Genomic DNA, 115343 nt, shown 5'->3' on the forward strand with positions numbered 1-115343 from the left:
GGCCCCGGCGGTGGCGTGCAGCCCGTGCGCGGCGGCGGCCTCGCGCAGTGCCGTCACCTCGGCGTGCGCGGTGGGGTCGTTGTCCTCGCGCACCCGGTTGACGCCGGTGCCGAGGATCCGGTTGCGGTTGACCACGACGCCGGAGAACGGGATGCCGCCCCCGGCGACGTGCTCGCGGCTGATCCGTACCGCCTCACGTGCGTACTCGGTCAGCTCGCTCTGTGAAAGCTCGGAAGTGCGCACCGCTGCTCCCCCGCTCAGACCGCGGCCGGGGGGCGGGCGATGGGCGCCGTGACTTCAGGCATGGAATCCCCAGTAGTTGCTTGTATGTACAAATTATCTGAGCCCGCAGAAAACTCGAGCGCGCAGGTAGAGTTTGCATGAACATACATCTTGCTGTCAATCGCAACTATCGGGACGGGCCCGTGACGGCCGGTGGGCACTGCCGGACCGTCAGAACGGGGAGGCCGGCCACCGGCCCGCCTCCCCGGCCCCGCACGGCCGGTTCAGACCGCGACGGGATAGCTCGGAGCCTTCTCCTCCGCCCACCGTGCGCCGGGCCCGAGCGGCGGCCTCGGCCCGTCGCCGCTCCCCTCGTCCGGGCCGGGCCGGGAGCCCCGCCGGGCCGGGTCGGCCACCAGACGGCTGTAGATGAAGGCGGCCGACACCAGCGCCATGTGGTGGTGCCAGCCGGGGAACGAGCGGCCCTCGAAGTCCCGCAGCCCGAAGCGCCGTTGGAGCAGATCGACGGCCTCGCCGGTCGCCGGGTGCCGCTCCGCGTACCCTAAGAGCTCCTCCACCGGACGGTGCGCCATGTTGGTGATCCACAGCTGGCCCGGACCTTCCGGACGGCCGTCAGGCTGGGCGAACAGGCGGAGCGGCTGGGGTCTTTGGTCGGCCGCGACGACTCCGGGCGCCTGGACCATGCTGTCCTGGACCGGCCCCCGGCCGGGTCTCGCGGCGGCGGGACGGGCCTCCGCGCCCCGGTCGCTCAACACCCGGGCCGCCGCGATCACCGGCCGGCGCGCACCGGAGGACTGCGGCTCCAGCGGGGCCAGCAGGAAGCCGTCGGGGATCGCGACGACGAAGTCCAGCCGGCGCTCGATCAGTCCGTCGAGCAGCCGGCGCGGGTCCAGGTAGCCGTCGAGGTCGACGACGACCGGCACGGGCTCGTACTGCGAACGCCGCACCACCACGTCGAGCACGTCGAGGAGTTGGCCCTCGGGCGAGGACGTGACGGTCCACGGGATGCGGGCGCGTTCGCGCAGGGGGCCCCGGGCCCACGGCTCGGGCAGGACGAGGCACCAGCCGACGGGAAGTTCGCCCGCGTCCGTCGACATGAAAACGGCCACGCTCACCTGGCAGTTGACGGTGCGTCCGGTCTGCGGGATGAATCGGCGGTGCACTCCGCACGACTTCTCACCGCGCTTGGGCAGGACCACGGGGGCGGCCGTCCAGGCCCTGGGCCGGACCTGGGCTTCGGCCCACCGGCGCAACTGGTCGCACACCGGCTCCCACTCCCAGGGGCTCTCGTTGATGAACTGGTGCAGGGCCTGCGATGCCGTCGGGGAGTCACACGCCACGGCCGCGAGTCGGCGGATGGACTTCTTGCCGGGTGTCCTGAGGAGGCCGTTGACGTACGCGTGGGCCCACCTGCGCTGGTCGGCCCTGCGCAGGTGGCCGAAGAGCTGATCCGTGAACAGGGCCACGGAGTCCCATCCCCTCATAGTTTCCCCTCCGGTGTCGCGGCTGCGAAATTTCCGCACGGCCACCCACATTAAGGAATGACCACTATTTTTTTCCGGGGGAAAAGGGATTCCGGTCGCCACTTCGCCAACTCCCCGCGCGCCGTGGCGCGATCGCGGCGGATCGGATCACGAAACGGCACGAACGGGTCCGGTTGGCGGACGGGATCCTCGCGGTGGCGCGCGGGTCGATCGGCCCGTGGCCTCGGGAAAGGAGGCCGGACCGGTGGGTCCCGGCCGGGTGGGCGTGGGACATCACCACCGGTGCGGCCACCCGCGGCCGATGGCGTCCCTACGCGCTCATCGACCCGCGCACGAGTGCCACCGGAGAGCGGGCGGTCGTGCGCCCTCCGGGGTTCCGAGGACGGCCCCGCGGCCGCGGGCGTCCGGCAGGGTCACGCGTGGTCGTCCTTGGGCGTCGTGGTGAACAGGTGTCCGTAGTCGGTGATGCCGTGGGCGGTGGCGGCGGCACCGGCGAGGTGGAGGGCGTGCCAGAGGATCACCTGGTTCGCGGTGACGACGTCGAAGCCGAGCTCCTGCTCCAGGGCCCTGATGGTGCCGACCGCCCGGATTCCGTTGCCGGCCACCAGGACGGCCTCCGGCCGGTGGGCGGCCACCGTGGTGCGGATCCACTCCGACAGGTTCTCGGGCGTGATGGCCTTCTGGTTCGAGGGCAGCCCGCAGGGGCCGTGGTGGACGACGTCGTACCCGAACTCGCGGAAGTAGTCCGCACCTTGGCCCGACAGCGTGTCGTCGAACCACGGCGGGTTGACCACCGCGATGCGGCGGGCGCCGAGCGCGTCGAAGGCGGCGCGGGCGGCCTTGGTGGTCCCGGTGATCGGCAGGCCCCGGGTGACGGGCAGCAGCCGCTCGTACAGCTCCCGCTCGCCCCGGGCCTTCAACGCGTAGCTGGAGGAGGTGAAGCCCAGGGCGAGCGCGTGCAGCGGGGAGGCCGCCAGCAGTTCCACGGCGTTGTCCAGGTACGGCGCCCGGACGAAGGACAGGATCGGGTCGTACGGGATCTTCTCGTCCATCTCGCCGCCCGCGCGCATGGCGGCGAAGTGGACGCGCGAGCCGTGGACGGACACCGTGGCCGGGGCGACGGCCTGCAGTTCGGCCTCGGGGCCGACGTCCGCGTGCGGCACGACGACGCCGATGCGGGTCGAGGCGTCCCATCCGTCGACGGGCGAGGGGGTGCTGGTCACGGGCTTCTCTCCTACCGGGTGGGTGCGGACTCGTCGGCCAGGCGGCCACCGCTGACGGTGCCGGTGCCGCCGGCGTCGAGGAACTTGGGGTGCTTGCGGCGCATGGTCTCCAGGACGAAGTCGTACGGGACGTCGTCGAAGGCGCCGTGGTCGGTGAGGAACTCCATGGCGCCGCCGCCCCCGTGGGGGTGGTGCAGGCTGTCGCTGAGCCCGTCGAACTCCAGGGCCCGCATCCCGTACAGCTTGCAGAGCAGCTTGTTGAACACCGGGGTGGCCTTGACCCACCTGCCCTCGAGGTGGACCTGGGTGAGACCGTGGAAGAACACGTCGCCGCCGACGTGCTCCAGGAGCCGGGGCGAGGCGAGGTGGTTGCGCACGTCGCCGTAGACCAGGCGGGACGGAATGCCCAGGGCGCGCACGGCGGCCGCGTACAGCGCGGACTTGTGCAGGCAGAAACCGGACTTGGTGGTGGCGGTGTGCGAGGCCCGGAGGCCCTCCCGGGTCAGCGGGGCGCCGTAGACCTCGTAGTCGACGCCGTCGCGCACCGCGTAGTAGAGCTCGACCGCGTTGGTCCGGCGGTCGGCGGAGCGGTCCTTGACGGCGTGGTCGATGAAGGCCTGCACCTCCTCGGTCTGGTGGTCGAGGAACTCGGTCGGGCGGGTGAGGTGGTCCATCGGGTCGGTCATGTCGGAATTCCCGTCGCTCAGAGTCCGAGGAGCATGGCGATGCGGTTGCGCTGGATCTCGGAGGTCCCGGAGTAGATCGTTCCGGCGATCGAGTTGCGCAGGTCGCGCTCGATCCCGTGCTCGGTGAGCACGCCCCGTCCGCCGTGGATCTGCACCGCGTCCAGCGCGGTCTGCACGTTGGCCTCGGACACGACGGTCTTGGTGACCGCCAGGTCGAGCGAGGCGTCCTCGTTGCGTTCGACCTTGGCGCCGGTGTCGGTGAGCCACTTCCGGGCGGTCTCCACCCGGATCTTCATGTCCGCGATCTTGTGGGAGACGCCCTGGTAGGAGCTGATGGGCCGGCCGAACTGGTGGCGCTCCTTGGCGAAGGCGATGGTCTCCTCCAGGCGCCGGGTCATCTCGCCGAGGGTGATGGAGAAGCCGAAGAGGACCTCGCGCTTCATCACGTAGTCCAGGACCCGGAACCCGGCGCCCTCCGGGCCGACCCGCCGGCCGACCGGCACCCGCATGCCGTCGAAGGCGAGCGTGCCGATCGGGCTGGTGCGCAGGCCGATCTTGTCCATCGCGGGGCCCACGGTCAAGCCGGGGGTGTCGGCGTCGACGAGCAGGGTGGTCAGGCCGAAGGGGCCGGGCTTCCCGGTGCGGACGTAGAGCAGGAAGAGGTCGGCGACCGGAGCGTTGGTGATGAACATCTTGTCGCCGGTGACGACGTAGTGGTCCCCGTCGCGGCGGGCGACGGTGGCCAGGTTCACCGCGTCCGACCCGCCGGACCGTTCGGTGATCGCGTGCGCGGTGATCGCCTCGCCGGAGACGATCCTCGGCAGGTGCTCCTCCTTCAGTTCGCGGCTCGCGAACCGTTGCAGGGGCGTGCCCACGGACACGATCTGCGTCGAGGCCGAGAACGAGAGGCCCGCGTCCCGGGAGGTGTGGCCCAGTCCCTCCAGGGCGCGCATCGTCTCGGTGAGGCTGCGGCCGGCGCCGCCGAACTCCGGGGCGAAGGGGACGCGCAGCAGGCCGCTCTCCTGGATCGCCTTCCACTTGCCGTACGGGAAGGCGCCGGCCGCGTCCAGCTCGCGGGTGTCGGCGTTCAACTGCTCGGCCCACGGGGCGGTGAGGTGAAAGAGGTCATCGGTCACGGGAGATCCTGGGGTCCGTTTCGGCAGTGGATCGGGCAACAGTGGATCGGGGTCGCGCCATGACGACGGTCGCCGGCTCGCGCGGACGGCCGCGGACTCGGACGCGCGCGGCCGGGTGCCCGGCCCGGGCCCCGACGGTGAGCGGGAACCGGGCCGGGCGGCGCACTGGCGGCCGGAGGGGCGGCGGCGGCTCAGTACTGGGAGAACCCGTCCTCGGACAGGGTGTGCTTCTCGTCCCCGTTGATCGGCGGGTTGAAGATCGACACCAGGTGGAGGTCCTCGTCGGCGGAGGCCAGCAGGTAGTGCGGGTCGTGCTGGTCCAGGACGTAGATGGTGCCCGGCACGATCTTGTGACGGGTGCCGTCCTTCTCCACGACCTCGCCCGAGCCGCCGATGCAGTAGCAGGCCTCCAGGTGGTTGCGGTACTGCAGGGCGCTCGAAGTCCCCTTGCGCACGAGGGTGTCGGCGACGGCGAAGCCCATGCCGTCGCGCTTGGTCAGGAGCCGGTAGCTCAGACCGTTGCCCCACTCGACTGCGGCGACGTCATCGAGGCTGCGGGTGAACATCTCTCTGGTTCTCCTTCGGAATCGGGTGGTGCGTCGGTTCGGTGCGGTGCGGTGCGACCGGTCGGGCGGGACGGTGCAGAAGCCGGACCGGGGGGAGGGGTGGAGCGGTTTCGGAGCGGCCGGACAGCTGGAACGGTCAGCCCGGGGGCGGCTCGGAGGCCGGACCGTCGGAGCGGTCGCTCAGGCGGCTGCGGCCGGGCGGTGGTCCGCGATCATCGCGACGATGGCGTCGATGGTGCGGAAGTCGTCCGGTCCGAAGTCGATGTCGTCGACCGGCAGCCGGTAGGCGGAGGTGAGGTGCCCGAGCATCTTCACCAGGCCGAGGCTGTCGATGACTCCGGAGTCGAGCAGGTCGTAGTGGCCGGTGAGGTCCGAGACGTCCTCCCCGGCCAGGAACTGGTCCACGATGTAGGCGCGGACCTCGGCGGCGATGGCGGTGGTGCTCATGCGTCACTCCCCTTGGTGAGGTTCTGCTTGATCAGGTTCCGGTCGGGCTTGCCCGTCGAGGTGCGGGGCAGCGGAGCGGCGGTGAGGTGCACCGAGGCCGGGATGGCGTGGCGCGGTAGCTGCCGGCCCAGGTGGGTGCGCAGCCGGAGGCTGGTGAGGTCGGTGCCGGGGCGCCGGGTGACGTGGGCGTGCAGCCGGACGCCGGCCTGCGGGTCCGGCAGCGGCACGACCACCGCCTCGGCGACGTCCGGGTGGGCGGTGATGACGTTCTCCACCTCTTGCAGGTTGGTGCGGACGCCCCTGACCTTGACGTGCCAGTCCGCGCGCCCCTCCAGGAAGTGGAGGCCCTCGGCGGTGCGGGTGACGATGTCGCCGGTGCGGTAGAAGACCCGGCCGTCGAGGTGGGTGAACACCGCGTCGTTCAGGTCCTGCCGGAGGTAGCCCCCGGTCTGGAACGGCGTGGACACCAGGAGTTCACCGGTGCCCGCCGAGTCGAGGCGCGCGCCCTCGGCGTCGACGACCAGGGCGTCGGTGCCGCGGATGGGACGGCCGATGGGCATCGGGCCGTCCACGGCGGTGGGATCGACGCGGTGGATGAAGGAGTCGTTGGTCTCCGTGCAGCCGAACACGTTGTGGAAGGCGGCCCGGGGGAACGCCGGTGGGACGCGACGCAGGAGGTCGACCGGCATGCGGTCACCGGTGAAGACCGCGTGGCGCACGGCGGCGAAGGTGCCGCCTCCCTCCAGGAGCAGCCGGTACATCATCGGCACGCCCTGGACGAAGGTGACGTCGTGCCGGCTGACCAGCGCGGCGAGGTGCGCGGCGTCGGTCGCCCGCTGCTGTTCGACCAGGACGACGCTCGATCCGAGCCGGAGGAAGGTCCAGACGTCGAGCAGGGCGAGGTCGAAGTTGAGGGGTGCGTAGGACAGGGCGGTCTCGTCCGGCGTGAGCGCGAACTCGTCGACGGCCCAGTCGGCGAAGGCGTCGAACCCGGCGGTCTCGATCGGCACGATCTTCGGCGTGCCGGTCGAGCCGGAGGTGGTCAGCAGCAGCTGGGTCCGCGCCGGGTCCGGCACCGCGAACCCCTCGGCCTCGCTCCGCTCCGCCCGTACCGGCAGCGCGGTGAGCGCGCCGTCGTCGGCGGCGGTGAGGAGGTGGGAGACGCGGGCCTGGTGCGCCAGGCGTTCGAGTGCCGCGCTGCCCAGGCTCGGTGAGGGCGCGAGGGCGATGTGGCCCTCGCGGAAGACGGCCAGCAGCAGCGCGATGGTCTGCGGGTCCTTGTGCGCCGGAACACACACGGTGCTGCCCGCCGGGAGTCGCAGCCGCGCCAGGTGGGCGCGCAGGCTCCCGGTCAGGTCGTTCAGCCGGCCGTAGGTGACGGCCCGGTCGTCGAAGTGGAGCGCGGTGCGGTGGGGCCGGTTCTCGCCGTGAGCGGCGACGGTCTCGGCCAGGAGGGACGATGGCACGGCGGGATTCCTCGCGGTCGGCTCAGCCGTCGGGACGAGTGCCGACCGGCTGTTCGAATTCGTGCGGTGTCGACGTTGAAGTTACCGAACCAACTGGATGCTTGGTCAAGCATGTACTTGGCGAAGTGAGTGTGACGTAGGCCACAAGAGTTGCATGTTCAAGCAAAAACCCCGAACGCGTTCCGCGTTCGGGGCGGGGTCGGGGCGGCCGGCCGCCGGGCCGGCGCGGGTCAGACCTGGATGGCGCGCAGGGCCTGGACCGTGGGGCCCAGTTCGGGGTCGGCGGTGAAGGTGTTCAGGGCGGACGACAGGACCTCCGCGTAGGTGGCGCGGGCGGCCTGGTAGCGCTGGCGCCCCTCGTCCGTGATGACGGCGTACACGCCCCGCTTGTCCGACGGACAGAGGTCCTTGAAGGCGAAGCCGGCCGTCTCCAGGCGGCCCACCAGGCGCGTCACCGACGACTGCCCCAGGCCGACCTTGTCGGCCAGGTCCTGCATCCGCAGCTCGCTCGTCTTCGAGTGGTGCAGGTGCTCGAGCGAGCGGTACTCCGACAGCCCGATCCCGTGCCGCCGCTGCAGCGCCAGGGCCAGTTCCCGCTCCACGTAGGCGTGGAGCGAGAGCACCCGGTTCCATGCGGCCTGGTCGGAGGTGCGCAGGGGCGCGTGGGATGAAGTTGCCATGGGGGCCTCCGTTGCAAGGTGTCGCCTGGCAGAAGAGTACATGCGCATGCAAGATCCTGGCGCCCCGAATTTTCCTTTTCCGAAGATTTAAGGGCCCATTAGGCTTGCACGTACAAGCAATTTCTCTGACCCGATCACCAGCCCGCAAGACCTCGGGAGACCCGCGGCGCCGACCGCGCCGGGTCGTACTCCATCCTTCCGCCGGCCCCGGTCATCACCGACTGTCCGGTACGACCGAACCCCGGCGGAGGCGTGATCGGACGGCTGAATACCTGAACGTCCCGCGCTCCTGGCCGCACCGGGAAGCGGCGGGTGCGGTCCTCCCCGCCGTGGACGCTGACGGCGTGCGCCTCGCCGCTGCGCGGGCCGCAGCCGCCGCGAGTTCGGCGACCGGGGGGAAGGTCCCGTCACCCCCGGCCCGGATCTCCTCCACCCGGACGGGTGGAGGAGATCGCCGCACGTCTCGGGCCGCACCGAGGGGGTGGGCGCCCGACTCCGGGCGGGGAGGCCGACTCCGTTGCGTCCCAGCGTCCGGATCGAACGCCCCCACGGCCCTCAGGGCAGCCGGTTGCCGTAGAACGGGCCGTAGTAGAGGGCCAGTTCGGCCCGCAGGTCGAGGTCGGCGTGCTGCTCGGCCCGCACCAGCGGCGGGGCGGCCCCGATCTCCTCCTTGGTGCGGTCGACCGTGATGGTCCGCCGCTCCTCGTCGACCTGGCGGACCGTCACGGCCGGCAGCAGCACCCGGTGGTGGAAGATCCACGGCGCGGTGTCGACCACCAGGTACTGCGGTCCGAGGTCCTCCGCCATCCGGTCCACCTTGCCGATCGGCCCGTCGACCGCCTCCACGTGGTACCCGACCAGGTCACCCACCGGACGTCCGGAGGCGTCCCGGTACGCCCACACGTCGAGGTCCTCCCGCTGTTCGCTCACGCTGGTGCCTCCGCTCGCGCGGCCCCTGGCGGGCGGACCCTCCGCCGCCGGCCGCCCGGAACGATTGCCCGCCGGAGGTAGTTCCATGCCGCGCCGAACAACCGCGTTCTCCCAGGGAATTCACAGGAATGAGCGGCCGTCGGCCGGGCATGCGTTCGGCACGACGCCGCTGGGGCCGTCAATCCGTAGGACGAGGAGGAACCATGTCGATCCTTTGGGCGATCATCGCCGGTCTGGTGATCGGTGTGCTGGCCAAGCTGGTCATCCCCGGGCGGCAGCCGATCCCGCTGTGGCTCACCATCCTGCTCGGCATCGTCGGCGGCCTGATCGGCAACGCCCTGGCGAGCGCGTTCGGCGTGGCCGACACCAACGGCATCGACTGGATCCGGCACCTCTTCCAGATCGGCGCCGCCGCCGTCCTGATCCTGCTGGTCACCCCGCTGTGGGCGCGCCGGGGCGCCTGACCCCCGGCCCCACCCCGACGATCGACGGCCCGGCCGCGCCACGGAGCGCGCCCGGGCCGTTCGCGTGCCCGCACCGGGGCGGCCGCTACTCGACCGTCACGCTCTTGGCCAGGTTGCGCGGCTTGTCGACGTCCCGGTCCAGCGCCACCGCCGCGTGGTAGGCGAGCAGTTGGAGCGGGATGTTGAGCAGCAGCGGGTCGAGTTCGGGCTCGCTCTTGGGGACGACCAGGCAGTGGTCGGCGAGCCGGGACTCGATCGGGCGGTGCGCGACGGCCAGGACGCGGCCCTCGCGGGCCTTGATCTCGCCGAGCGCGGTGAGGTTCTTGTCGAGCAGTTCGTCGTCGGGCACCAGGGCGACGGTGGGCAGTTCGGGGGAGATCAGGGCGAGCGGTCCGTGCTTGAGCTCGCTGGCCGGGTACGCCTCGGCGTGGACGTAGGAGATCTCCTTGAGCTTCTGCGCGCCCTCGCGGGCCACCGGGTAGCCCCGGACCCGGCCGATGAACATCATCCCCTGGCTGTCGGCGTACTCCGCGGCCAGCTCCGCGACCGCCTCCTGCTGGTCGAGCACCTCGCGGATCTGCCCGGGCAGCGCCTTGAGCGCGGCGACGATCCGCCGCCCGTCGGCGGGCGAGAGGTCGTGCACCCGGCCGAAGTGCAGGGCCAGCAGCGCGAAGGCGACCACGGTGGAGGTGAACGCCTTGGTGGAGGCGACCGAGATCTCCGGGCCGGCGTGCAGGTAGATCCCGCCGTCGCACTCGCGGGCGATCGCCGAGCCGACGGTGTTGACCACGCCGAGCACCCGTCCGCCCTTGCGCTTGACCTCCTGGACGGCGGCCAGCGTGTCGTACGTCTCGCCGGACTGGCTGACCGCGACGTACAGGGTGTCGGCCTCGATGACCGGGTTGCGGTAGCGGAACTCGGAGGCGGGCTCGGAGTGCGCGGGGATGCGGGCCAGCTCCTCGATCAGCTGGGCGCCCATCTCGCCCGCGTAGTACGCGGAGCCGCAGCCGAGGATCTTCACCCGGCGGATCTCGCGCAGCTCGCGGGCGTCCAGGTTGAGGCCGCCCAGGTGCGCGGTGGCGAAGCGCTCGTCGAGCCGGCCGGAGAGGGTGCGCTCGACCGCGCCGGGCTGCTCGTGGATCTCCTTGAGCAGGTAGTGCGCGTAGCCGCCGGTGTCGTAGGAGCCGACCTCCCAGTCGACCGTCGAGGGCTGCCGGGTGACGGTGCGGGCGTCCTCGGTGAAGGTGCGGAAGCCGTCGGCGCGGACGGTGGCCAGTTCGCCGTCCTCCAGGTGGACGACCTGGCGGGTGTAGCGGACCAGCGCGGAGACGTCGGAGGCGGCGAACATCTCCTTCTCGCCGATGCCGAGCACGATCGGGCTGCCGTTGCGGGCCACCACGATCCGGTCGGCCTGCTCGGCGTCCAGCACCGCGATGCCGTAGGTGCCGACGACCAGCCCCAGCGCGGCCCGCACCGCGTCCTCCAGCTCGCCGCCCCGGGCGCGGTGCGCGGCGATCAGGTGGGCGAGCACCTCGGTGTCGGTCTCGGAGCGGAACACCGCGCCGTCCGCGGTGAGCTTGGCGCGCAGCTCCTCGGCGTTCTCGATGATGCCGTTGTGGACGACGGCGATCCGGCCCTCGTTGTCGGTGTGCGGGTGGGCGTTGGCGTCGGAGGGGACGCCGTGGGTGGCCCAGCGGGTGTGGCCGATGCCGGCGCCGCCCTTGAAGCGGGCGGGCAACGCGGCGGCCAGGTCGGCGACCCGGCCCTTGGTCTTGCAGATCCGCAGCTTGGCCGGGGAGCCCTTGGTCGCCGGCGCGACCACCGCGACGCCCGCCGAGTCGTACCCGCGGTACTCCAGCCGCTGGAGTCCCTCCAGCAGGAAGGGGGAGGCGTCCTTGGGGCCGATGTAGGCCACGATTCCGCACATGACGTGGGCTCCTGTCAGTCGTGGGAGGGCGGCGGGGCCGTTCCCGTCAGCCGTAGACCATCCGCCGCAGCTGACGGGCCGACAGCTGCGGGGCGGCCACCCGGCGGGCGGCCAGCTCCCCGGCGAGGCGGGTGAAGATCCGGTCGTTGGTCAGACCCCGGGCCTGGAGCTCACCGTGACGGCGGCGGACGTACTCCTCGGTGGTCTCCGCGAAGTACGCCAGCACTTCCGCGACGACCCGCGCGGCCTCCCCGGGGGCCAGTGGAGTGGTCCTGGCGAGGTGGGCGAGCAGGTCCTCGTGAGGGTGCGGTGAGGCAGGTCCGGATCGGGAGCCTAGGCGTGAAGTGTTCATTTGCCAAAGATCCTGCCCGAATCCGGGCAGGATCACCAGACACAGCGGCCGTACGCGCCCTCCCGGCGGACCGCGGCGGAGCGGGGAGTGGTGGGCGGTCGGGCGTCCGGGGGCGCACCTATGATGTGGTGCCGCCGTCGGAGGGACGGCGCGCGGGCGGTGTTCGGGTGATCGTGGCGGGCGGCTGACCCCGTCGGCGGTGTCCCTGTCCCGGTTTCCGGCGGTCACCCCGCAGGATGGGCCGTGCACCGTCCGTGTCGATCACAGGGGGAACGTCCGTCATGCAACCGCGCGTGTTCGCCGTCGTCACCGCCGTCCTGCTGGCCGTCCTCGGCCTCGGGTCCGTCATGGTGACCGACTGGACGCCGAAGCCCGCCGCCGCGAGCGCCGCCACCGGCGCGGACGGCCAGCGCCCCGGCGCCGTGCCCGACGCCACCGGCTCCCCCTCCCCCACCGGCGACCCGGCGGTGTGGACCAGGTCGACCCTGCGCAACAAGCTGATGGCCGAGATGGCCGCCACCGACCCCGGCGTCGCCCTCGCCGACCTCGACAAGATCACCAAGGACAAGCCGTACACGGTGCGGTTCTGCCACCCGATCGCGCACGAGCTCGGGCACGCCGCGGTGGCGCGCTACCAGCAGGACTTCCAGAAGGTGATCTCCTTCCCGCACGAGACCTGCGCGGCGGGCTACCTGCACGGCGCGGTCGAGGAGATGCTCGCCAACTCCAAGGACCCGCAGAGCGACATCCTGACCCTGTGCGCGCCCGCCAACACCGGCCCGTGCATCCACGGCGTCGGCCACGGCATCATGTTCGTCACCAAGCAGGACATCCCGGCCGCCCGCGCGCTGTGCGACAAGTTCCCCAGCCAGAGCCGCCGGATCACCTGCTCCGAGGGCGTCTTCATGCAGCTGTTCGCGCCCGACGAGGAGGACGAGAAGGCCAAGGCCAACCTCCCCGCCGACAAACTGGCCGCCGAGCCGCTCTACCCGTGCCCCGAGCAGCCGGCCCTCTACCAGTCGGCCTGCTTCTTCTACGCGCCGACCTTCTTCCTCTCCTCGCACGACTACGCCAACCACCCCGAGGCGTTCGCCCAGGCCCTCCAGTGGTGCCTGAACGCGCAGGCCAGCGGGGGCGGCGAGGACTGCTCGCGGGGCGCCGGCTCGCGCACCATGAAGTACAACCTGGACCGCCCGGACTGGGCCGCCCAGCAGTGCGCCACCGCCAAGGACACCTGGCAGCGCAAGGCGTGCACCCAGGGCCTGGTCAGCTACTACACCGTCAACGACACCAGCGCGGGCGCCGCCGGGCGGCTGTGCGCCCAGATCGGCGACAAGGAGATCCAGGGCTACTGCCGCTCGGCGGGCGGCCTGTCCACCACCCTGGACTGAGCGCCCCGGCTGAGCACCCCGGGCTGGGCACCCGCCAGCGCCCCCGGCCGGTCACCGGCCGGGGGCGCTGCCGCGCGTCAGTCGACGATCAGCAGGGTGGCGCCGTGCTCGGTGCTGGAGCGGTGCGCCTCCCGCTCGTCGGCGACCTGGTAGCTGGCGCCCTGCGGGGTGACCACCACCCGGCCGTCGTCCAGCGTGGTGGTCAGCTCGCCGCCCAGCACGAACAGCACGTGGCCCTTGCGGCACCAGTGGTCGGCCGCGTAACCGGGGCTGTACTCCACCAGCCGCACCCGGACCCCGCCGAAGTGCCGGACCCGCTGGCTGACGGTGCCGCTCTCGCCGGGCCTGACCTCGGCCGGCACCGTGCTCCAGTCCGTCGAGGTGAAGTCGAACCCGTCCAGTCTCATCGCCGCTCCCCGCTCCTCTCCGCTGTTCGACGGCCTACTCGACGGCCTACTCGACGGCCTACTCGACGGCCTACTTGATGGCCAGGATGCCCTCGAAGTGAAGGTACTTCTGGATGGTGGAGATGCTGGTGAAGCCGACCCGGCGCAGCAGTTCGTGGGTCTCGGCGCTGCGCTGCGGGGCCATCACCGACCGCAGGCTGTGCGCCTTCTGGTAGATCTCGCCGGGGTCGAAGCCGTTGTCGAACTTGAACTCCGCGTAGAGCTGCTGAACGATGTCCTGGGTCCGCGAGTCCGGCTCCAGGGTCTTCTCGAACAGCAGCAGGCCGCCGCCCTCGACCAGGCCGTCGCAGACCATCCTCATCGCGGTCTGCCGGTCGCCCGGCGGCAGGAACTGCAGCGTGTAGTACATGATGACGGCGTTCGCGCCGCTGTAGTCGACCGAGAGCATGTCGCCCTGGCGGATCGTCACGTTCTCCAGCTCGCGGCAGCGCTGGCGGGCCACCCGCACCATGTCCGCCTCGATGTCGAAGCCGATCAGCGACACGTCCTTGCAGCAGTCCTTCGCGGCGATCTGCGCGAGCAGGGTGCCGGTGGAGCAGCCGACGTCGATGATCAGGCCGCCGCGCCGGCTGAAGAACTCCACGCACTGGCTGATCAGGGCGTGGCCCTCGGCGTACAGCGGGACGCTCTTGCTGACGTGGTTGTCGAACTTCTGCGGGGTGCCGCCGGAGAAGCTCCAGCGGGTGTCCACGGGCACGATGCCGTCGCCGACGTCCAGCAGGTCGGACGTCTCCCGCAGCACGGCCAGGTCCGCCGTCAACGCGGGGAGGCTGTCGGTCGCTTCACTCACGGCGTCTCCTGGAGGCGGTCGGTCCCCTCGGCCGCCGCCCCCGCCGCGGCCTGCGGCGGGCCCGGGGGCCGGGGGTCGGTCGGGACGGGGATCTCCAGTCCGAGCGCGGCGGACCGGGTGAGCACCAGGAACGCCAGCACCGCGAGGGCGACGGCGCCGAGGGCGAAGGTGGAGCGCAGGCCGAACCAGCCGACGCACAGGCCCGCCGTCATCGCGCCGACCGGGAGCGAGCCCCAGGCCAGCATCCGGTAGACGCTGGTCACCCGGCCGAGCAGTTCCTTCGGGATGGTCGACTGCCGCAGGGCCAGGCTGACCGAGCTGAACTGCACCACCGCGAAGCTCGAACAGCTCAGCGCCAGCACGGTCAGCAGCCGGCTGCTGGCCAGCAGCATCACCGTCTGGTCGACGGCCTGCAGGCCGACCGCGAGGGCCAGCGTCCGGGTGACGCCCAGTCGCTCGGCGATCCGGCCGGAGACCAGCCCGGCGAGCACCCCGCCCGCCGCCGCGCAGGACAGCAGCAGGCCGAACCCGGCCTTCCCCAGGTGCAGCACGTCGTGCGCGTACAGCACCATCACGGCGTTGGTGGCGCCGGTGAAGAAGTTGATGGTCGCGGAGGAGGCCGACAGGAAGCGCAGCGTGGACTCGCCCCACATCCAGCGCAGCCCCGCGCCCGCGTCCCGCAGCACCCCGCGCACCCCGGGCCGTTGACCCGCCGCCGCGGGGGCGGCCTCCTCGGCGGGGGCGGTGCGCAGCCCGGCGAAGGCCAGCAGCACCAGGACGCCGGAGAGGCCGAACGAGACGCCGTCCACCACGAACGGCAGCGAGACCGCGGCGGCGAACAGCAGCCCGCCCAGGGCCGGACCGAGGAACTCGGTGCCCAGCGTCTCGGCCGCCATCAGCCGCCCGTTGGCGCGCACCAGCCGCCCGGCCGGGACGAGGGCCGGCAGCGTGGTCTGGACGGCGGTGCGGAACACCGTGTCCGCGGCGGCCAGCAGGAAGAGGGTGACCAGCAGCAGCGGGATCCGGGCCACCCCGGCCAGCAGCGAGAGCACCACCAGCAGCAGCAGGGCGCTGCGGGTGAAGTCCAGGCCCGCCATCAGGCGGCGGCGGTTCATCCGGTCGACGGCGACGCCGCCGACCACGCCGAGCAGCAGGTACGGCAGGGTGACGGCGACCTGCGCACTGGCCACCACGGTCGGGTTGCTGTTCAGCGAGAGCACCAGCAGCGGCCCGGCGGTCAGCAGCACGCCGTCGCCGACGCAGGAGACCAGGCTCGCCGCCCACAGCAGGCCGTAGCGGCCGGAGAGACCTGCGCGGCCTGCGCGGCCAGCATGGTCCGGGCCGTCGGCGTGGACGGGGCGGGCGCTCAGCACGGGGCCACGTCCAGCAGGCCCCACTCGGCGAGCGAGCCGAGCAGGCCGCGCAGGCCCGCGTCGGCGGGGTCGAGTCCGACGCCCGCGGCGATCTCGGCCAGCGGCAGCCCGGCGGCGAGGCCCTCGGCCACCCGGGCGGCGGGGGCGCCGATGCCGGTCAGGGCGTACAGCTCGGCCGACCCGTCCAGGCGGACCAGCACCGCCCCGGACCGCTCGGGAGCCCGGTCGAGCCCACCCCCGACCGGATCGGCGAGCCACCCCAGGACGTCGCGCTCCCACCGGACGACCGCCCCGCGCCCGGTCCAGCGGTACTCCCCGCCACCTGCACCCCCCGGGGCCGTCCCGGCCGAGGCACCGCGCTCCGGAACAGGACCGGCCGAAGAGCCGCCCGCCGGGGCCGTCCCAGCCAAGTCGCCGCCCGCCAGGGCGGATTCGGCCGATGGGCCACCCTGCGAAGCGGAACCCACCGAAGCACCAGGCTCCGGAACGGAGTTGGCCGAAACGCCACCCGCCGCGACTTGCTCGGCCAAGCCGCCGCCCGCCAGGGCGGATTCGGCCGAAGAGCCACCCTGCGAAGCGGAAACCACCGAAGCACCACCCGCCGGGACCGTCTCGGCCAAGTCACCGCTCACCGGGGCGGGTTCAGCCGGAGGGCCGCCCTTCGGGGCCGTTCCCGGCGTCGCGTTGCGGGCGATCAGTTCGGCGGCGGTGCGTTCCAGTCGCAGTACGTCGCGCAGGGCGGCGGTGGACGGTCCGGTGGGGAGGGTGCGGTCGAGGCGGTGCAGGTACTCGGCGGTGACGGTGTAGACGTACGGGCCGCGGTCGGCCCAGCCGGTGGCCGTCACGTAGTCGGTGACCAGGGCGTCCGGGTCGTGGCCGAGCTGGCGCAGGGCGCGGGCGGTCAGTGGGGCGCCCTCGGCGACGGCGGCGCGGGTGACGCGCAGCAGGCGGTAGCGGTAGGCGTCGACGGCCCACTGCACGCCGGGGCCGTTCTCGGCGTACACGGCGGCGATCTCGGTCTCGGCCGGGGTGAGCCCGAGTTCGGCGGCGCGGGCCCGGACGTCGCCCGCGACGACGGCGTCGGCCAGCGCGGGTTCGCGCAGCACGCGCCGCCACAGCCGCCAGGTGTGTTCGGCCTTCACGCCCGCGCCTCCGTCCCGGCGGCGGCGGTGGTGCGGCGGCTGTGCGGGCCGTAGACCCGGTCCCAGATGGCGGCGGCGCGTTCCAGGTCGCCGAGGATGAGTTCGGCGTCGGCGAGCGGGTCGAGTTCGCGGGTGCGGGAGGAGTGGGCGCGGCCCTGGACCTCCAGGACGACGGCGCCGGGGCGGGAGCGTCCGAGCAGGTCCTCCAGGGTCTCCCAGACCGGTTCGGGCACCCGGGAGTCGTGCCAGTCGTGGTAGGTGCCGCCGGACCAGCTGCCGCCGGCGACGTGCACCTCGACCACCCGTTCCAGGGGCAGCCGGTCCAGGTAGGAGGCCAGGGTGTAGCGGCCGAAGTTCACCGCGTTGGTGTGGATGTTGTGCAGGTCGATGTGCAGGTGGGTGCCGGCCTTCTCGACCAGCGCGGCGAGGAAGTCGGGCTCGTCCAGGTCGGCGCCGGGGCAGGGCACGTAGTAGGCGGCGTTCTCGTGCGCCAGCGGCACGCCCAGCAGTTCCTGCAGGCGGGCGGCGCGGCCGGCCAGCCGGTCCACCTCGGCGCGGGAGAACTGCACCGGCGAACTCCACATGTCGGACCAGGAGCCGTCCCCGTAGAAGCAGTGGTCGCTCATCCAGGGGCTGCCGAACAGCTTCGCGGCGGGGACGTGGCGCAGGACGGCGGCGGTGCGCTCCAGCGGTTCGAAGCCGAACTCGGCGCCGTAGTTGGAGTGGGCGATCACGGTGGGCTCGGCCGCCACCAGGGCGTCGATCTCGTCGAGCCGGTCGGGCAGGATGACCTGCGGGCTGTCCAGCGGCGCGATCACCGTGTCGAGCAGGACCTCGACGGCGTCGATGCGCGACTCGTGGAAGGGGAACCACTCGGCGACCTCGGGGTTGTACTGGAGCCCGATGCCCAGTGGTGCTACTGGCCCGCTCAAAGGTGCTGCCCTCCGGTTCTCCGCGGTGCGCGCGGGTGCGGGCGGTGCTGCTCGGTGGCCGTGGCGATCAAGAACCGCCGCTGGGGCAGCGGCACGCTGCCGACGTCGTTGTGGTGCGGATGGCTCGGGGGCGCGCTCGGCGCCCCGCGTCAGACGCCGTTTCAGCAGGTGGGGTTGCGCGGGGTCTTGGCCTCGCGGGTCACGATGATCGTGGTGGTCTCCATGTGCGTCACCCCCTTCCCGGGATGTGGCATCACGCCGCGAGCGGTTCTTGACCAGCAGGGCCACCGAGGGGTGCTCCCGCCGACCGAAGTCCACCACCGGGGACCGGTCGGCACCAGACGGTCCCGGCCGGGCAGGACACCATTCGGCCGACACACCGCAGCCATGCGCCGTTCACACATCGGGCCCGCCCCGGAGGGTGAACACCTGGCCGGAACACCCGGCCAACTTCCGCTCAAGAAAAGGGAAATGACGTGGCGTCACTTTTGTCCACGCCCCGAACACGGCCGAAAAGCGGCCACCGGCCGACCCCGGGAGCCCCGTCCGTCCCACCCGTGCGGAACCGTACGCTCCGGCCGGTCCGGGGCGTACGGCGGAATCCCGCGAACGCCGCCCGCGGGGCGCCGCGGTGGCCCATGATGTGGCAACACCACCGCCGGCCCGCCGACGCACCGCCGCCCGGGCGGGCGCGCCCCGGAGAGGACGAGGGACCCCATGGACGTCCAGTTGGACTACTTCTCCCAGCAGCACTGGAACCGGGTGGCCGAGGCCCGCGGCCACGGCTCCTGCGACGTCGGCGCCGACCTCGCCGCCTCCCTGGTCGCCACCGTCGCCGAGACCGCCCCCCGCGCCGTCCTCGACATCGGCTCCGGCAACGGCGCCCTCGCCACCGCCCTGGCCACCGCCCTCCCCGGCGCCCGGGTCGACGGCCTCGACTACTCCGACACCGCCGTCCGGCTCGCCACCGAGAACGCCCGTACCCACGCCGCGCCGGACGTCCGCGACCGGCTGGCCTACACCGTCGGCTCCGCCCTCGAACTGCCGTACGAGGACGGTCGGTTCGACGCCGTCACCATGCTCAAGACCGCCTGGGTGCTGCCCGACCTGGGCGCCGCCCTGGCCGAGTGCCGGCGGGTGCTGCGCCCCGGCGGCTGGATCTTCCTGCAGTCCTGGGGCGAACCGGAGTCCTGCCCGGTGCTCACCCTGAGCGGCGCGGTGCTCGGCGCGGCGATCAGCGGCTTCGAACTGCCCGACGAAGCGATGGCCCCGTTCGAACTCACCGCCGACCTGGTCACCGCCGAACTCGCCGCCGCCGGGCTGCCACTGGCCGACCGCCGCTCCTTCGACCGGGACGTCCCCGCCGCCACCCCCGCCGAGTACTGGGAGCAGCTGCGCTCGCTGGCGGGCACCGCCTACTGGGCGTTCGCCGTCCAGCCCCCCGAGTTCAAGGACCGCCTCGACGCCGGCTGGCAGCAGCTCAGCGCCGAGCACGCCGACGCGGCGGGCGTCCGGCACCTCCCGCTGGCCTGGCACGTGTCGATCGGACGCCGTGCCTAGGGCCGCGTCAGGCAACCTTCGCCCCGGCGGGGTGAACCGTCTGCGCCCCTCCGCCCCGGACGGCCGTGCCAGGCTGGTACCGGCGCGGCCCGCACCGGGCCGGGCCGGATCGGACCGGACCGTCGAACGGAGCGTCAGCCGATGGAGGGGCTCGTGCACCTGAGTGCGTCACCGCCGTGGAACCCGGGCAGCGGCCAGGGACTCCGGCAGCTCACCGAACTCGGCCTGGCCCTGGTGCTGTCGACGCTGATCGGCCTGGAGCGGGCGTTCCAGCAGAAGAGCGCCGGTCTGCGCACCCACGCGCTGGTCGGGCTCGGAGCGGCGCTGTTCATGGAGGTCTCCCAGCACGGCTTCAACAACGTGCTCGGCCTGTCGCACGTCTCCCTGGACCCGTCGCGGGTGGCGGCGCAGATCGTCTCGGGCCTCGGCTTCATCGGAGGCGGGCTGATCTTCGTACGGCGGGACATCGTCCGCGGACTGACCACGGCCGCGACGGTCTGGCTGACCGCGGCCGTCGGGATGGCGTGCGGTGGCGGGCTGTGGGTGCTGGCCCTGGCCGTGACCGGCGCCTACCTGCTCATCGTGCGCGGCTACCCCCTGATCACCCGCCGCATCCCGGCCATCTCCACCCCCGCGGCGACCGACCTGCGCCTGCTCTACCTGCCGGGGCGCGGAGCCCTGCGCCGCGCCCTGGAACACTGCACGGCACAGGGCTTCCGCGTGCTCGGCGTCCGGGTCGAGCGGGTGCCGCAGGACGGCGGCGAGGACGCCGGACCCGACGCCGGCGGCACCAAGGTGCACCTGTCCGTCGAGGGCACCGGCGACGTGTACCGCCTGCTGGCGGAGCTGGCCGAACTCGACGGGATCGTGGGCCTGTGGGGCTCCGAGACCGAGAGCACCGACTGACCGCGCGAACCCGCCGGGCCGGCGGTGGAGCCCTCCGGTGCGGGCGGCCGCCCGGCGGCGGCGGGGGCTCAGGCGTCCTCGGCCGGCGCGTCGGCCGCGGGGGGCCGGGCGGCGAGGTCGAAGCCGGTCTCCAGGACCGCGTGGGTCAGGGCGGCCAGGCCGAGGGCGATCGCGCGCTGCCCCGGGTCCGTGGTCTTCTCGATCATCTTCTTGCTCTCGTCCAGGTAGTGCCTTGCCGACTCGGTGCTCTGCTGCTGTGCCACCTGTTCCTCCTCGCTGGTACTCGCCGGTACGCGCTCGGCGACCTGGTCGGACCGGGCGGCCGGACTCCGACCGGCCCGACGCCGGTCCGGCACCGCCCGGTCGCTGCCCGGTGCCACGAGAGGGTTGTACCCCCGATTCGCGCGCGGGCACGGGCTTCCGGCCGGGTTGTCGGCGCGGATCACCACCGCCGTCGCCCCCCGGCCCGGTCGCGGAGGTACGGTCGGCCCGGTCGCGGAGGACCGCCGCCGCGGCGCCCGCCGGGCCCCGGCGGACCCGCCGCAGGTCACGGGGGCGGGCGCGCCTACGATCTGTGCTGTGAACGACGACTTCCGCGGGGCCGCACGGGCGGCCGCAGACCTGGTGGCCGACTACCTCGACGCGCTGCCGGACCGTCCGGTGTGGCAGCCGATGGACCCGGCGGAGCGCACCGCGCTGCTCGACCTCCCGCTGCCCGAGGAGGGCGCGCCGCTGGCGGCGCTGCTGGAGGTCGTCGAGCGGCGGATCATGCCGCACCCGATGGGCAACGGGAACCCGCGCTTCTTCGGCTGGGTGAACTCCGCCCCGCAGCCCGCGGGCGTGCTCGCCACGCTGGCCGCGAGCGCGATGAACCCCAGCTCGGCCGGCGGCGACCACGCCGACGTGCACCTGGAGCGCGCGGTGGTGCGCTGGATCGCCGAGCTGGTCGGCTTCCCGCACCCGCCCGGCGGCGGCGTCCTGACCTCCGGCACCTCGATGGCCACCATCGTCTGCCTGGCCGCCGCCCGCGGCCGGGCCGCCCGCAAGGCCGGCTGGGACGTCCGCGAGGACGGCCTGGCGGGCCTGCCCCCGCTGGTCGGCTACGTCACCGGCGAGGCGCACAGCTGCGTGCGCAAGGCCGCCGAGCTGCTGGGCCTGGGCTCCAGGCACCTGCGCACCGTCGCCTCCGACGCCGAGGGCCACCTCCGCCTGGACGCCCTGGAGGCCGCGATCGCCGAGGACCGCGCCGCCGGCCGGCTGCCCTTCCTGGTGGTGGCCTCCGCGGGCACCGTCGGCACCGGCGCGGTCGACCCGCTCACCCCGATCGCCGACCTGGCCGAGCGCGAGGGCCTGTGGTTCCACGTGGACGGCGCGTACGGGGCGTTCGGCGTGCTGGACCAGGCCATCGCGCACCGCTACGCGGGCATGGAGCGGGCCGACTCGCTGGCCCTGGACCCGCACAAGTGGCTGGGCGTGCCGGTCGACTGCGGCTGCGCGCTGGTGCGCGACGCCGAGGAGCTGCGCGGCACCTTCAGCCTCGTCCCGTCCTACCTGCGCGACGACGCGGCCGGCGACCTCGGCTGGTTCTCCGAGTACGGCACCGAGCAGACCCGCCCGTTCCGCTCGCTGAAGGTCTGGGCGTCCATCGCCCACCGCGGCCGCTCCGGCGTCGCCCGGGACATCGCGCACTGCACCGCGCAGGCCCGGCAGCTGGGCGGGTGGATCGACGCGGACCCGGAGCTGGAGCTCGTCGCCCCGGTGGAGACCTCGATCGTGGCCTTCCGCCACCGCCCCGCCGGGCTGGACGAGGAGGGCGTGCAGAAGCTCAACTCGCTGCTCCCGGTGGCCGTCCAGCAGCGCGGCCGGGTCTTCGTCACCGGCGCCGTGCACCAGGGGCGGGAGATGCTCCGGGCCTGCCTGCTGAACGCCTCCACCACCGAGGCGGACCTGCGGCTGCTGCTGGACGAGGTGAAGTCCGCCGGGGCGGAACTCCTGGACCGGTGCCGTACGTCCAACTGATCGCGGGCGCGGATCAGCGCCGATCCGACCGGGCCCGCGGAGACATTTACCGTCAGGTCACGGGGGATTCGTGATCGTGAAACAGCGGAGCGCCACCATGCAGGCATGGACACCATGGCGTACACCCACGGCACCGGCATCGAGGACAAGCAGGAGCGGCGGCGCAAGCGGGGGCACCGCTGGCGCCGGGAGACGGTCGAGCTGGCGGCGGTCTTCGCCGCCGTCGCCGCCGCCGACCTGGTCGCCAACGTCGTCGTGCACGGCCACGACGGACCGGTGCTGCTGGGCGCCTCCGCCGCGGCCATGCTCGCCACCGCGCTGTTCCGCGGCTGGCTCGCCCACCGGCACCCGCACGGGCCGCCCGGGGCGTCCGCACCGCCGGGCGGCGGGGCGGTGAACGCGCCGGAGGAGCCGACCGCGCTGTGGCGGCTGCGCACCAGCGTCTCCGACGCCCCCGGCAGCCTGGCCCGGGTGTGCACGGCGCTGGCCGCGCTGCGGGTCAACATCGTCTCCATGCAGGCCCACCCGCTGCCCGACTGCACCGTGGACGAGTTCATCCTGCGCACCCCGGCCGAGCTGCCCCGCACCGAGCTGGCCGCGGCCGTCGCCGCCGCCGGCGGCTGGGACATCTGGACCGACCAGGCCGACGCCCACGAACTCGTGGACGTCCCCCGCCAGGTCCTCGCCCTGGCCACCCGCACCGCCCTGGACGCCGCCGAACTCCCGGTCGCCCTGCGCCAGCTGTTCGGACGCGCCACCATCCGGCAGTACCCCGGCCGCGGCGACGACACCCCGGCCGGCCTGGAAGGACACCTGATGCGCCTGCCGCTGCCCGGCGGCGACCTGCTCGAACTCTCCCGCCCGCACCTGCCCTTCACGCCCACCGAGTTCGCCCGCGCCCGCGCCCTGGTCGAACTGGACACCGTCCTCGGCCCGCGCGTCCCCGCGGTCGCCGCCCGGATCGGCGGGCTCGACGGCGCCGAGCTCACCGTCCGCCGGGCCTCCCCCGGGGACAAGGCCGCCGCGCTGGCCATGCACGCCCGCTGCTCCGCGGAGTCGCTGCGCCGCCGCTACCACGGCCCGGTCCGGGACGCCGACCGCTACCTCGACCACCTGCTGGACCCGCGCCACGGCCAGACCCTCGCCGTCGAGACCTCGGACGGCCGCCTGGTCGCCCTCGCCCACCTGATGTGGGACGACGAGGGCGCCGAGATCGCCCTGCTGGTCGAGGACGCCTGGCAGCGCCGCGGCCTGGGCGTCGACCTGGTGCGCCGGATGGCCGCCCTCGCCCTGGAGGCGGGCGTGCGCACCGTCTACGCCGTCACCACCTCCGCCAACACCGGCCTGATCTCCACCATGCGCCGGCTCTCCGCCCCGCTCGACTACCAGGTCGAGGACGGCACCCTCGTCATCACCGCCCACCTCGCCGAGGCCACCGAGAAGCTCCCCGCTCCCTGGCCCGCCCGCTGAGGCTCCGCCCGGGGCCCGTCGCCAGGAGCCCCGGCGGCGGGCCCCGCCGTTCTCCCCCGGGCCCCCGGCGGCGGGCCACGCTGCTGCCGAAGGGCTGAGCTCGCGCCGCTGGTTGTCGCCCCTGCTCAAGTGTGCGGGCGGGAGTCGGTAGGCTGAGCCCGTCCCCGCCGCCCGCGGATCGTCGAACGCCCCGGGCGGTGCCGCAGCAAGGAGGAACCCCTGAGCATGCCAGGCACCGATTCGGAAGCCCCGCGCGACGCCTCGCTGCCCGCCCGCGCGAAGATCGCCGTGACGGCCGGCAAGATGGCCGCAGCGCTCTCCCAGAAGGCGGGCCGCGGCAGCGGCTCGGTGATCGGCGGCAAGGTCGCGCTCAAGCTCGACCCGGACCTGCTGGCGACCCTCACCGAGCACCTGGACGTGGTCCTGGTCAGCGCCACCAACGGCAAGACCACCACCACCCGGCTGATCGCCGAGGCGCTGCGGGCGGCCGGCCCGGTGGTCTCCAACGCGCTGGGCGCGAACATGCCGGCCGGCATCACCGGCGCGCTGGCCGGCGGCACCAGCGCCCGCTTCGGCGTGATCGAGGTGGACGAGAAGTACCTGCCGATGGTCGCCCGGGACACCCGGCCGAAGGCCATAGCGCTGCTGAACCTCTCCCGCGACCAGCTGGACCGCGCCGCCGAGACCCGGATGATGGCCGAGAAGTGGCGCGAGGGCCTCAAGGACACCGACGCGGTGATCATCGCCAACGCGGACGACCCGCTGGTGACCTGGGCCGCCTCGTCCTGCAAGAAGGTGGTCTGGGTGGCCGCCGGGCAGGCGTGGAAGGAGGACGCCTGGTCGTGCCCGTCCTGCGGCGGCGTGATGCAGCGCCCGGGCGACGACTGGTTCTGCGGCGAGTGCGGCTTCCGCCGCCCGAACCCGCACTGGGCGCTCCAGGGCACCCACGTGATCGACCCGCACCGCGGCGCCTGGCCGATCCAGCTCCAGCTGCCGGGCCGCGCCAACCTGGCGAACGCCACCAGCTCGGCCGCCGTCGCGGCGGTCTTCGGGGTGGCCCCGCAGGTCGCGCTGGAGCGGATGCAGGCGGTGGCCGCGGTGGCCGGCCGCTACGACGTGGTGCAGTTCCGCGGCCGGGACATCCGGCTGCTGCTGGCGAAGAACCCGGCCGGCTGGCTGGAGACCTTCTCGCTGATCGACGGCCCGCCCACCCCGGTGGTCCTGTCGGTGAACGCGCTGGACGCCGACGGCACCGACACCTCCTGGCTGTGGGACGTCGACTACGAGCGGCTGTCCGGCCACCCGATCTTCGTGATGGGCCAGCGCAAGCTCGACCTGGCGGTCCGCCTGGAGGTCGCCAACCTCCAGTTCCAGGTGGTCGACTCGCTCGCCCAGGCGGTGGAGGCCGCCCCGGCCGGCCGGATCGAGGCCATCGCCAACTACACCGCCTTCCAGCAGCTGCGCAAGGCCGTGGTGGCCTGATGAGCGACCAGTACTACGGGCAGCAGCCGCAGTTCGGCGACCAGGGGGGCTACGGTCAGCCGCAGCCCTACCCCGGACAGCAGTACGGCGAGCAGCAGTACGGCGGACAGCAGCAGCAGTACGACCAGCAGTACGATCAGCCGCAGCCGCAGCAACACCAGCAGCAGCACCAGCAGCAGTACGGACAGCAGCAGCCGCCGCAGCAGTACGAGCAGCAGGCGCCGCAGCAGCAGTACGGCGGGGGCGCGCCGCAGCGGCCCGCGTCCCAGCAGCAGTTCGGGAGGTCTTCGAGGATGAGCGAGAGCAGCCTGCGGGTGGTCTGGGTGTACCCGGACCTGCTGTCGACGTACGGCGACCGCGGCAACGCGCTGGTGGTGGAGCGGCGGGCGCGCCAGCGCGGCCTCGGGGTGCAGCGGATCGACGTGCGCTCCGACCAGTCGGTGCCGACCAGCGGCGACATCTACCTGATCGGCGGCGGCGAGGACCGGCCGCAGCGGCTGGCGGCGGAGCGGCTGCGCAACGACGGCGGGCTGGTCCGGGCGGCCGAGAACGGCGCGATCATCTTCTCGGTCTGCGCGGGCTTCCAGATCCTGGGCCACGAGTTCGTCAACGACCTCGGCGAGCGCGAGGCGGGCCTGGGCCTGCTGGACGTGTGGACCGCGCGCGGCGAGGGCGCCCGCTGCGTGGGCGACGTGCTGGCGGACGTCGACCCGCAGCTGAACCTGCCGCAGCTGACCGGCTTCGAGAACCACCAGGGCATCACCCACCTCGGCGAGGGCGTCAGCCCGCTGGCCACCGTCCAGGTCGGCCGGGGCAACGGCACCGGCGACGGCACCGAGGGCGCCTGGCGCGACACCGTGTTCGGCACCTACCTGCACGGCCCGGTGATGGCCCGCAACCCCGCCGTCGCCGACATGCTGATCAAGCTGGCGCTGGACGTGAACGCGCTGCCGCCGGCCGACACCACCTGGTACGACGCGCTGCGCACCGAGCGGATCGCCGCGGCCCGCCCGGCGTGAGCGGCCCCGCCCGGCTCGGGTGAGCGGCCCGGCACGGCTCGGCCGCGCGGCCCGGCACGGCTCGGCCGCGCGTTCATCCGCGCGTAAGCCGAGGTCACGGTGGTGGACGGCTGACCGCCATGTGGTCAGCCGTCCCCCCGTGGGACAACTTCATAGGAGAATAGGAGAGCCCGGACGCAACACCCTCCTCGGCGGTCGGGTCGCAGTTACGTGTGGTGCGTCGAGGAAGCCGCTCCCGCGTCGGTTTCGGCCCGGCCGGACGCAGGAACCGTATGCTGTGCAGCAGGTCAGTTTCGGACGAGATGTCCGATTCCCACCCACCAGTCCGGCCGTCCGATCCTGCTCGGGAGTTGGCAAAGCAATGCGTATTGGTGTCCTGACCAGCGGCGGTGACTGCCCCGGCCTGAACGCCGTCATCCGTTCCGTGGTCCACCGGGGGGTGGTCGACCACGGCGACGAGATCATCGGTTTCGAGGACGGCTGGCGCGGTCTCCTGGAGGGCGTGCACCGTCCGCTGACGCTCGACTCGGTGAGCGGCATCCTCGCCCAGGGCGGCACGATCCTGGGCTCGTCCCGGGTCCAGCCCAGCCACCTGCGCGACGGCGTGGAGCGCGCCAAGCGGCACTGCGCCGACCTGGGCATCGACGCGGTGATCCCGATCGGCGGCGAGGGCACCCTGAAGGCCGCGAAGCTGATGAGCGACGCGGGCCTGCCGGTGATCGGCGTGCCGAAGACCATCGACAACGACATCGCCTGCACCGACGTCACCTTCGGCTTCGACACCGCCGTCTCGGTGGCCACCGAGGCGCTGGACCGGCTGAAGACCACCGCCGAGTCGCACCAGCGCGTCATGGTGGTCGAGGTGATGGGCCGGCACACCGGCTGGATCGCGCTGAACGCGGGCATGGCGGCCGGTGCGCACGCCATCGTCGTCCCGGAGCGCCCGTTCCACATCGACAAGCTGACCGAGATGGTGCGCGAGCGCTTCGACCGGCAGAAGAAGTTCGCGATCGTGGTCTGCGCCGAGGGCGCCAAGCCCGAGCCCGGCACCATGCCGTGGGAGGAGGGCAGCAAGGACATGTACGGCCACGAGCGGTTCACCGGCATCGCCACCCAGCTCTCCCGCGAGCTGGAGCACCGGCTCGGCAAGGAGGCCCGTCCGGTGATCCTGGGCCACACCCAGCGCGGCGGCACCCCGACCGCGTACGACCGCGTCCTGGCCACCCGCTTCGGCTGGCACGCGGTGGAGGCCGCCCACAAGGGCGCGTTCGGCCACATCACGGCGCTGCAGGGCACCGAGATCAAGCTGGTGCCGCTGGGCGAGGCGGTGGCCGAGCTGAAGACCGTCCCGGCGGAGCGCTACCGGGAGGCCGAGACCGTCATCTGACGGCCGGTCAACTCCCGCCCCACCGAACGGAATGATCCGGTCATCACAAGATGATCAGCCGATGATCCACCGCGAGATCGTCGGACCATCATCTTGTGATGATCGGACGGTGCGCCGGGGGCGCGTCGCGGCCCGCCCGCCCGCTGCCCCGGCGATAGCCTCACCGCATGGAGATCCTCGCCTACGGCGTCCAAGCAGACGAACGACCGCTCCTGGAACGGGCCTTCGCGGACCGCCACGCCCTGCGCGCCCTGGCCGTGTTCCTCAACCGCGACACCGCCCCCCTCGCCGCCGGCTACCCCGCCGTCAGCACCAGCGTCAACGACGAACTCGACGCCGACGTGCTCACCGTCCTCGCCGCGGGCGGCACCACGTTGATCGCCCAGCGCTCCACCGGCTTCAACAACATCGACCTCGACGCCGCCGCCGAACTCGGCCTCACCATCGCCCGGGTCTCCCACTACAGCCCCTACGCCGTCGCCGAACACGCCTGGGCCCTCGCGCTCGCCGTCAACCGGCGGCTCACCCGCGCCGCCAACCGCTCCCGCGAGTTCGACTTCCGCCTCGACGGCCTCCTCGGCCGCGACGTCCACGGCATGACCGTCGGCGTCATCGGCACCGGCAAGATCGGCGAATGCTTCGCCCGCATCGCCGCCGGGTTCGGCACCCACCTCCTCGGCTGGGACATCGCCGAGAACCCCGCCTGCCTCGAACTCGGCATGACCTACACCGAACTCCCCGAACTCCTCTCCCGGGCCGACCTCATCAGCCTCCACGTCCCCCTCCTCCCCACCACCCACCACCTGATCGACACCGCCGCCCTCGCCCGCATGAAGGACGACGCCATCCTCGTCAACTCCAGCCGCGGCGGCCTCGTCGACAGCGCCGCCCTGGTCGAGGCCCTGCGCACCGGGCGCCTCTCCGGCGTCGGCCTCGACGTCTACGAGGAGGAGACCGGCGTCTTCTTCACCGACCAGTCCCTCCAGGGCATCACCGACGACACCCTCGCCCGCCTCATCACCTTCCCCCAGGTGCTCGTCACCAGCCACCAGGCCTACTACACCCACACCGCCGTCCACCAGATCATCGACACCACCGTCCGCAACGTCGACGACTACACCGCCGGCCGCACCAACGAGAACACCCTCGTGCCCAGGCCGTGACCCGGGTGCGTCCGCCCGGCGGTCCCGCCCCGCCCGGCGTCCGCCCGGCGGTCCCGCCCCGCGGAACGCGCGGCCGGACGGCCGCGCGCCCGCCGGGCACCGGGCAGGAGCCCGGCCGCTACCGCGTCAGCAGCTCCTCCAGGACGTCCGCCCCCTTCGAGGCGCCGCCCGCCCCGCGCACGATCCGGCGCAGGGCCGCCGCCCGGGGGCGGCAGGACCCGGCCTCCCGGACGGCCTCGCGGAGGCCCCGCACGGTCGGCTCGGCGAGCGTCCTGCCGACCCGCATCTCCTCCGCCCGCCGGGCGATCGCCCGCTGTTCCGGGATCTGCGGCACCGCCACGAGGGGCACCCCGTGGTAGAGCGACTCCATCACCGAGTTCATCCCGACGTGGCTCAGGAACACCTCGGCGTGCCGCAGCACCGCCACCTGCGGCACGTGCGCGTGCACCTCGACGTTGGCCGGGACCGGGCCCAGCGACTCCCGGTCCAGCCCGCCCACCGCCATGACGACCTGCCAGTCGCCGTCCCCGAACGCCTCGATGCAGGTCCGGTAGAACTCGGGCCGGTCGTTGAAGACGGTTCCCAGCGAGATCAGCAGCACCGGGGCCCGCGACCGGGGACTCCACTCCTCGGCGGCCTGCCGGCTGCTCAGCGACGGCCCGACGAAGTGGAAGCGCTCGTCGAAGGTGTCCCCCGCCGGCTGGAACTCGCGGGGGACGAACACCAGGCTCGTCGGGGGCACGTGACCGAACATCAGGTCCGGGTCGTCCAGGAAGGCGTGGCCCTGCGCGAACTTCCCCATGTCCTGGACCGCGGCCACCAGCCGGGGGTGGGTGTGGTCGAAGTCGGCCGGCAGGTACACCTGCGCCGCCGAGAAGGACTCGTTCTCCGCGAAGGTCGGCACCAGGGAGACCTCCCGCACCCGGAGCAGGTTCGCCAGCATCCGCCCGGTGAAGGTCACCGAGTCGTAGCACACCGCGTCCGGCGGGTCGGCCGCGAAGTGCGCGGCCAGGACCGGGAAGGAGGCACGCGCGTCGTCGAGGTAGTACTCCATCGTCACGGCGAGCTGTTCCGCCGTGAACTCGCCCCGCGCGGCCATGCCGGGCGGCAGCTGCGAGGGCAGGGTCACCGGCGACGCCCCGGCGGCGACGGCGGCGCCCACGGCGGCCGGTCCCGTGGCGTAGCTGACCCGGTGGCCGCGCCGGACCAGCTCTTCGACCAGCGGCAGGGTCGGGTTCACGTGCCCGGACGCGGGCGCGCTCACGAAGGCGAAGTGGGCCATCAGCCCTCCTCCAGGATGACCGGCAGGGTCTTGTGGCCGTTGGTGAAGAAGGAACCCAGCGGTTCGAGTGCGGACGACGGGACGGCCAGCCGCAGCCGGGGGAAGCGGGAGAACAGCGCGGACAGCGCCGTCGTCGCCTCCAGTTTCGCCAGCGGGCTGCCGAGGCAGAAGTGCACGCCGTGCCCGAAGGTGAGGTGGTCGGCCCGCGACGGCCGGGCGACGGAGAAGTCCTCCGCGTCGGCCCCGTGCTGCGCCGGGTCGCGGCCGACCGCGCCGAAGGACAGCAGGATCGCCTCGCCCTTGCCGATCCGCACGCCGTCCGCGGCGATGTCCTCCACCGCGTAGCGCAGCGGCAGGTTCGGCACCGGTGCCTGCCAGCGCAGTGTCTCGTCCACCACGTCCTCCCACGTGCTGGTCCCGGACCGCACCAGGGCGAGCTGGGACGGGTGGGTGGCCAGCGCGTGGACGGCGTGGTCGAGCAGGTTGACCGTCGTCTCGAAGCCGGCGGAGATGGTCAGCAGCAGGGTGTCCAGCAGTTCCCGCTCGGACAGCCGGGTGCCGTCCGCCTCCTGCGCGGAGATCAGGTCGCTGGTCATGTCGTCGCCGGGGTCGCGCCGTTTGGCGGCCACGAGTTCCTTGAGCAGCATGTACAGCTCGCCGGAGGCGGCCTGCACCCCCGCCGGGTCCGCGTCGAGGCTGAACACCGCGTCCACCAGCCGCCGCAGGTCCGCGCCCGTCTCCGCGGTCACCCCGAACAGTCCGGTGATGACCTGGATCGGCAGCGGGAACGCGAACCGCGCGCGCAGGTCGACCGGCTGCCCCGGCGGCACCGCGGCCAGGTCGGCGATCAGGCCGGCCGTGATCTCCTCGATGCGCGGCCGCATCGCTTCGATGCGGCGCGGGGTGAACGCCTTGGCCACCAGGCTGCGCAGCCTGGTGTGGTCGGCCCCGTAGGCGGTGAACATGTTCTGCATCGCGACCCACATGATCAGCGGCCAGTCCGGCGGGATGTCGCCGTCGCGCCACATGGGCCAGTGCTTGTTCGCGTCCTTGGAGACCCTCGGGTCGAGCAGCAGCTTCTTCGCCAGGTCGTGCCCGGTGACGGCCCAGGCCGACACGCCGCCGGGCAGCCGGACGCGGGTGGCCGGGCCGCGCTCGCGCAGGGCGGCGGCCTCGCCGAAGATGTCGCCGCCCGAGGGGTCGATGACGTAGGCGTCGACGGGCGGGGTCTGCGCGCGCACCGGCTCGGTGAAGGCGGTGGTGGTGCGGGGCCTGGGCGGTTCGGTGACCTCCAGCAGGGCCGCGGTGAACCGCGACCCCATGCCGAGGCCGATCGACATGACGGTGTCGCCGGGCTTGAGTGTCTCGTCGTGCAGCAGGTGGTCGATGCCGAGCAGTTGGTCGCACGGCCCGACGTGGCCGAGCTCGCGCAGCATCGGCCAGGTGGTGCGGCCCAGGTCGATGCCGAGCGGCTCCAGCACGACGACCTCCAGTTGGGCCAGGCCCAGACCGGTGACGACGAACCTGGTGATGTCGGCGATGTCGACGCCGCCCTCCTTGGCGGCCTGCTCGACCGCGGTGACCAGGGCCCCGCTCATCAGCGTCAGGTACGGCGCCAGGCCGGTGACCTCGATCGGCGTGCGGTTCCGGTGGCCCGCGGGGTCCGGGATCGTCGGGGTGGCGAGGACCTCCATCTGGGTCGCGGAGCTGTTGGCGGTCGCGACCAGCCGCGCCCGGCCGGACTCGCGGTTGAGCACGGCCGCGGCCGCACCGTCGGCCAGGAAGATCCCGATGCTGGGCTGCCAGCGTTCCCAGCGCGGCGGCAGGAACCGGGCGGTGGCGGTGACCAGGGTCGCGGTCGCGGCCGGGTCGGCCACCAGGTGCGCGGCGGCGGACTGCAGCGCGGCCGAACCGCCGTTGCTGGTCGCCTCGACCTCGTAGACGAGGGCGTGGCCGAGGCCGAGGACGCGTTGCAGGTGGCAGGAGGACGCCATGTGGTCCTGGTGGTCCATCTGGGCGTAGGCGGCCATGGCGATGTCGGCGCCGGTGAGGCCGGACTCGCGCAGGGCGCCGATCGCCGCGTGCACGGCCATCGCGTGCTCGGTGACGTCGTCGGAGCTGGTGAACGACACGAAGTCCGACAGGGCGAGCAGCCGTCGCATGGTCGCGGTGTCGGGCACGGCCTGCGTCGCGGGCGTGCGGGGCGGCAGGTACCGTCCCGTTCCGCCGATGTACACGTTGTCCCAGATCATGCGTGGTCCTTTCCCCTGAGTTCGGACAGCCCGGCGCCGTATCCGGTGAAGTCGAGGAGCCAGGTGCTGATGGCCAGCGCCGTGGCCGCGGAGTGCTCCTCCAGGACGGTGAAGTGGTCGCCCGGGACGGTGAGCACGTCCTGCGCGGTGGTGGAGAGTCGGGGCCACGGGCGCTTCCCGGTGCCCACCAGCAGCACCGGCGCGGTGACGGGCTCCGGGGCGCCGGCCAGATCGAGGTAGCGGCCCATGGCCACCAGCCGGTCGTCGTCGACCGGCTGGACCTGGTGGCCGGCGTCGAGCATGCCGGTGAGCACACCCGGCAGGTCGTCGGGGTAGCCGTCGATGAGCACCACCGCGCTGGGCCGGGCCCCGCGCCGCTCCAGTTCCCCGGCGGTCGCTAGCGCCAGCCACGCGCCCACCGAACGGCCGACCAGCACCGGCGCGGCGACCGCCGACGCGGCATCGGCGAGCGCGCGGACCAGGACGTCGGCGTCCGCGGGCAGCGGGTCGCCGGCGAAGCCCGGCAGGGTGACCGCCGTGACGTCACGGGCGGCCTCCAGCGCGGCGGCGAACCGCCCGTACTCCTCGATGCCGCCGGACGCCAGCGCGGACGGCAGGCAGACCAGCGAGGGCTGGAGGAAGCCGGTCGCGAGGGCGACCGCCCCGGCCTTGGGCGCGTCGGTGGCCGGGCTCAGCCGGGACGCCGTGGCGAGCAGGTCGAGGCCGTCCTGCGCGCGGCCGACGTCGAGGGCCTTGCGCAGCAGGCGCTCCATCGGCCCGGTGACCCGGTTCTCCGGCGAGCACAGCTGCCCGTAGAGGTGGTGGACGAGCTGTTCGGGCGTCGGGAAGTCGAAGACGAGGGTCGCCGGGAGCTGGAGCCCGGTGGCCGCGTTGAGCCGGTTGCGCAGCTCGATGGCGGTCAGCGAGTCGACGCCGTGGTCGCGGAACGGCTGACGCGGGTCGTCGATCCCGCCGGGGGCCATCGCGAGGATGCTCGCACTGTGCCTGACGACCAGGTCGAGCAGCAGGGCGCGCTGCTCGGGCTCGGGCAGGGCTCCGAGCCGGGCCCGCAGCTCGTCCGGGCCGGCCGCCGGTGCCGGCGCGCGCCGCGGCCGGGCGAGTCCGCGCAGCAGCGCGGGCGGGGTGTCGATCGCCGCGAGGTCGAGGCGGACCGGCACCAGCGCCGGGCGTCCGCCGGCCAGGGCGGTGTCGAACAGGCCGAGGGCCTGCTCGGTGGCCAGCGGCAGCATGCCGGTCCTCGCCAGCCGGCGGTGGTCCGCCTCGGTCAGGTTCCCGGTGATGCCGCTGGACTCGGCCCACTGGCCCCAGGCGAGGGAGGTGGCCGGCAGGCCGCGCGCGTGCCGGTGCTCGGCGAGCGCGTCGAGGAACGCGTTCGCGGCGGCGTAGTTGGCCTGCCCGGGGGTGCCGAACACCCCGGCCGCCGAGGAGAACAGCACGAACGCCCGCAGGTCCAGGTGCTCGGTGGCCTCGTGCAGGTGCCACCCGGCATCGGCCTTCGCGCGCAGCACCGTGTCGACTTGCTCCGGTGTCATCGTTCCCACCAGGGCGTCGTCGACGACCCCGGCGGCGTGCACGACGACCCGCAGGTCGGGGATCGAGGCGACGAGGTCCCGCAGTGCCGCGCGGTCGCCGGCGTCGCAGGCGACCACGGTGAGGGCGGCGCCCAGCTCCTGCCGGAGTCCGGGCGGCTCGACGCCGCGGCGGCCGGCGAGCACCACGTGCCGGGCGCCGTGCCGCGCGACCAGGTGCCGGGCGACCAGGACGCCGAGGGTGCCGGTGCCGCCGGTGATCAGCACGGTGCCGTCCAGGGGCGCGCCGTCCAGGGGCCCGGCAGACCCGGCCGGGGCGGCCGGGGTGGCCCGCACCAGCCTCGGCACGAGGGCGGTACCGTCGCACAGCCGGATCTCGGGCTCGCCGTCGGCCACGGCGGCGCGCACCGCGGCGGGCGCCGCCCGCCGCGAGGCGGCCGTGCCGTCGTGCCGGACGGTCAGGATGCGCCCGGGGTTCTCGTGGTGCGCGCTGCGCAGGAAGCCGCGGGCGGCGGCCGAGGCCAGGTCGTCGCCGGTGAGGACCACGAGCCGGGCCGGCGTGTCGGTGGCCAGGAACTCCCGGACCCTGCCGAGCAGTTCCCGGGTCACCGCGTGGGCGGCCTCAGCCGGTTCGCCCTCGCCGGCGACCTCGTGGAGGACCGTCTCGGTGCCCGGGCCGTCCGGTGCCGCCATCGGGGTCCAGTCGACGGCGAACAGCGTGTTCGGCCGGGGCCCGGCCCCGTGGCCCGCCGCTTCGACGGGCCGCAGGACGATCTCGTCGATGCTGACGACCGGCGTCCCGGCGGTGTCGGTGATCCGCACCGCGTAGGTGTCCGGCCCGGTCGGGTGCAGCACCACGCGGACCGTCGCGGCCGACCCGGTGACCGACACGCCGGAGAACGAGAAGGGCAGCCGCGCCGGGCTGCCGCCGTCCTCGGCCGCGGGGCCGGCGAGCAGGGTCAGCGGCTGGATGGCGGCGTCCAGGAGCGCGGGGTGGACGCGGTAGCCGGTGAGCTGCCCGGGATCCGCCGGGAAGCTCACCTCGGCGTGCAGGTCCTCGCCGTGCCGCCGGACGCCGGTGAGTCCCCGGAAGGTCGGCCCGTAGTCGTAGCCGGCTTCGGCGAGCCGGTCGTAGAGCGGGCCGATGTCGATCGGCACGGCCTCGCCGGCGTCCGTGCCGGGCTCGGCCGTCCGGTCGGCCCGCTCCGCCGGCGGGCTGAGCACGCCGGTCGCGTGGCGGGTCCACTCGTCGGGCTCGGCGGAGGTGCGGGAGTGGACGGTGACGGGTCGGCGTCCGGTGTCGTCGGGCGCGCCGACGGTGACCTGCACGTGCACACCGTCGCGCTCGGACAGCACGAGCGGCGCCTCCAGGACCAGTTCGGACAGGACGGGGCTGGCCGTGTGCTCGCCGGCGTGGACGGCCAGGTCCACGAACGCCATCGCGGGCAGCAGGGGCGAGCCCGCGATGACGTGTTCGGTGAGCCACGGGTGGGCGGACCCGGAGAGCTTCCCGGTCAGTACCACGCCCTGCCCGTCGGGGAGCTTCACCAGGGACCGCAGCAGCGGGTGGTCGGGCGTGTCGGGGCCCTCCGACGCGGTGGTGGGCCGGAGCCAGTAGTGCTGGTGCTGGAAGGCGTACGAGGGCAGCCGCGCACCCGACTTCCCCACCGGCGGGGTCCAGTGCACCGCGCCGTCCACCCACAACCGCCCCAGACCGGCGAACAGCCGCTCCACGGAATCCCCCTGACGCCGCATCAACCCGTTCGCCACCAACGACGGGTGCGGACCCACCTCCACAAACCCTGTGACGCCCTGGCCCGTCAGCCACTCCCTCGCGTCCGCGAACCGCACCGGCTCCCGCACCTGACGCACCCAGTACCCCGGCTCCCCCAGCTCCACCGGACACCCCGCCACCGTGGAGACCACCGGAATCACCGGCTCACCGAACGACAACCCCCCAGCGACCTCCGCGAGTTCACCCAGCACCGGCTCCATCCGCGCCGAATGGAACGCGTGACTGACCTCCAACCGCCGCACCCGACGCCCACGCCCCCGCCACACCCCGGCGACCACCGCCACCGCCGCCTCGTCACCCGACACCACCACCGCGTCCGACGCGTTGACCGCCGCCACCTCCACACCCGCCACCAGCGACCCCACCACCTCCTGAACCGACGCCTGCACCGACACCATCGCCCCACCACCGGGCAACGCCTGCATCAACCGGCCCCGCGCCCCCACCAACCGCGCCGCGTCCTCCAGCCCCAACACCCCCGCCACATGGGCCGCCGCCACCTCACCCACCGAATGCCCCACCACGAAGTCCGGCCGAACCCCCAGCCACTCCACCAACCGGAACAACGCCACCTCCAACGCGAACACCGCACCTTGCGTGAACCGCGTCTCCCCCAACACCCCCTCCCCGTCCTCGAACAACACCTCCACCGGCAACCCCAACACCCCGCACACCTCGTCCAACACCCGCGCGAACACCGGAAACACCTCGTACAGACCCCGACCCATCCCCGCCCACTGACCACCCTGACCGGAGAACACGAACGCCGACTTCCCCGAGTCGCGGGCCTCGCCGGTCACCAGCCCGGGATGCGCCTCCCCGCGGACCAGGGCCGCCAGGGCCTCCGGCCCGGTCACCACGGCCCGGTGGGCGAAGCGGGCCCGCGCGGCGAGCGCGGCGGCGATTGCGTCCGCGTCCGCGTCGGGGGCCTCGGCCGCGTACGCCTGTAGCCTGCGGGCCTGGGCCCGGAGCGCCTGCTCGGACTTGGCCGACAGCAGCCACGGCACCGGCGCGCCGGCTGCGGGCGCGGACGTGGGAGTGGCAGGGGAGTCGGACGATGCCTCCTCTGCCGGGTCCGGGTCCGGTGCCTCCAGGATCACGTGCGCGTTGGTGCCGCTGATGCCGAACGCCGAGACGCCCGCCCGGCGGGGACGCCCCGTCTCCGGCCACGGCCGGGCCTCGGTCAGCAGGGCGACCCGGCCCGCCGACCAGTCGACGTGCGAAGTCGGTGTGTCGACGTGCAGGGTCCGTGGCAGCTGACCGTGCCGCATCGCCATCACCATCTTGATCACACCGGCGACGCCCGCCGCCGCCTGGGTGTGCCCGATGTTGGACTTCACCGACCCCAACCACAGCGGCTCGGAACGGTCCTGACCGTAGGCGGCCAGCAGCGCCTGGGCCTCGATCGGGTCGCCGAGCGTGGTGCCGGTGCCGTGCGCCTCCACCGCGTCCACCTCGGACGGCTGCAACCCGGCATTGGCGAGGGCCTGCTGGATGACGCGTTCCTGGGAGGGGCCGTTGGGCGCGGTGAGGCCGTTGGACGCGCCGTCCTGGTTGACCGCCGAGCCCCGCACCACCGCCAGCACCCGGTGTCCGTTGCGGCGGGCGTCCGACAACCGCTCCAGCAGCACCAGGCCGACGCCCTCGCCCCAGCCCGTGCCGTCGGCCGCCTCGGCGAAGGCCTTCACCCGACCGTCGGCGGCGAGCCCCCGCTGCCGGGAGAAGTCGATGAAGGCGGCGGGTGTCGCCATGATCGTGACACCGCCGGCCAGGGCCAACGAGCACTCGCCCGAGCGCAGCGCCTGCGCCGCCAGGTGGATCGCCACCAGCGAGGACGAGCACGCCGTGTCCACCGAGACCGCCGGGCCCTCCAGCCCCAGTAGGTAGGACACCCGTCCGGAGGTCACACTCATCGCCGTGCCGGTGGCCACGTAGCCGTCCGCGTCGCGCGAGATCTGGTCCACTCCGCCCGCGTAGCCGGATGCCCAGATGCCGGTGAACACGCCCGTCCGGCTGCCCCGCAAGGACGTCGGATCGATGCCCGCGTCCTCGAACGTCTCCCACACCGTCTCCAGCAGCACCCGCTGCTGCGGGTCCATCGCCAGTGCTTCGCGCGGCGAAATACCGAAGAATCCCGCATCGAACCCGCCTGCGGCGTCGAGGAAACCGCCCCGTCGCGTGTACGACGTCCCCGGGCCACCCGCCGGATCGTAGAGACGGCCCACGTCCCACCCACGGTCCGACGGGAACCCACCCACCGCGTCCGTCCCGCCCGCGACCAGATCCCACAACTCCTGCGCGGAGCCCACCCCACCCGGGTAGCGGGCCCCCAGCCCGACCACCACGACCGGATCACCCGACACCGCGACCCCGGCCGGGACGGGCACGGCCGTCCGGCGCTCCTTGCCGAGGACCACCGCACGCAGGTGTTCGGCCAATCGGGCCGGAGTCGGGTGGTCGAAGACCATCGTCGCGGGCAGCCGCACCCCGACCGCCGTGGACAGCCGGTTGCGCAGTTCCACCGCGGTGAGCGAGTCGAAGCCCAGGTCCTTGAAGGCCAGGTCGGCACCGATCTCGTCGCTGCGGCCCAGCACGGCCGAGGCGTGGGTGCGGACCAGGTCGAGCAGGAGCTCGCGTTGCCGGTCCTCGGGGAGCGATCCCAGCCGGCCCGCCAGTCCGGTGGTCCGCACCGGTTTGCGGGCGCGTGCCAGCGCGCGCAGCACCGGCCGGTCGCCCAGCGCGGACACCTTGAGCACGGCCGCGACCACTGCCGGTTCCGCGCTGTCCAGGCCCCCGTCGAACAGCCCGAGTCCGTAGTCGGTGGCCATCGGCAGCAGCCCCGCGCGGGCGAGGCGTGCACGGTCGGTGTCGGTGAGGTTCCCGGTCAGCCCGCTGTCCTCGGCCCACTGCCCCCAGGCCAGTGACACGCCCGGCAGGCCCAGGGCGCGCCGGTGGGCGGCCAGGCCGTCGAGGTAGGCGTTGGCCGCGGCGTAGTTGGCCTGTCCGGGGCTGCCGAGCGTGCCGGCCGCGGAGGAGAAGAGGACGAACGCCGTCAGGTCCCGTTCCCGGGTGAGTTCGTGCAGGTGCCAGGCGGCCCGGGCCTTGGGCTCCCAGACCGCGGCGAGACGCTCGGGCGTCAGGGACTCGACCACCGCGTCGTCGAGCACACCGGCCGCGTGCACGACCGCCGTCAGCGGGTGCGCGGCCGGGATCGCGTCCAGCACCGCCGCCAGCGCGTCCCGGTCGGCCACGTCACAGGCCGCCACGGTCACCTCCGCGCCCAGCCCGGCCAGTTCCGCGCGCAACGCCGTCCCGCCACCACGGCGGCTCACCAGCACCAGGTGCCGCACACCCCGCTCGGCCACCAGGTGCCGGGCCACCCGGCTCCCCAGCGTCCCCGTACCGCCGGTGATCAGCACCGTACCGGCCGCGTCGAGATCTGCGGGAACGGTCAGGACGATCTTCCCCACGTGCGCGGCCCGGCTCATGAACCGGAAGGCGTCCCGCGCGCGGCGGACGTCCCAGGTGGTGAGCGGTGGCAGGCGCAGCTCTCCTGCGCCGAGCAGCCGGACGGCCTCGGCCAGGATCTCCCCGAGCCGCTCCGGTCCCGCGTCGGCCAGGTCGAAGGCCAGCACGCCGGGCCGGACGTCGGCCTTGCCCATCTCCACGAACCGCCCGCCGGGCGCGAGCAGCCGCAGGGAGGCGTCCAGGAACTCGCCGGACAGCGAGTTCAGCACCACGTCGAAGGGGCCGAACCGGTCGGCGAACTCCAGGGTCCGGGACGAGGCGATGTGGTCCTCGTCCAGCCCCAGGGCGCGCAGCGCGTCCCACTTGTCCGGGCTCGCGGTCGCGTGGACGTCCGCGCCCCAGAGCCGCGCGAGCTGGACCGCCGCCGTGCCGACGCCGCCGGTGCCGGCGTGGATCAGCACCCGGTCACCGGCCTTCAGCCCGCCCAGGTCGCGCAGGCCGTACCAGGCGGTCAGGAAGGCGATCGGCACGGTGGCGGCCTGGGCGAACGTCCACTCGTCGGGGATGCGCACCAGCACCCTGTGGTCGGCGACGGCCACCCGGCCGAACGCGCCGGGCAGCAGCCCGGCGACCCGGTCGCCCGGCCGCAGCCCGGTGACCTCGGTGCCGACCTCGGTGACGACGCCCGCGCCCTCGCTGCCGAGCAGCGCCGGGTCCGGGTAGACGCCGAGGGCGATCAGCACGTCCCGGAAGTTCAGGCCGGCCGCCCGCACGGCGACGCGCACCTCCCGGGGCCCGGGCGGGGCCTGCTCGTACGGCAGGAAGGCGAGGTCGTCCAGGCTGCCCGTGCCCGCCTGCGTCAGCCGTCCGTCGAACGCCTCCGGTGCGGAGCGCACGAGCCGGGGCACGTGGACGGCCCCCCGGCGCACCGCCACCTGGTCCTCGTCGCCGACCGACAGGCCCTCGGGCAGCTCGTCGGCGTCCACGAGCACGAACCGGCCGGGGTGCTCGGACTGCGCGGACCGGACCAGGCCCCACACGGCCGCGGCTTCCGGATCGCCCACCCCGTCACCGGGGACGACGGCGACCGCGCCCCGCGTGCGCACCACGAGCCGCTCGCCGGGCCCGGCCAGGAAGTCCTGGACGGCCGTCAGCGCCTCGGCGACCGAGCCGGGCGAGACGACGGCGTCGCCGAGCGCGCCTTCGCCGGGGGTCAGCGGAATCCAGTCGAGGACGTACAGCGGGCCGCGTTCGGCCATCGGACGGGTGGTCAGCGCCTCGATGGTCGCCACCGGCTCGCCGGAGCGGTCCGCCAGGTGGACGGCGTACGCGCCGGGGCCGGCCGCCGTCAGCCGTACGCGCGCGGAGGTCACGCCGGTGCGGTGGACCGCGATCCCGCTCAGCGAGAACGGCAACCGCACGTCGCCCTCCGTTCCGGCCAGCAGCGCCAGCGGGTGGAGGGCGGCGTCCAGCAGGGCCGGATGGACGGAGAACCGGGCCGCGTCCGGCACGGTGACCTCGGCGAACACCTCGTCGCCGCGGCGCCACACCGCCTGCACGGCCTGGAAGGCCGGACCGTACTCGTAGCCCGCCGCGGCGAGCGTGTCGTAGAGCCCGGTGACCGGTTCCGCACCGGTCGGCGGCCACTGCGTCAGCTCCCGCCCGGCCACGGGTTTCCCGCTCACCGTGCCGGTGGCGTGCCGCACCCAGCCGTCCGTACGGGACCGGACGTCGACCGTGCGGCGGCCGGTCGCGTCCGGCTCGCCCACGACGACCTGCACGTCCACCGCGCCGTCCGCGGGCAGCACCAGCGGCGCCTCCAGGACCAGTTCCTCCACCGCCGCCCCGGCCGCGTGCACCACCAGCTCGACGAACGCCGTCGCGGGCAGCAGCACCGTCCCCCGTACGGAGTGGTCCGCGAGCCAGGGGTGGGTGGCCAGGGAGAGGCGGCCCGTCAGGACCCGCTGCCCGCCCACCTCGACAGCGGCGCCGAGCAGCGGGTGGTCCACCGAGTCGAGCCCGGCCGCGGACACGTCTCCCGCGCCTGCGGCGAGCCAGAACCGCGTCCGCTGGAAGGGGTAGGTGGGCAGCGCCACCGGCTCCCCGCCGGGGAGCGGCCACCGCACCGGCACACCCGCGACGAACAGCCGCGCCGCCGCGGCCAGGAACTCGGCCGGGGTGCCGTGGTCACGGCGCAGCGTCCCGGTCACCGCACCCGTCTCGTGCTCCGCCAGCGCGGGCGTGAGCACCGGGTGCGGGCTGATCTCGACGAAGACGGTGCGGCCGTGGTCGAGCAGCGCACGGGTCGTCCGGTCGAACAGCACGGGTTCGCGGAGGTTGCGGTACCAGTAGGCGGCGTCGAGGGTGGCGGTGTCGATCGGCTCGCCGGTGACGGTGGAGTGGAAGGGGACCGTCGCCGGGTGGGGTGTGAGGTCGGCCAGGTCGGTGAGCAGGTGCTCGCGGACCGCCTCGACCTGCGCGGAGTGCGCCGCGTAGTTGACGGGCAGGCGGCGGGCGCGGACGCCGTCGGCCTCACAGGCCGTCAACAGTTCGTCCAGCGCGTCCAGGTCACCCGACACGACGACCGAACCAGGGGCGTTGACCACCGCCACCGTCAGCCGACCGTCCCAGCGGGCCGTGAACGCGACGGCCTGCTCGTGCCCGAGACCGACCGAGACCATCCCGCCCTGGTCCGCCAGGGCGACCAAGGCCCTACTGCGCAACGCCACCACCTTCGCCGCGTCCTCCAACGACAACGCGCCCGCCACGTACGCCGCCGCGATCTCCCCCTGCGAATGCCCGACGACCGCGTCCGGCTCCACCCCGTGCGCCCGCCACAACTCCGCCAACGCCACCATCACCGCGAACAACGCGGGCTGCACCACCTCCACCCGCTCCAACGACCCACCACCGGTCAGCACCTCCACCAACGACCAGCCCGTGAACGGCTCCAGAGCAGCGGCACACGCATCGATCGCCGCACGGAACACCGGCTCCGAGCCGTACAACTCCCCACCCATCCCCACCCACTGCGCACCCTGCCCCGGGAACACGAACACCGACCGGCCCGGCGCACCCGCGACACCCGTGACCAGACCCGGCACCGACCGACCCTCCGCCAGCGCCTCCAACGCCTCCGCACCATTCACCACCACGGCCCGGTGCTCGAACACCGTCCGGGCAGCCAGCGCGCCCCCGACCGCCGCCGGACCCACCTCGGGGTGCGCGGCGACGAACTCGCCCAACCGGCGCGCCTGTTCCCGCAACGCCGGCTCCGACTTCGCCGACAGCACCCACGGCACCACCCCGCCCGCAGACCCCGCCGAAACCCCGACCGGCTCCTCGGCCACCGCCTCGATCACCACGTGCGCGTTCGTACCGCTGATGCCGAACGCCGAGATGCCCGCGCGACGCGGACGGCCGTTGTCGGGCCAGGGCCGGGGCTCGGTGAGCAGCCGGATGTTTCCGGACTCCCAGTCGACGTGCGAGGTCGGCGCGTCGACGTGCAGGGTTCGCGGCAGTTCGGCGTGCCGCATCGCCATCACCATCTTGATCACACCGGCCGCACCCGCCGCCGCCTGGGTGTGGCCGATGTTGGACTTCACCGACCCCAACCACAGCGGCTCGTCCCGCCCCTGACCGTACGTCGCCAGCAGCGCCTGCGCCTCGATCGGGTCGCCCAGCGTCGTCCCCGTACCGTGCGCCTCCACCGCGTCCACCTCGGACGGGGACAGTCCGGCGTTCGCCAGCGCCTGGAGGATCACCCGCTCCTGCGACGGGCCGTTCGGCGCGCCGAGGCCGTTGGAGGTGCCGTCCTGGTTGACCGCCGAGCCCCGCACCACCGCCAGCACCCGGTGACCGTTGCGGCGGGCGTCCGACAGCCGCTCCAACAGCACGACACCTGCGCCCTCGCCCCACGCCGTCCCGTCCGCCGCCTCGGCGAACGCCTTCACCCGGCCGTCGGCAGCCAGGCCGCGCTGGCGGGAGAACTCGGTGAACCCCAGCGGGGTCGCCATCACGGTCACCCCGCCGGCCAGGGCCAGCGAGCACTCCCCCGAGCGGAGCGCCTGCGCCGCCAGGTGGAGCGCCACCAGCGAGGACGAGCAGGCGGTGTCCAGCGAGACCGCCGCGCCCTCCAGCCCCAGCAGGTAGGCGATCCGGCCGGAGGTCACGCTGGTCGCGGCGCCCGTACCGAGGTAGCCCTCGGCGTCGGCGGGTGCCCGGTCGCCGTAGCCGGAGGACCAGATGCCGGTGAACACGCCCGTCCGGCTGCCCCGCAGCGACGTCGGATCGATGCCCGCGTCCTCGAACGTCTCCCACGCGGTCTCCAGCAGCACCCGCTGCTGCGGGTCCATGGCCAGCGCCTCGCGCGGCGAGATCCCGAAGAACTCCGCGTCGAAGCCCGCCGCATCCGCGAGGAACCCACCCGACCGCGTGTACGACGTCCCCGGATGATCCGCGTCCGGATGGAACAACCCCTCGACGTCCCACCCGCGATCCGACGGGAACCCGCCGATCGCATCCACCCCACCCGACACCACACCCCACAACTCCTCCGGCGACCCCACCCCGCCCGGCAGTCGGCACCCCATCCCCACGATCACCACCGGATCGACCCCGGCGTCCACCGACGCCACCGGATCAACGCCCTTGGGCGCACCGAGGACCCGGCTCAGCAGGTGCTCGGCGAGTTGCCGCGGGGTGGGGTGGTCGAAGGTGACGGTGGCGGGCAGGTGCAGGCCGGTGGCGCTGTTGAGCCGGTTGCGCAGTTCGACGGAGGTCAGGGAGTCGAAGCCGAGGTCCTTGAACGGCTGCCCGTCCCGTACGGCCCCCGGTTCGCGGTGACCGAGCACGGCGGCGGTGTGGGCGGTGACCAGGTCGAGCGCGGCGCGCAGCCGTTCGGCCTCCGGCAGTGACCGCAGGCGGTCGGCGATCGCGCCGTGCCGCGCCGGGCGCCGGGCCGCCTTGCGGGAGACGAGGCCCTTGAGGGCCGCCGGGGCCGCGGAGGCGCTCGCCACCACGGACAGGTCGAGGCGGACCGGCACCAGCGCGGCCCGGTCCGCGGCCAGGGCCGCGTCGAACAGCGACAGGGCGTGGTCGGTGTCCAGCGGCACGACCCCGGCCCGCAGCAGCCGGTCCTGGTCGGCACCGGTCAGCCGCCCGGTCATGCCGCTCGGCTCGGCCCAGTAGCCCCAGGCGAGCGAGGTCGCCGGCAGGCCCTGGGCGCGCCGGTGCGCGGCGAGGGCGTCGAGGAAGGTGTTGGCTGCGGCGTAGTTGGCCTGTCCGGGGCTGCCGAGCGTGCCGGCCGCGGAGGAGAAGAGGACGAACGCCGCCAGGTCCCGTCCCCGGGTGAGCTCGTGCAGGTGCCAGGCGGCCCGCGCCTTGGGCTCCCAGACCGCGGCGAGACGCTCGGGCGTCAGGGACTCGACCACCGCGTCGTCGAGCACGCCCGCCGCGTGCACGACCGCCGTCAGCGGGTGCGCGGCCGGGATCGCGTCCAGCACCGCCGCCAGCGCGTCCCGGTCCGCCGCGTCGCACGCGGCCACCGTCACCTGCGCGCCCAGCCCCGCCAGTTCCGCGCGCAACGCCGCCCCGCCACCACGGCGGCTCACCAGCACCAGGTGCCGCACACCCCACTCGGCCACCAGGTGCCGGGCCACCAGGCCGCCCAGCGTCCCCGTACCGCCGGTGATCAGCACCGTACCGGCCGCGTCGAAACCCACCGGAACAGTCAGGACGATCTTCCCGACGTGACCGGCCCGGCTCATGAACCGGAACACGTCGACCGCGTCCCGGACGTGGCGTACGTCCAGCGGCAGCGGTGCGAACCCGCCGTCCGCGAAGGCCCGCAGGGCGGCGTCCAGGAGCTCGCCGAGCCGGTCCGGCCCCGCGTCGGCGATGTCGAACGCCCGGTAGACGATGTCGGGGTGGTCGGCCGCGTCGCGGATGTCGGTCTTGCCCATCTCCACGAACCGCCCGCCGGGCGCGAGCAGGCGCAGGGAGGCGTCCAGGAACTCACCGGACAGCGAGTTCAGCACCACGTCCATCGGGGGGAACTTCCGCTCGAACTCCAGGGTCCGCGACGAGGCGATGTGCTCCTCGTCCAGCCCGAGGCCACGCAGCACGTGCCACTTGCCCGGGCTCGCCGTGGCGAACACCTCGGCCCCGAGCCGCCGGGCCAGTTGGATCGCCGCCATGCCGACACCGCCCGTACCGGCATGGATCAGCACCCGGTCACCGGCCGCCGTCCGGCCCAGATCGCCCAGGCCGTACCACGCGGTCAGGAACACCACGGGCACCGACGCGGCCCTGGCGAACGTCCAGTCGTGGGGCATCCGCACCAGCAGCCGCTGGTCGGCCACGGCGACCGGGCCGAAGGCGCCGGGGACCAGGCCCATGACGCGGTCGCCGGGCCGGAACGGGCTGTCCGGGCCGGTTTCGAGGACGACGCCCGCGCCCTCGCCGCCCATCAGGGCCGCGCCGGGGTAGACGCCGAGGGCGATCAGCACGTCCCGGAAGTTGAGTCCGGCCGCCCGCACGGCGATCCGGACCTGCCCGGGCCGCAGCGGCTCCATGAGCTCCGGGCGGGGCACCAGCGCCAGGTCGTCGATGCTGCCGGTGCCCGTGTCCTCCAGCCGCCACGCCCCGGGCGGCGGGGTCAGGGCCGCGCCGACGCGGACCAGGCGGGGGACGCGCAGCGCCCCCTGACGTACCGCCAGTTCCGGCTCGTCCGTGCCGGCGATCAGCGCGGGGTCCCAGCTCGGGTCGGCGTCGACCAGCACGAACCGGTCGGGGTGCTCGGCGGCGGCGCTGCGGACCAGGCCCCGGACCATCGAGTGGTGGAGGCCGACCACGTCACCGGGCGCGGCGGCGACGGCGTTGCGGGTGACGACCGCCAGCCGCGTCCGCCCGCCCGCCAAGTGGTCCCGGATCACGGCGAGCACGCTCCGCGCGCTCTCGTACGCCGCCTCGACGGGGTCCGCCCCGGGCGCCGCCCCGGGCACCTCGTGGACGACCAGGTCCGCGAGGTCAGCGCCGGTCGGGGCCGGTTCGACGGGTACCCAGTCGAGTGCGTACAGGCTGTCCGGCACGGCGGCGGCGTCGCGGACGGTCAGCGACGTGATGACGGCGACCGGGGTGCCGTCCGGCTCGGCCACGGCCACGGTGTACGTGTCCGGCCCGGTGGCGGACAGGCGCACCCGCAGCGGCCCGCGGCCGGCGGGCCGGACCGCCACTCCGGTGAACGCGAACGGCAGACCGGCGCGGTCGGTGAGGAACGCCATGGGGTGCAGGGCGGCGTCGAGCAGCGCGGGGTGCAGGGCAAACGGTTCCTCGGCGGGGAGCTCCACCTCGGCGTAGACGGTGTCGCCGACCCGCCGGGCCGCCGTGACGCCCTGGAACGCCGGCCCGTACTCGTAGCCGAGTGCGGCCAGCGAGTCGTAGAGCCCGTCGACGTCGAGCGGCTCACCGGCCGACGGCCAGTCCCAGGCGCTCAGCACCGGCTCCTCGCCCAGGGTCCCGGTGGCGTGCCGCACCCACTCGTCGCCGTCGCGCGAGTACACCGTGAGGGGGTGGCGGCCGTCGTCCTCGGGCCCCACGACGACCTGGAGGTGCACCGGGGCGTCGTCGAGGACGAGCGGCGTTTCGAGCACCAGTTCCTCGACCGCCCGGCCGAGCCGACCGGCCGCGTGGGCGGCCAGCTCCGCGAACGCGGTGCCGGGCAGGAGGACGGCGCCCCGCACGGCGTGGTCGGCCAGCCACGGATGGGTGGTGAGCGAGATCCGCCCGCTGAGCACCGCGCCGTCGCGCAGCTCCACGAACGTGCCGAGCAGGGGGTGGTCGCCCGACGCCGCCGGGACGGGCCGCAGCCAGTACGGCTCGCGCTGGAAGGCGTACGTCGGCAGGCTGACGGGCTCGGTGGTGTCCGGGAACCGCCAGTCGACCGGGACACCGTGGACGTGCAGGCGGCCGAGCGAGGCGAGGAAGTCGTCCTGGTCGCGCCGGAGCGTGCCGGTGACCAGGAGGTCGGAGCCGTGCCGGTGGCCGGTCTCCTCCACGGCGGCGACCAGCACCGGGTGCGGGCTGACCTCGACGAAGACGGTGTGGCCGTGGTCGAGCAAGAGGCGGGTGGCGAGGTCGAAGCGTACGGGTTCGCGGAGGTTGCGGTACCAGTAGGCGGCGTCGAGGGTGGCGGTGTCGATCGGCTCGCCGGTGACGGTGGAGTGGAAGGGGACCGTCGCCGGGTGGGGTGTGATGTCGGCCAGGTCGGTGAGGAGTTGCTCGCGGACCGCCTCGACCTGCGCGGAGTGCGCCGCGTAGTTGACGGGCAGGCGGCGGGCGCGGATGCCGTCGGCCTCGCAGGCCGTCAACAGTTCGTCCAGCGCGTCCAGGTCACCCGACACCACCGCGCTGTCCGCCGAGTTGACCACCGCCACCGTCAGCCGACCGTCCCAACGGGCCGTGAACGCGACGGCCTGCTCGTGCCCGAGACCGACCGAGACCATCCCGCCCTGGTCCGCCAAGGCGACCAAGGCCCTACTGCGCAACGCCACCACCTTCGCCGCGTCCTCCAGGGACAACGCGCCCGCCACGTACGCCGCCGCGATCTCCCCCTGCGAATGCCCCACCACGGCGTCCGGCTCCACGCCGTGCGCCCGCCACAGCTCGGCCAATCCCACCATCACCGCGAACAGCGCGGGCTGCACCACCTCCACCCGCTCCAACGACCCACCACCGGTCAGCACCTCCACCAACGACCAGCCCGTGAACGGCTCCAGAGCAATGGCGCACGCATCGATCGCCGCACGGAACACCGGCTCCGAGGCGTACAACTCCCCACCCATCCCCACCCACTGCGCACCCTGCCCCGGGAACACGAACACCGACCGGCCCGGCGGACGGACGTCCCCGGTCACCAGACCCGGCGCTGTGCGGCCCTCGGCCAAGGCGTCCAACGCCTCCGCACCGCGCACCACCGCACGGTGCTCGAAACGCGACCGCCCCGCCAACGCCCGCCCCACCGCCACCGCGCCGACTCCCGGCTGCTCGGCCAGGAAAGCGCCCAGTCGGCGCGCCTGCTCCCGCAGCGCCGGCTCCGACTTCGCCGACAGCACCCACGGCACCACCCCGCCCGCAGACCCCGCCGAAACCCCGACCGGCTCCTCGGCCACCGCCTCGATCACCACGTGCGCGTTCGTGCCGCTGATGCCGAACGCCGACACACCGGCACGGCGGGGACGCCCGGTCTCCGGCCACGGCCGGGCCTCGGTCAGCAGGGCGACCCGGCCCGCCGACCAGTCGACGTGCGAGGTCGGTGCGTCCACGTGCAGCGTCGGCGGCAGCTGACCGTGCCGCATCGCCATCACCATCTTGATCACACCGGCGACGCCCGCCGCCGCCTGGGTGTGCCCGATGTTGGACTTCACCGACCCCAACCACAGCGGCTCGGAACGGTCCTGACCGTACGTCGCCAACAACGCCTGCGCCTCGATCGGGTCGCCGAGGGTGGTCCCGGTGCCGTGGGCCTCCGCCGCGTCCACCTCGGACGGGGACAGTCCGGCGCTGGCCAACGCCTGCCGGATGACGCGTTCCTGCGACGGACCGTTCGGCGCCGCGAGCCCGTTCGACGCACCGTCCTGGTTCACCGCCGAACCCCGCACCACCGCCAGCACCCGGTGACCGTTGCGCCGCGCATCGGACAGGCGTTCCAGCAGCAGCAGGCCGGCGCCCTCGCCCCAGGACGTCCCGTCGGCCGCCTCGGCGAACGCCTTCACCCGACCGTCGACGGCGAGCCCCCGCTGCCGGGAGAACTCGACGAACCCCGCGGGCGTCGCCATCACCGTCACCCCGCCGGCCAGCGCCAGCGAGCACTCCCCCGCCCGCAGCGCCTGCGCCGCCAGGTGGATCGCCACCAGCGACGACGAGCACGCCGTGTCCACCGACACCGCCGCGCCCTCCAGCCCCAGCAGGTACGACACCCGCCCGGACGTGGCACTGGTGGCGATGCCGGTGGCGAGGAAGCCTTCGAGGTCCGGCGGCGGCTGGTTGCCGTAGCCGGACGACCACAGGCCGGTGAAGACGGCCGTGCGGCTGCCGCCGAGTGCGGTCGGGTCGATCCCGGCGTCCTCGAACGTCTCCCACGCCGTCTCCAGCAGCACCCGCTGCTGCGGGTCCATCGCCAGCGCCTCGCGCGGCGAGATGCCGAAGAACCCGGCGTCGAACCCGGCGCCGTCGGCGAGGAAGCCGCCCGACCGGGTGTAGGTCGTGCCCGGCCGGTCCGGGTCGGGGTCGTGCACGACGTCCCAGCCGCGGTCCGGCGGGAACTCGCTGATCGCGTCGACACCGCCCGAGACCAGTCGCCACAGGCCGTCCGGGGACTCCACTCCGCCCGGGTAGCGGCAGCCCATGCCGATGATCGCGATCGGCTCGCGCGCGGCCTCCTCCAGGTCGGCGAGGCGCCTGCCGAGCACTCCCAGGTCGGCCGTGGCGCGCTTGAGGTAGGTGCGGAGCTTCTCTTCGTCAGACATCGCTACTCCTCAGCGTGGCGGGACTCGCCCGAGCGGATGACCTCGGTCCTGCGGTGCGCATCGTCCAGAAGGCTGAACAGTTCGTCGTCGCTGGCCTCGTCGACACCGGCCGCGGCGCCGGTGCGTCTGGCGGTCCAGGCCGCGAGCAGTGCTTCGAGGCGGGCCGCGACGGCGTCGTGGTCGGCGTCGGCGTCCGCCGCGTCCAGACTGGACCTGAGCCGGTCGAGTTCGGTGAGCAGGGGATCGGGGCCGCCGGTGCCGTGCAGTCGCGTGTGCACGAAGGCGGCGAGGCGGGCCGGTGTCGGATGGTCGAAGACGAGCGTGGCGGGCAGGCGCAGGCCGGTGTCCGCGTCGAGCTGGTTGCGCAGTTCCACGGCGGTGAGCGAGTCGAACCCGATGTCGGCGAACGCCTGGTCGGGGTCGACCGCCTGCGGCGACGCGTGCCCCAGGACGAGGGCGACCTGGCCCACGACGAGGTGCAGCACGTCGGCCTGCGTCCACACCCGCTCGGCGGCCGGCCTGAGCCGGGGCCGTACCAGCTCCCGCAGCAGCGCGGGCGGGTCGCCGGCCCTGCGCAGCGCCGGCAGGTCGAACCTGACGGGGGCGAGGGTCGGGGTGCCCGCGGTCAGCGCGGCGTCGAACAGGGCCAGCGCGTCCGCCGTCGGCAGCGGCCGTACCCCGGCCCTGGCCAGGCGGTGCCGGTCGGTGGCGGTCAGACCGCCGGTCATGCCGCTGGCCTCCGCCCAGTAGCCCCAGGCTAGCGACACGGCCGGCTGCCCCTGGGCGTGCCGGTGCGCGGCGAGGCCGTCGAGGTAGGCGTTCGCCGCCGCGTAGTTCGCCTGGCCCGCGCCGCCCAGCACGCCGGACGCCGAGGAGAACAGCACGAACGCCTCCAGGTCGGCGGTCAGTTCGTGCAGGTGCTGCGCCGCGAGGGCCTTCGGCTCCCACACCCGTGCGAACTGCTCCGGGGTGAGGGACTCCACGACGGTGTCGGCCAGCGTGCCCGCGGCGTGGACCACCGAGGTGACCGGGTGGTCGGCGAGCAGTCGCGCCACCGCCGCGCGGTCGGCCACGTCGCACGCCACGACGTCGGCGGTCGCGCCCAGCGCCGCCAGCTCGGCGGTCAGCGCGGCTGCGCCGGGGGCGTCCGGGCCGCTGCGGCTGACCAGCAGCAGGTGCCGCACGCCGTGCTCCGCGGCGAGGTGGCGGGCGATCGTGGCGCCCAGGGTGCCGGTGCCGCCGGTGACCAGCACCGTGCCCTCGGGGCCGAGCAGCGAGGGCAGCGGCTCGGTCCGCGCCCGTTCGAGGCGGGGGACGTGGACGGCGCCGCCGCGGATCGCGAGCTGGGGCTCGTCGCCGGCCAGTCGGACCTCGTCGCCGTCGGCGGCGTCGACCAGCACGAACCGGCCGGGGTGCTCGGTGGCGGCCGACCGGACCAGGCCCCAGACGGCGGCGGCCTGCGGGTCGACGTCCTCGCCCGGCCGCACCGGCACGGCGTTGCGCGTGGCGACCACCATCCGCGGGGTGTCCGTGGCGAGGAAGTCCTGGACCACCCGCAGGGTCTCGACCGGCGAAGTGGCGTGGTGGACCGGGATGTCCGGCTCGCCGGTCGCCGCCTCCAGGAGCGGCCACGCCACCTGGTACGGCACGTCCTGCGTGGTGGCCGCGGCCGGCCGGCGCAGGGTCAGCGAGGCGATCTCGGCGACCGGTGCGCCCGACCGGTCGGCGAGGGCGATCGCGCAGGTGTCCTCGCCGGTCACGGTCAGCCGGACCCTGGCCTGCTCCGCGCCGCTCCGGCAGGAGATCCCGGCGAAGGCGAACGGCAGCTTCGCCCGGTCGTCGGCGACGGTCACGGTCTGGATCGCGGCGTCGAGCAGGGCGGGGTGCAGGGCGAACCGGGTGTCGCCGGCGGGTGCGGCCACCTCCGCGTAGAGGGTGTCGCCGTCGCGCCAGGCCGCGCGCAGACCCCGGAAGGCCGGGCCGTAGGCGAATCCGGCGTCGGCCAGGTCGTCGTAGAAGGCGTCGAGGTCGACGGCTTCGGCGGGCGGCGGCCACTGCCGGGCCCAGGAGTCCCGGGGTGCGACGGGCGCCGCGCCCAGGGTTCCGGTGGCGTGCCGCACCCACTCGCCGTCCGTGCGCGAGTGGACCGAGACGCTGCGCCGGCCCGCCCGGTCGGGGCCGACGGTCACGGACACCTGCACGCCGTCCGCGACCACCAGCGGCGTCTCCAGCGTCAGGTCCTCGATCGCCGGGCAGTCGACGTGTTCGCCGGCCCGGAGCGCGAGGTCGACGAACGCCGCGCCGGGCAGCAGGGGCGAGCCCGCGATGACGTGTTCGGTGAGCCACGGCTGCGCGGCGGTGGCGAGCCGGCCCGTCAGCACCACGCCGTTGTCGTCCGGGAGTTCCAGGGCGTCCCGCAGCAGCGGGTGGTCGATCCGGCCGTCACCGGTCGGTGCGGGGGTGCCGGGGTGCAGCCAGTAGTGCTGGTGCTGGAAGGCGTACGAGGGCAGCCGCGCGTCCGACCTCCCCACCGGCGGGGTCCAGTGCACCGCGCCGTCCACCCACAACCGCCCCAGACCGGCGAACAGCCGCTCCACGGAATCCCCCTGACGCCGCATCAACCCGTTCGCCACCAGCGACGGGTGCGGACCCACCTCCACAAACCCTGTGACGCCCTGGCCCGTCAGCCACTCCCTCGCGTCCGCGAACCGCACCGGCTCCCGCACCTGACGCACCCAGTACCCCGGCTCCCCCAGCTCCACCGGACACCCCGCCACCGTGGAGACCACCGGGATCACCGGCTCACCGAACGACAACCCCCCGGCGACCTCAGCGAGTTCACCCAGCACCGGCTCCATCCGCGCCGAATGGAACGCGTGACTGACCTCCAACCGCCGCACCCGACGCCCACGCCCCCGCCACACCCCGGCGACCACCGCCACCGCCGCCTCGTCACCCGACACCACCACCGCGTCCGACGCGTTGACCGCCGCCACCTCCACACCCGCCACCAGCGACCCCACCACCTCCTGAACCGACGCCTGCACCGACACCATCGCCCCACCACCGGGCAACGCCTGCATCAACCGGCCCCGCGCCCCCACCAGGGCACACGCGTCCTCCAGTCCCAACACCCCCGCCACATGGGCCGCCGCCACCTCACCCACCGAATGCCCCACCACGAAGTCCGGCCGAACCCCCAACCACTCCACCAACCGGAACAACGCCACCTCCAACGCGAACACCCCGGCCTGCGTGAACCGCGTCTCCCCCAACACCCCCTCCCGGTCCTCGAACAACACCTCCACCGGCAACCCCAGCACCCCACAGACCTCGTCCAACACCCGCGCGAACACCGGGAACACCCGGTACAGACCCCGACCCATCCCCGCCCACTGACCACCCTGACCGGAGAACACGAACGCCGACCGACCCGGTGAGGCGGCAGTGCCCGTGACGGTTCCGGGCTCTCCGTCGATCAGCGCGTCCAGGCCGGCCGGGCCCGTCAGCACGGCACGGTGCGGGAACCGGGCCCGCGCGGCCAGGTCGGCGGCCACCTCGGCCGGTGTGATCTCGGGGTGCTCGGCGAGGAACGCGCGCAGCCTGCGGGCCTGTTCGCGCAGCGCCGCGTCCGACTTGGCGGACAGCAGCCACGGCACCGGTACGGCGACCACGGGGGTGGTCGTGGCGGTGGCCTCGGCCGGTGCCTCGATCACCACGTGCGCGTTCGTACCGCTGATGCCGAACGCCGACACACCGGCACGGCGGGGCCGCCCGGTCTCCGGCCACGGCCGGGCCTCGGTCAGCAGGGCGACCCGGCCCGCCGACCAGTCGACGTGCGAAGTCGGTGTGTCGACGTGCAGGGTCCGTGGCAGCTGACCGTGCCGCATCGCCATCACCATCTTGATCACACCCGCCACACCCGCCGCGGCCTGCGTGTGGCCGATGTTCGACTTCACCGACCCCAACCACAGCGGCTCGGTGCGCCCCTGACCGTACGTCGCCAGCAGCGCCTGCGCCTCGATCGGGTCGCCCAGCGTCGTCCCCGTACCGTGCGCCTCCACCGCGTCCACCTCGGACGGCTGCAACCCGGCATTGGCGAGAGCCTGCCGGATCACCCGCTCCTGCGACGGACCGTTCGGCGCCGTCAACCCGTTCGACGCACCGTCCTGGTTCACCGCCGAACCCCGCACCACCGCCAGCACCCGGTGCCCGTTGCGACGGGCGTCCGACAACCGCTCCAACAGCACGACACCTGCGCCCTCGCCCCACGCCGTCCCGTCGGCCGCCTCGGCGAACGCCTTCACCCGACCGTCGGCGGCGAGCCCCCGCTGCCGCGAGAACTCGACGAACCCCGACGGCGTCGCCATCACCGTCACCCCACCGGCCAGCGCCAGCGAGCACTCCCCCGCCCGCAGCGCCTGCGCCGCCAGGTGGATCGCCACCAGCGAGGACGAGCACGCCGTGTCCACCGACACCGCCGGGCCCTCCAGCCCCAGCAGGTAGGACACCCGCCCGGAGGTCACACTCGTCGCCGTGCCGGTCGAGAGGTAGCCCTCCAGGTCGGGCGGCTGTGCCCCGGCGCCGTAGCCCGAGGACCAGATGCCGGTGAACACGCCCGTCCGGCTGCCCCGCAACGACGTCGGATCGATGCCCGCGTCCTCGAACGTCTCCCACACCGTCTCCAACAGCACCCGCTGCTGCGGGTCCATCGCCAGTGCTTCGCGCGGCGAAATACCGAAGAACCCCGCATCGAAGCCACCCGCATCCGAGAGGAAGCCACCCGACCGCGTGTACGACCTCCCCGGACCACCGGCGGGATCGTAGAGACGACCCACGTCCCACCCACGGTCCGACGGGAACCCACCCACCGCGTCCGTCCCGCCCGCGACCAGATCCCACAACTCCTGCGCGGAGCCCACCCCACCCGGATACCGCGCCCCCAACCCGACTACCACCACCGGATCACCCGACACCGCGACCCCGACCGGGACGGGCACGGCCGTCCGGCGCTCCTTGCCGAGAACCACCTCACGCAGGTGACCGGCCAGTGCGTCGGGGGTCGGGTAGTCGAAGACCATCGTCGCGGGCAGCCGCACCCCGACCGCCGCAGCGAGGCGGTTGCGCAGTTCCACCGCAGTGAGCGAGTCGAAGCCCAGGTCCTTGAAGGCCAGGTCGGCGCTGACGGCCGAGGTGTCGGTGTGGCCGAGGACGGCGGCCGTCTGGCCGGTGACCAGGGCCAGGACGCGGCTGTGCTGCTCGGTCTCCGGCAGGGCCGCGAGTTCCCGGCCCAGGCCCGGCCGGCCCGTGCGCCGGGCGGGCCGGGTCCGGGTGAGGCGGCTGAGCAGGGGGCGGGTGGAGGCCGCCGACAGGTCGAGGTGTGCGGGGACCAGCGCGGGTTCGGCGGCCCCCAGCGCCAGGTCGAACAGGGCCAGCGCCCGGTCCGTGGGCATCGGCAGCACACCGGCGCGGGCGAGGCGCTTGCGGTCGGTGTCGGTGAGGTTCCCGGTCAGCCCGCTGTCCTCGGCCCACTGCCCCCAGGCCAGCGACACTCCGGGCAGGCCCAGGGCGCGCCGGTGCACGGCGAGGGCGTCCAGGAAGGCGTTCGCGGCGGAGTAGTTCGCCTGGCCCGGGCCGCCCAGCACGCCGGCGGCGGACGAGAAGAGCACGAACGCGCTCAGGCCGAGGTCCTTCGTCAGCTCGTGCAGGTGCCAGGCGGCGTCGGCCTTGGGCCGCAGCACCCGATCGATCCGGGCGGGCGTGAGGGATTCGACGACGCCGTCGTCGAGCACCCCGGCCGCGTGCACGACCGCCGTCAGCGGGTGCGCGGCCGGGATCGCGTCCAGTACGGCCGCCAGCGCGTCCCGGTCGGCCACGTCGCAGGCCGCCACCTCGGCGTCGAAGTCCACCTCCGCCGCGCTCCTGCTGAGCAGGAGCAGGTGCCGGATGCCGTGCCGCTCGCGCAGGTGCCGGGCGACGAGACGGCCCAGGGTGCCGGTGCCGCCGGTGATCAGCACGGTGCCGTTCGGGTCGAGCGGGCCGGGTGCCGGGGCCGCCTCGGCCCGGACCAGGCGGGCGGCGCGGACGGCGCCGTCGCGGACGACGAGCTGCGGTTCGTCCCCCGCGACGAGGACGCGGTCGTCGGTGTCGACGAGCACGAACCGGTCGGGGTGTTCGGCCTGGGCCGCGCGGACCAGGCCCCAGACGACGCTGGCCGGCAGGTCGACGGGGCCCGGCCCGGCCGCCCCCCGGGTCACGACGGCCAGGCGGCCGTCCCCGTCGCGCAGGAAGTCCTGGAGCACGCCCAGCGTCTCGGCGGCGACGGTGTGCGCGGCCGCCACGGGGTCTCCCGCCGGGGGCGTGACGTGGTGGACGGCCGGGGCTTCGCCGGTGCTCTCGACGGGCACCCAGTCGAGGCGGAAGAGCTGGTCGGTCCCGGCGACCGGCAGGCCCGGCGCCCGGTGCCGCACGGTCAGCGCGTCGATCACCGCCAGCGGCCCGGATTCGTCGGCGAGCGCGACCCGGAAGGTGTCGGGGCCGGTGGGTGTGAGGCGGACCCGGGCCGTGGAGCCGGCTTTCCGCATCGACACCCCGGCGAAGGAGAACGGCAGGCGGCCGGCCGCCAGCAGGGTCAGCGGCTGGAGCGCGGCGTCGAGCAGCGCGGGGTGGAGATCGAAGCGGTCGCGGGTGCCCGCGGGCAGCACCACCTCGGCGTAGAGCTCGTCGCCCTGCCGCCGGATCTCGCGCACGCCCGCGAACACCGGCCCGTACTCGTAGCCCCGGGCGGCGAGGTCGTCGTAGAAGTCGGTCAGGTCGACGGGCTCACCGGCCGGCTGCCAGGGCTCGCCGGTGTCGTACGGGTGGGGGCGGTCGGCGGTCGCCAGCACGCCGGTGGCGTGCCGCAGCCAGCTGTCGCCCGTCCGGGAGTGCACGGTGACGGGGCGTCGGCCCGTCCCGTCCGGTGCGCCGACGACGACCTGGATCGGCACGGAACCGTCCTCCGGCAGGACCATGGGGGCTGCCAGCACCAGCTCGTCCAGGACGTCGCAGCCGGCCTGCCGTCCGGCGTGCAGGGCGAGTTCGACGAACACGGTGCCGGGCAGCAGCACGGAGCCGAGGACGACGTGGTCGGCCAGCCACGGCCGGGTGGCCGTCGAGAGCCGCCCCGTGAACAGGACGCTCTGCTCCCCGGCCAGTTCGACGGCGGCCCCGAGCAGCGGGTGCCCGGCCGGGTCCAGTCCGGCCGCCGACACGTCGGCCTTCCCGGCGGCGGGGTTCAGCCAGTACGGCCGGTGCTGGAAGGCGTACGTCGGCAGCGGGACGTGGTGGGGCTCGCCGGGGAAGACCGGCGTCCAGTCGACGGCCACGCCGTGCGTGTGCAGGCGTGCCAGGGCGAGGTGGAACTCCTGCCTGCCGCTGCCGCGGCGCAGCGTGCCGGTCGCGGCGATGTCCAGCACCGGCACCAGGACGGGGTGCGGGCTGACCTCCACGAACACGGCGTGCCGGTCCTGCGTGAGGGCTTCGACGGCGAGGTCGAAGCGTACGGGTTCGCGGAGGTTGCGGTACCAGTAGGCGGCGTCGAGGGTGGCGGTGTCGACCGGCTCGCCGGTGACGGTGGAGTGGAAGGGGACCGTCGCCGGGTGGGGTGTGAGGTCGGCCAGGTCGGTGAGCAGGTGCTCGCGGACCGCCTCGACCTGCGCGGAGTGCGCCGCGTAGTTGACGGGCAGGCGGCGGGCGCGGACGCCGTCGGCCTCACAGGCCGTCAACAGTTCGTCCAGCGCGTCCAGGTCACCCGACACGACGACCGAACCAGGGGCGTTGACCACCGCCACCGTCAGCCGACCGTCCCAGCGGGCCGTGAACGCGACGGCCTGCTCGTGCCCGAGACCGACCGAGACCATCCCGCCCTGGTCCGCCAGGGCGACCAGCGCCCTGCTGCGCAGCGCCACCACCTTCGCCGCGTCCTCCAACGACAACGCGCCCGCCACGTACGCCGCCGCGATCTCCCCCTGCGAATGCCCCACCACGGCGTCCGGCTCCACGCCGTGCGCCCGCCACAGTTCGGCCAGCGCCACCATCACCGCGAACAGCGCGGGCTGCACCACCTCCACCCGCTCCAACGAACCACTGCCGGTCAGCACCTCCACCAACGACCAGTCCGTGTACGGCTCCAGAGCAATGGCGCACGCATCGATCGCCGCGCGGAACACCGGCTCCGAGGCGTACAACTCCGCACCCATCCCCACCCACTGCGCACCCTGCCCCGGGAACACGAACACCGACCGACCCGGCGAACCCGCGACACCCGTGACGATGCGGGGGTCTCCGTCGGCGAGGGCGGCCAGGTCCGCCATGAGGTCGGCCCGGGTGCTGCCCACCAGGGCCGCCCGGTGGGCGAGCACGGTGCGGGTGGTGGCGAGGGCCCGGCCGATCGCGGCCGGTCGGAGGCCGGGGTGGGCGGTGACGTGGTCCGCGAGCCGTCGGGCCTGGGCGCGGAGGGCGTCGTCCGTCTTGCCGGACAGCAGCCACACGGTGGGCTCCGCGGAGTCGTCCGCGGCGGGCTGTTCGGGGGTCTCCTCGGGGAACTGTTCGATGACGACGTGGGCGTTGGTGCCGCTGGCCCCGAAGGCCGAGATGCCCGCGCGGCGGGGACGCCCGGTCTCCGGCCACGGCCGGGCCTCGGTCAGCAGCCGGACGTCACCGGTGTCCCACTCGACGTGCGGCGTGGGCTCCTGGACGTGCAGCGTCGGCGGCAGTTCCCCGTGCCGCATCGCCATCACCATCTTGATCACACCCGCCACACCGGCGGCGGCCTGGGTGTGGCCGATGTTGGACTTCACCGACCCCAACCACAGCGGCTCGGTGCGCCCCTGACCGTACGTCGCCAGCAGCGCCTGCGCCTCGATCGGGTCGCCCAGCGTCGTCCCCGTACCGTGCGCCTCCACCGCGTCCACCTCGGACGGGGACAGTCCGGCGTTCGCCAGCGCCTGGAGGATCACCCGCTCCTGGGAGAGGCCGTTGGGCGCGGTCAGGCCGTTGGACGCACCGTCCTGGTTGACCGCCGAACCCCGCACCACCGCCAGCACCCGGTGACCGTTGCGGCGGGCGTCCGACAGCCGCTCCAGGAGCACCAACCCCGAACCCTCGCCCCACGCCGTCCCGTCGGCCGTCGACGAGAAGGGCTTGCACCGACCGTCGGGAGCCAGCGCGCGCTGGCGGGAGAACTCCGTGAACTGAAGGGGTGTCACGCTCACGGTCACCCCGCCGGCCAGGGCCAGCGAGCACTCGCCCGAGCGCAGTGCCTGCGCGGCGAGGTGGATCGCCATCAGTGACGAGGAACAGGCGGAGTCGATGGAGACGGCCTGGCCCTGGAGGCCCAGCAGGTAGGAGACCCGGCCGGAGGTGATGCTCGGCGAGATGCCGGTGGCGAGGTAGCCCTCGGTGTCGGGCGGCGCCTGGTCGGGGCTGCCGACGTAGCCGGAGGACCAGATGCCGGTGAACACACCTGTCTGGCTGCCCCTCAAGGACGTCGGATCGATGCCCGCGTCCTCGAACGTCTCCCACGCGGTCTCCAGCAGCACCCGCTGCTGCGGGTCCATCGCCAACGCCTCACGCGGCGAGATCCCGAAGAATTCCGCGTCGAAGCCCGCCGCATCCGCGAGGAACCCGCCCGACCGCGTGTACGACGTCCCCGGACCACCGGCCGGATCGTAGAGACGGCCCACGTCCCACCCACGGTCCGACGGGAACTCACCCACCGCATCGACCCCGCCCGCCACCAAGCCCCACAACTCCTCCGGCGACCCCACCCCACCCGGCAGCCGGCACCCCATCCCCACGATCACCACCGGATCGACCCCGCCGTCCACCGACGCCACCGACACCACCGGCGCCACCGGCGCAACGCCCTTGGGCGCACCGGAGAGTTCGGCCGCGAGGTGGTCGGCGAGGTCGGCGGGGGTGGGGTGGTCGAAGACGAGGGTCGCGGGCAGCCGTAGGCCGGTGGCACCGGCGAGGCGGTTGCGCAGTTCGACGGAGGTCAGGGAGTCGAAGCCGAGGTCGCGGAAGGCGAGTCCGGGGGTGATCGCGGCGGCGTCGGAGTGGCCGAGGACGGTGGCGGTGTGGGCGGTCACCAGGGACAGCAGGTCCGACGCGGGGGCCTTGGGCGTCGGCAGGGTCGGCGGTATCGAGAGGTCGGCCGTGGTCAGCGCGGGACGTCCGGCGGCCAGTGCGGTGTCGAACATGGCCAGGGCGCGTTCGGTGCTGAGGGGGCGAACGCCCTTGCGGGCGAGGCGTCGGCGGTCGGCCGCGGTGAGGTGGGCGGTCATGCCGCTCTCCTGCTCCCAGTGGCCCCAGGCCATCGACACGGCGGGCAGTCCGAGGGCCTGCCGGTGTGCGGCGAACGCGTCGAGGTAGGAGTTCGCGGCGGCGTAGCCGGCCTGGCCGGCGTTGCCGAGCACACCCGCGGCCGCGGAGAACAGCACGAAGGCGGCGAGGTCGTGCTCGCGGGTCAGCTCGTGCAGGTGCCAGGCGCCGTCGACCTTGGGACGCAGCACCCGGTCGAGCTGCTCCGCGGTCAGCCGTGCCACGACGGTGTCGTCGAGCACGCCGGCCGCGTGGACGACGGCGGTGAGCGGGTGCGCGGCCGGGATGGCGTCCAGTACGGCCGCCAGCGCGTCCCGGTCCGCGACGTCACAGGCCACCACCCGCACGTCGACGTCCCCGCGCTGCTCCAGCTCCAGGTGCGGCACCGCGCCGCCGCGGCGGCTGAGGAGCAGCAGGTGCCGTACCCCGTAGCGGGACACCAGGTGCCGGGCGACGGCCTGGCCGAGGGTGCCGGTGCCGCCGGTGATCAGCACGGTGCCGTCGGGGTCGATCGGCCGGGGCACGGTGAGGACGATCTTGCCGGTGTGCCGGGCCTGGCTCATCAGCCGGAAGGAGTCGGCGGCCTGGCGGAGGTCCGCGGCGGTGACCGGCAGCGGCTCCAGCGTCCCGTCGGCGACCATCGCCACGACCCTGGAGAGGATGTCGCCCCGCCGCGCGGGGTCGACGTCGTTGAGGTCGAAGGCCCGGTGGATCAGGCCCTGGGGCGAGCGGACGTCCGTCTTGCCCAGCTCGACGAACCGTCCGCCGGGCGCGAGCAGCCGGAGGGAGGCGTCGGTGAGTTCCCCCGCGAGCGAGTTGAGGACGACGTCCACGGCCGGGAACCGGTCGGCGAACCGGGTGTCGCGGGACGAACCGATGTGGTCGTCCGCCAGTCCGAGGCGCCGCAGGGCGTCCCACTTGGCGGGGCTCGCGGTGGCGAAGACCTCCGCGCCGCTGTTCAGGGCCAGCTGGACGGCGGCCATGCCCACACCGCCCGCGCCGGAGTGGACCAGGACCCGGTCGCCGGGGCGCAGTTCGCCGAGGTCGAACAGCCCGTACCAGGCGGTGGTGAACGCGACGGGCACCGACGCCGCCGTGGTGAAGCTCCAGCCGTCGGGGATCGCCGTCAGGAGCCGGTGGTCGGCGACCGCGCGCGGCCCGAAGGCGCCGGGCATCATTCCCGTGACGCGGTCGCCGGGCCGCCAGGCCGTGACGCCGGGGCCGACCTCGATGACGGTGCCGGCCCCTTCGCCGCCCAGCGGGGGCCGGTCCGGGTACATGCCGAGGGTGATGAGCACGTCGCGGAAGTTCAGGCCGGCCGCGCGTACCGCGACCCGCACCTGCCCGGGTTCCAGCGCGGCCTCCTGCCAGGGCAGCAGGGCCAGGTCGTCCAGTTGCCCGGTGCCGGACTCGCTCAGCCGGTACGCGCCGTCGGGGGCGGCCGGTTCCGGTACGTACCTGGCCTGCCGCGGTACGAGGACGCCTTCCGGGCGCAGGGCCAGTTCGGGTTCGTCGCCGGCCGTCCTGGCGGCCCGGACCGCGTCCTGCTCGGACGCGTCGCCGACGTCGACCAGGACGAACCGGCCGGGGTGCTCGGCGGCGGCGCTGCGGACCAGGCCGCGCACGGCCGCGCCGGCCACGCCGCGGGTCAGGACGGCCAGGCGGGCGGCCGCCCGCTCCGGCTCCTCGGCCAGGAAGTCCTGGACGAGCGCGCGGGCCCGCTGGAGGAGGGCGTGCACGGAGTCCGCGTCGGCTTCCGCGGTGAGCACCGGGCTCGGCACCACCTCGGTCGGCGTGCCCGGGGTGAGGGGCGTCCACCGGGTGTGCAGCACCGCGGCCCGGGCCTCGGCGGCCGGACGGACGGTCAGCGCGGTGATGTCCGCGACCGGGTTGCCGGACGGGTCGGCCAGTGTCGCGCGGTAGGTGTCGGTGCCCGTGCGGACCAGGTGGACCCGGGCGGACGACGCACCGGTGGTGTGCACGGCGACGCCGGAGAAGGAGAACGGCAGCCGGACCCGGGTGTCGGGGCTGAGCAGGATCAGCGGCTGGAGCGCGGCGTCCAGGAGCGCGGGGTGGAGGCCGAAGCGGGCGCCGTCGGGGACGGACACCTCGGCGTACAGTTCGTCCTCGCCCTGCCACAGCTCCCGCACGCCCCGGAACGCGGGCCCGTACCGGTAGCCGAGTCCGGCGAGGACGGCGTAGAACCCTTCGGGGTCGACGGGTTCGGCGTTCCTCGGCGGCCAGTCGAGGCGACCGGCCGTCACCCGGCCGCCGAGGGTTCCGGACGCGTGGCGGACCCAGCCGTCGCCGCCCTTGGAGTGCACGGTGACCGGGCGGCGGCCGGCGTCGTCCGGGCCGCCGACCGAGACCTGGATGTCCGCGGGCGTGTCCGAGAGCGCGAGGGGCAGGTGCAGGACGAGGTCGTCCAGGGTCCCGCCGGCCAGGGTGGCGAGTTCGAGGAAGGCGGTGCCCGGCAGCAGGACCGTGCCGTCGACGGCGTGGTCGGCCAGCCAGGGGTGGGTGCGGGTGGAGACGCGGCCGCTGTGCACGGTGGTCCCGTCGGGCAGTTCGACCGCGGTGCCCGCCAGCGGGTGCCCGGTGCCGTGGTCGCCGGCCGCGGGGGTCAGCCAGTAGGTGCGGCGTTGGAAGGCGTAGCGCGGCAGCCTGACGCCGTGCGGGCGGTCGTGCGGCCAGGTCACGGCGACGCCCTGGACGTGGAGGCGGGCCAGGGCGGTGTGGAACTCCCCGACGGCGCCGTGGTCGCGGCGCAGGGTGCCGGTGGCGGCGACGTCCAGCGCGGGCACCAGGACGGGGTGCGGGCTGACCTCGACGAAGACGGTGTGGCCGTGGTCGAGCAAGAGGCGGGTGGCGAGGTCGAAGCGTACGGGTTCGCGGAGGTTGCGGTACCAGTAGCCGGCGTCGAGGGCGGCGGTGTCGACCGGCTCGCCGGTGACGGTGGAGTAGAACGGGACCGCTGTCTGACGCGGCGTGATGTCGGCCAACTCGGTAAGGAGTTGCTCGCGGACCGCCTCGACCTGCGCGGAGTGGGCGGCGTAGTCGACGGGTAGCCGCCGGGCGCGGACGCCGTCGGTCTCACAGGCCGCCAGCAGTTCGTCCAGCGCGTCGAGGCCGCCGGACACCACGACGGTCGAGGCGGAGTTGACCACCGCGACGGTGATCCGGTCGCCCCAGGGGCTCAGGTAGCCGACGGCGTCGTCCGCCGACAGCGCGAGGGACACCATGCCGCCGTGCCCGGCCAGCGCGACCAGCGCCCTGCTGCGCAGCGCCACCACCTTCGCCGCGTCCTCCAGGGACAGCGCACCGGCCACGTACGCCGCCGCGATCTCCCCCTGCGAATGCCCGACGACCGCGTCCGGCTCCACCCCGTGCGCCCGCCACAACTCCGCCAACGCCACCATCACCGCGAACAACGCAGGCTGCACCACCTCCACCCGCTCCAACGAACCACCACCGGTCAGCACCTCCACCAACGACCAGCCCGTGAACGGCTCCAGAGCAGCGGCGCACGCATCGATCGCCGCACGGAACACCGGCTCCGAGGCGTACAACTCCCCACCCATCCCCACCCACTGCGCACCCTGCCCCGGGAACACGAACACCGACCGGCCCAGCGAACCCGCCACGCCGGTCACCAGACCCGGCACCGACCGACCCTCCGCCAGCGCCTCCAACGCCTCCGCACCGCCCACCACCACGGCCCGGTGCTCGAACACCGTGCGGGCAGCCAGCGCGCCCCCGACCGCCGCCGGACCCACCTCGGGGTGCGCGGCGACGAACTCGCCCAGCCGGCGCGCCTGTTCCCGCAACGCCGGCTCGGACCTGGCGGACAGCGGCCAGAGGACCTGGTCGTCCGCGCGGCCCCGGGGAGGGGGTGCGGCGGAGTCGGCCTCGGCGGGCTGTTCGAGGATGCTCTGCTCGATGATGACGTGCGCGTTGGTGCCGCTGATGCCGAAGGCGGAGACGGCGGCCCGCCGGGGCCGCCCGGTCCCGGGCCACGCGACCGGTTCGGTGAGCAGGCGGACCGCGTCGGAGGACCAGTCGACGTGCGAGGTCGGCGCGTCCACGTGCAGGGTCCGCGGCAGCTGACCGTGCCGCATCGCCATCACCATCTTGATCACACCGGCGACGCCCGCAGCGGCTTGCGTGTGGCCGATGTTGGACTTCACCGACCCCAACCACAACGGCTCGGAACGGTCCTGACCGTACGTCGCCAGCAGCGCCTGCGCCTCGATCGGATCACCCAGCGTCGTCCCCGTACCGTGCGCCTCCACCACGTCCACGTCCGACCCCGACAAACCCGCGTTCGCCAACGCCTGCCGGATCACCCGCTCCTGCGACGGACCGTTCGGCGCCGTCAACCCGTTCGACGCACCGTCCTGGTTGGTGGCGGAGCCCCGGACGACCGCCAGCACCTCGTGGCCGTTGCGGCGGGCGTCCGACAGGCGTTCCAGCAGCAGCAGGCCGGCGCCCTCGGCCCAGCCCGCCCCGTCGGCCGCGGCGGCGAAGGGCTTGCTGCGGCCGTCGGGCGCGCTCGCCCCCTGCCGGGACATCTCGGTGAACAGCGTGGGCGTCGCGTTGACGGTGACGCCGCCGGCCAGGGCGAAGGAGCACTCTCCCGAGCGCAGCGCCTGCGCGGCCAGGTGCAGGGCCACCAGGGACGACGAGCAGCCGGTGTCCAGGGACAGGGCCGGGCCGAGCAGGCCCAGCTGGTACGCCAGCCGGCCGGACCCCACGCTCGACGCGGTGCCGGTGACCTGGTAGCCCTCCAGGTCGTCGGGGACGGGTCCGGCGGCGTAGCCGGTGGACCACAGGCCGGTGAACACGCCGGTGGGGGTGCCCTCCAGCGTGGTCGGGTCGATGCCGGCGTGCTCGATGGTCTCCCACGCGGTCTCCAGCAGGATGCGCTGCTGCGGGTCCATGGCGAGCGCCTCGCGGGGCGATATCCCGAAGAACGCCGCGTCGAAGTCGCCGGCGGCGTCGAGGAAGCCGCCCCGGGACGTGCTCGACGTGCGGGGGCGGCTCCCCGTCGGGTCGTAGAGGCGGTCGACGTCCCACCCCCGGTCGGCCGGGAAGTCGCCGACCGCGTCCACGCCGTCCGCGACCAGCCGCCACAGGTCCTCGGGGGTGCCGACGCCGCCGGGGTAGCGGCAGCCCATGCCGATGACCGCGATCGGCTCGTCCGTCGCGGCCGGGGCCGGGGCCTGCGGCGCGTCCCGGTCGCCGGACAGGTGGGCGGCCAGCCGTGCCGGGGTGGGGTGGTCGAAGACGAGGGTGGCGGGCAGTTCCACCCCGAGCGCGGCGGCCAGGCGGTTGCGCAGTTCCACCGCGGTCAGTGAGTCGAAGCCCAGTTCCCTGAACGCCCGCCGGGGGTCGAGCCGTTCGGGGGCGGCGTGTCCCAGCACCGCGGCGACGTGGGTGGTGATCAGCTCCAGCAGGTCGGTGCCGGCGGCGGGGGGCGCGGGTCGGGGGTGCTGCGTCCGGCCGTGGGTCTCGGGCAGGTCCCGCAGCAGCCGGCTCGGCCGCGCGTGGGTGTAGGCGCGGGCGAACTGCGCCCAGTCGGCCTCGGTGACGACCGCGAGGGCCTCGTCGTGGTCGAGGACGTCCTGCAGCGCGTCGAGCGCCCGGCCCGGGTCCAGTTCGCCGAGCCCGAGCAGGGTGCGCTGGCGCTGCACGGGCTCCAGGGCCGCCATGCCGCCCTCGGCCCAGATGCCCCAGGCGACGGAGGTCGTGGCGCGGCCCCGGGCGCGGTGCTGGGCGGCCAGCGCGTCGAGGAAGGCGTTGCCGGCGGCGTAGGCCGCGCCGTGGCCGTCGCCCCACACGCCCGCGGTGGAGGAGAACAGGACGAGGGCGTCGAGGTCCGGCAGGAGTTCCGCCAGGTTCGCCGCCCCGGCGACCTTGGCCGTGACGACCTCGGCGAACTCCGCCGGTGTCGTGTCGGCCAGCCTGGTGGCCCTGATCACGCCGGCGGTGTGGAAGACCGCGCGGATGTCGCCGACGCGCTCGACGAGGTCCCGCAGGGCGTCCCGGTCGGCCACGTCGCACGCCGCCACGGTCACCCGTGCCCCGGCTGCTTCCAGTTCGTCGCGCAGTCCGGCCGCGCCGGGTGCGTCGGGGCCGCGGCGGGCGGCCAGCACGATGTGCTCCGCTCCCTGCCGGGCGAGGCGGCGGGCCACGTGTCCGCCGAGCGCGCCGGTGCCGCCGGTGACCAGCACCGTGCCCCGCGGCCGCCAGGACCGCGCGGCCGGGCCCGACGGGGCCTTGCGGCGCAGCCGCTTGGCGAGGCGCCGGGCGCCGCGGATCGCCACCTGGTCCTCGCCCGTACCGGCGAGCACGACGAGCAGCGCGTTGACGCTCTCCTCGTCGGGCACGGCGGGAAGGTCGACCAGGCCGCCCCAGTGGTGCGGGAACTCCAGCGCCGCGGACGCGCCGGTGCCCCACGCCAGGGCCTGGGCCGGGTTGGTGACCGGGTCGGTGTCCGAGGTGCTCACGGCGCCGCTGGTCGCGCACCACAGCGGGACGTCCGCCGCCCTCACCGGGTCCGGGCCGCGCGCCGGGTCGAGGGTGCGGACCAGGTCCAGGGTGCGGACCAGGCCCGCCGGGAGCACCGGGTGGTCGGGGTGCGGCTCCTCGTCCAGCGCCAGCAGCGACAGCACGCCGTCCGGCCCGGGCCGGGCGTCACCGGTGCCGGCCGCGTCCCAGCTGTCGGCCACCGGGAAGCCCCGTTCGCGCAGGGCCTCGGCCCACGGGTGCCCGGTCGCGGCCAGGACGAGCCAGCGATCCGGGTCCACCGGGACCGCGGTACCGCTCGTCGGTGCCCATGCCACCTCGTACCGCCAGTCGTCACGGGGCGCCGGCGGGGTCGCGGTCACCCAGTAGGGCTCGCGCTGGAAGGCGTACGTGGGCAGGTCCGCCCCGGGTGCGGTGCGGGGCAGGACCGGCGTCCAGTCGACGTCGGTTCCGGCGGCGTGGAGGCGTCCCGCCGCGGCGAGGAACTCGGTGAGGCCGCCGTGGTCGCGGCGCAGGGTGCCGGTGGCGGCGACGTCCAGCGCGGGCACCAGGACGGGGTGCGGGCTGACCTCGACGAAGACGGAGTGGCCGTCGGCGGTGAGCCGGGCGGCGGCGAGGTCGAAGCGTACGGGTTCGCGGAGGTTGCGGTACCAGTAGGCGGCGTCGAGGGCGGCGGTGTCGATCGGCTCGCCGGTGACGGTGGAGTAGAACGGGACCGCCGCCTGACGCGGTGTGATGTCGGCCAGCTCGGTGAGCAGTTGCTCGCGGACCGCCTCGACCTGCGCGGAGTGCGCCGCGTAGTCGACGGGCAGCCGCCGGGCGCGGACGCCGTCGGCCTCACAGGCCGCCAGCAGCTCCTCCAGCGCGTCGAGGCCGCCGGACACCACGACGGCCGCGGGCCCGTTCACCACGGCGGTGGTCAGCCGCCCGCCCCAACGGGCCAGGTAGTCGGCGGCCTGTTCGACGGACAGCGCGAGGGACACCATGCCGCCGTGCCCGGCCAGCGCGACCAGCGCCCTGCTGCGCAGCGCCACCACCTTGGCCGCGTCCTCCAACGACAGCGCGCCCGCCACGTACGCCGCCGCGATCTCCGCCTGGGAGTGGCCGACCACGGCGTCCGGCCGCACGCCGTGGGACCGCCACAGGTCGGCCAGCGCCACCATGACGGCGAACAGGGCCGGCTGCACCACGTTGACGCGGTCCAGCGCGCCGTGGCGCAGTTCGTCGACCAGCGACCAGTCCGTGTACGGGGCCAGGGCGGCGGCGCAGGCGTCGATGCCCGCGCGGAAGACCTCGGACTGCTCGTACAGGTCACGGCCCATCCCCGCCCACTGCGCACCCTGCCCGGGGAAGGCGAACACGGTTCCGCCGGTACGGGTGGGCGGTGCCGGCGGGAGCGCGGCCAGGCCGGACAGCAGGTCGTCCCGGTCGGTGCCGACCACCGCGGCCCGGTGCTCGAACCGGGTGCGGGCGGCCAGGGCGCGGCTGATCGCGGCGGCCGGGACGTCGGGGTGGGCGGTCGCGTACGCGTGCAGCCGCTCGGCCTGGGCGCGCAGCGCGGCGTCGGTCTTCGCGGACAGCAGCCAGACGGTGGGGGCGGCCCGGTCGGCGGGCTCGGGAAGGCGGCCGGGGTCCGGGTCGGAGGACTGCTCGATGATCAGGTGGGCGTTGGTGCCGCTGATGCCGAACGCCGAGACGCCCGCGCGACGCGGGCGGCCGCTGTCGGGCCACGGCCGGGCCTCGGTGAGCAGGGCGACCCGGCCCGCCGACCAGTCGACGTGCGAACTCGGCTCATCCACGTGCAGGGTTCGCGGCAGTTCCCCGTGCCGCATCGCCATCACCATCTTGATCACACCCGCCACACCCGCCGCCGCCTGGGTGTGGCCGATGTTGGACTTCACCGACCCCAACCAAAGCGGCTCGTCCCGCCCCTGACCGTACGTCGCCAACAGCGCCTGCGCCTCGATCGGGTCGCCCAGCGTCGTCCCCGTGCCGTGCGCCTCCACCACGTCCACGTCCGACCCCGACAACCCGGCACTGGCCAACGCCTGCCGGATCACCCGCTCCTGCGACGGACCGTTCGGCGCCGTCAACCCGTTCGACGCACCGTCCTGGTTCACCGCCGAACCCCGCACCACCGCCAACACCCGGTGACCGTTGCGACGGGCGTCCGACAGGCGTTCCAACAGCACCAGACCGGCGCCCTCGGCCCAGGACGTACCGTCGGCCGCGGCGGCGAAGGGCTTGCTGCGGCCGTCCGCCGCGAGGCCGTGCTGGCGGGAGAACTCGGTGAAGCCCAGCGGTGTCGCCATGATCGTGACACCGCCGGCGAGCGCCAGCGAGCACTCGCCCGTACGCAGCGACTGGGCGGCCAGGTGCAGGGCGACCAGCGACGAGGAGCAGGCGGTGTCCACGGACAGCGCCGGACCGCGCAGCCCGAGGTGGTAGGCGACCCGGCCGGAGGTGACGCTGGTCGCGACGCCGGTCAGCAGGTAACCCTCCAGGTCCTCCGGCAGGCCCGGTCCGGTCGCGTAGCCGGACGACCAGACGCCGGTGAACACGCCGGTGTGGCTGCCGCGCAGCGAGGTCGGGTCGATCCCGGCGTGCTCGAAGGTCTCCCAGGCCGTCTCCAGCACGAGCCGCTGCTGCGGGTCCATGGCGAGCGCCTCGCGGGGCGAGATGCCGAAGAACGGGGCGTCGAAGCCGGGCGCCGCCTCCAGGAACCCGCCCCGGTTGACGTACGTGGTGCCCGCGCCGCGCAGTTCGGGGTCGTACAGGCCGCCCAGGTCCCAGCCGCGGTCGTCCGGGAAGCCGCCGATCGCGTCCCCGCACGCCGCGACGAGCCGCCACAGGTCGTCCGGCGAGGCCACCCCGCCGGGGAAGCGGCAGCCCATGCCCACGATGACGACCGGGTCGTCGTCGTGGGCGGCCGGCGCGGCGGGGGCCGACCGGTCGCCGGGGCCGGTGCGCAGCCAGTCGATCAGCTCCGCGGGCGTCGGGTGGTCGAAGACGAGGCCGGACGGGAGGGGCCGGTCCAGGGCGGCGGCCAGGCGGTTGCGCAGTTCGAGCCCGGTGATCGAGTCGAAGCCGAGGTCCTTGAAGGTGAGCGCGGGATCGACGTCCGCGGGGTTCGCGTGGCCCAGCACGAGCGCGATCTGCGCGGTGACCACGGCGGCCGTGTCGCCCGCGTCGGCCGCGTCGCCCGACGCGGGGTCGTCCGTGTCCGGACCGGGCGCGGCGGTGTCCGCCGTTCGCGTCCCCGGGTCGGCCGGGGTCCGGCCGACCCGCCCGGCCGCCGCTTCGGGCAGCCAGTACGGACGACGCTGGAAGGCGTACGTGGGCAGGTCGACCGGCGCGGCCCCGGCGACGGCCGGGGACCAGTCGACGGGCACGCCGGCCACGAACAGCCGGGACAGCGCGGTCAGGAAGTCGTCCGGCCCGCCCCGGTCGCGGCCGAGCGTGCCGGTGGCGACGCCGGGCGCGCCGGTCCGCTCGCGGGCCTGTTCCAGGAGCTGTTCGAGGGCGGGTAGCAGCACCGGGTGCGGGCTGACCTCGACCACGACGTCGTGCCCGTCCGCCAGCAGTGCGGCGGCGGCCAGGTCGAAGCGGACCGGCTCGCGCAGGTTGCGGTACCAGTAGTCGGCGTCGAGCGCCGTGGTGTCGTCGAGGAGGCCGCCGGTGACCGCGGAGTAGTACGGGACGGTGCCCCGCCGCGGCCGCACCCCGTCCAGTGCGGTGCGCAGCTGCTCGCGGACCGCCTCGACGTGCGCGGAGTGGGAGGCGTAGTCCACCGGGACCACGCGTGCGCGGACACCGTCCGCCGCGCAGGACTCGACCAGTTCGGCCAGGGCCTGCGTGTCGCCGGACACCACGACCGAACCGGTGGCGTTGACCACGGCGACCGTCAGCGCGCCGCCCCAGCGCGACACGTAGTCCTCGGCCCGCTCGGCGGGCAGGGCCACGGACACCATGCCGCCCCGGCCGGTCAGCGCGACCAGCGCGCGGCTGCGCAGTGCCACGATCCGGGCCGCGTCGGGCAGCGACAGCGCGCCCGCGACGTGTGCCGCGGCGATCTCGCCCTGCGAGTGCCCGACCACCGCGTCGGGCTCGACGCCGAAGGAGCGCCACAGGGCCGCCAGGGACACCATCACCGCGAACAGGGAGGGCTGCACGACGTCCACGCGGTCGAGCGGGGCGCCGTCCAGGACCTCGGCCAGGGACCAGTCGGTGTACGGGGCCAGGGCCCGGGCGCACTCGTCCATGGCGGTCCGGAAGACGGGGTACGCGGCGTACAGCTCCCGGCCCATGCCGACCCACTGCGCGCCCTGGCCGGGGAACACGAAGACGGTGCGGCCCGGGGTGCCGGCCCGGCCGGCGGCGAGCCGGGAGGAGTCGAGCAGGACCGCGCGGTGCGCGAAGCGGGTTCGGGTGGTGGCCAGCGCGTGCGCGACCTCGGCGGCGGTCAGGTCCGGGTGGCTGCGCACGTGTTCGCGCAGGCGCTCGATCTGCGCGCGCAGCGCCTGTTTGGTCCGGGCCGTGACGATCCACGGCGCCGGCCCGGCTCCGGGGGCGGGCCGCCGGACCGGCGGCGCGGCCGGACCGGGCGCCTGCTCGACGATCACGTGCGCGTTGGTGCCGCCCATGCCGAACGAGGACACGCCGGCGAGCAGGGGCGCGTCCGGCCGCGGCCAGGGGGTCAGCGCGGTCTGGACCCGCAGCGCCAGTGCGTCGAGGGGGATGCCGGGGTGGGGGGTTTCGTGGTTCAGGCTCGGCGGCAGTGCGCGGTGGTGCACGCTGAGGACGGCCTTGAGCAGGCCCACGATGCCCGCGGCGCCTTCCAGGTGGCCGACGTTGGTCTTGGCGGACCCGACCCGCAGGGCGCTGTCGGGGTCGCCGGACCCGGCCGGGCCGCGGTAGGCCGCCGCGAGGGCGGCGGCCTCGACGGGGTCGCCGACGGCGGTGCCGGTGCCGTGCAGCTCCACGTACTGCACGTCCGCGGGACGCACGCCGGCGCGGGCCAGTGCCTCGCGGACGACCTGTTCCTGGGCCTGCGCGCTGGGCACGGTCAGGCTCTGCGTGGCGCCGTCGTTGTTGACCGCGCTGCCCCGGATGACGCCGTAGACGCGGTCCCCGTCGGCCAGGGCCCGGTCCAGCGGTTTCAGAACGAGGAAGGCGCCGCCCTCGCCGCGGACGAAGCCGTTGGCCCGGGCGTCGAAGGTGAAGCAGCGGTCGTCCGGGGACAGGCCGCCGAACTCCGCCGCCCCCTCCTCGCGGGCGGCGGTCAGGTTGAGGTTCACCCCGCCGGCCAGGGCGAGCGCCGACTCGCCGCGGCGCAGGCTCTCGACCGCCAGGTGCACCGCGACCAGCGCCGACGACTGGGCCGTGTCGACCGTCATGCTCGGTCCGCGCACACCGAGGAAGTGCGAGACGCGGTTGGCGATGACCCCCCGGCTGGTGCCGGTGAGCGTGTGCGGCGTGACGGGGCCCGGGTGGGCCAGGGAGGTGTAGTCCTCCCACATCGAGCCGACGAACACCCCCGTCGGGCCGCCCGTCAGCGTGCTCGGCACGATCCGGGCGTCCTCCAGGGCCTCCCAGGCGAGTTCGAGCATGAGCCGCTGCTGCGGGTCCATGCCGGCGGCCTCGCGGGGGGAGATCCCGAAGAACGCCGCGTCGAAGCCGTCCACCCGGTCCAGGTAGCCGCCGTGCCGCACGACCTGCCGGCCCGGGGGCGGCGCGGTGATCGCGTCGGCCCCGTCGCACAGCAGTCGCCAGAACGCCTCCGGATCCGGGGCTTTCGGCAACCTGCCCGCCATGCCGATGACAGCGACACGATCGGCGTCCGAATCCAGGGGAAAGCGCATCGCAGCGACACCTCGTGAGCCGGGGAATGAAGGAAGGCGGGGTGTTTCCGTAGCAGTCCCGATGGTGCGGCCCCGCCGCGCGGGCGGCCGGGGCGTGGAGCACGCGGGCAGCCCGGCGGCCCGGTGATATCCGAAACGGACTCGACCGCGCTTCGGGCGCCTGGATCAGTGGAGCGGTCCTCGGAAGGGACGGCGTGGGCGACGCTCTCCGAGGAAGATGCGCTGGTGAGCTGAGCGTGAGGGGGCCGAAGCGATGATCGTCCCGCCGCGGAGACGAGCATGGCAGCAACATCACGCCGTCGCCATAGGCCACGCGAAGGCTGGCTCAAACGAAGCACATCGCAATGTCATATGCCTGCACGACAAAGGCGCCGTGGCGCGATTCGTGCTGTGTCCGGGAAACGCGCCGTTTCTCGCGGAAGTCCGGCCACCCCCCGCGCCGTCACGCTCGGAACGGGTCCACGGGGCACCATCGACGCCGCCGGTGACAACGCCCTAGAATCCCGTTCGCACTCGCGCAGAAGAACGTCCTCGACCGTCGTCCGGCCACCCGGAAAAACCGCCGCACGGCGCTCACCGCCCGGATCGGGCGGACCGACCACCGACGCCACCGACGCCGTCGGCGGCTCCGGCCGAACGGTTCGCCCCCCTCACTTCGAGTCACTTCGAGTCGCTTCGAGACGACCGCGGAGCGCCCCCGCCCCCGGCGGCCCACCACCCGGCCGTCACCGTTCCCTGCACCGGTCCCGGCCGTTCGCGGCCCGGCACCCGGCGCCCGGGCCCGGTGACGCCCAGTCAGGAGGCAGCGATGCACGCCACGTTCCCCTTCACCACGCCGCACCACCTCGACAACGAGCCCGAGGCCGAGGCCCTGCTCGCGCAGGCCCCGGTCGTCCTCGCGACGATGGGGGCCGCGGACGTCTGGCTCGCCCTCTCCCACCGGGCGGTGCGGCAGGTCCTGAGCGACAGCCGGTTCAGCCGGGAGGCGGCCACGCTTCCGGGCAGCCCGCTGAAACTGTCCGTCGCCGCCGACCCGTTACTGGTCACCAGCCTGGACGGCGAGCGCCACGCCCGCCTGCGCAAGCTGATGTCGCAGGCGTTCAGCCCGCGCATGGTCGACCGGCTCGAACCACGGGTGCAGTCCGTCGTGGACTCCTTGCTCGACTCCCTCGAACCCCCCGCGGATCTGGTGGCAGGTCTCTGCGCCCCGCTGCCGCTGATGGTCATCTGCGAACTGCTCGGCGTGCCCTACTCCGAGGCGGGGGCCATCCGCAGGTGGACCAGGCGGCTGTTCGTCACGGACATCACTCCGGACGAACTGCGGTCCGCCCAGGGCGAGATGCAGGATTGGCTCGCCGACCTGGTGCGGCAGAAGCGGGCGCGGCCGGACGACGGACTGATCTCGGCCATGGTCGCCGCCAACGACGAGGGCGACCACCTCACCGAGCCCGAGCTGCTGGCCAACCTCGAGGGCCTGCTGATCGCCGGCCACGAGACGACCGTCAACCAGCTGGGCAACTCGTTCCTGACCCTGCTGCGCCACCCGGACCAGCTCGCGCTGCTGCGGTCGGCACCGGACCTGATCGGACCGGCGGTCGACGAACTGCTGCGCTACAGCCGGCTCTTCACCTCGGCAGAGGTCCGGGTCACGACCGAGCCCGTCGATCTGGAGGGCGTCCGCCTGGCGGCGGGCCAACCGGTGCTGCCGGTCATCGTCGCGGCCAACCGCGACCCGGGTGCGTACCCGGACCCCGGCCGCTTCGACATCACCCGCGAAGGACCGGCGGCGCACCTCGCCTTCGGGCACGGGCCGCACTTCTGCCTCGGCGCGGTGCTGGCCCGCCGGGAGATGCGGGTGGCGATCGGGTCCGTGCTGAAACGGTATCCGGGACTGCGCCTCGCCGTGGACGAGTCCGAGCTCGCCTACGTGCCGGAACTGGTCTTCCGCGGCCTGCAGGCGCTGCCGGTCACGTGGTGAGCCGCGGTCTCCCGGACCGCGGCTCACGGGAACCGGACGGATCGACGGGCCCGCCGAGCGGTCGACGGCCACGCCCCGGGCCGCGCCGACCGGAACGCCCTCGTCCCGGGGGCGCTCGCCGGGCCGCGGTAAGCGCCGCCTAGGCTGGGCCCGAACGAAACCGGACCAAACCGGACCGGGCCACACCGGGCCGCGCCGGGCCGCCGCGCGCGCGGCGGCCCGGTCGGCATGGACGAAAGCGGGGCCGCCCGATGGGCGACGGCATGACGGGGATGCACCACCACGGAGGGGGACCACTCCCCCCCTTCACCTTCTCCCGCGCCCTGGAGTGGTCGCCGGACTGGCCCTACCTGGTGTTCTGCGCGCTCGCCCTCGGCCTGTACCTGGCGGGCGCCGTCCGGCTGTGGCGGCGCGGCGACAAGTGGCCGGCCGGCCGGGTGGTCGCCTGGACGGCGGGCGTCGGCACCGTCCTGCTGGTCACCAACACCGGCCTGAACGACTACGGCATGGTGCTGTTCAGCGCCCACATGATGCAGCACATGGTGCTGTCCATGCTCTCCCCGATCCTGCTGCTGCTCGGCGGCCCGATCACCCTGGCGCTGCGCGCCCTGCGCCCGGCCCGCAAGGGCAGCGGCCGGGGCCCGCGCGAACTGCTGGTCGCCCTGCTGCACTCCACCTACGTGCGGATCGTCTCGCACCCGGCGTTCACCATCCCGGCGTTCATCGCCAGCCTGTACGTGCTGTACTTCACGCCGCTGTTCGACTTCCTGATGCAGTACCGGATCGGGCACCTGGCGATGATGCTGCACTTCCTCGCCGTCGGCCTGCTGTTCTTCTGGCCGATCATGGGAGTCGACCCCGGCCCGCACCGCCCCGGCTTCGTGATGCGGATCATCGAGCTGTTCATGGGCATGCCGTTCCACGCGTTCTTCGGCGTCGCGGTGATGATGGCCTCCGGGCAGCTGGTGTCCACCTTCTCCGCCGCGACGGCGCCCGCCGGGACGAACCTGCACGACGACCAGCAGTTGGCGGGCGGCATCACCTGGGCGTTCGGCGAGATCCCCACCGCGATCGTGCTGATCGCGCTCACCCTCCAGTGGGCCAAGTCCGAGGAGCGCCAGGCCCGCCGCCGCGACCGGGCCGCCGACCGGGACGGCGACGCCGAGCTGGAGGCGTACAACCGGTACCTGGCCTCGCTGGAGCGGGGCGCCAACCGCGCCACCGGCTGATCCCCGTACGGGACGACCCGCGACCCGACACCGCGCACCGCGCACCGCGCACTGCACCGCCCGGAACGGCTCCCGTTCCGGGCGGTGCGGCGTTCCGGTGGGGAACCGGACGTTCCGGCGGGGGAACCGGAGGGGGTCAGCCGATGCCCTGGCGGTCGGGGGTCAGCGCGAAGGCGCGGTTGTCGGCGTCGCGGACGGCTTCGGCGACGGCGCGTTCGAGGAGGGCGCGCTGGAGCAGCAGCGGGGCGCGGCGGGGTTCGGGGGTGATCCGCAGCAGGTCGTCGAGGGCGGCGGCCAGGCGGCGGGTGACCTGGGGCTGGCCGGCGCCGCAGCCGCGGATCTCGGTGAACGCCAGGTCGACGGTGGCCTCCCAGCCGGGCACCGGCTGGACCAGCCGCACCGCGCCGTCCCGGTCGCGGTGGCGCAGTTCGCCGAGGTGGACCGGGGCCAGCACGGCGAGCAGCTGGTGGATCCGGTCGACGGCCTGGACGGCGGTGGTGGGGTCGTTGACGGCCGGGGAGAGCGCCCGGATGGCGATGTCGACGAGCTGGCGGAAGCCGAAGCTGAGGTCCTGGTGCATGGTCCGGTCGACGCCGACGTTCAGCGCGGTGGTGATCCGGCGCGGCCGGGGCGGGGTGCCGCCGACCACCACCACGGTGGGGGTGCCGGGGGCGATGAAGTCGCCGATCCGGGGCACCTGGTGCAGCACCGTGCCGTGCCGCCGGGCGACCCGGATCAGTCGGCGGATGTTGACGTCCCGCAGCACGCCGCCGCGTCCCTCGTGCAGCAGGGTCGGCCCCTCGGCGGCCCCGCCGGGCGCCGGTCCGGCCGCCGGGGCCAGCCAGCGGTAGTCCTGGAGCACCCGCAGCGACTCGCCGGTGACCCGGTCGATCACGTGCGGCACCCGCAGCAGGCGCAGCGTCGCCTGCACGTACAGCACGAACAGCGCCAGGCTGAGCATCACCATGGCGAGCGCGACCACGGTGGAGACGATCGGGACGGACACCGCGCGGGCCGGGTCGGTGGTGTCGTCGTAGCCGAGCTGGACCAGCAGCGTGTAGACGAAGGTGGCCAGGCAGGTGGCGAAGGTCGCCTTGATCAGGCGGCTGCGCACGTACAGCCGCAGCACCCGGGGGCTGAACTGGCTGGCGGCCATCTGGAGCGAGACCAGCGAGATCGAGAACACCACGCCGATGAAGGTCAGCATCGCGGAGCTGACGGTGGAGACCACGCTCTTGGCGGCCGAGCCGAACGACAGCAGGGTGTCGGCGGCCTGCTCGGCCGCGGCCTCGGCGAAGATCTCCCGGTCCAGCAGGTCGGTCAGCCCGGCCAGCAGCACCGCGCCGAGACAGGTCAGCAGCGGGGCGAACCAGAACGCCTCGCGCAGGTGCTCCCGCAGCGGCGACAGCGCCCGGTACCGCGGCCGCCGCCCCTTCCCGCCGTGCTGCTCGCTCATCGGGCCAGGCTAGTCGCGGGGCGCGGCGGCGGACGGGAAGGACGCGGCCGGGCACGGCCGGGCACGGCCGGGCACGGCCGGGCGCGCGGCGGCGGTGGCCGTGGCGTACAGCGGTGGCGGGGCGCGGACGGCGGCGGGGCGCGGACGGCGGTGGGGCGTGGGCAGCGGCGGGGCGTACAGCGGGTGGTGGGGCGCGCGGGGGTGGGACGAGCGCCGCCGGGTGGGTGCGGTGAGGGGTGCGGCGGTCCGGGGGCGGGTAGGTCGCCCTCCTACGGGCGGCGGTCGGCCGTCCGGCCGCGGTGGAGAGGAGCGGGCGTGGACGCCGGAGTGCAGAGGGCCGTCACCGGGCTGGAGGAGTCGCGGGCCAAGCTCCGCGAGGAGGCGGTCGTCCCGCTGCGGGTGCGCCGCGAGGCCGTCCCGGCGGCGGACGAGCACCTGCTGCTGGGAGCGATCGCCGAGCTGATGGAGTCCTTGCAGGAGCTGACCGACGTCACCGGCGACCGCCGCACCACCCCCGACGCCGGGCTGGCCCTGACCACCGCGGCCGGTCGGCTGGCCGGTACCGCCGAGCTGCTGCGGGCGGCCGAGCAGCGGGCCCGGAAGAACGCCTGACCCGCGCCGGGTGCTCAACGGGTGGTGTGGGCACCGCCGTTGACGTGCAGGGTCTGCCCGGTGAGGTGGCGGGCGCCCGGCGAGGCGAGGAAGTGCGCGGTGGCGGCGACGTCCTCGACGGTGCCGGGGCGCTTGTCGTGGGTCTCCTCGATCAGGGCGCGGCGGCGCTCCTCGGCGAGGGCCCCGCCGAAGAAGCCGGTGCCCTCGACGTAGCCCGCCGCGATGACGTTGCAGCTGACCCCGCGGGGGGCCAGCTCGGCCGAGAGCGAGGCGTTCCAGGCGGCGAGGGCAGCCTTCGCGGCCCCGTACGCGCCGCCGCGCCGCTCCGCGCCGATCGAGCCCAGGCTGATCACCGTCCCGCCGGGCGCGAGCAGGGCGCGCACGGCCTCGGTGGTGAGGACGGCGCCGAGCAGGTTCTGTGCGAGGTTGGCCTGCCAGGCGGCGAGCACGTCGCCGAGCGGCGTCCCGGTGGCGGGGGCCGCGGGCAGGCCGCCCGCCGCGTTGACCAGCACGTCCAGCGTCCGGAACCGTCCGGCGAGCGCGGCCGTCGCCACCGGATCGGTCGCGTCGCACACCACCCCCTGCGCACCGAGCTCCGCGGCGACCCGCCGCACCGCCTCCGCCCGCCGCCCGGTCAGGTGCACCTCGTCCCCGTCGGCGACGAACCGGGCCGCGACGGCCCGGCCGATCCCGCTGGTTCCGCCGGTGACGAGCACGGTACGGGTCACTGCTTCCTCCTGCGGCCGCGACTGCTACGTTTAGCGCTAAACATAGCTCAGGGACAGCAGGAGGCAACCCCCATGGCCGAGCCATCGGACCCGTCGGACGGCTCCCCGGACGGCCGCAACGCGCCGGACGACCCGCCGGACGGGCCTGGGTCGGAGGCGCTGGGGGACCGCTCGGCGGCGGCGATCGCGGCGGCGTGGCAGCGGGAACGGCCGGGCACGCCCACCGACTCGATCGAGATCGTCACCCCGATCTGGCGGCTGGCCAAACTCTTCGCGGACGACCGCAACCGGGTGCTGCGAGCCGCCGGGATCGACGCGGCCACGCTCGACCTGCTGGCGGTGCTGCGCCGCTCCGGCGCACCGTACGAACTGACGACCCGCGAGCTGACCCGGCGGACGCTGGTCACGGCGGGGGCGATCTCCCAGCGGGTGGCCCGGGCGGAACGGGAGGGCCTGGTACGCCGCTCCCCCGACCCGGCGGGCGGCCGGGCGGTACTGGTCACCCTGACACCGGACGGACACGCCCTGATCGAACGCTCGGTGGACGCCGTCCTGGGCCGCGAAGCAGACCTGGTCACCGGCCTCTCCCCCACCGAACGCCACCACCTCGCCACCCTGCTCGACCGCCTGCTCACCGACCTCCACCAACGGATCGGACCCGCCGACCAGACCGCACCGCCGCAGACGAAGTAACGGCTTAGCGGCACGGCGGCACGGCAGGTCGGCGGCCCGACGACCTGCCGGCCCGACGACCCGGCGGGCCCGATCGAGCCCACCGGCCAGACCGCACCGCCGCAGACGAAGCGACCGCCCGACCATCCGGCGGCCCGTCCAACCAGCGGCCCGACGACCCGGTAGGCCCGATCGAGCCCACCGGCCAGACCGCACCGCCGCAGGCGAAGCGACCGCCCGACCACCCGACCACCTGTCGAACCGACGGCCCAGCGGCCCGACGACCCGGCAACCTGGCAACCCGGCGGGCCCGATCAAGTCCACCGACCAGACCGCACCGCCGCAGGCGAAGTATCGGCCTAACCACCCGGCCAGACCGCAACGCCACAGGCGAAGCGACCGCCCGACCACCCGGCGGCCCGTCCAACCAGCGGCCCGAAGACCCGGCGGCTCGATCCGCCGACCCGGGACGCCCGGCCCCGGCCCCGGGCCCGGCGGGCGGGGTTCGTCGGCGGGCCCGGGCTCGGCGGCGTCCGGTCGGCCGACGGCGGGGCCGGCAGGGTCAGGGGCCGACCGGGAGCAGGGTGCCGCGGGTGAGGCGGAGCAGTTCTTCGGTGGTGGTGGGGAACACCGTGTGCGGGGTGCCGGCGGCGGCCCAGACCTGGGGGTAGTCGGTGAGGGCCCGGTCGACCACGGTCGGCAGCGGGCGGGGGTGGCCGGTCGGGGCGACGCCGCCGATGGCCTGGCCGGTGGCCTCCCGGACCTGCTCGGGGGTGGCCCGGTGGAGCGGGCCGCGGCCCCAGCGGGCGGCGAGGGCGGCGGTGTCGACGCGGTGACGGCCGCTGGTGAGGACGAGCACGGGTTCGCCGTCGGAGACGAAGACCAGGCTGTTGGCGATCGCGCCGGCCTCGCAGCCGAGCGCGGCGGCGGCCTCGGCGGCGGTGCGGGCGGAGTCGGCGAGGCGGCGGACCGTCCCGGGGAGGCCGGCGGCGGCGAGGGCGGCCGCGACCCGGGCGCTGCGGGTCGGGAGGGCGAGGGGTGCTGCTGGTTCCACGGTGGCTCCTCGGGGCATTCGCGTTCCACATACGGAACGTTCCGTGTGTGGAACGATAGACCGCATGCGAGCAACGGATCAACCGGCTTCGGCGAGCGCCGACCTCTCGGCGCGGATCGGCCTGCGGCTGCGCGAACTGCGCACCGCCCGCGGGCTCTCCCTCTCGGAGCTGGCCCGCCGTGCGGGCCTCGGCAAGGCCACCCTCTCGGGGTTGGAGGCGGGCACCCGCAACCCGACCCTGGAGACCCTGTACGCGCTGACCACCGCGCTCGGCCTGCCGCTGAGCGCCGCGTTGCAGGCGCCCGAGCAGGCCGCCCGGGAGGCCGCGACGGGGCGGGCGCTGAACGCCGGGGTGTCCGGGCGGGTGCTGGACGCCGTGCTGCTGGAGCGGTTCGAGGACGCGGCGGCGGTCTCGGAGACGTACCGGATCCGGATCCGGCCGGGCGGGGTGCGCCGTTCGGCCCCGCACCCGCCGGGCACGGTGGAGCACCTGGTGGTGCTGACCGGCACCGCGCTGGTCGGCACCGAGGCGTCACCCGTCGCGGTCGCCCCCGGCGGCCACCACAGTTGGGCGGCGGACGTCCCGCACCGCTACGAGGCGGTGGCGCAGGAGGTCGAGGCGGTGCTGGTGGTGCGCCACCCGCACGGCTGAGGCCGCCCGGGCCGCGGGGGCCGGTTCGGGCGGCCTCAGCCCTGGACCAGCAGCGTCCCCTGCGGGAAGCGTTCGCCGGGGGCGGGGGCGCGCAGGGTGCGGGCGGTCTCGGTGAGGCCGGCCGCGCGGAAGAGCCCGGCGAGGGTGTCGACCGGCCAGCGGTGGGCGGTGGTGACCTTGTGGTCGAAGGGGACGGAACGGTCGGTGTCGCCGAGTTCGGGGTCGGCGGCGAAGAAGCCGGTGAGCAGCAGCCCGCCGGGGGCCAGGACGCGGCGCAACTCGGCCAGGACGGAGGGGAGTTCGGCGGGCAGGAGGTGGATCAGCGAGTAGCGGGCGAGGATCGCGCCGAGGCAGGAGTCCGCCAGCGGGAGCGCCGTCAGCGAGCCCCGCACGAACGGCCGCGCCGGGTGGGCGAGTCGGGCCTGTCGCAGCATCCCGGCCGAGAGGTCCAGGCCGAAGGCGCGGACGCCGAACCCGGCGAGCAGTTCGGTCGCCTCTCCCGGCCCGCAGCCGAGGTCGCCCACCGGCAGTCCACGCCCCGCCACCGCGGGTGCCGCGACCAGCCGCCGGATCGCCGCCAACTCGTCCTCCCGGCCGCCGATTTCGCCCCGGAACAGGTGGGCGTACAGCTCCGCCACCCCGTCGTACGCCTGCCCGACCCCGCCGGTCGCCGTCATCGCCGCACCTCTCCGCCGCCCCGGTCTTCCCATGGCGGCGCCCAGCCTAGCGGCGGGCGTCAGGCGGTCGCGGGAGGTCCCGGGGCGGTCGCGGACGCTCGCGGGGCGGTCGCGGGGCGGTCGGAAAACGGGTTGCGGGGGCTCGGGGCGGGGTGCCTAGACTCCGGGTATGGCCGTCGTCGCGCTCTGCCGCCGATTTACCGGCCCCCCGGCTCCCGATGGGTGCCGCAGGGGGCGGGTTCCGTCGCGCCGGTAGCGAGAGAGGCAGTGCTCCGGCGGAGCGGGTCGGCCCCCGGTGGCGGGTCGTGCCCAGGGGCCGGGGGGTGTGGTGTTCCCCCCTCGTCGTCCCGTCCGTCCGCCCAGTCCCGGAGGCCGCCATGTCCACCGACCCTGCCCGCAGCACCGCCCCTACCGCCGTCCGCCACCTCTCCGCGGAGCAGCTCGCCCGCGACCTCGCCGTCCGCGACCTGACCGACCCGGCCGCCGGGCCGCACGCCCTGCAACTGCTCGTCGACCGCGCGGCGGAGGCGCTGGCCGGGCGCTGGGGCTGCGCGGTGCGGGTGCACCGGGGCGAGCGGACGGTGACCGTCGCCGACAACTACGACCACCTCAACTACCGTGCGGACGACGTCACCCGGGACGCCCGCTACACCCGGTACGTCGACGACCGGCGGATGCTGCGCAGCCACTCCAGCGCGCTGGTCCCGGGCGCGCTGCGGGCGCTCGCCGCGCAGGAGGCGGCCGGGGAGGCGCCGGAGGCGGTGCTGCTGGTCTGCCCGGGCCTGGTGTACCGGCGCGACAGCATCGACCGGCTGCACAGCGGCACCCCGCACCAGCTGGACCTGTGGTACCTGACCCGCCGCCCGGTCCCGGCCGGTCCGGCGGACCTGGCGGAGATGATCGCCGTGCTCGCGGACGCGCTGCTGCCGGGCACGGAGTACCGCACCGAGGAGCGGGTCCACCCGTACACCCTGGCGGGACGCCAACTGGACGTCGCGGCGGGCGGCGGCGGGCGGAGCAGCGGCGGGCGGAGCAGCGGCGCGGAGGACGGCAACGGGCAGGACGGCAACGGGCAGGACGGCGCGTGGGTGGAGGTCGCCGAGTGCGGGCTCGCCCATCCGCGGGTGCTGGCCGGGGCCGGGCTGGGGCCGCGGTGGAGCGGGCTGGCGCTCGGGATGGGCCTGGACCGGGTGCTGATGCTGCGCAAGGGCGTTCCGGACATCCGCCTGCTGCGCTCGGCCGATCCGGCCGTCGCCGCCCAGCTCACCGACCTCGCGCCGTACCGGCCGGTCTCCGCGCTGCCCGCGATCCGCCGCGACCTGTCCGTCGCGGTGGACGGGGCCGACCTCGCCGAGGACCTCGGCGACCGGGTCCGGGACGCCCTCGGCCCGGACGCGGACCGGGTGGAGACGGTCGAGATCCTCTCCGCCACCCCGTGCCGCGCCCTCCCCCCGCAGGCCCTGGCCCGGCTGGGGGCCCGTCCCGACCAGCAGAACCTGCTGCTCAAGGTCGTCCTGCGGGACCTGCGCCGCACCCTCACCGACGCGGACGCCAACGCGCTGCGGGACCGCGTCTACGCCGCCCTGCACCAGGGCACCGTCCACCAGTGGGCCGTCCGCCCGGCGGGGCCGTCCGCGCCGGAAGGACCGTCCACCCCGGAACGATGATCGGATCATCGTTCCACAGCCGCTGAGCTGCCCGGACGTGCCCGCACGCGGGCTCGCTTCAGCCGGGCGCACGGCGGGAATCCAGCCGTTGACCGCACCTGCCGGCGGCGGCCCGCGCCGCCGCCGGACGCACCGAGGAGGGGAACCGTGGCACCGCAGAAAGCTCCGTCCGGGAAGCCGACCGGCATGGGCGGCGCGCCCCCGCCCCCGCCCGGCCCGGCCAACCCCCCTCCCCCGCACGGGAAGTGACCGGACGAACGGTCACGTCCCGTAGCGGGCGACGCGCTCCCGGAGGGCGGCCCCGGCCTGCGGCCACTCCTCGGCGGTGATCGAGAACATCGCCGCGTCCCGCAGCCGGCCGTCCTCCCCCGGGGCCCAGGAGCGCGACCAGTTGCGCAGGACGCCCTCGAAGCGGGCGCCGACGGCGGCGATCGCGGCGCGGGAACGCTCGTTGCGGGCGTCGGTCTTGAGGTCGACCCGGCGGACGTTCCACTCCTCGAAGGCGTGCCGGAACAGCAGCAGCTTGGACTCGGCGTTGACGCCGGTGCCCTGCGCGGAGGCGGCGAGCCAGGTGAAGCCGATCTCGACGGCGTACAGGACGCCGGTGTCCGGCAGGGTGCGCGGGTCCAGGAAGGCGGTCGCGCCGACGGCCCGGCCGGTGGCCGTGGAAATCTGCGCGTACGGGGCGGCCAGCCCGTCGGCGGCCCGGCGGCGCTGGGTCTCGACGTACCCGGCGACCTCGTCGGCGCGCGGCACCCAGGTGAAGCCGTAGCTGTCCCGCCCCTCCTCCGCCGCCCGCGCCAACTCCGCGGCGTGCCGCTGCTCCAGCGGCTCCAGCCGCACCAGCCGCCCCTCCAGCACCGGGCCCTGCAGTCGGTACGCCATGCGTGCTCCACCCTCCGTACGTGCGCGCGGGATCGTTCCCGGCAGCAGCGAACCGGGCGCGCCGACGCGGCGTCAACGGAGTTTCGCCCGCCGGAGGCCGGCGGTGGCGGACGGCGGCAGCCGCGGGCGGCGGGACCGCTCCCGTCCCGGGCGGCCCCGCCGCCCGCGGGGTGAGGGGGTGGATCGTCAGGATCCGGGGGCGAGTTGGGCGAGGGTGGCGAGGAACTCGGTCTCGGCGGCGGTCTTGTCGAGGCCGAGGGAGGTGAGGATGCCGTCGCCCGCCTCGTGTTCGAGCAGGGCGAGCAGCAGGTGCTCGGTGCCGACGTAGTTGTGGCCGAGGCGCAGGGCCTCGCGCATGGTGAGTTCGAGGGCCTTCTTGGCCCCGGCGTCGTAGGGGACGAGTTCGGGGGCGTCCTCGACGGCGGGCGGAAGCGCGGCCAGGGCGGCCCGGCGGACGGTGTCGAGGGGGACGCCGCTGGTGACGATGTAGGCGGCGGCGAGGCCCTCGGGCTCGGCGAGCAGGCCGAGCACCAGGTGCGCGGGGCGGACCTCGTCGTTGTGGGCGTCCTTGGCGGCCTGGTGGGCGGCCATCACCACGTTGCGGGCGCGCGGGGTGAAGCGGTTGAAGCCCTGCGCGGTGTCGATCGCGGTGACCTCGCCCGGGTCCTTGGGGACGAAGCGCTTCTGGGCGGCCTGGCGGGTGACGCCCATGCTGCGGCCGATGTCGGTCCAGGACGCGCCGGAGCGGCGGGCCTGGTCGACGAAGTGGCCGATCAGGTGGTCGGCCACGTCGCCGAGGTGGTCGGCGACCAGGACCGCGTTGGAGAGCTGGTCGAGCGCTTCGGGGTACGAGTTCTTGATGCCCTCGATCAGGTCGTCGAGCCGGACGGAGGGTTTCGCTCCAGAGGTGTCAGCCATGAGGCAACCTTAGGTTGACAGTCCGGGAGTGTCAACCGTTGGTTGACAGTGGATGGCGGGCCGATTCCTACCCGCCGGTAGCGGGTGTTTCGGCCGAGTTCACCCGGCCGCCGTCCGCCGTCTTGTCCGTGTCACGGAGGCCCGAGTTGACTGCACAACATCGACCGGCCCTCACCCCCGGAGTTCCCGTGACCACCACCCGCAGCACCCGTCTCGCCGCCGTACTCACCGCCGCCGCAGCCCTGTTGACGGTTCCTCAGGCCGCCGCGCACGCCGAGACCGCGCCCGCCGCCGTCGCCCCGCTGGACGTGCTCAGCTACAACACCTTCCTGATGAGCACCTCGCTCTACCCGAACTGGGGCCAGGCCCAGCGCGCCCAGGCGATCGCCGGCGCGGACTTCTTCCAGGGCCACGACGTGGTGGTCCTCCAGGAGGCGTTCGACAACGCGGCCTCGGACGCGCTGGCCGCGAAGGCGTCCGCCGCCTACCCGTACCGCACGCCGGTGGTGGGCCGCTCCACCTCCGGCTGGGACGCCACCTCCGGCAGCTACAGCAGCAGCACCCCGGAGGACGGCGGGGTGCTGCTGCTGAGCAAGTGGCCGATCCTGCGCAAGGAGCAGTACGTGTTCAAGGACGCCTGCGGCTCGGACTGGTGGTCCAACAAGGGGTTCGTCTACGCGCAGATCAACGTGAACGGGCAGCGCACCCACGTGGTGGGCACCCACCTCCAGTCCACCGACTCCGGCTGCGCGAGCGGGCAGGCCGCGGACGTCCGGGCCAAGCAGCTGCGGGCGATGCGGGCCTTCCTGGACGCCGAGCAGATCCCGGCGAACGAGCCGATCGTGCTGGCCGGCGACCTGAACATCGACTCGCACGGCGGCGAGTACCCGGCGCTGCTGGCCAACGGCAACCTGGCCCCGGCGACCACCCGCACCGGCTGGGCGAACTCCTTCGACACCGTCGACAACTCGATCGCGGCCTACCGGTACCCGGGCGAGCCGAAGGAGGACCTGGACTACGTGCTGTACCGGGCCGACCACGCCCGCCCGCAGCAGTACACCAACACCGTGCACCGCTTCCACTCCGCGCCGTGGACGGTCAGCAGCTGGGGCACCTCGTACACCTACACCGACCTGTCGGACCACTACCCGCTGCTCGCGGGCTGAGCCGGGCGGGAGGCGACGGCCGGAAGCGGCCGGACGCGCGCCGCCGCCCGGGGGGTTCCCGAGCGGCGGCGGGCGGACACTACTGGCGGGGCTGGGCGAAGCGGACCATGTTGCCCGCCGGGTCGCGGAAGGCGCAGTCGCGGACGCCGTAGGGCTGGTCCATCGGCTCCTGGAGCACGTCGGCCCCGGTGGCGCGGATCTTCTCGAAGGTGGCGTCGCAGTCGGAGGTGCGGAAGTTGACGGCGCGCAGCAGGCCCTTGGCGAGCAGTTCGGCGGCGGCCCGGCGGTCGGCCTCGGTGGCGCCCGGGTCGGCGACCGGGGGCTCCAGCACGACCTCGACCTCGGGCTGGGCGGCCGAGCCGAGGGTGACCCAGCGCATCCCCTCGAAGCCGACGTCGTTGCGCACCTCCAGGCCGAGCGCGTCGCGGTAGAAGCCGAGCGCGGCGTCGTGGTCGTCGACGGCGATGAAGCACTGCGAAAGCTTGATGTCCATGCCCCCGACGCTACTGACCCGCCCCGGCCCGCGCTTCTCCGTTCCTGATCCGTTCCCGGCCCGGTCCGCCGCGACCGGCGGGCCACCGCCTCGGGTCACTGCGGCCGTCCGGTGTCGGTGCCGCGGATCGGCCGGGTCAGGTACATCGCCACGCACGCGGTGATGTGCTCGGCGGCGCTGTGGTCGCGGGCCCGGTACGCGCTGGGGCTCTCGCCGACCAGTTCGGTGAACCGGGTGCTGAACGAGCCCAGCGAGGTACAGCCGACGGCCATGCACACCTCGGTGACGGACAGGTCGCCCCGGCGCAGCAGCGTCTTGGCCCGCTCGATCCGGCGGGTCATCAGGTAGCTGTACGGGGTCTCGCCGTACGCGGCGCGGAAGCTGCGCTGGAAGTGGCCGACGGACATCAGCGCGACCCTGGCGAGGGCGGCGACGTCCAGCGGTTCGGCGTAGTCGCGGTCCATGGTGTCGCGGGCCCTGCGGAGGCGCTTGAGGTCGTCGATCTGCACGGCGCCCAGGGTAGTCGCGGAGCCGGACGGCGGGCGGCGAGCGGCGAGCGGCGGGCGGCGAGCGGGGCGTGAAGGGTGAGGCGCAGGAGACGAGGAGCGAGGAGTAGGGGCGGGCGCAGGGGGTAGGGAGCGAGGGCGGCGGGCAAAACCGATCATCCGCTGATCGATCGTCACATTTCGGGGCAGGATCGGCATTCGGGTGAGTTCCGGGTGCGTCGGACTCCCGCTCCGGGTTTTCCCGCTGCTAGTTTCTGAGTCACGCGAGGGAGCCGGGTGGAGTGGCCGAGAGGCGAGGCAGCGGCTTGCAGGGCCGTGCACATGGGTTCGATTCCTATCTCCACCTCCTCGCTCCCCTCGATGTCCGCCCCCCGCCCGGTTGGCCGGGCGGCAGTCGAGGAAGGAATGGCCCGATGGCCATCGCCACCGTCAATCCGGCCGACGGCCGGACCGTCGAGGTCTTCGATCCGCTGGACGAGGCGGGCGTGGAGCGCCGGCTCGCCCGGGCCCAGTCCGCGTTCGAGTCCTGGCGGCTGACCACCTTCGCGCACCGGGCCGAGCTGATGCGGCGGGCCGCCGAGCTGCTGGAGCAGGCGAACGAGCAGGTCGCGCGGACGATGACGCTGGAGATGGGCAAGCCGCTGGCCCAGGCCCGGGCCGAGGCGGCGAAGTGCGCCAAGACGATGCGCTGGTACGCGGAGCGGGCCGAGGGGCTGCTCGCGGACGAGCACCCGGAGCCGGGCGACGTGGAGGACTCGGGCGGGGTGTCGGCGTACGTCCGGTACCGGCCGCTGGGGCCGGTGCTGGCGGTGATGCCGTGGAACTTCCCGTTCTGGCAGGTGGTGCGGTTCGCCGCGCCGGCCCTGATGGCGGGCAACGTGGGCCTGCTCAAGCACGCCTCGAACGTGCCGCGCACGGCGCTCGCGCTGGAGGAGCTGTTCGCCCGCGCCGGGTTCCCGCAGGGGTGCTTCCAGACCCTGCTGATCTCCTCCGGCACGGTCGAGGCGGTGATCCGGGACGAGCGGATCGCCGCGGTGACGCTGACCGGCAGCGAGGGCGCGGGCCGCTCGGTGGCGGCGGTGGCCGGGGACGAGATCAAGAAGACGGTGCTGGAGCTGGGCGGCAGCGACCCGTTCCTGGTGCTGCCCTCGGCGGACGTGCCGGCCGCGGCCGAGCGGGCGGTGACCGCGCGGGTGCAGAACAACGGGCAGTCCTGCATCGCCGCCAAGCGCTTCATCGTGCACACGGACGTGTACGAGGAGTTCCTGGCCGCGTTCACCGCGCGGATGCGGGCGCTGACCGTCGGCGACCCGATGGCGGACGGCACCGAGGTCGGCCCGCTGGCCACCGAGCAGGGCCGCACCGACCTGGAGGAGCTGGTGGCGGACGCGGTGGCGCTCGGCGCGACCGCCGAGTGCGGCGGCGGCCGGCCGGACGACCCGGCGCTGGCGGACGGCTGGTACTACCTGCCGACGGTGCTGACCGGCGTCACCCCCCGGATGCGGATCCACCGCGAGGAGACGTTCGGCCCGGTCGCCACCGTGTACCGGGTCGCCGACCTGGACGAGGCCGTCGCCGTCGCCAACGACTCGCCGTTCGGCCTGAGTTCCAACGTCTGGACCCGGGACGACGCGGACCGCGAGCGGTGCGTGCGCGACCTGCGGGCGGGCGGGGTCTTCTTCAACGGGATGACCGCCTCGCACCCGGCCCTCCCGTTCGGCGGGGTCAAGCGCTCCGGTTACGGGCGGGAGCTGTCCGGTCACGGCATCCGGGAGTTCTGCAACATCACCACGGTGTGGTCCGGGAGCTGACCCGGCCCCCGGCGCGGGCGTGGCCGTGGACGCGGCCACGCCCGCCCGTGGCGGGAGGGGCTGGGGAGGGGCTCAGGCGTGGTGCGGGTGGGCGTGGCGGGGGTGGGCGTGCTCGTGGCGGCCGACGAACTGGGCGGCGAACGCGACGACGGTCACGCCCCACACCACCGAGAACACCACCAGCAGCCAGAGCTGGCCGACCTGCGGCGCGACCAGGCCCAGGCCCAGCGACAGGGCGAGCAGGAAGACCAGCGAGGAGTTGTGCTTGGCGGTCAGCCAGGCGGCCATTCGACGGATCGGGTTGGATTGCGGCGTTCCGGTAGCGGTCGCGGGCATCGCTCTCACCTCCGCAGAGTTCAACGTCTGTTCGAGTATCCCGCTGGTCAGCACACCCGGCAGCCCGGGTAGCATCACGGCGAGTACCGACGAGGGGGCCGTTGATGCCGATACGCGGGGACCTGCGCGGGGGGCTGCGCGCGCTGGAGCGGCAGGCGTCCGGGCTGCCGGACGGCGCCGAGCTGTACCGGCTGCGCCCGGACGGGCGGGTGCTGCGCGCGGACCGCGCCGGCGCCCGGGAGCTCGGCCCGCAGGACCCGGACAGCGGGCTGCTGCGCTTCATCGACGACCGGCAGTGGGCGCACTACTTCATCGGGGACGCCGCGACCTCCCCGGAACGCCCGTCGAACGCCACCTACAAGCTCGGCCTGGTCGCCCCGCACAGCGCGTTCACCCCGCACGCGCACGGCGGTGAGCACCTGGTGCTGGCGCTCGGCCCGGCCTCCTGCGGCCTGTACGACGCGCGCCGGCGGCAGGTGGTGGAGGTCAGGCTGGCGCCGGGCACGCTGATCCGGATACCCGAGCTGATGCCGCACTCGTTCGGCAACCGGGGCCGGGACCGGCTGGCGATCCTGGCCGCGAACACCGGCTACGGCATCGACCACGAGGACTACGCGATCACCGCCGAGGCCGCCGAGCGGCGCGGCGAGGACGGGCTCGCCGCCGCGCTGCGGGAGGTCGCGGCGGCCCAGCGCCCGGGCACGGTCACCTTCCGCGAGCGGCTGGCGCTCGGGCTGCGCCGGGCCGCCGCCGCACTGGAGGACACCCGGTGAGGCCGGCCGGGGCGGGTGCCCGGTACGGCCGGGGCGGTCGGTTGGGTTGGTTGGGGTGGTTGGGGTGGTTGGGGTGGTTGGGGTGGTTGGGGTGGTGCAACGCCCCGGCTGTCGGCTGCGTCTGATGGAGTGTCCGATGACGGCCCGCCGAGATCAGCCCCCCGACCGAGGACGCCCGTCGCCCTGGGAGGACGCCCGATGATCTGTCCGCACTGCCACGTCGACCGCCGACAGCGGGAACGCACCGGCCACACCTGCTCGAACTGCCGGAAGGTGTTCGCGCTCGACCCGAAGGTCGAGCCGGGACGCCTGCACGACACCAAGTTCCGCGAGTTGGTGGCGAAGGCCGCCCCCGGCGGGCTGCGGATCACCGTCGAGCAGCTGTACTGGGTCAACGAACGCCGCCTGTACCGCTTCCCGACCGGGCAGGAGCGGCGCGGCAGCGTCACCGGCGGGATGGTGCTGGCGATGGCCGTCGTCCTCGTCGTCTCGCTCTCCTTCGGCATCGGCGGCCTCGCCTATCTGCTGCTCGACCCGCTCGCTTTCCTCTTCGGCTGGCTGTCCTACCGGCAGTTCCAGGGCGCGAAGCAGTACCGCCCGCCCCGGCCGTTCGGCACCTGGGTGCGGCCGGAGGACTTCGAGCGGCGGGTCGCCGGGCGCTGGCGCCAGGTGTACGGCGCGCTCCCGGACGGGCTGGCGGAGCTGACGACCGCCGCCGTCCCCACCTGGCCGACCCGCCCGCGCGCCGTGGTGCTGTGCGAACTGCCCGCCGTGTTCGACTTCCTGCACGTCAACGGCTTCGCCGAACGCCACCGGGTGGCACTGGCCCGGACGCCCGCGCAGCTCCCGGCCGGACTGCCCGTGGTGGTGGTGCGCGACCTGTCCCTGACCGCGCTGGCCCGGACGGCGCGGCTGCGCGCCGAACTGCCGGACCGCCGGGTGGTGGACTGCGGGCTGCTGCCCCGCGCCGTCGACGTCCCCGCGCGGGCGGTGCGGCTGCGCACCGGCGGCGCCAAGCGGCTGGCGGTGCCCGACGTGCTGGCCGGATCCCCCGGCTGGCAGCGCCTGCCCGACCGGGAACGGGAGTGGCTGCTCGACAACTGGTCCTCCCCGCTGATCGCCCTGCCGCCGGTGAAGCTGATGGCACTGCTGGACAAGGCCGTCGAACGGGCCGTCGCCGTCACCGCCACACCCGTCCGGGCCGGGGCGGCCGAGGTCGAGAGCCCGGCGGAGACCCGGCGACGGGCCGAGCGGATCGGCTTCCTCACCTGGCCGCAGGCGGTTCCCGCCCCGCGCACCGGAACCGACACCACCCCGACGGACGACACCTCATGACCGCGCACCTCGCACCAGCTCAACACCCTTTCACCCCAAGCCCGTTCGCCCCGCGCGGGGCCGCCCGCCCGGGAGGTTCGCTGTGACACCGGCGATAGCGGCGATACCGGTGCCCGACCGGCTGCTCGACCGCGCCCTGCGGTCGGCCGCCGAGCGCTGCGCCCGGCCCGGCGGACTCGCCTTCACCGCGCGGCAGTTGTACTACGAGACGGACCGGACGCTGTTCCCGCTGCACCGGGGACCGCACCGCCTGCGGTACACCACCCGGCCGCTGCTGTCCGAGCCCCGGTTCGCCGCCGCGCTCGCCCGGCATCCCGAACTGGACGTCCTGCCGGACCTGGTGACCCCCGCGCCGCACCGGCCGGGGCCGGAGAGCGACCTGTACGACTACGCCTTCCCCCGGCTGCTGGTCTGCCAGGACCCGGCGATCGCCGGGATGCTGCGCGCCAACCGCCTGCACCTGGAAGGGGCTTGCCCGATCCTGACCCCGGAGCGGCTGCCGCTGGACGGGCGGCTGCTGGCGGCGATGGCGCGGGCCGACGGGGCGGTGGTGCACGTCCTGCACGACGCCTCCCCCGCCGGGCTGGAGCTGTTCGTCCGGGTGCGCGCGCACGCCGGGCCGCGGCTGCGGGTGCGCACGGCGGGGCTGCTGCCGCGGCACGCCGCCGCCCTGCACCTGGCCGCGCCCGGCGGACGACCCCGGTGCGCGGTCGAGGAGTTGCCCGCCGAGCTGCCGGCCGCCGAGCGGGCCTGGCTGGCCGGCGGCCGGGTCGCCGAGCTGGCCGCGGTCCGTCCGGCCCGGCTGCTGCGGACCGTCCTGCGCACCGTCCGCGGCGGCGGCTTCGCCCCGCCCGCCCGTCCGGCCGCGCCCACCCGGGCCCGCGACACCGGCTTCCTGACCTGGCCGACGCCCTGACCCCCCGAGGACGTGGACGATGACCCAGCCACCCGAAATCACCTACAGCGACGAGCTGTTGGCCGACGGCACGGTGCACCGCCGGTACTCCGACGGCCGCAGCGAGTGGCGCAGCCGCGGCGCCGACGGCCGCGTCCACTGGCGGGACGACCGGGGTGACGCGGGCACCGACGAGCGGCTGGGCCGCGACCTGGTCAAGCGCGTCCACGCGGACGGCCGGGTCGGCTACGGCCGGGACGTCGGCTACGGCCGCACGGTGTGGGGCCAGGGACGGTACGTGCTGGTCAACCGCAGTTCGTTCCCGGGCCGGGTCGGCGTGGTGCTCGGCGCGCTGGGCCTGGGCGCGGGCGTGGCCGCCGCGCACTACGCGCCCGAACTCCTCTCGGCCGACGAGGAGGAGGAGTTGCGCCGGGAGGCCGAGCGGGCTCGCGCCGGGGGCGACGGCGGCAGCGGCGGGGACGGCGGAGGCGGGGACGGCGGCTTCGACGACGGGGGCGACGACCACCGGCACGACGACGGGTTCGACCCGGACGGGTTCGACTCGGGCGGGTTCGGGAGCGCCGGGGACGGCGCCGACGGCGGCGATCCGCCGGACAACGACGGCTGGGACGGGGACGACTTTGGCTGAGCAGCACCCCGGGACGACGGCCCGCACCGCGGCCTCGCCCGGCACCCCCACCCGGCCCCACCACCTCGACCACCTCGACCACCTCGACCACCTCGACCGCCCCACCCCTCCGGCCCGCTACGCGGTCAGCTCGCTGCCCGCCCCGGTCGGGCCCGAACCCGGCCTGGTGGCGGGCCCGTTCGAGGCGGGCGGGCGGCGGCTCGCGACGGCACTGCTGACCGGGGAGCCGGGTTTCGCGGACGGCCCGTTCACGGTGGACGGGCGCACCGCGGTCGGTGAGGTGACGCTGCACAACCGGACGGAGCTGCTGGCCGCGCTGGCCGCCGCCGGGCGTCCGGCCGAACCGTCCTGCCCGGACGGGGAGTTGCTGCTGCGCTGCTGGTTGGCGCTGGGTCCGGACGGACTGCGGGCGGCGGACGGGATGTTCACCCTGGCGGTGCTGGACGGGCCGGACCTGGTGCTGGTGCGCGACCACGTCGGCGCCCGGACGGCGTTCCACTGCCGGACCGCGGGGGGCGGCTGGGCGGCGTCCAGTTCGCTGCGGGCGCTGCGGACCCGCCCCGACGTGGAGACCGGGTTGAACCTGTCGGCGGTCCGCTCCTTCCTGACCTTCGCCTACCTGCCGGGCGAGGAGACCCTGCTGCGCGGCGTCCACGAGCTGCTGCCCGGCCGGGTGACCCGGCTGCGGCCGGACGGGCGGGTGGACGTCGAGGTGTTCTGGGAGCCCCAACCCGGGCTTTCCGACGGCGAGTTGACGACCAGGCACTACGCGGAGGGCCTGCGGGAGCTGCTGGAGCGGGCGGTGGCGCGGCGGCTGCCGGACGGCGGGCGCGAGGTGGCGGTGCTGCTGTCCGGCGGGGTGGACAGTTCGCTGGTGACGGCGCTGGCGGCGCGGCTGCACGGGGGGACGGTGCGCACGTACTCGATCAGCTTCGGCGCCGAACTGCCCAATGAGCTGGGCTACTCGGGCCTGGTGGCCGCGCACTGCGGGACGGCGCACCGGGTGCTGACGGTGCCCGGGGAGCAGGTCGCGGCGCGGCTGGCGGACACCGTGGCGCTGCTGGACAGCCCGGTCGGGGACCCGCTGACGGTGCCGAACCTGATGCTGGCGGAGGCGGTGGCGGGCGACGGCATCGCGGTGTCGCTGAACGGCGAGGGCGGGGACCCGGTGTTCGGCGGGCCGAAGAACCCGCCGATGCTGGCGTTCGAGCTGATGCGGGACGACGACGCGGCGCAGGCCCGGGCGGACGCCTACCTGCACACGTACCGCAAGTGCTGGGAGGACCTGCCGGCGCTGCTCACCGGCGAGGCGCTGGCCGCGCTGGAGCCGGCCCCGCATCCGCGCCGACACGTCGCCCCCTACCTGACGGACCGCCGGTTCCCTTCGCTCCTGGACCAGTTGCTGCACTGCAACCTGCGCACCAAGGGCGCGCACCACATCCTCACCAAGGTGGAGCGGCTGACCGCCTCGCAGGGCGTGCAGGGGCGTTCGCCGCTGTTCGACCGGCGGGTGGTGGACCACGCGTTCGCCACCCCGCCGGGGCTCAAGCTGCGCGGCACGGAGGAGAAGTGGATCCTCAAGGAGGCGGTGCGCGACCTGCTGCCCGACACCGTCACCTACCGGCCGAAGAGCGGCATGCGGGTGCCCGTGCAGCAGTGGCTGCACGGCCCGCTCAGCGAGCTCGCCGCCGACCTGCTGCTCGGGCCGACCGCCCGGGCCCGGGGCCTGTTCCGGGCGGACACGGTGGAGACCTGGATGCGCGGCGGCGGGCTGCTGCTGCCCCGCCAGGGCGGCAAGCTGTGGCTGCTGCTCACCCTCGAACTGTGGCTGCGCGCCTACGACTTGTGAGAAGTGCCGCGAGAGGACCGGCGAGAATTCCGGCGGAAAGTCCGGCGGGAAGTCCGGTGAAGAAGTCCTGTGCGAACGAGGGAGAAGCGCCGATGGAACTGATCGATCCCCGCACCGGCGGTGTCCGCCGCACGGTGGCGCCCGGCCGGGCGGACGAGGTGGCGGCGGCCGTGGCCGGGGCCCGGGCGGCCCGGGCCGGGTGGGCGGCGCTGGCGCCGCGGGAGCGGCAGCGGCGGCTGGGCGCGCTGGCGGAGCTGGTCGAGCGGCACGCCGGGGAGTACGTGGCGGCCGAGTGCGCCGGGACCGGGAAGCCGGTGGCGGAGGCGGCGAACGAGGTGGCCGAGGTGGCCGACCTGTTCCGGTTCTACGGGGGTGCGGTGCGGGCCGCGACGGCGCCCGCCGCGGGCGACTACCTTCCCGGGCACCAGAGTTGGGTGCGCTGGGAGCCGGTCGGTGTGGTGGCGGCCGTGGTGCCGTGGAACTACCCGCTGCTGATGGCGGGTTGGCGCTGCGCGCCCGCGCTGGCGGCCGGGAACCCGGTGGTGCTCAAGCCCGCCGAGACCACCCCCGACAGTGCGCTGCTGCTCGCCGAGCACGCCGAACAGGCCCTCGGTCCGGGCGTGTTGACCGCGCTGCCGGGTGACCGGGAGACCGGCCGGCTGCTGGTCGGCGCGGGCTGCGACCTGGTCGCCTTCACCGGCAGCCCGGCGGGTGGCGCGGACGTGGCCGCCCGGGCCGGGCTGACCCCGGTCAGTCTCGAACTCGGCGGCAACAGCCCGGTGCTGGTGCTGCCGGACGCCCCCGCCGACACCTGGCGGCAGCTCGCCGCCGCGTGCACGTACAACGCGGGGCAGAGCTGCGCCGCGCCCGCCCGGGTGATCGTGCTGGAGCCGGCCTACCGGGAGGCGGTGGCCGCGCTGGCCGCCGCGATGGCCGAGCGGCGGGCCGGGCGGGACTTCGGCCCGCTCAACAACCCGGACCAGGCGGCCCGTTACGACCGCCTCCTGGCCTCGTCCGGGGCGAAGACCGTGCACACCGCGCCGGGGCGCGGCGACGGGCTGTGGCGGCCTGCGACGGTGCTGGCCGACCTGCCGGACGACGACCCGGCGGTGGTCGAGGAGGTGTTCGGTCCGGTGCTGACCGTGCAACGGGCCGCGACGCTGGACGAGGCGGTGGCGCTGGCCGAGTCCGTCCCGCAGGCCCTGGCCGCCTCGGTCTGGACCACCGACCTGTCCACCGGCCTGGCCCTCACCGACCGGATCTCGGCCGGCGAGGTCTGGCTGAACTGCCACCTCGCCCAGTCCGCCGAACTCCCGCACAGCGGCCGCCGCTCCTCCGGCGCGGGCACCGACCTGTCGGCGCTGGCCCTGCGCGAGTACCAGCGGCCCAAGACGGTCACCGCCCGGCTGCTCTGAGCCGCCGGTGGCCGTCCGGTGGGAGGATCGGGGCATGGACGGGGAACCGCTGGCGGGCGGGTTGGCGAACGCGGGGGCCGTGGTGCGGCGCGGGGACGTGGTGGAGCGGCCCGCGCCGCCGCACGCCGGGGCGCTGCACGCCTTCCTGACCGGGCTGCGGGCGGGCGGCTTCCCGGGGGCGCCGGTGCCGGTGGGCCCGGTGGCGGGCGGGCGGGAGCGGCTGGAGTTCCTGCCGGGCGAGGTCGCCCTGCCGCCGTACCCGGCCTGGGCGCTGGGCGAGGACGCGCTGGTGTCGGTGGCCCGGCTGCTGCGCCGCTGGCACGAGGCCGCCGCCCGGACGCCGTTCGACCCGGTGGCGGCCTGGCCCGGCGAGTTCGCCGACCCGGAGGGCGGGCCGCTGCTGTGCCACAACGACGTCTGCCCGGAGAACGTGGTCTTCCGCGCGGGCGGGGCCGCCGCACTGATCGACTTCGACTTCGCCGCCCCCGGCCGCCCGCTCTGGGACGTCGCCCTGACCGCCCGCTACTGGGTCCCGGTGCTCGACCCGGCGACGGCCGCCGAGACCGCCCGCGCCGACCTCGAAGTCCCGGCCCGACTCGCCCTGTTCGCCACCGCCTACGGCCTCCGGCCGGCCGACCGCCTCGCCCTGCCGACCGTCCTGGAACAGGCCACCGGCGTCTGCCGCACCTTCGTCGCCCGCCGCGTCACGGCCGGGGACCCCACGTTCACCCGGTACTTCGACGCGTACGGCGGCTGGCCCCGCTGGGACCGCCTGCAGTCCTGGCTGGCGGACCGACGCCCCGCGCTGGAGCGGGCGTTGACGTCCTGACCCGCCCGCCCGACGGCGGGGAGGAGGCCCGGAGCGGGTGGGCGACCCGGCCCCCGGATGGACGCCCCGGCGGGCGGCGGGGGCGGGCAGTCCGTACGGTGCGGTTCGGGGGCGGAAGTCCGGGGGGACACCCGAGTGAGAGGTAAGTACTGGCATGGCTGGGAAGTTCGAGCTGTACGTGGACGAGTCGGGCAACCACCGCTTCCGCCTCAAGGCGAGCAACGGTTCGGTCGTGGTGATCGGCGAGCCGGAGGAGTCCCGCGAGCAGTGCCTGAAGAGCATCGAGTCGATCCGCAAGCTCGCGCCGTACGCGCAGCTGCAGGAGACTCCGGCGCACGCCTGACGGCGGCGCACCGGCCGGGAGCCGCGGGCGGTGGACCGTGGCGGGCCGGGAGCACGGGCCCGTGGCGACCGAGTTGTCGGTCCGTCACGGGCTCGTCGGCGTCGCGGCGCGGCGGGGGCGGTCCGGGGCATGCTGGGCGGGGACGGCCGGAGGCGAGCGAGGGGGTTGCGGTGAGCGGGCGGGAGATCATGGCGGCGGCGGGGGTGCTGTTCCCCGACGAGCGGGGGCGGCTGCTGGTGGTGCGGAACGCGTACCGGGCCAAGCACCCCGTCGCGGTGCCCGGCGGCGGCTGGGAGCCGGCCGACCCCTCGCCCCGGCACACCGCCGTCCGGGAGATCCGCGAGGAGCTGGGCGTCACGCCCGTGCTGCGCGAACTCGCCTGCCTGGACTGGTCGCGGGACCACGACCGGCCGCCGATCGCCGCGTTCCTGTACTGGGCCGACCCGCTGACCCCGGAGCAGCTGGCGGCCGTCCGGCTGGAGCGGGCCGAGCTGGACGCGATGGTCCACCTGCCGTCCGAGCTGCTGCTCTCCGCCGTGCCCCCGCTGCTGTCGCGCCGGATGGGGGCGTGCGTGCTGGCCCCGCGCGCCGCCGCCCCGCTGGAACTCGCCGACGGTCTGCCGGTCGGCCACTCCGCACTGCACCTGCCGCCGCGCCCGGCCCCCGCGTACCTCGGCGCGACCGCCCTGGAGGGGCTGCTGCCCCCCGGCAGCGGGCGGGACGCACCGCCGCCGCCGCTGGACAAGGCGACCTACTACGCGACCCGCCCGCGGATCCGGGCCAAGGCCCGGACGCTGTTCACCGACCCGGACGGGCGGGTGCTGCTGGTGCGCCTGGCGCCGTGGCGGGGCCAGTCGCCGTGGGTGCTGCCCGGCGGGTCGATCGAGGCGGACCGGGAGCTGCCCCGGGCGGCGGCCCGCCGCGAGACCCTGGAGGAGCTGGGCTGGCGGCACGAACCGGGCCGCCTGCTGGCCGTCGACTGGGTGGGCGGCCGGACGTCGGGGGCGGGGCGGGCGCCGGAGCCGCCGCACCTGTCGCTGGTGTACGACGGCGGGACGGCGGGCCCCGGGATGCTGGCGGCGGTCCGGGTCCAGGAGGAGGAGATCGCCGAGTGGCGGCTGTTCACCCCGCGGGAGGCCGCGGCGGTGCTGAGCCCGCCGCAGGCCCGGCGGCTGGCGGCCTGCCTGGCGGTGCGCGCCCTGCCGCCGACGGCCGGGCCGGTCGAACTCGTCGACGGCGCGCCCCCGGTGATCGGCCCCTGAGCGGCCCCCGCACGGCCCCTGGGTGACGCTGCCGGGGCGGCGGTCGGCGGTTCGCGGCGGGTACCGGGGGCCCGGCCGGGTATGAATAGGCAGGTCGGGGCGGTGTCCGCCGGTGCGGCGGGCGGATCGCGGAGATCACGGAGATCGGGAAGACCGGGAGGTGCGGGGTGGGGAAGTCGCTCGGGTCCGAGCTGGACGGCCGTGCGGTGCGGGCGCTCGGCGGCGGCAGTCGGCTGCTGCTGCGCCTGGACGGCGAGCTGCTGCTGACGGTCGAGAACGACTTCCGGCTGCGGCACGGCGCGGAGGTCGAGCACTTCTACCCCGCTCTGGGCCTGACCACCTCCGGCGCGCTCGGGCGGCTCGCGGACGCCGTCATCACCGCGACGACCGTCACCCCGGCCGGGGGCCTGGAGCTCGCCTTCGACACCGGCCAGGTCCTCGCCGTCGCCCCCGACCCGGCCCCCGGCGGGCCGGTCCACCCCTGGCAGCTCTCCTCCCCCGCCGGGCTGCTGTGCACCGGCGGCCCGGACGGCTCGTTCGGCCCGTGAGGTCCGCGTCCGCCCTGTGACGCCCGCACTGACGGTGCGTCGCGGGCGGCGTGCCCGGGGTGGGGCCCGATACCCGGGTGCGACGGCCGTTCGAGGCGGGCAACAATGGGCGGATGGAACTGCTGGCACAGGATGTGGACGTCCCAAGTGCGGTGCTGACCAGGGATGTTGAGCCGCTGATCAGAGCGCTGCGGCCCGCCCTGAGCGGCCCCGGTTTCGCCGCGTTCGCGGCCGAAGCGGCGGGCCAGGGGCTGGTGTTCACCGCCGCGTACGACAACTCGCCGACCGGACGCGGCCGTTGCGTGGGCGTGGCGACGCACCGGACGTTGGCGACCAGCCGGGGGCGGGTGCTGTTCGTCGACGACCTGGTGACCGATCCGGCGCTGCGCTCGGGCGGCGTCGGGTCCTGGCTGCTGGCCGAGTTGGCGCGGCGGGCGGCCCTGGCGGGCTGCGCGCGGGTGGAGCTGGACTCCGGGGTGGTCAACCAGGGCGCGCACCGCTTCTACCACGCGCGGCGGATGTCGGTGGTGGCGTTCCACTTCTCGCTGGACGTGTCGTCCGGCCACCGCTGAGCCGGGGAGGGGGAACCCCGGCGGCGGACCTCGCGTCACTAGGATGGCGGCCGGTCGACACGGCTGACCAGCGCGGCTGACCGGCGCGGGTGGGCGGGGAGAAGGGGGCGGGACGTGTTCGGAATCATCAGGCCGTGCAGGCACCGGTTGTCGGAGCGCCTGCACGCGTCGTGGACGGCGCACCTGTGCGGGCTGTGCCTGGCCCTGCGCGACGGCCACGGGCAGTTGGCGCGGACGGCGACCAACTACGACGGCCTGGTCGTCTCCGTCCTGGTCGAGGCGCAGTCGCCGCGGGCGGCGGACCGGCGCACGGCCGGGCCGTGTCCGCTGCGCGGCATGCGCACCGCGCCCGTGGCGACCGGCGAGGGGGCGCGGCTGGCGGCGGCCGTCTCGCTGGCGCTGGCCTCGGTGAAGGTCCGCGACCACGTCCTGGACGGCGACGGCGTCTTCGCCCGCCGGCCCGTGGCGGCCGGTGCCCGGCGGGTGACCAGGCGCTGGGACCGGCAGAGCGCGGGCGGCGGCGCCGCCGTCGGCTTCGACACCGGCGTCCTGCTCGCCGCCGCCGGGCGCCAGGGCGCGGCCGAGTCCGCGGTGACCGCCGGCGGGCCGCTGCTGCTCGCCACCGCGCCGACGGAGGAGGCCACGGCGGCGGCCTTCGCGCACACCGCGGTCCTGGCGGGCCGGCCGGGGAACGCCACCGCGCTCGCCGAGGCGGGCCGGCTGTTCGGGCGGCTGGCGCACCTGCTGGACGCCGCCGAGGACCGCGCGGACGACGAGGCCCGCGGGCTGTGGAACCCGCTCACCGTCTCCGGCACCACCGGGGCCGAGGCCGAGCGGCTGTGCCGGGACGCCGTCCACGGCATCCGACTCGCCCTCCGGGAGGTCGAGTTCACCGACCGGGCGCTCGTCCACCGCCTGCTCGGCCACGAGACCGAGGAGGCCGTGGACCGCGTCTTCGGACGCCGCGCCCACCACCGGGCCTGCGCGAACGCCGCCGCGCGCACCTCCCCGCCCGACGCCGACCCCGGCGCCGACCCCGGCGCCCCGTCGGCACCGGAGCACACCCACGACGTCGGGAAGCCGAAGCAGCCCCGCTCGCTGATCCCGGGCTGCGCGGTCTGGCTGACGATGGCCTGCACCTGCCAGTTGCTCTGCTGCGACCACGACGACCCGTTCACCCGCGAGCGGCGCGAGGGGTTCTGCCAGCGGCACGACTGCGACTGCGGCGACTGCTGCGACGCGTGCGACTGCGACTGCTGCGACTGCTGCGACTGCTGCGGGGGCGACGGGTGTTGCAGCGGGTGCGACTGCGGCTGCGACTGCTGAACCCGGGGCGAGCGCGGTCCACACCGCGCCGGGCCGTCCGGCTGATCGGCAGGCGGGGCGGTCCGGCTGCACTCGCTGCCGTTCTGACGCCGGGTCGGCCCACCGCCCTTGCGGGGTAGGCGAGTTGGCGCCGCCTGGCGGGCTCGTCTGACGGGGTGTCGGCAGGCAACCGTTGCAGGGCTGTTGCACGAGGTGTGAGGCGGGCCACAGCCCGGGCGGAAGGTTCGTGATCGACTCGGCGGATGGCTTGGATGCGGACGGTTCGGGTGGGTGTGGGGGCCGCGGTCGCGGTCGTGGCGATCGGGGCGGCCGCCGGGTGCGGGTCGGTCACGGCGGGCGGGGGCACCGCGGCGGGGTCCGCGGCACCGTCCGCCACGGGCAGCGCGGGCCCCTGCGGGGCGGCCCCGGCGGCGCGGCCGGACGGCTGGACCCGGGACACGGTGCGCGTCCTCGCCGTCAGCGCGGACTGCCTGGAGTACGAGGTGACCAATCCGGGCACCGAGGCCGTCGACGTCGCGGTGTCGTTCGGCTGGTCGGGCACCGAGGCCCGGCTGTCGTCCAACGCGACGGGGACCCGGACGGCGGTGGCGCCGGGGGCGACCGTCCGGGGCACCTTTCCGCTGACCGGGCGTCCCGCCCCGCCGGACCTCCCGGTGGGCGCGGACCCGACCTTCTCGGGCGCCGCGCGGTCCACCCGCTCCCCCGGCCCGTCCGGCGCCGCGGCGCCCGTACCGAAGGTGCGGATCACCCGGGTGCGCAGCGTGCCGACGGCGGAGGCCCCGTCGACCGGCGGCGCCTGCCCCGCCGCCGGAATCCGGGTCTACGCGGACCAGGGCGACGCGGCGATGGGGCTGCGGGTGGTGGGGCTGCACCTGGAGAACTGCGGGACGAAGGACGTCACGCTGAACGGCTACCCGCAGACCCAGCTGTTCGACGAGGCACACGCCCCGCTGGACGGCGTCCAGGTGCTGAAGGGCGGCGCGGCGATCGCGACGAGCGCCGGCGCGGACGCCCCGCCCCGGCGCTTCACCGTCGCACCGGGCGGGAAGGCGCACGCGACGCTGGTGTGGCGCAACACCGACGACGCCTCCTCGGCCCCGGTGAACGCCCCGTACGTGCGGGTGCGGGCCACCCCGGACGCCGCGCCGGTGACGGTGACGCCGGAACTCGACCTGGGCACGACGGGGCGGATCGGCGTCGGCGCCTGGCAGCCGGACGGGTCCTGACGTCCCGCCGCTCGCCCTGTTCGCGGGGAGACGGGCGGCGGGCTCAGCCGGTGCAGACCCAGGCGATCCAGGTTCCGCCGCCGGCGTTGGCGATCGCGGCCTGTTGGGCCTCGGCCCGGGTCTTTCCGTGGCCGCCCCAGTAGTGGCGGGCGGTGGGGTTGTAGGCGACCGCGCCGCAGCCGTCGGAGAACGCCGTCAGGACCTTGCAGTCGGTGCCCGGGCACTCTGACATCGCCCGCTGCTGGGCGGCTTCGGCGGAGGGGTAGTTCCAGGCCCGGCCGGTGCCGCCCTTGCCGTCCACGGCGATCGCGCCGTAGCGGACCGGCGGCGGGGGCGGGCTCGGCGGATCGACGACGGGCGGATCGACGCTGGGCGGATCGACGACGGGCGGGTCGACGTCCACGGGCTCGGTGTCCGGGAGGCTCGGCGGGTCGTAGGAGTGGGTGAGGAGGGGCGGGGCGGGGAGGACGAAGTGGGAGGCGGCGGCGGGTGCCGTGGACGTCGGGCCGGGGGTGGGGCGGTCCGGGTCGCGGTTCTCGGTCGCCACGCCGATCCCCACGACGGCCAGCAGGATCAGGGCGATGACGCCGCCCGCACCGCCGCCGCCACCCCCGCCGCCGCGCCGGGGCGGGTCCGGGCGCGGCGGGTCCGGGCGGGGCCGCCGGGGGTGCGGGGGGAGTTCGCCCGCGCTCCCGTTGACCGGGATCGGGTCAGCCGCCACCTGGGCCCTCCCCGACGGCGACGGGCCGGGCATCCGGAACGGCCGGGGCGGAAGCCGGGGCGGGAGCCGGTGCGGCGGCCGGGGCAGGCGGCGGGGCGGGGGCGTGCGTCGGGCCCGCGTCGTGCAGCGGGGAGAGGTCCGCGAGGGCGGTGACGCCGCCGGGCCCGCAGGTGGGGCAGGTGGGGGCGGCGGTGGCCGTGACGGGGGTGAGGGAGGGGGCGAGCAGGTCGTAGAGGGTGAGGGCGGGCAGCGCGTCCCCGCCGGGGGCGGGCAGGGCACCGGAGAGGAGTTGCACGGCCCGGGCCACCAGCAGCGAGGCGACCACGCCGTTGAGGAACACCACCGAGGGCGCCGGTTCGCGGGTGCCGTAGCCGTGGGCGATCTCGCGGGTCCGGACCTCCGGCGGCGCGAGGTCGAAGGCGGCCCGGCGGGCGTTGATGGCGCCCTGGCACTCCAGGCACCCCAGCCCGGGCAGGACGGCCTGGACCTGCCCGCCGGCGTGGGTGACCCGGTGCGCGGCGTCGATCCGGGTGCCGCTGCCCGCGTCGAGGTACGGCAGGACGTACTGGACGGCGAGCTGGTTGAGCACCAGCCGGGCGCCGTCGCTGTCCACGCAGCCCAGCAGGAGGTCGGCGGTGCGCACCGGGCCCAGGGCGCGGTCGCTCAGGATCTGGTCGTGCACCGCCTCCACGGTGCTGTCCGGGGCGACGGCGCGCAGCAGGTCGGCGTACACCTCGACCTTCGGGCGGCCGACGTCGGCCTCGGTCGCGCCGAGCAGCCGGTTGAGGTTGGAGCGTTCGACCGTGTCCGGGTCGACCAGGACGAGCCGGCCGAAGCCGAGGTGCGCGCACTCCAGGGCGGTGAAGGAGCCCAGGCCGCCGAGTCCGACGATCGCCACCGTGGTGCGGGCCAGCAGTCGCTGGGTCTCCGGTCCGAGCAGCGGGAGTTGGCGGTCGTGGCGGGAGTCCTCGGCCGGGACGGCGGGGGCCTCCGGGGCGTCCGGGTGGGCGTGGCGGCTGCGCCAGGGGCGTCGGCGGGTGCGGCCGGGCGGTTCGGCCGGGGTGGGCGGGCCCTGCGGCCGGAGCGCGCCGCTCGGGGTGATCCGGGTCAGTGGCGGGCGGCCGTCCCCGGCGCCGACCACCAGGATGCGGCGGACCGGGCGGATGCTCGCGGTGGCCCGGTCGTAGTGGTGGGCGTCGAGGCTGCCGTGGCCGAGCACCATGGTGGCGTGCCGGGCGTTCGCGGGCAGCAGGTCGGCCACCGGGGGCATCTTCGCCCGGTCGTTCGCCCGGTCGATGCCGCTGAACGTGGTCCCCGGGCCGTGGCTGAACGGGTGCGAGTGCGCCTCGATCAGGCTCCAGCCCTCCTCCCGGCAGCGGGAGAGCGCGGCCGCGACGAACTCGGCGGTGGGGGCGACCGCCACCGGCGTCCGGCGCTCCAGGTCGGCCGGCCCGGCGAGCAGCAGCTCGCGGACGGTCAGCCGGACGCCGTTGGGCCCGGACCCGGACCCGGGGCCGGGTGCGGGGGCGGGGGCGGCCAGGGCGAAGGCGAGCTGCTCGTCCGCGTCGCTGCCGCCGGGGCCGGGGTGGGGGCCGAGCAGGTGCCGGCGGAACAGGTCCCACTGCGGGCCGGGGAAGACGATGTCCAGGTCGTTCACGGCCGCCCTCCGGCGAGTCGCTCGCGGTCGCGGAACACCGCCGCGATCAGGTCCAGGTACGAGAGCAGGTTGTGCCCCTCGCGCAGGCGCAGGCCGCCGGCCGGGTGCCAGGACCTGACGTGGATGCAGAAGTGGCCCCACCCCTTGTCGAGGTACTCCTGGTCGGCCGCGGTGAAGCCGCCCGCGGTGAAGAAGTGCTGGATCGAGCGGCCGTCGGAGGTCCGCAGGTCGCGGTCGGTCCAGAACCACTGCGGGGCGACCGAGGGGTAGCCGGGGTTCCCGTGCGGGACGTCGATCAGGATCTCGACCTCGCGCCGGCTCCAGCCGCCGGGTACCGGGAACTTTCCGATGTGCACCCAACTGGCCTCCTGGCGGTCGTAGTTGACCGCTCGGTAGCGCTGGGCGAGGAGCTGCACCTCGGCCTGTAGGCGGCTCCGGCGGCGCCCGGTGGCGCTCAGGTCGGCGGCCACCTCAGGACCCGTACTCGTAGCGCGGGACGATCGTCACGTCGGTCACGCCGTTCGGCAGCCGGTCGGCGTCCGCCACCCGCTCGATCCTGCCGTTCGGCATGGCCGCCATCACCCAGTCGTCGGTCGCGATGCCGGCCGCCCGCTTGAGCTGCTCCGCGGTCGGGTCGTCGGCGCGCACGTCGACCACCTCGCCGTTGATCACGTAGCGTCCCATGTCCTGCTCCTCCTGCGTGGTTCGTCCGGGCGGCCGGGACGGTCGGTCCGGCCGGGGGCGGGCTCCGCCCGCTCCTCCGGTTCCGGTGAACCCGCCTTGCCGCAGGGGCCGTTGACCGGCCGGCTCGCGCGCCGGCTCCCCGTCAGTTCGGGCACCGCCGACGGTTCCCCCATCATGCGCCGCGGCCCGCTCCCCCGGGCCGGTTCGCGGACCGGCAACCGGACCACGACCGGGAATCGCCCGGACCACCCCCCACCCGGGCCGGGCGGGGGACGGTGCCGGGCCTCAGCCCACGTGGACGCGGGGGCGGCGGGAGCGGTCGGGTTCGGCCTCGCGGAGCACTTCGCGGGTGACGGGGGCGACCTCGCCCTGGCCGAAGAGGAAGAAGCGCAGGAACTGGGCGAAGGGGCTGCCCTCGGTCCATTCGAAGTAGATGTGCGGGAGTTGGCCGGTGGTGTCGCGCACGTGCAGCAGGGTCGCGGCGAGCGCGTTGGGGACGCTGGAGTGTTCGAGGGTGAGGACCCGGTAGCGGCCGTGCAGGACCTCGCCGCGGACGTGCAGTTCGGCCTCGAAGTCGGACGCGTCGCGGACGGTGACCTCGACGAAGACCAGGTCGTCCTCGGCCGGGATGTCGTTGTCGGCGCGGATCTGGTGCACCTTGTCGCGGTACTCGGCGAGGTCGCGGCCGGCCGGCTCGTTGGCGATGAAGCGGATCGTGCGGTGCGCGGTGTCGCGCACGAAGCGTTCCGCGACCTGGTCCAACCGGACGTCGGTGACCCGGAGTTCGAAGGACCGGGCGAGCCGGGAGGCGAGCGAGACCAGCACGATCGCGGCGATGAAGCAGGCACCGATCTTCACGCCGTCCGGGCGTTCGGCGATGTTGATGCCGGTGGTGTAGAGGAAGACCCCGGCGATGACCGCGAAGCCGACGGTCCAGCCGCGCTGGCGGGCGGCGTGGGCGGCGATGGTGACGGCGATCGCGGCGGAGGTGATCAGCACCAGGACGCCGGTGGCGTACGCGCCGCCCTGCTTGTCGACGTTGGCGTCGAACAGCCAGGTGATCAGGAAGGCGGTCGCGGTGAGCACCAGCACCATCGGGCGCACCGCGCGGGCCCAGTGCGGGGCCATGCCGTAGCGGGGCAGGTAGCGGGGCAGCAGGTTGAGCAGGCCGGCCATCGCGGAGGCGCCGGCGAACCACAGGATGGCGATGGTGGAGAGGTCGTAGACGGAGCCGAACGCGCCGCCGAGGTAGTGGTGGGCGAGGTAGGCGAGGGCACGGCCGTTGGCGGGGCCGCCGGGCTCGAAGTCGTCGGCGGGGATGAGCAGGGTGGTGATGAGGCTGGTGGTGATCAGGAAGCAGCTCATGATGACGGCGGCGGTGGTGAGCAGCTTGCGGGCGCCGCGGACGCGTCCGGTGGGGCGCTCCTCGGTGTCGTCCGGGTCGCCCTCGATGTGCGGCATGACGGCGACGCCGGTCTCGAAGCCGGACAGGCCGAGGGCGAGCTTGGGGAAGACCACCAGGGCGACGCCGATCATCGCGAGCGGGTTGCCGTGCTCCAGGCCGAGGGCGTGCGTCCAGTCGGTGACCACGGACGGGTCGGTGGCCACGTGCCACAGGCCGACGGCGACCACCACCACGTTCAGCGCCAGGTAGACGGCGACCAGGACGACCGCGATGCCGATGGCCTCGCTGAAGCCCTTCAGGAAGACGCCGCCGAGCAGCGCGACCAGCAGCAGGGTGATCAGCACCTGGTGGCCGCCCAGCGCGCCGCGCAGGTGCGGGTTCTCGACCAGGTGGGCGGTGGCGTCGGCGGCGGACAGGGTGATGGTGATCACGAAGTCGGTGGCGGCGAAGCCGAGCAGCGCGAGGACGAAGAGCTTGCCCTTCCAGAACGACAGCAGCCGTTCCAGCATGGCGATCGAGCCCTGGCCGTGCGGGCTCTCCTGCGCGACCCGGCGGTAGACCGGCAGCGCGCCGCACAGGGTGACCAGCACCAGCACCAGGGTGGCGACCGGGGAGAGCAGGCCGGCCGCGAGCGCGGCGATGCCGGGCTGGTAGCCGAGGGTGGAGAAGTAGTCCAGGCCGGTCAGGCACATCACCTTCCACCAGCGCCGGCCGTGCTGCTGGTCGGGGGCCTCGGCGTGCGGGCCGGGGTACTGCTTGGCCATGTCGGAGAGGCCGTCGAGCAGCCAGGCGCGCAACCGCTGCCGCGCCGTCCGTCCGTCCGCGGGGGCGGTGTCGACCACTGTGCTGCTCCTGTCCGGGAGGGGGCCGCCCGGGACCGCCGGGTGCTCCGGCCCGCCGGGCGGACTCCCAGGTCAATGTAGGTCACGTCCACCGCCGTCCGGGGCAGGCCGGGGCGTGGCCCGCGCTTCTTTGGCCCGAGCGGGCGGCGCCCGAGCGGAGTGCGGTCCCGGGACGCCGCCGGGCCGTCGGGCCGTCGGGGCGGGGCCGGTGGAAGGTTCGCCCGGGCGCGGGGGTCCAGGCCGGTCCGTCCGGTCCGTCCGGTCCGGGACCATCGGCCCGGTGCGCGGGACCTCCTGCCCCTGGCCGCGCGCCGAAGCGTTTCGACACGCTGCCAAGGTCGCGGCCGCCCACGGGGGGCGGTCGCGCCGCCGAGGAGAGGAACCCTCGCGCGCCCCGTCCGCACCGCCCGTCCGTGCGCCCGCTGACCCGCCGCCGGTTCGACCGCCGTCAGCAGCCGCACCACCGGCGGGGCGGGGGCGCGCGGCGCGATCCGCTCCGCCGCGGGGTGGGCCGGGCCGGGCGGCGGGCGGCCGCCCTGGCGTGCCGAGCGGTGACGCGTGGCGGGCGACGCGTGACGTGGGCGGTGGGCGGGTGACGTGGGCGGTGGGCGCGGCGAGGTGAAGGGTGCTGTGCGCGGCGGGCGGTTCGAGCACGTCCGGGCGGAAGCTGTCAAGGGCCGGTCAGGACCGTGCCGGAAGCCGGTCGGGTCCCGGCACGGGCGGCGGTCGGGGGCGGGTGGCCCTGTCGGCGGGCGGGGCGGGTTTGGCAGACTGCGGGGTGTACGCGGGGTGCAGGGGTCTGCCAGGAGGAGTGCTGCCATGTCCGAGGGTTCGGCGCCGATCAGGGTGTTCCTGCTGGACGACCACGAGGTGGTCCGCCGCGGGGTGCACGACCTGCTGGACTCGGAGCCGGACCTCCAGGTCGTCGGCGAGGCCGGGACGGTCGAGCAGGCGCTGGCCCGGGTGCCGGCGCTGCGCCCGGACGTCGCGGTGCTCGACATGCGGCTGCCGGACGGCGACGGGGTGACGGTCTGCCGGGAGTTGCGTTCACGGATGCCGCAACTCGCCTGCCTGATGCTCACCTCGTTCGACGACGAGGAGGCGCTGCTCGACTCGATCATGGCGGGCGCGGCGGGCTACGTGCTCAAGCAGATCAGCGGCACCGACCTGGTCACCGCGATCCGCACGGTCGCCTCGGGCCGGTCGATGCTGGACTCGGGCGCGGCGACCCGGCTGATGGCCCGGCTGCGCGGCGACACCCCGGCGCCCGCGCCGGAGTTCCCGCACCTGACCGACCGGGAGCGGGAGATCCTGGCGCTGATCGGCGAGGGGCTGACCAACCGCCAGATCGGCGAGCGGGTGTTCCTCGCCGAGAAGACCGTGAAGAACCACATCTCCCGGCTGCTGGCCAAGCTCGGCGTGGAGCGCCGCGTCCAGGCCGCGGTGATCGCCACCCAGACCCTGGCCGCGCAGCCGGGCGGCAGCGGCGAGCGGGGTTTCTGAGCTCCAGGGCCGCCGCGGCGCCCGGGGGGTGACCGGTCGGTCAGTGGACCGCGCCCAGGAAGGCCGGCGCCGCCGAGACGTTGGGCTCCGCCGCGTCCGTGCTGCCCAGCACCAGCCGTTCCGGGCGGCCCGACCGGTCCGCGGCCCGCGCGGGCCGGGGTCAGCGCGGGCCGGGGTTCGCGCGGGCCGGGGTTCGCGCGGGCCGGGGTTCGAACTCCGCCCGGAGCCACTGCACCGGAGCCCGGGTCGGCTCGGGGAAGTCCGCGATGCCCCGGCTGCGGCCCGCCAGGCGGCGGCGGTGCAGTTCCGGGTCCGGGCACGCCGCCTCCGGGAACAGCGCCGACCCGCCGTGCCGGGACGCCGGCGCCCGCCACTGCCCGCGCGCCGCCTCGACGGCGTTGGCCGCGTCGACGATCACGTGCTGCCCCGGCGCCGGCACCCCGTCCGCCACCGCCTCGGCCACCGCCTCGGCCACCGCGTACGCGGCCAGGCCGGTGGGCTGTTCGGGCCCGGTCCCGGCCCGCCGCATCGCCGCCTCGATCGGGTCCACCGACACCACCGGCGCGGCCGACTTCCGGCCCAGCGCCTCGGCCACCGCGCTCTTGCCCGCCCCGGGCAGCCCCGCCACCGCCACCAGCACCCGGCCGTCCCCCTTCCTCCGGGTCCGTCCGACTCCCCGCCGGACGGGACGTACACCGCGCTTTCCAAGCGGAGCAAAGATCACTATGGTCCTGGGGCTGTGACTATGCGTGGATCCGGTGACGATCTGTGGGATGAATTCGTCAGGGAGTTCGAGAAGGACAACGCGGTACGAGAGCCGAGCGCCGCCGAACGGGCCCGGCAGGCGGCCCAGCAGGCGGCCCGGCAGGCGGCCCGGCAGCAATGGCCTCCCCGGCGCCGCTCGCGGCACCGCCTGCTGCTCCTCTCGGCCGCCGCCCTGCTGGCCGCGGCGGGGGCGTGGGCGTACGCACTCGGCCCGCTGCACCCGGAGCCCGCCGCCGCACCCGCGCCGTCCGCCACCTCCGCTCCCGCCGCTGCGTCCGCCGCCGCGACCGCCGCTCCGGCCGGTTCGCCTGCCGCCACGACCGCCGCTCCGGCCGGTTCGTCCGGCGGGCCCGGTGCGGCGATCCCGCTGTCGGTCTTCCCGAAGCAGGTGCAGGGGTACAGCCTGGTCGCGGACGTGGCGAACCCGGACTGCACCGGGCCGGACACCGTGGCCCCCACCCTGGCCGGGCTGATCACGCAGAGCCACGGCTGCCTCGGCGTCGACCTGGCGCTGTACCGGGACGCCGACGGCAACCAGTACGACCTGGCGCTGTTCACCATGAAGGACCCGGCCGACATCCCGCACCTGCTGATGCTGCTGGGCACCGACGCCGAGAACTACCAGGTCGCGGTCCAACTCCCGCCCGAGGGCTCGGGTCTGCGCGCGCTCCCGGCCGACAGCGGGCTGGTGCAGGACTTCTCGGCCTACGGGCGCGGCATGCTGGTCGGCATGGCCCAGTGGTCCGACGGCCGCACCGCGGACTTCGGCCGGCTGTCGGAGCGGCTCGCCCCGCTGACCAGGGCCGTCATCGGCAACATCCCGGCCTGACACCCGTACGAGCCGTTCCCTGCTCACCCGGCGGCGGGCGCGGGCCCTCCGGCGGCCGGAGTGCCCTGGTCCGCGCCCGGGTCGAGCGCGTGGAAGCGGACGGTGTCGCTGCGCCGGTCGAACCACAGGGCGGCCCGGTGGCCGTTGCCGCTGCGGTCGAGGTCGTCCGAGCGGTTCCACTCGGGGTCCTCGGGCCCCTGGCCCTTGAGCGGTGCGGTGAACCAGGAGGTGGCGGAGACGTCCGCCTCGGCCGGGCCGCCGGGGACGAAGGGGTGGGCCGCCGTCAGTTCGCCGAGCCGGCCGGGGGCGAGCCGGGCCAGGCCGACGATCACCAGGTCCGGCGAGGGCAGGCCGCGGTCGTCGTGGTCCCGGCTGCTCGTTCACCTGGCGTCGGTGAGCGGGCCGAGCGCCGGGAACACCCGTTCCAGCGCCGCGTGGTCGGTGTGCCACCCGCCGCCATCGCCACCACTGCCGCCACCGCCGTTCGCGCCGTCACCGCTGCCGCCGGCCACCGCCTCCCACCGCCCGGCGCAGCACCCACCAGGCGGGCAGGACCGCCGCGGCCGCCCCGGTCCCGATCAGTCTCCGTCGCTCCACCACGTTCCTCCCGCTCCGTCGTCAGCCCAACGGGAGGGCGTAGACGGGTTCCTGGCCGAAGGCGGTGAAACCGGTCCTCCGCAGGATCGGCCCGGAGGCGGCCGGGTTGCTCTTGACCAGGGCCATCGTCGCGCCGTTCGCCGCCGCGTAGTCGAGCCGGGCGGCCAGCACCGCCCGGTACACCCCGCGGCCCCGCCGGGCCGGGACGACCACGCCGCCGGTCAGCCGGGCGACGCCGTCCACGACCGCCACGCCGCCCGTTCCGACCGGCTCGCCGTCCAGGTAGGCGACGAGCGTGCCGCCCCGGCCCGCCGGGGTGGCCTTGGCGTTCCGGGCCGCGGTGCGCTCCAGCCGGGTGGCGGGCGGGAGTTCGCCGCCGAAGCCGGTGACCTCGACGGCGGCTCCGTCCCGTACCGTCACGAAGTCGGTGGCCCAGCGCAGTTCCACCGGTACGGTCGGCGGCCGGAGCGCCGGTGCGCCGTCGGCCAGGTCCGCGGCCAGGATCTCCAGGCCGAGCTTCACCCGCCCGCCGCGCGCGGCCAGTTCGTCGCGCAGGCCGGGCGGGTCGCCGATCAGCACCTGCCAGTCGAGCACCGGCGGGCCGAGCGTCCGGGCCCGTGCCAGCACGGCGTCCACGGCCGGGGCCAGCGGTCCGGCGGGGGTGAAGGAGACCACCGACAGGTCGAACCCGTAGTAGTCGGGCAGCCGCAGGATCGTGTACCCGGCGTCCTCGACGACCTCGGCGTCGTCCGGCATCCACACCCAGGCCGCCCCCGCCGCGGCGACCGCTTCGGTCGAAAGGCTCATCCGCCCAACCTAGACGCCCCGGTCGCCGGGCCCGGAGGGGCTCCGGCAGGCTGTTGCAGAACCATGACGGTCTTCGTCCCGCGCCCGTCCCGCCCGTTCCCGCCCGGTGAACGGCCGACGTACGCCCGGCAGGTGCGCGTAGTACAGTCCGCCCAGCCGATCATCGGGGAGGGGAACGGGTGCGGGGGCGGGCGGACGGACGGGTGCACGGACGGGTGCGCGGACGGATGCCGGCCTGGCGTCGCCGGCGGATCGCCTGGTGGCTCAAGGGGGTGGCGCTGCTGGCCGTGCTGGTCCACCTGCCGGGTCGGCACGCCGCCCGCTCGGGCGGGCTGGTGAAGGTCGAGCAGTCGCTCGACCGTCCGGTGCTGCTGGTCGGGGCGGCGATCGTGCTGGGCGCGGTCTCGGTGGTGGTCGAGTGCGAGTTCCGCAGCGCGTTCTCGCAGATCGGCTTCGCCGCCGTCCTGGTGGGGACGATCGCCGCCGGGGCGCCGTTCGTGCTGCTGTCCGCGATGGCGGCCGGCGACGAGCCGTCCGTGGTCCGGTCGGTGCACCCCGACCACCCGGACCGGGTACTGACCGTGACCGACGTCGCCTTCTCCATCGATCCGGTCCACCAGCCGGAGTTGGTGGTCGGCGGCGGCTGGTCCGCCCGCCACCGGGTCCTGGGCACGTGGGGCGAGGGCAACGGGCCCGGCTCCCACCAGGGCGCGAAGTGGTACGGCCCGGACCGGATCGTGGTGAGCTCGGAGGCCGGGGTGGCTCCCGTCAGCGGCCGTCCGGGCACCCCGCACACCACCGCGCGCTGACCCGGGCGGCGGCTGCCGGAGGCCGTCGGACGGCGGTGCGGGGAGAAGGACGAACTTTTTCGGTTCCCGTGTCGATCCGCGCCCGCGCCGTTCGACCTTGGGGTAGAGAGGGTCGGGACACGGCCCCGAGAACGAGGAGAGCGGCGATGGCGAAGTACATGCTGATCATGCGGGCGACGGACGAGACGCTCGCGAAGATGATGGAGACGCCCTTCGAGGAGATGCTCGAAACGGTGGGGCGCTTCAACGAGGAGCTGATCCGGGCGGGCGTGCTGGTCGCCGCCGAGGGCCTGGACGATGCGTCGCAGGGCGCGGTGGTCGACTTCGACGGCGAGGTGCCGGTGGTCACGGACGGGCCGTACGGGGAGACGAAGGAGCTGTTCGGCGGGTTCTACCTGATCGACGTCGCCTCGAAGGAGGAGGCCGTGGAGTGGGCGAAGCGGCTGCCGGCGATGCCGGGGTCGAAGTGCGAGGTGCGGCGGGTGCCGGGCATCGAGGAGTTCCCGCAGGACAACGAGTGGATCGTCAAGGAGCGGGCGTGGCGCGAGCGGACCGGTCAGCTCTGATGCCGCTCACCGACGACGGCCCGCCGGTCACCGAGGCGGCGCGGCGGGCCGTCGCGGCGGTCTGGCGGATCGAGTCCGCCCGGGTGGTCGGCGCGCTGGCGCGCTGGACCGGGGACTTCGCGCTGGCCGAGGACGTCGCGCAGGAGGCGCTGGCGGAGGCGCTGGTCCGCTGGTCGCGCGACGGCGCGCCCGCCGAACCGGTGGGCTGGCTGCTGACCACCGCCCGGCGGCGGGCGGTGGACGCCTTCCGCCGCCGCTCGGCGCTGGACGAGCGGTACGCGCTGCTGGCGGGCCCGCTCGGCGAGGGCGAGGCGCACGCGGGCGCGGCGCCCGGCGGCGGGCGGCCGGACGACCTGCCGTGGGACCCGGACCGGATCGACGACGACGTGCTGGCGCTGGTGTTCACCGCCTGCCACCCGGTGCTCTCGCCCGAGGCCCGGGTGGCGCTGACGCTGCGCGTGGTGAGCGGCCTGTCCAGCGAGGAGATCGCCCGGGCGTTCCTGGTGCCGGTGCCCACCGTGCAGGCCCGGATCACCCGGGCGAAGAAGACGATCGCCGCGGCCCGCGTCCCGTTCGAGCTGCCGCCCGCCGAGGAGCGGCGGGCCCGGCTGGGCGCGGTGCTGAGCGTGCTGTACGTGGTGTTCACGGAGGGGTCGACCGCGACGGCGGGCGCGGACCTGCTCCGCCCGGACCTCGCATACGAGGCGCTCCGGCTGGCCCGGACGCTGGCCGCCCTGCTGCCGGACGAGGGCGAACCGTACGGCCTGCTGGCGCTGTTCGAGCTGACGGCGGCGCGCTTCCCGGCCCGCACCGGGCCGGACGGGGAGGCGGTGCTGCTGGAGGACCAGGACCGCGGGCGCTGGGACCGCTCCGCGATCCGGCGCGGGGTGGCGGCGCTCGGCCGGGCCGCGTCGACCGGGCGCGGCCTGGGGCCGTACGGGTTGCAGGCGTCGATCGCCGCCTGCCACGCGGTGGCGCCCTCGGTGGCGGAGACCGACTGGGAGCGGATCGTGCTGCTCTACGAGGCACTCGGCCGGATCGCCCCGTCGCCGGTGGTCGAGCTGAACCGGGCGGTCGCGGTCGCGATGGCGAGCGGCCCGGCCGAGGCGCTGGCCCTCGTCGACGACCTGCTCGCCACCGGCCGGCTGCCCGGCTCCCACCTGCTGCCGAGCGTGCGCGGCGAACTGCTCTCCCGCCTGGGCCGCACCGCCGAGGCCCGCGCCGAACTCGAACTCGCCGCCCGGCGCTGCGGCAACGCCCGCGAACGGGCCGTCCTGCTGCGCAAGGCGGCGGCGCTGGGCTGACGGCGGGCCCGGTGCCCGAGACCTGACGGGTCGTCAGTGGCCCAGTGGGACGGTCCAGTTGAGGACGGTTCCACCGGCGGGCGGGGCGGTGACGGCGAGGGAGCCGCCGAGGGTGCGGGCGCGCTCCTCCAGGTTGCGCAGGCCGCTGCGGCGGCCCTGGGCGGGGATGCCGACGCCGTCGTCCTGGACGGTCAGCGCGACCTGGCCGCCGGCCGCCTGGAGAGTGACCTCGACCCGGCCGGCCCGGGAGTGCCGGGCGGCGTTGCTGAGCGCCTCGCCGAGGACGGCGACCAGGTGGTCGGCGACGGCGGGCGGCACGTCGGTGTCGAGCAGGCCCTCCATGCTCAGCCGGGGCGCGAAGCCGAGGACGGCCTGCGCCTCCTCGACCACGTGCACGGCCCGGGCCCGCAGGCCCTGCCCGGCGCCGGCCTCGCGCACCCGCAGCCCGAAGATCGTCGAACGGATGATCTTGATGGTCTCGTCCAGGTCGCCGACCGCCCGCAGGACCCGGTCGGCCGCGCCGGGGTGGTCGATGAACCGGGACGCGCTCTGCAGCGTCATGCCGGTGGCGAACAGCCGCTGGATGGCCAGGTCGTGCAGGTCGCGGGCGATCCGGTCGCGGTCCTCCAGGACGGCCAACTGCTCGGCGTCGCGGCGCCG

At 74.8% G+C, this 115343-nt stretch carries 76 protein-coding genes and 1 tRNA gene (2 of these 77 running past the window's edge); 37 read left to right on the forward strand and 40 right to left on the reverse strand.

All coding sequences use genetic code 11. The features are described 5' to 3' along the window. The 10 genes from ACIP60_RS18550 to ACIP60_RS18595 all read right to left on the reverse strand — a co-directional run. Nucleotides 1-243: the 5' end (the start) of a nucleoside deaminase gene (locus ACIP60_RS18550; protein WP_400685549.1), read on the reverse strand. The gene continues 246 nt to the left of window position 1, outside the view; only the first 243 of its 489 coding nucleotides appear in the window; it begins with the start codon at nt 241-243; its stop codon lies beyond the left edge, outside the window. Between the two features lie 263 nt (nt 244-506). After that, nucleotides 507-1709, reverse strand: coding sequence for an IS701 family transposase (locus ACIP60_RS18555; protein WP_400685552.1), 1203 nt, complete (start codon nt 1707-1709; stop codon nt 507-509). Nucleotides 1710-2140: 431 nt separating this feature from the next. Continuing rightward, nucleotides 2141-2950 carry a maleate cis-trans isomerase gene (locus ACIP60_RS18560; protein WP_400685555.1) on the reverse strand — a complete coding sequence of 270 codons (810 nt, stop codon included), beginning with the start codon at nt 2948-2950 and terminating at the stop codon, nt 2141-2143. 11 nt (nt 2951-2961) lie between these two features. After that, nucleotides 2962-3636, reverse strand: coding sequence for a transglutaminase family protein (locus ACIP60_RS18565; RefSeq protein ID WP_400685558.1), 675 nt, complete (start codon nt 3634-3636; stop codon nt 2962-2964). Nucleotides 3637-3653: 17 nt separating this feature from the next. Beyond that, complete coding sequence (locus ACIP60_RS18570; protein WP_400685561.1) at nt 3654-4772, reverse strand: acyl-CoA dehydrogenase family protein; 1119 nt, start codon at nt 4770-4772, stop codon at nt 3654-3656. Nucleotides 4773-4963: 191 nt separating this feature from the next. Next, entirely contained in the window at nt 4964-5338 is a 375-nt protein-coding gene (locus ACIP60_RS18575; RefSeq protein WP_282206411.1) for an ectoine synthase, read from the reverse strand. Nucleotides 5339-5518: 180 nt separating this feature from the next. Continuing rightward, complete coding sequence (locus ACIP60_RS18580) at nt 5519-5785, reverse strand: phosphopantetheine-binding protein (protein WP_400685564.1); 267 nt, start codon at nt 5783-5785, stop codon at nt 5519-5521. Further along, nucleotides 5782-7251, reverse strand: a complete 1470-nt coding sequence (locus ACIP60_RS18585; RefSeq protein WP_400685567.1) for an AMP-binding protein — start codon at nt 7249-7251, stop codon at nt 5782-5784. Before ACIP60_RS18585 ends, ACIP60_RS18580 begins: the two co-directional genes overlap by 4 nt. Before the next feature lie 230 nt (nt 7252-7481). Continuing rightward, on the reverse strand, nt 7482-7931 hold the full coding sequence (locus ACIP60_RS18590) for a MarR family winged helix-turn-helix transcriptional regulator (protein ID WP_100834932.1): 450 nt from the start codon (nt 7929-7931) through the stop codon (nt 7482-7484). A 555-nt stretch (nt 7932-8486) separates the two neighbouring features. After that, on the reverse strand, nt 8487-8861 hold the full coding sequence (locus ACIP60_RS18595; protein WP_282204788.1) for a PRC-barrel domain-containing protein: 375 nt from the start codon (nt 8859-8861) through the stop codon (nt 8487-8489). A 203-nt stretch (nt 8862-9064) separates the two neighbouring features. Between ACIP60_RS18595 and ACIP60_RS18600 the strand changes: the two genes are divergently transcribed. Next, nucleotides 9065-9325 carry a GlsB/YeaQ/YmgE family stress response membrane protein gene (locus ACIP60_RS18600; RefSeq protein WP_100834933.1) on the forward strand — a complete coding sequence of 87 codons (261 nt, stop codon included), beginning with the start codon at nt 9065-9067 and terminating at the stop codon, nt 9323-9325. A gap of 85 nt (nt 9326-9410) precedes the next feature. On the opposite strand, the gene glmS is transcribed toward ACIP60_RS18600, so the two are convergent. Continuing rightward, nucleotides 9411-11252 (reverse strand): glutamine--fructose-6-phosphate transaminase (isomerizing), encoded by a 1842-nt coding sequence (glmS, locus tag ACIP60_RS18605; protein WP_400685572.1) that lies wholly within the window; start codon nt 11250-11252, stop codon nt 9411-9413. A gap of 46 nt (nt 11253-11298) precedes the next feature. Further along, complete coding sequence (locus ACIP60_RS18610; protein WP_400685575.1) at nt 11299-11604, reverse strand: hypothetical protein; 306 nt, start codon at nt 11602-11604, stop codon at nt 11299-11301. Nucleotides 11605-11885: 281 nt separating this feature from the next. Here ACIP60_RS18610 and ACIP60_RS18615 point away from each other — a divergent pair, with 281 nt between their 5' ends. Further along, nucleotides 11886-12995, forward strand: a complete 1110-nt coding sequence (locus tag ACIP60_RS18615; RefSeq protein WP_400685578.1) for a hypothetical protein — start codon at nt 11886-11888, stop codon at nt 12993-12995. A gap of 77 nt (nt 12996-13072) precedes the next feature. Here ACIP60_RS18615 and ACIP60_RS18620 read toward each other — a convergent pair whose 3' ends face one another. The 5 genes from ACIP60_RS18620 to ACIP60_RS18640 form a co-directional block, all read right to left on the reverse strand. Then, nucleotides 13073-13402, reverse strand: a complete 330-nt coding sequence (locus ACIP60_RS18620) for a DHCW motif cupin fold protein (RefSeq protein WP_400685581.1) — start codon at nt 13400-13402, stop codon at nt 13073-13075. 70 nt (nt 13403-13472) lie between these two features. Beyond that, a complete protein-coding gene (locus tag ACIP60_RS18625) occupies nt 13473-14252 on the reverse strand; it encodes a methyltransferase domain-containing protein (protein WP_159072982.1) in 780 nt (259 codons plus the stop codon). After that, the gene (locus ACIP60_RS18630; protein WP_400685584.1) at nt 14249-15625 is read right to left on the reverse strand and encodes an MFS transporter; all 1377 of its coding nucleotides are present in this window, start codon (nt 15623-15625) and stop codon (nt 14249-14251) included. The genes ACIP60_RS18625 and ACIP60_RS18630 overlap by 4 nt, the downstream gene beginning before the upstream one ends. Beyond that, nucleotides 15619-16767, reverse strand: a complete 1149-nt coding sequence (locus tag ACIP60_RS18635; protein ID WP_400685587.1) for a hypothetical protein — start codon at nt 16765-16767, stop codon at nt 15619-15621. Before ACIP60_RS18635 ends, ACIP60_RS18630 begins: the two co-directional genes overlap by 7 nt. Next, a complete protein-coding gene (locus ACIP60_RS18640) occupies nt 16764-17699 on the reverse strand; it encodes a DUF692 family multinuclear iron-containing protein (protein WP_400685590.1) in 936 nt (311 codons plus the stop codon). The genes ACIP60_RS18635 and ACIP60_RS18640 overlap by 4 nt, the downstream gene beginning before the upstream one ends. A gap of 717 nt (nt 17700-18416) precedes the next feature. Here ACIP60_RS18640 and ACIP60_RS18645 point away from each other — a divergent pair. Further along, nucleotides 18417-19259, forward strand: coding sequence for a class I SAM-dependent methyltransferase (locus tag ACIP60_RS18645; RefSeq protein WP_400685593.1), 843 nt, complete (start codon nt 18417-18419; stop codon nt 19257-19259). A 153-nt stretch (nt 19260-19412) separates the two neighbouring features. Then, the gene (locus ACIP60_RS18650) at nt 19413-20165 is read left to right on the forward strand and encodes an MgtC/SapB family protein (RefSeq protein ID WP_400685596.1); all 753 of its coding nucleotides are present in this window, start codon (nt 19413-19415) and stop codon (nt 20163-20165) included. 68 nt (nt 20166-20233) lie between these two features. On the opposite strand, the gene ACIP60_RS18655 is transcribed toward ACIP60_RS18650, so the two are convergent. Beyond that, nucleotides 20234-20428 (reverse strand): hypothetical protein, encoded by a 195-nt coding sequence (locus ACIP60_RS18655; protein ID WP_400685599.1) that lies wholly within the window; start codon nt 20426-20428, stop codon nt 20234-20236. Between the two features lie 316 nt (nt 20429-20744). Between ACIP60_RS18655 and ACIP60_RS18660 the strand changes: the two genes are divergently transcribed. The 6 genes from ACIP60_RS18660 (at nt 20745) to ACIP60_RS18685 (ending at nt 28705) form a co-directional block, all read left to right on the forward strand. Further along, complete coding sequence (locus ACIP60_RS18660; RefSeq protein ID WP_400685602.1) at nt 20745-22184, forward strand: pyridoxal phosphate-dependent decarboxylase family protein; 1440 nt, start codon at nt 20745-20747, stop codon at nt 22182-22184. Nucleotides 22185-22289: 105 nt separating this feature from the next. After that, nucleotides 22290-23654, forward strand: coding sequence for a GNAT family N-acetyltransferase (locus ACIP60_RS18665; protein ID WP_400685605.1), 1365 nt, complete (start codon nt 22290-22292; stop codon nt 23652-23654). Nucleotides 23655-23879: 225 nt separating this feature from the next. Continuing rightward, nucleotides 23880-25136, forward strand: a complete 1257-nt coding sequence (locus ACIP60_RS18670) for a MurT ligase domain-containing protein (protein ID WP_400685608.1) — start codon at nt 23880-23882, stop codon at nt 25134-25136. 293 nt (nt 25137-25429) lie between these two features. Next, nucleotides 25430-26155 (forward strand): type 1 glutamine amidotransferase, encoded by a 726-nt coding sequence (locus ACIP60_RS18675; protein WP_111552525.1) that lies wholly within the window; start codon nt 25430-25432, stop codon nt 26153-26155. A gap of 361 nt (nt 26156-26516) precedes the next feature. Continuing rightward, nucleotides 26517-27542: a 6-phosphofructokinase gene (locus ACIP60_RS18680; protein ID WP_100834944.1), complete on the forward strand. Its 1026-nt coding sequence runs from the start codon at nt 26517-26519 to the stop codon at nt 27540-27542. Nucleotides 27543-27709: 167 nt separating this feature from the next. Then, nucleotides 27710-28705, forward strand: a complete 996-nt coding sequence (locus tag ACIP60_RS18685) for a 2-hydroxyacid dehydrogenase (RefSeq protein WP_400685611.1) — start codon at nt 27710-27712, stop codon at nt 28703-28705. A gap of 118 nt (nt 28706-28823) precedes the next feature. Here the strand turns inward: ACIP60_RS18685 and ACIP60_RS18690 are convergent, their stop codons facing one another. From ACIP60_RS18690 to ACIP60_RS18705, 4 genes are read right to left on the reverse strand one after another with little or no spacing between them, the layout of a single operon-like run. Further along, nucleotides 28824-29987 (reverse strand): macrolide family glycosyltransferase, encoded by a 1164-nt coding sequence (locus ACIP60_RS18690; RefSeq protein ID WP_400685614.1) that lies wholly within the window; start codon nt 29985-29987, stop codon nt 28824-28826. After that, on the reverse strand, nt 29987-32239 hold the full coding sequence (locus ACIP60_RS18695; RefSeq protein WP_400685617.1) for a cytochrome P450: 2253 nt from the start codon (nt 32237-32239) through the stop codon (nt 29987-29989). Before ACIP60_RS18695 ends, ACIP60_RS18690 begins: the two co-directional genes overlap by 1 nt. Then, entirely contained in the window at nt 32236-49578 is a 17343-nt protein-coding gene (locus ACIP60_RS18700; protein WP_400685620.1) for an SDR family NAD(P)-dependent oxidoreductase, read from the reverse strand. Before ACIP60_RS18700 ends, ACIP60_RS18695 begins: the two co-directional genes overlap by 4 nt. Nucleotides 49579-49580: 2 nt before the next feature. Further along, nucleotides 49581-72332: an SDR family NAD(P)-dependent oxidoreductase gene (locus ACIP60_RS18705; protein WP_400685623.1), complete on the reverse strand. Its 22752-nt coding sequence runs from the start codon at nt 72330-72332 to the stop codon at nt 49581-49583. A gap of 808 nt (nt 72333-73140) precedes the next feature. Between ACIP60_RS18705 and ACIP60_RS18710 the strand changes: the two genes are divergently transcribed. Both ACIP60_RS18710 and ACIP60_RS18715 read left to right on the forward strand, forming a co-directional pair. Beyond that, nucleotides 73141-74310, forward strand: a complete 1170-nt coding sequence (locus tag ACIP60_RS18710; protein ID WP_400685626.1) for a cytochrome P450 — start codon at nt 73141-73143, stop codon at nt 74308-74310. Nucleotides 74311-74582: 272 nt separating this feature from the next. Beyond that, entirely contained in the window at nt 74583-75539 is a 957-nt protein-coding gene (locus ACIP60_RS18715; protein WP_400686367.1) for a cytochrome c oxidase assembly protein, read from the forward strand. 136 nt (nt 75540-75675) lie between these two features. On the opposite strand, the gene ACIP60_RS18720 is transcribed toward ACIP60_RS18715, so the two are convergent. Next, nucleotides 75676-76995, reverse strand: a complete 1320-nt coding sequence (locus ACIP60_RS18720) for a DUF2254 domain-containing protein (RefSeq protein WP_400685629.1) — start codon at nt 76993-76995, stop codon at nt 75676-75678. Nucleotides 76996-77310: 315 nt separating this feature from the next. Here ACIP60_RS18720 and ACIP60_RS18725 point away from each other — a divergent pair, with 315 nt between their 5' ends. Then, on the forward strand, nt 77311-77607 hold the full coding sequence (locus ACIP60_RS18725) for a hypothetical protein (protein WP_111552762.1): 297 nt from the start codon (nt 77311-77313) through the stop codon (nt 77605-77607). Between the two features lie 14 nt (nt 77608-77621). Here ACIP60_RS18725 and ACIP60_RS18730 read toward each other — a convergent pair whose 3' ends face one another. Beyond that, on the reverse strand, nt 77622-78335 hold the full coding sequence (locus ACIP60_RS18730; protein ID WP_400685632.1) for an SDR family NAD(P)-dependent oxidoreductase: 714 nt from the start codon (nt 78333-78335) through the stop codon (nt 77622-77624). A gap of 72 nt (nt 78336-78407) precedes the next feature. On the opposite strand from ACIP60_RS18730, the gene ACIP60_RS18735 reads away from it, so the two are divergent. Further along, nucleotides 78408-79028: a MarR family winged helix-turn-helix transcriptional regulator gene (locus tag ACIP60_RS18735; RefSeq protein WP_400685635.1), complete on the forward strand. Its 621-nt coding sequence runs from the start codon at nt 78408-78410 to the stop codon at nt 79026-79028. A 541-nt stretch (nt 79029-79569) separates the two neighbouring features. Here ACIP60_RS18735 and ACIP60_RS18740 read toward each other — a convergent pair. Continuing rightward, on the reverse strand, nt 79570-80079 hold the full coding sequence (locus ACIP60_RS18740; protein ID WP_400685638.1) for a YbaK/EbsC family protein: 510 nt from the start codon (nt 80077-80079) through the stop codon (nt 79570-79572). Nucleotides 80080-80125: 46 nt separating this feature from the next. Here ACIP60_RS18740 and ACIP60_RS18745 point away from each other — a divergent pair, with 46 nt between their 5' ends. Then, nucleotides 80126-80713 carry a helix-turn-helix domain-containing protein gene (locus ACIP60_RS18745; protein WP_400685641.1) on the forward strand — a complete coding sequence of 196 codons (588 nt, stop codon included), beginning with the start codon at nt 80126-80128 and terminating at the stop codon, nt 80711-80713. Between the two features lie 35 nt (nt 80714-80748). Here ACIP60_RS18745 and ACIP60_RS18750 read toward each other — a convergent pair whose 3' ends face one another. Continuing rightward, nucleotides 80749-81390, reverse strand: coding sequence for a class I SAM-dependent methyltransferase (locus tag ACIP60_RS18750; protein WP_400685644.1), 642 nt, complete (start codon nt 81388-81390; stop codon nt 80749-80751). Nucleotides 81391-81767: 377 nt separating this feature from the next. On the opposite strand from ACIP60_RS18750, the gene ACIP60_RS18755 reads away from it, so the two are divergent. Further along, complete coding sequence (locus tag ACIP60_RS18755) at nt 81768-83057, forward strand: hypothetical protein (protein WP_400685647.1); 1290 nt, start codon at nt 81768-81770, stop codon at nt 83055-83057. Between the two features lie 261 nt (nt 83058-83318). Here the strand turns inward: ACIP60_RS18755 and ACIP60_RS18760 are convergent, their stop codons facing one another. Continuing rightward, on the reverse strand, nt 83319-83942 hold the full coding sequence (locus tag ACIP60_RS18760; protein WP_400685650.1) for a GNAT family N-acetyltransferase: 624 nt from the start codon (nt 83940-83942) through the stop codon (nt 83319-83321). 186 nt (nt 83943-84128) lie between these two features. Further along, nucleotides 84129-84860 carry a Clp protease N-terminal domain-containing protein gene (locus ACIP60_RS18765; RefSeq protein WP_400685653.1) on the reverse strand — a complete coding sequence of 244 codons (732 nt, stop codon included), beginning with the start codon at nt 84858-84860 and terminating at the stop codon, nt 84129-84131. A gap of 188 nt (nt 84861-85048) precedes the next feature. Between ACIP60_RS18765 and sph the strand changes: the two genes are divergently transcribed. Beyond that, entirely contained in the window at nt 85049-86026 is a 978-nt protein-coding gene (sph, locus tag ACIP60_RS18770) for a sphingomyelin phosphodiesterase (RefSeq protein WP_400685656.1), read from the forward strand. A 79-nt stretch (nt 86027-86105) separates the two neighbouring features. On the opposite strand, the gene ACIP60_RS18775 is transcribed toward sph, so the two are convergent. Next, the gene (locus ACIP60_RS18775; protein ID WP_400685659.1) at nt 86106-86519 is read right to left on the reverse strand and encodes a VOC family protein; all 414 of its coding nucleotides are present in this window, start codon (nt 86517-86519) and stop codon (nt 86106-86108) included. Between the two features lie 95 nt (nt 86520-86614). Further along, nucleotides 86615-86983 carry a helix-turn-helix transcriptional regulator gene (locus ACIP60_RS18780; RefSeq protein WP_400686370.1) on the reverse strand — a complete coding sequence of 123 codons (369 nt, stop codon included), beginning with the start codon at nt 86981-86983 and terminating at the stop codon, nt 86615-86617. A 317-nt stretch (nt 86984-87300) separates the two neighbouring features. On the opposite strand from ACIP60_RS18780, the gene ACIP60_RS18785 reads away from it, so the two are divergent. Together ACIP60_RS18785 and ACIP60_RS18790 are read left to right on the forward strand one after the other, a co-directional pair. Beyond that, nucleotides 87301-87371 (forward strand) — tRNA-Cys (locus ACIP60_RS18785). A 67-nt stretch (nt 87372-87438) separates the two neighbouring features. Continuing rightward, a complete protein-coding gene (locus tag ACIP60_RS18790) occupies nt 87439-88836 on the forward strand; it encodes an NADP-dependent succinic semialdehyde dehydrogenase (protein WP_111552753.1) in 1398 nt (465 codons plus the stop codon). A gap of 72 nt (nt 88837-88908) precedes the next feature. Here ACIP60_RS18790 and ACIP60_RS18795 read toward each other — a convergent pair whose 3' ends face one another. Then, complete coding sequence (locus tag ACIP60_RS18795; RefSeq protein WP_400685663.1) at nt 88909-89124, reverse strand: hypothetical protein; 216 nt, start codon at nt 89122-89124, stop codon at nt 88909-88911. Nucleotides 89125-89276: 152 nt separating this feature from the next. Here ACIP60_RS18795 and ACIP60_RS18800 point away from each other — a divergent pair, with 152 nt between their 5' ends. From ACIP60_RS18800 to ACIP60_RS18860, 13 genes are all read left to right on the forward strand, one after another. Beyond that, on the forward strand, nt 89277-89945 hold the full coding sequence (locus ACIP60_RS18800; RefSeq protein ID WP_400685666.1) for a cupin domain-containing protein: 669 nt from the start codon (nt 89277-89279) through the stop codon (nt 89943-89945). Nucleotides 89946-90143: 198 nt separating this feature from the next. After that, nucleotides 90144-91280: a hypothetical protein gene (locus tag ACIP60_RS18805; RefSeq protein ID WP_400685669.1), complete on the forward strand. Its 1137-nt coding sequence runs from the start codon at nt 90144-90146 to the stop codon at nt 91278-91280. A gap of 82 nt (nt 91281-91362) precedes the next feature. Next, a complete protein-coding gene (locus tag ACIP60_RS18810; RefSeq protein ID WP_400685672.1) occupies nt 91363-92196 on the forward strand; it encodes a hypothetical protein in 834 nt (277 codons plus the stop codon). A 19-nt stretch (nt 92197-92215) separates the two neighbouring features. Further along, nucleotides 92216-92824, forward strand: coding sequence for a hypothetical protein (locus tag ACIP60_RS18815; RefSeq protein WP_400685675.1), 609 nt, complete (start codon nt 92216-92218; stop codon nt 92822-92824). Then, nucleotides 92817-94673, forward strand: a complete 1857-nt coding sequence (locus tag ACIP60_RS18820) for an asparagine synthase (RefSeq protein ID WP_400685678.1) — start codon at nt 92817-92819, stop codon at nt 94671-94673. The genes ACIP60_RS18815 and ACIP60_RS18820 overlap by 8 nt, the downstream gene beginning before the upstream one ends. A 92-nt stretch (nt 94674-94765) precedes the next feature. Beyond that, nucleotides 94766-96088 (forward strand): aldehyde dehydrogenase family protein, encoded by a 1323-nt coding sequence (locus tag ACIP60_RS18825; RefSeq protein WP_400685681.1) that lies wholly within the window; start codon nt 94766-94768, stop codon nt 96086-96088. Between the two features lie 34 nt (nt 96089-96122). Then, nucleotides 96123-96917: a phosphotransferase gene (locus ACIP60_RS18830; RefSeq protein ID WP_400685684.1), complete on the forward strand. Its 795-nt coding sequence runs from the start codon at nt 96123-96125 to the stop codon at nt 96915-96917. A 154-nt stretch (nt 96918-97071) separates the two neighbouring features. Further along, nucleotides 97072-97260, forward strand: coding sequence for a YegP family protein (locus ACIP60_RS18835; protein WP_100834967.1), 189 nt, complete (start codon nt 97072-97074; stop codon nt 97258-97260). Nucleotides 97261-97430: 170 nt separating this feature from the next. Then, a complete protein-coding gene (locus ACIP60_RS18840) occupies nt 97431-98522 on the forward strand; it encodes an NUDIX hydrolase (protein WP_400685688.1) in 1092 nt (363 codons plus the stop codon). A gap of 167 nt (nt 98523-98689) precedes the next feature. After that, nucleotides 98690-99070: a DUF6188 family protein gene (locus tag ACIP60_RS18845; RefSeq protein ID WP_100834969.1), complete on the forward strand. Its 381-nt coding sequence runs from the start codon at nt 98690-98692 to the stop codon at nt 99068-99070. 113 nt (nt 99071-99183) lie between these two features. Next, nucleotides 99184-99642, forward strand: a complete 459-nt coding sequence (locus tag ACIP60_RS18850) for a GNAT family N-acetyltransferase (protein WP_400685692.1) — start codon at nt 99184-99186, stop codon at nt 99640-99642. A gap of 114 nt (nt 99643-99756) precedes the next feature. After that, nucleotides 99757-100968, forward strand: a complete 1212-nt coding sequence (locus ACIP60_RS18855) for a DUF5685 family protein (RefSeq protein WP_400685695.1) — start codon at nt 99757-99759, stop codon at nt 100966-100968. 440 nt (nt 100969-101408) lie between these two features. Next, a complete protein-coding gene (locus ACIP60_RS18860) occupies nt 101409-102194 on the forward strand; it encodes a DUF4232 domain-containing protein (protein ID WP_400685698.1) in 786 nt (261 codons plus the stop codon). Nucleotides 102195-102237: 43 nt separating this feature from the next. Here ACIP60_RS18860 and ACIP60_RS18865 read toward each other — a convergent pair whose 3' ends face one another. The 5 genes from ACIP60_RS18865 to ACIP60_RS18885 form a co-directional block, all read right to left on the reverse strand. Next, nucleotides 102238-102915 (reverse strand): DUF4189 domain-containing protein, encoded by a 678-nt coding sequence (locus tag ACIP60_RS18865; RefSeq protein WP_400685701.1) that lies wholly within the window; start codon nt 102913-102915, stop codon nt 102238-102240. Then, the gene (locus ACIP60_RS18870) at nt 102905-104572 is read right to left on the reverse strand and encodes a HesA/MoeB/ThiF family protein (RefSeq protein ID WP_400685704.1); all 1668 of its coding nucleotides are present in this window, start codon (nt 104570-104572) and stop codon (nt 102905-102907) included. The genes ACIP60_RS18865 and ACIP60_RS18870 overlap by 11 nt, the downstream gene beginning before the upstream one ends. Then, nucleotides 104569-105042, reverse strand: coding sequence for an E2/UBC family protein (locus tag ACIP60_RS18875; RefSeq protein WP_400685707.1), 474 nt, complete (start codon nt 105040-105042; stop codon nt 104569-104571). The genes ACIP60_RS18870 and ACIP60_RS18875 overlap by 4 nt, the downstream gene beginning before the upstream one ends. Nucleotide 105043: 1 nt before the next feature. Then, nucleotides 105044-105256 carry a hypothetical protein gene (locus tag ACIP60_RS18880; protein ID WP_400685710.1) on the reverse strand — a complete coding sequence of 71 codons (213 nt, stop codon included), beginning with the start codon at nt 105254-105256 and terminating at the stop codon, nt 105044-105046. 285 nt (nt 105257-105541) lie between these two features. Further along, entirely contained in the window at nt 105542-107503 is a 1962-nt protein-coding gene (locus ACIP60_RS18885) for an amino acid transporter (RefSeq protein ID WP_400685713.1), read from the reverse strand. 819 nt (nt 107504-108322) lie between these two features. On the opposite strand from ACIP60_RS18885, the gene ACIP60_RS18890 reads away from it, so the two are divergent. Further along, nucleotides 108323-109006, forward strand: a complete 684-nt coding sequence (locus ACIP60_RS18890) for a response regulator (protein ID WP_400685716.1) — start codon at nt 108323-108325, stop codon at nt 109004-109006. Between the two features lie 160 nt (nt 109007-109166). Here ACIP60_RS18890 and ACIP60_RS18895 read toward each other — a convergent pair whose 3' ends face one another. Then, entirely contained in the window at nt 109167-109646 is a 480-nt protein-coding gene (locus ACIP60_RS18895) for an AAA family ATPase (RefSeq protein WP_400685719.1), read from the reverse strand. A gap of 99 nt (nt 109647-109745) precedes the next feature. On the opposite strand from ACIP60_RS18895, the gene ACIP60_RS18900 reads away from it, so the two are divergent. Beyond that, on the forward strand, nt 109746-110600 hold the full coding sequence (locus ACIP60_RS18900; protein ID WP_400685722.1) for a hypothetical protein: 855 nt from the start codon (nt 109746-109748) through the stop codon (nt 110598-110600). 23 nt (nt 110601-110623) lie between these two features. Here ACIP60_RS18900 and ACIP60_RS18905 read toward each other — a convergent pair whose 3' ends face one another. Both ACIP60_RS18905 and ACIP60_RS18910 read right to left on the reverse strand, forming a co-directional pair. Then, the gene (locus ACIP60_RS18905; protein WP_400685725.1) at nt 110624-110932 is read right to left on the reverse strand and encodes a hypothetical protein; all 309 of its coding nucleotides are present in this window, start codon (nt 110930-110932) and stop codon (nt 110624-110626) included. 286 nt (nt 110933-111218) lie between these two features. Further along, complete coding sequence (locus tag ACIP60_RS18910) at nt 111219-112004, reverse strand: GNAT family N-acetyltransferase (RefSeq protein WP_400685727.1); 786 nt, start codon at nt 112002-112004, stop codon at nt 111219-111221. A gap of 227 nt (nt 112005-112231) precedes the next feature. Between ACIP60_RS18910 and ACIP60_RS18915 the strand changes: the two genes are divergently transcribed. The 3 genes from ACIP60_RS18915 to ACIP60_RS18925 all read left to right on the forward strand — a co-directional run bounded on the left by ACIP60_RS18915 (nt 112232) and on the right by ACIP60_RS18925 (nt 114683). Next, on the forward strand, nt 112232-112813 hold the full coding sequence (locus ACIP60_RS18915; protein WP_400685730.1) for a hypothetical protein: 582 nt from the start codon (nt 112232-112234) through the stop codon (nt 112811-112813). A gap of 146 nt (nt 112814-112959) precedes the next feature. Further along, nucleotides 112960-113379, forward strand: a complete 420-nt coding sequence (locus ACIP60_RS18920) for a YciI family protein (RefSeq protein ID WP_400685733.1) — start codon at nt 112960-112962, stop codon at nt 113377-113379. Further along, nucleotides 113352-114683, forward strand: a complete 1332-nt coding sequence (locus ACIP60_RS18925) for an RNA polymerase sigma factor (protein ID WP_400685735.1) — start codon at nt 113352-113354, stop codon at nt 114681-114683. Before ACIP60_RS18920 ends, ACIP60_RS18925 begins: the two co-directional genes overlap by 28 nt. 33 nt (nt 114684-114716) lie before the next feature. On the opposite strand, the gene ACIP60_RS18930 is transcribed toward ACIP60_RS18925, so the two are convergent. After that, on the reverse strand, nt 114717-115343 hold the end of the coding sequence (locus ACIP60_RS18930; RefSeq protein ID WP_400685737.1) for a GAF domain-containing protein. Its footprint extends 1059 nt past the window's final position; 627 of the gene's 1686 nt are visible here — the last part of the coding sequence; its start codon lies off the right edge, out of view; it ends in the stop codon at nt 114717-114719.

The sequence above is a fragment of the Kitasatospora sp. NPDC088783 genome, assembly GCF_044750705.1.
GTDB classification, from domain to species: domain Bacteria; phylum Actinomycetota; class Actinomycetes; order Streptomycetales; family Streptomycetaceae; genus Kitasatospora; species Kitasatospora fiedleri.

What these genes read in the sequence shown, in the direction of transcription:
- ACIP60_RS18710 (WP_400685626.1), top strand. Translation starts at nt 73,141, where the DNA reads ATGCACGCCACGTTCCCCTTCACCACGCCGCACCACCTCGACAACGAG.
- ACIP60_RS18675 (WP_111552525.1), top strand. Translation starts at nt 25,430, where the DNA reads ATGAGCGAGAGCAGCCTGCGGGTGGTCTGGGTGTACCCGGACCTGCTG.
- ACIP60_RS18620 (WP_400685581.1), bottom strand. Translation starts at nt 13,402, where the DNA reads ATGAGACTGGACGGGTTCGACTTCACCTCGACGGACTGGAGCACGGTG.
- ACIP60_RS18590 (WP_100834932.1), bottom strand. Translation starts at nt 7,931, where the DNA reads ATGGCAACTTCATCCCACGCGCCCCTGCGCACCTCCGACCAGGCCGCA.
- ACIP60_RS18755 (WP_400685647.1), top strand. Translation starts at nt 81,768, where the DNA reads ATGTCCACCGACCCTGCCCGCAGCACCGCCCCTACCGCCGTCCGCCAC.
- ACIP60_RS18850 (WP_400685692.1), top strand. Translation starts at nt 99,184, where the DNA reads ATGGAACTGCTGGCACAGGATGTGGACGTCCCAAGTGCGGTGCTGACC.
- ACIP60_RS18580 (WP_400685564.1), bottom strand. Translation starts at nt 5,785, where the DNA reads ATGAGCACCACCGCCATCGCCGCCGAGGTCCGCGCCTACATCGTGGAC.
- ACIP60_RS18775 (WP_400685659.1), bottom strand. Translation starts at nt 86,519, where the DNA reads ATGGACATCAAGCTTTCGCAGTGCTTCATCGCCGTCGACGACCACGAC.
- ACIP60_RS18665 (WP_400685605.1), top strand. Translation starts at nt 22,290, where the DNA reads ATGGACACCATGGCGTACACCCACGGCACCGGCATCGAGGACAAGCAG.
- ACIP60_RS18800 (WP_400685666.1), top strand. Translation starts at nt 89,277, where the DNA reads ATGCCGATACGCGGGGACCTGCGCGGGGGGCTGCGCGCGCTGGAGCGG.
- ACIP60_RS18915 (WP_400685730.1), top strand. Translation starts at nt 112,232, where the DNA reads ATGCCGGCCTGGCGTCGCCGGCGGATCGCCTGGTGGCTCAAGGGGGTG.
- ACIP60_RS18575 (WP_282206411.1), bottom strand. Translation starts at nt 5,338, where the DNA reads ATGTTCACCCGCAGCCTCGATGACGTCGCCGCAGTCGAGTGGGGCAAC.
- ACIP60_RS18750 (WP_400685644.1), bottom strand. Translation starts at nt 81,390, where the DNA reads ATGACGGCGACCGGCGGGGTCGGGCAGGCGTACGACGGGGTGGCGGAG.
- ACIP60_RS18745 (WP_400685641.1), top strand. Translation starts at nt 80,126, where the DNA reads ATGCGAGCAACGGATCAACCGGCTTCGGCGAGCGCCGACCTCTCGGCG.
- ACIP60_RS18705 (WP_400685623.1), bottom strand. Translation starts at nt 72,332, where the DNA reads ATGCGCTTTCCCCTGGATTCGGACGCCGATCGTGTCGCTGTCATCGGC.
- ACIP60_RS18780 (WP_400686370.1), bottom strand. Translation starts at nt 86,983, where the DNA reads ATGGACCGCGACTACGCCGAACCGCTGGACGTCGCCGCCCTCGCCAGG.
- ACIP60_RS18835 (WP_100834967.1), top strand. Translation starts at nt 97,072, where the DNA reads ATGGCTGGGAAGTTCGAGCTGTACGTGGACGAGTCGGGCAACCACCGC.
- ACIP60_RS18830 (WP_400685684.1), top strand. Translation starts at nt 96,123, where the DNA reads ATGGACGGGGAACCGCTGGCGGGCGGGTTGGCGAACGCGGGGGCCGTG.
- ACIP60_RS18765 (WP_400685653.1), bottom strand. Translation starts at nt 84,860, where the DNA reads ATGGCTGACACCTCTGGAGCGAAACCCTCCGTCCGGCTCGACGACCTG.
- ACIP60_RS18740 (WP_400685638.1), bottom strand. Translation starts at nt 80,079, where the DNA reads ATGCCCCGAGGAGCCACCGTGGAACCAGCAGCACCCCTCGCCCTCCCG.
- ACIP60_RS18680 (WP_100834944.1), top strand. Translation starts at nt 26,517, where the DNA reads ATGCGTATTGGTGTCCTGACCAGCGGCGGTGACTGCCCCGGCCTGAAC.
- ACIP60_RS18760 (WP_400685650.1), bottom strand. Translation starts at nt 83,942, where the DNA reads ATGGCGTACCGACTGCAGGGCCCGGTGCTGGAGGGGCGGCTGGTGCGG.
- ACIP60_RS18565 (WP_400685558.1), bottom strand. Translation starts at nt 3,636, where the DNA reads ATGACCGACCCGATGGACCACCTCACCCGCCCGACCGAGTTCCTCGAC.
- ACIP60_RS18910 (WP_400685727.1), bottom strand. Translation starts at nt 112,004, where the DNA reads ATGAGCCTTTCGACCGAAGCGGTCGCCGCGGCGGGGGCGGCCTGGGTG.
- ACIP60_RS18795 (WP_400685663.1), bottom strand. Translation starts at nt 89,124, where the DNA reads ATGGCCGCCTGGCTGACCGCCAAGCACAACTCCTCGCTGGTCTTCCTG.
- ACIP60_RS18880 (WP_400685710.1), bottom strand. Translation starts at nt 105,256, where the DNA reads ATGGGACGCTACGTGATCAACGGCGAGGTGGTCGACGTGCGCGCCGAC.
- ACIP60_RS18720 (WP_400685629.1), bottom strand. Translation starts at nt 76,995, where the DNA reads ATGAGCGAGCAGCACGGCGGGAAGGGGCGGCGGCCGCGGTACCGGGCG.
- ACIP60_RS18790 (WP_111552753.1), top strand. Translation starts at nt 87,439, where the DNA reads ATGGCCATCGCCACCGTCAATCCGGCCGACGGCCGGACCGTCGAGGTC.
- ACIP60_RS18690 (WP_400685614.1), bottom strand. Translation starts at nt 29,987, where the DNA reads ATGGCCCACTTCGCCTTCGTGAGCGCGCCCGCGTCCGGGCACGTGAAC.
- ACIP60_RS18700 (WP_400685620.1), bottom strand. Translation starts at nt 49,578, where the DNA reads ATGTCTGACGAAGAGAAGCTCCGCACCTACCTCAAGCGCGCCACGGCC.
- ACIP60_RS18890 (WP_400685716.1), top strand. Translation starts at nt 108,323, where the DNA reads ATGTCCGAGGGTTCGGCGCCGATCAGGGTGTTCCTGCTGGACGACCAC.
- ACIP60_RS18600 (WP_100834933.1), top strand. Translation starts at nt 9,065, where the DNA reads ATGTCGATCCTTTGGGCGATCATCGCCGGTCTGGTGATCGGTGTGCTG.
- ACIP60_RS18695 (WP_400685617.1), bottom strand. Translation starts at nt 32,239, where the DNA reads ATGATCTGGGACAACGTGTACATCGGCGGAACGGGACGGTACCTGCCG.
- ACIP60_RS18735 (WP_400685635.1), top strand. Translation starts at nt 78,408, where the DNA reads ATGGCCGAGCCATCGGACCCGTCGGACGGCTCCCCGGACGGCCGCAAC.
- ACIP60_RS18805 (WP_400685669.1), top strand. Translation starts at nt 90,144, where the DNA reads ATGATCTGTCCGCACTGCCACGTCGACCGCCGACAGCGGGAACGCACC.
- ACIP60_RS18715 (WP_400686367.1), top strand. Translation starts at nt 74,583, where the DNA reads ATGCACCACCACGGAGGGGGACCACTCCCCCCCTTCACCTTCTCCCGC.
- glmS (WP_400685572.1), bottom strand. Translation starts at nt 11,252, where the DNA reads ATGTGCGGAATCGTGGCCTACATCGGCCCCAAGGACGCCTCCCCCTTC.
- ACIP60_RS18645 (WP_400685593.1), top strand. Translation starts at nt 18,417, where the DNA reads ATGGACGTCCAGTTGGACTACTTCTCCCAGCAGCACTGGAACCGGGTG.
- ACIP60_RS18670 (WP_400685608.1), top strand. Translation starts at nt 23,880, where the DNA reads ATGCCAGGCACCGATTCGGAAGCCCCGCGCGACGCCTCGCTGCCCGCC.
- ACIP60_RS18920 (WP_400685733.1), top strand. Translation starts at nt 112,960, where the DNA reads ATGGCGAAGTACATGCTGATCATGCGGGCGACGGACGAGACGCTCGCG.
- ACIP60_RS18685 (WP_400685611.1), top strand. Translation starts at nt 27,710, where the DNA reads ATGGAGATCCTCGCCTACGGCGTCCAAGCAGACGAACGACCGCTCCTG.
- ACIP60_RS18825 (WP_400685681.1), top strand. Translation starts at nt 94,766, where the DNA reads ATGGAACTGATCGATCCCCGCACCGGCGGTGTCCGCCGCACGGTGGCG.
- ACIP60_RS18615 (WP_400685578.1), top strand. Translation starts at nt 11,886, where the DNA reads ATGCAACCGCGCGTGTTCGCCGTCGTCACCGCCGTCCTGCTGGCCGTC.
- ACIP60_RS18610 (WP_400685575.1), bottom strand. Translation starts at nt 11,604, where the DNA reads ATGAACACTTCACGCCTAGGCTCCCGATCCGGACCTGCCTCACCGCAC.
- ACIP60_RS18815 (WP_400685675.1), top strand. Translation starts at nt 92,216, where the DNA reads ATGACCCAGCCACCCGAAATCACCTACAGCGACGAGCTGTTGGCCGAC.